Origin of the sequence: Bradyrhizobium sp. CCBAU 25338, assembly GCF_028128965.1 — a bacterium.
GTDB classification, from domain to species: domain Bacteria; phylum Pseudomonadota; class Alphaproteobacteria; order Rhizobiales; family Xanthobacteraceae; genus Bradyrhizobium; species Bradyrhizobium liaoningense.
The window spans coordinates 284,091-372,882 of sequence record NZ_LFKY01000036.1 but is presented as its reverse complement, the minus strand read 5'-3'; the positions used below and the strand labels follow the sequence as shown (position 1 = coordinate 372,882).

70 protein-coding genes (1 of these 70 running past the window's edge) are annotated in these 88,792 nt (G+C 62.7%); 58 read left to right on the top strand and 12 right to left on the bottom strand.

The window, feature by feature from the left end; translation table 11 throughout:
- From ACM42_RS18355 to fhuB, 4 genes are all read left to right on the top strand, one after another.
- Window positions 1–4,215 (top strand): amino acid adenylation domain-containing protein (locus ACM42_RS18355; RefSeq protein ID WP_271529265.1); only part of this gene is annotated, 4,215 nt, incomplete at its 5' end.
- Between the two features lie 4 nt (window positions 4,216–4,219).
- The gene (locus ACM42_RS18350) at window positions 4,220–5,200 is read left to right on the top strand and encodes an alpha/beta hydrolase (RefSeq protein ID WP_271529264.1); all 981 of its coding nucleotides are present in this window, start codon (window positions 4,220–4,222) and stop codon (window positions 5,198–5,200) included.
- Between the two features lie 65 nt (window positions 5,201–5,265).
- Window positions 5,266–6,198 carry an ABC transporter substrate-binding protein gene (locus ACM42_RS18345; RefSeq protein WP_271529263.1) on the top strand — a complete coding sequence of 311 codons (933 nt, stop codon included), beginning with the start codon at window positions 5,266–5,268 and terminating at the stop codon, window positions 6,196–6,198.
- On the top strand, window positions 6,185–8,191 hold the full coding sequence (gene fhuB, locus ACM42_RS18340) for a Fe(3+)-hydroxamate ABC transporter permease FhuB (protein ID WP_271529262.1): 2,007 nt from the start codon (window positions 6,185–6,187) through the stop codon (window positions 8,189–8,191). The genes ACM42_RS18345 and fhuB overlap by 14 nt, the downstream gene beginning before the upstream one ends.
- A gap of 21 nt (window positions 8,192–8,212) precedes the next feature.
- On the opposite strand, the gene ACM42_RS18335 is transcribed toward fhuB, so the two are convergent.
- Together ACM42_RS18335 and ACM42_RS18330 are read right to left on the bottom strand one after the other, a co-directional pair.
- A complete protein-coding gene (locus ACM42_RS18335; protein ID WP_271529261.1) occupies window positions 8,213–9,067 on the bottom strand; it encodes an ATP-binding cassette domain-containing protein in 855 nt (284 codons plus the stop codon).
- Window positions 9,064–10,125: a siderophore-interacting protein gene (locus tag ACM42_RS18330; RefSeq protein ID WP_271529260.1), complete on the bottom strand. Its 1,062-nt coding sequence runs from the start codon at window positions 10,123–10,125 to the stop codon at window positions 9,064–9,066. Before ACM42_RS18330 ends, ACM42_RS18335 begins: the two co-directional genes overlap by 4 nt.
- A 304-nt stretch (window positions 10,126–10,429) precedes the next feature.
- Between ACM42_RS18330 and ACM42_RS18325 the strand changes: the two genes are divergently transcribed.
- The 3 genes from ACM42_RS18325 to ACM42_RS18315 all read left to right on the top strand — a co-directional run bounded on the left by ACM42_RS18325 (window position 10,430) and on the right by ACM42_RS18315 (window position 14,690).
- A complete protein-coding gene (locus ACM42_RS18325) occupies window positions 10,430–12,127 on the top strand; it encodes a cyclic peptide export ABC transporter (protein WP_271529259.1) in 1,698 nt (565 codons plus the stop codon).
- A 180-nt stretch (window positions 12,128–12,307) separates the two neighbouring features.
- Window positions 12,308–13,369, top strand: coding sequence for a GNAT family N-acetyltransferase (locus ACM42_RS18320; RefSeq protein WP_271529258.1), 1,062 nt, complete (start codon window positions 12,308–12,310; stop codon window positions 13,367–13,369).
- Window positions 13,370–13,391: 22 nt separating this feature from the next.
- On the top strand, window positions 13,392–14,690 hold the full coding sequence (locus ACM42_RS18315) for a lysine N(6)-hydroxylase/L-ornithine N(5)-oxygenase family protein (protein WP_271529257.1): 1,299 nt from the start codon (window positions 13,392–13,394) through the stop codon (window positions 14,688–14,690).
- A gap of 867 nt (window positions 14,691–15,557) precedes the next feature.
- Here ACM42_RS18315 and ACM42_RS18310 read toward each other — a convergent pair.
- Window positions 15,558–15,881: an MBL fold metallo-hydrolase gene (locus ACM42_RS18310; protein ID WP_271529256.1), complete on the bottom strand. Its 324-nt coding sequence runs from the start codon at window positions 15,879–15,881 to the stop codon at window positions 15,558–15,560.
- A gap of 583 nt (window positions 15,882–16,464) precedes the next feature.
- On the opposite strand from ACM42_RS18310, the gene ACM42_RS18305 reads away from it, so the two are divergent.
- The 16 genes from ACM42_RS18305 (at window position 16,465) to ACM42_RS18230 (ending at window position 32,940) form a co-directional block, all read left to right on the top strand.
- On the top strand, window positions 16,465–18,048 hold the full coding sequence (locus tag ACM42_RS18305; protein ID WP_271529255.1) for an ABC transporter substrate-binding protein: 1,584 nt from the start codon (window positions 16,465–16,467) through the stop codon (window positions 18,046–18,048).
- Between the two features lie 70 nt (window positions 18,049–18,118).
- A complete protein-coding gene (locus ACM42_RS18300; protein ID WP_271529254.1) occupies window positions 18,119–19,099 on the top strand; it encodes an ABC transporter permease in 981 nt (326 codons plus the stop codon).
- Window positions 19,099–20,019, top strand: coding sequence for an ABC transporter permease (locus tag ACM42_RS18295; protein WP_271529253.1), 921 nt, complete (start codon window positions 19,099–19,101; stop codon window positions 20,017–20,019). Before ACM42_RS18300 ends, ACM42_RS18295 begins: the two co-directional genes overlap by 1 nt.
- Window positions 20,016–21,860, top strand: a complete 1,845-nt coding sequence (locus ACM42_RS18290; protein ID WP_271529252.1) for an ABC transporter ATP-binding protein — start codon at window positions 20,016–20,018, stop codon at window positions 21,858–21,860. The genes ACM42_RS18295 and ACM42_RS18290 overlap by 4 nt, the downstream gene beginning before the upstream one ends.
- A 22-nt stretch (window positions 21,861–21,882) precedes the next feature.
- Complete coding sequence (locus ACM42_RS18285; protein ID WP_271529251.1) at window positions 21,883–22,689, top strand: DeoR/GlpR family DNA-binding transcription regulator; 807 nt, start codon at window positions 21,883–21,885, stop codon at window positions 22,687–22,689.
- Complete coding sequence (locus tag ACM42_RS18280; RefSeq protein WP_271529250.1) at window positions 22,682–23,962, top strand: Zn-dependent hydrolase; 1,281 nt, start codon at window positions 22,682–22,684, stop codon at window positions 23,960–23,962. The genes ACM42_RS18285 and ACM42_RS18280 overlap by 8 nt, the downstream gene beginning before the upstream one ends.
- The gene (locus ACM42_RS18275; protein ID WP_271529249.1) at window positions 23,959–24,924 is read left to right on the top strand and encodes a phosphotransferase; all 966 of its coding nucleotides are present in this window, start codon (window positions 23,959–23,961) and stop codon (window positions 24,922–24,924) included. Before ACM42_RS18280 ends, ACM42_RS18275 begins: the two co-directional genes overlap by 4 nt.
- A gap of 17 nt (window positions 24,925–24,941) precedes the next feature.
- Entirely contained in the window at window positions 24,942–25,877 is a 936-nt protein-coding gene (locus ACM42_RS18270) for a choline/ethanolamine kinase family protein (RefSeq protein WP_271529280.1), read from the top strand.
- Complete coding sequence (gene hisN / locus ACM42_RS18265; protein WP_271529248.1) at window positions 25,877–26,665, top strand: histidinol-phosphatase; 789 nt, start codon at window positions 25,877–25,879, stop codon at window positions 26,663–26,665. Before ACM42_RS18270 ends, hisN begins: the two co-directional genes overlap by 1 nt.
- Before the next feature lie 5 nt (window positions 26,666–26,670).
- Window positions 26,671–28,062, top strand: coding sequence for an ethanolamine ammonia-lyase subunit EutB (locus ACM42_RS18260; protein ID WP_271529247.1), 1,392 nt, complete (start codon window positions 26,671–26,673; stop codon window positions 28,060–28,062).
- A 1-nt stretch (window position 28,063) separates the two neighbouring features.
- The gene (eutC, locus tag ACM42_RS18255; RefSeq protein ID WP_271529246.1) at window positions 28,064–28,822 is read left to right on the top strand and encodes an ethanolamine ammonia-lyase subunit EutC; all 759 of its coding nucleotides are present in this window, start codon (window positions 28,064–28,066) and stop codon (window positions 28,820–28,822) included.
- A gap of 434 nt (window positions 28,823–29,256) precedes the next feature.
- Window positions 29,257–29,937: a Crp/Fnr family transcriptional regulator gene (locus ACM42_RS18250; protein ID WP_271529245.1), complete on the top strand. Its 681-nt coding sequence runs from the start codon at window positions 29,257–29,259 to the stop codon at window positions 29,935–29,937.
- A 91-nt stretch (window positions 29,938–30,028) separates the two neighbouring features.
- The gene (locus tag ACM42_RS18245) at window positions 30,029–30,442 is read left to right on the top strand and encodes a RidA family protein (protein WP_271529244.1); all 414 of its coding nucleotides are present in this window, start codon (window positions 30,029–30,031) and stop codon (window positions 30,440–30,442) included.
- Between the two features lie 13 nt (window positions 30,443–30,455).
- Window positions 30,456–31,418, top strand: a complete 963-nt coding sequence (locus ACM42_RS18240; RefSeq protein WP_271529243.1) for an aldo/keto reductase — start codon at window positions 30,456–30,458, stop codon at window positions 31,416–31,418.
- Window positions 31,415–32,011: a DJ-1/PfpI family protein gene (locus ACM42_RS18235; protein ID WP_271529242.1), complete on the top strand. Its 597-nt coding sequence runs from the start codon at window positions 31,415–31,417 to the stop codon at window positions 32,009–32,011. Before ACM42_RS18240 ends, ACM42_RS18235 begins: the two co-directional genes overlap by 4 nt.
- Window positions 31,930–32,940, top strand: coding sequence for an alpha/beta hydrolase (locus ACM42_RS18230; RefSeq protein WP_271529241.1), 1,011 nt, complete (start codon window positions 31,930–31,932; stop codon window positions 32,938–32,940). Before ACM42_RS18235 ends, ACM42_RS18230 begins: the two co-directional genes overlap by 82 nt.
- 45 nt (window positions 32,941–32,985) lie before the next feature.
- Here the strand turns inward: ACM42_RS18230 and ACM42_RS18225 are convergent, their stop codons facing one another.
- Window positions 32,986–34,179, bottom strand: coding sequence for an acyl-CoA dehydrogenase family protein (locus ACM42_RS18225; protein WP_271529240.1), 1,194 nt, complete (start codon window positions 34,177–34,179; stop codon window positions 32,986–32,988).
- A gap of 138 nt (window positions 34,180–34,317) precedes the next feature.
- Between ACM42_RS18225 and ACM42_RS18220 the strand changes: the two genes are divergently transcribed.
- From ACM42_RS18220 to ACM42_RS18195, 6 genes are all read left to right on the top strand, one after another.
- The gene (locus ACM42_RS18220; protein ID WP_271529239.1) at window positions 34,318–34,854 is read left to right on the top strand and encodes a flavin reductase family protein; all 537 of its coding nucleotides are present in this window, start codon (window positions 34,318–34,320) and stop codon (window positions 34,852–34,854) included.
- Window positions 34,851–35,852 carry a DMT family transporter gene (locus ACM42_RS18215; RefSeq protein ID WP_271529238.1) on the top strand — a complete coding sequence of 334 codons (1,002 nt, stop codon included), beginning with the start codon at window positions 34,851–34,853 and terminating at the stop codon, window positions 35,850–35,852. The genes ACM42_RS18220 and ACM42_RS18215 overlap by 4 nt, the downstream gene beginning before the upstream one ends.
- A 75-nt stretch (window positions 35,853–35,927) precedes the next feature.
- Entirely contained in the window at window positions 35,928–37,100 is a 1,173-nt protein-coding gene (locus ACM42_RS18210) for an ABC transporter substrate-binding protein (protein ID WP_271529237.1), read from the top strand.
- Window positions 37,101–37,111: 11 nt separating this feature from the next.
- Entirely contained in the window at window positions 37,112–38,137 is a 1,026-nt protein-coding gene (locus tag ACM42_RS18205; RefSeq protein WP_271529236.1) for a branched-chain amino acid ABC transporter permease, read from the top strand.
- Window positions 38,134–39,897 (top strand): branched-chain amino acid ABC transporter ATP-binding protein/permease, encoded by a 1,764-nt coding sequence (locus ACM42_RS18200; RefSeq protein WP_271529235.1) that lies wholly within the window; start codon window positions 38,134–38,136, stop codon window positions 39,895–39,897. The genes ACM42_RS18205 and ACM42_RS18200 overlap by 4 nt, the downstream gene beginning before the upstream one ends.
- A 2-nt stretch (window positions 39,898–39,899) precedes the next feature.
- Complete coding sequence (locus ACM42_RS18195) at window positions 39,900–40,610, top strand: ABC transporter ATP-binding protein (RefSeq protein ID WP_271529234.1); 711 nt, start codon at window positions 39,900–39,902, stop codon at window positions 40,608–40,610.
- 1,010 nt (window positions 40,611–41,620) lie between these two features.
- On the opposite strand, the gene ACM42_RS18190 is transcribed toward ACM42_RS18195, so the two are convergent.
- Window positions 41,621–43,021, bottom strand: coding sequence for a TolC family outer membrane protein (locus tag ACM42_RS18190; protein WP_271529233.1), 1,401 nt, complete (start codon window positions 43,019–43,021; stop codon window positions 41,621–41,623).
- Window positions 43,022–44,487: 1,466 nt separating this feature from the next.
- On the opposite strand from ACM42_RS18190, the gene ACM42_RS18185 reads away from it, so the two are divergent.
- The 4 genes from ACM42_RS18185 (at window position 44,488) to ACM42_RS18165 (ending at window position 51,902) form a co-directional block, all read left to right on the top strand.
- Window positions 44,488–45,906: a type II and III secretion system protein family protein gene (locus tag ACM42_RS18185; protein WP_442868933.1), complete on the top strand. Its 1,419-nt coding sequence runs from the start codon at window positions 44,488–44,490 to the stop codon at window positions 45,904–45,906.
- A gap of 1,641 nt (window positions 45,907–47,547) precedes the next feature.
- The gene (locus ACM42_RS18180) at window positions 47,548–47,775 is read left to right on the top strand and encodes a hypothetical protein (RefSeq protein WP_271529281.1); all 228 of its coding nucleotides are present in this window, start codon (window positions 47,548–47,550) and stop codon (window positions 47,773–47,775) included.
- 943 nt (window positions 47,776–48,718) lie between these two features.
- Window positions 48,719–50,677, top strand: coding sequence for a primary-amine oxidase (locus ACM42_RS18170; RefSeq protein WP_271529231.1), 1,959 nt, complete (start codon window positions 48,719–48,721; stop codon window positions 50,675–50,677).
- A 67-nt stretch (window positions 50,678–50,744) separates the two neighbouring features.
- Entirely contained in the window at window positions 50,745–51,902 is a 1,158-nt protein-coding gene (locus ACM42_RS18165; RefSeq protein ID WP_271529230.1) for an MFS transporter, read from the top strand.
- A gap of 17 nt (window positions 51,903–51,919) precedes the next feature.
- Here ACM42_RS18165 and ACM42_RS18160 read toward each other — a convergent pair whose 3' ends face one another.
- Entirely contained in the window at window positions 51,920–52,957 is a 1,038-nt protein-coding gene (locus tag ACM42_RS18160) for a helix-turn-helix transcriptional regulator (RefSeq protein ID WP_271529229.1), read from the bottom strand.
- 603 nt (window positions 52,958–53,560) lie between these two features.
- Here ACM42_RS18160 and ACM42_RS18155 point away from each other — a divergent pair.
- The 8 genes from ACM42_RS18155 to ACM42_RS18120 all read left to right on the top strand — a co-directional run bounded on the left by ACM42_RS18155 (window position 53,561) and on the right by ACM42_RS18120 (window position 64,278).
- A complete protein-coding gene (locus tag ACM42_RS18155; protein WP_271529228.1) occupies window positions 53,561–54,844 on the top strand; it encodes an ABC transporter substrate-binding protein in 1,284 nt (427 codons plus the stop codon).
- Entirely contained in the window at window positions 54,844–55,620 is a 777-nt protein-coding gene (locus tag ACM42_RS18150; protein WP_271529227.1) for an ABC transporter ATP-binding protein, read from the top strand. Before ACM42_RS18155 ends, ACM42_RS18150 begins: the two co-directional genes overlap by 1 nt.
- On the top strand, window positions 55,617–56,381 hold the full coding sequence (locus ACM42_RS18145) for an ABC transporter ATP-binding protein (protein WP_271529226.1): 765 nt from the start codon (window positions 55,617–55,619) through the stop codon (window positions 56,379–56,381). The genes ACM42_RS18150 and ACM42_RS18145 overlap by 4 nt, the downstream gene beginning before the upstream one ends.
- A 3-nt stretch (window positions 56,382–56,384) precedes the next feature.
- A complete protein-coding gene (locus tag ACM42_RS18140; protein ID WP_247802803.1) occupies window positions 56,385–57,266 on the top strand; it encodes a branched-chain amino acid ABC transporter permease in 882 nt (293 codons plus the stop codon).
- 3 nt (window positions 57,267–57,269) lie between these two features.
- Window positions 57,270–58,919, top strand: coding sequence for a branched-chain amino acid ABC transporter permease (locus tag ACM42_RS18135; RefSeq protein WP_271529224.1), 1,650 nt, complete (start codon window positions 57,270–57,272; stop codon window positions 58,917–58,919).
- A 25-nt stretch (window positions 58,920–58,944) separates the two neighbouring features.
- The gene (locus tag ACM42_RS18130; protein ID WP_271529223.1) at window positions 58,945–61,323 is read left to right on the top strand and encodes a N,N-dimethylformamidase beta subunit family domain-containing protein; all 2,379 of its coding nucleotides are present in this window, start codon (window positions 58,945–58,947) and stop codon (window positions 61,321–61,323) included.
- An 82-nt stretch (window positions 61,324–61,405) separates the two neighbouring features.
- Window positions 61,406–61,771, top strand: a complete 366-nt coding sequence (locus ACM42_RS18125; protein ID WP_271529222.1) for a hypothetical protein — start codon at window positions 61,406–61,408, stop codon at window positions 61,769–61,771.
- A gap of 167 nt (window positions 61,772–61,938) precedes the next feature.
- Window positions 61,939–64,278, top strand: a complete 2,340-nt coding sequence (locus tag ACM42_RS18120; protein ID WP_271529221.1) for a N,N-dimethylformamidase beta subunit family domain-containing protein — start codon at window positions 61,939–61,941, stop codon at window positions 64,276–64,278.
- Between the two features lie 310 nt (window positions 64,279–64,588).
- Here ACM42_RS18120 and ACM42_RS18115 read toward each other — a convergent pair whose 3' ends face one another.
- From ACM42_RS18115 to dctP, 4 genes are all read right to left on the bottom strand, one after another.
- Window positions 64,589–66,112 carry a class I adenylate-forming enzyme family protein gene (locus tag ACM42_RS18115; protein WP_271529220.1) on the bottom strand — a complete coding sequence of 508 codons (1,524 nt, stop codon included), beginning with the start codon at window positions 66,110–66,112 and terminating at the stop codon, window positions 64,589–64,591.
- Window positions 66,113–66,150: 38 nt separating this feature from the next.
- On the bottom strand, window positions 66,151–67,434 hold the full coding sequence (locus ACM42_RS18110; RefSeq protein ID WP_271529219.1) for a TRAP transporter large permease: 1,284 nt from the start codon (window positions 67,432–67,434) through the stop codon (window positions 66,151–66,153).
- Window positions 67,435–67,538: 104 nt separating this feature from the next.
- Window positions 67,539–68,042 (bottom strand): TRAP transporter small permease, encoded by a 504-nt coding sequence (locus tag ACM42_RS18105; protein WP_271529218.1) that lies wholly within the window; start codon window positions 68,040–68,042, stop codon window positions 67,539–67,541.
- A gap of 11 nt (window positions 68,043–68,053) precedes the next feature.
- A complete protein-coding gene (gene dctP, locus ACM42_RS18100; protein WP_271529217.1) occupies window positions 68,054–69,073 on the bottom strand; it encodes a TRAP transporter substrate-binding protein DctP in 1,020 nt (339 codons plus the stop codon).
- A 386-nt stretch (window positions 69,074–69,459) separates the two neighbouring features.
- On the opposite strand from dctP, the gene ACM42_RS18095 reads away from it, so the two are divergent.
- From ACM42_RS18095 to ACM42_RS18015, 17 genes are all read left to right on the top strand, one after another.
- The gene (locus tag ACM42_RS18095) at window positions 69,460–70,644 is read left to right on the top strand and encodes an ABC transporter substrate-binding protein (RefSeq protein WP_142250573.1); all 1,185 of its coding nucleotides are present in this window, start codon (window positions 69,460–69,462) and stop codon (window positions 70,642–70,644) included.
- 10 nt (window positions 70,645–70,654) lie between these two features.
- Window positions 70,655–71,521: a branched-chain amino acid ABC transporter permease gene (locus ACM42_RS18090; protein WP_271529216.1), complete on the top strand. Its 867-nt coding sequence runs from the start codon at window positions 70,655–70,657 to the stop codon at window positions 71,519–71,521.
- A gap of 3 nt (window positions 71,522–71,524) precedes the next feature.
- On the top strand, window positions 71,525–72,574 hold the full coding sequence (locus ACM42_RS18085; RefSeq protein WP_271529215.1) for a branched-chain amino acid ABC transporter permease: 1,050 nt from the start codon (window positions 71,525–71,527) through the stop codon (window positions 72,572–72,574).
- A gap of 80 nt (window positions 72,575–72,654) precedes the next feature.
- Window positions 72,655–73,332, top strand: a complete 678-nt coding sequence (locus tag ACM42_RS18080) for an ABC transporter ATP-binding protein (protein ID WP_271529214.1) — start codon at window positions 72,655–72,657, stop codon at window positions 73,330–73,332.
- Window positions 73,329–74,024, top strand: a complete 696-nt coding sequence (locus ACM42_RS18075; protein ID WP_246668663.1) for an ABC transporter ATP-binding protein — start codon at window positions 73,329–73,331, stop codon at window positions 74,022–74,024. Before ACM42_RS18080 ends, ACM42_RS18075 begins: the two co-directional genes overlap by 4 nt.
- The gene (locus ACM42_RS18070) at window positions 74,024–75,415 is read left to right on the top strand and encodes an MmgE/PrpD family protein (RefSeq protein WP_271529213.1); all 1,392 of its coding nucleotides are present in this window, start codon (window positions 74,024–74,026) and stop codon (window positions 75,413–75,415) included. Before ACM42_RS18075 ends, ACM42_RS18070 begins: the two co-directional genes overlap by 1 nt.
- Window positions 75,412–76,221, top strand: a complete 810-nt coding sequence (locus ACM42_RS18065) for an SDR family NAD(P)-dependent oxidoreductase (protein WP_271529212.1) — start codon at window positions 75,412–75,414, stop codon at window positions 76,219–76,221. The genes ACM42_RS18070 and ACM42_RS18065 overlap by 4 nt, the downstream gene beginning before the upstream one ends.
- A gap of 26 nt (window positions 76,222–76,247) precedes the next feature.
- On the top strand, window positions 76,248–77,033 hold the full coding sequence (locus ACM42_RS18060) for an SDR family NAD(P)-dependent oxidoreductase (protein ID WP_271529211.1): 786 nt from the start codon (window positions 76,248–76,250) through the stop codon (window positions 77,031–77,033).
- A 58-nt stretch (window positions 77,034–77,091) separates the two neighbouring features.
- On the top strand, window positions 77,092–78,258 hold the full coding sequence (locus ACM42_RS18055; protein WP_271529210.1) for a CaiB/BaiF CoA transferase family protein: 1,167 nt from the start codon (window positions 77,092–77,094) through the stop codon (window positions 78,256–78,258).
- A complete protein-coding gene (locus tag ACM42_RS18050; protein WP_271529209.1) occupies window positions 78,248–79,042 on the top strand; it encodes an enoyl-CoA hydratase/isomerase family protein in 795 nt (264 codons plus the stop codon). The genes ACM42_RS18055 and ACM42_RS18050 overlap by 11 nt, the downstream gene beginning before the upstream one ends.
- A 13-nt stretch (window positions 79,043–79,055) precedes the next feature.
- Window positions 79,056–79,991: a hydroxymethylglutaryl-CoA lyase gene (locus tag ACM42_RS18045; protein ID WP_271529208.1), complete on the top strand. Its 936-nt coding sequence runs from the start codon at window positions 79,056–79,058 to the stop codon at window positions 79,989–79,991.
- An 11-nt stretch (window positions 79,992–80,002) separates the two neighbouring features.
- Window positions 80,003–81,205: an acyl-CoA dehydrogenase family protein gene (locus ACM42_RS18040; protein ID WP_271529207.1), complete on the top strand. Its 1,203-nt coding sequence runs from the start codon at window positions 80,003–80,005 to the stop codon at window positions 81,203–81,205.
- Between the two features lie 10 nt (window positions 81,206–81,215).
- Window positions 81,216–82,589, top strand: a complete 1,374-nt coding sequence (locus ACM42_RS18035; protein ID WP_271529206.1) for an MmgE/PrpD family protein — start codon at window positions 81,216–81,218, stop codon at window positions 82,587–82,589.
- Window positions 82,586–83,410 carry an aspartate/glutamate racemase family protein gene (locus ACM42_RS18030; RefSeq protein ID WP_271529205.1) on the top strand — a complete coding sequence of 275 codons (825 nt, stop codon included), beginning with the start codon at window positions 82,586–82,588 and terminating at the stop codon, window positions 83,408–83,410. The genes ACM42_RS18035 and ACM42_RS18030 overlap by 4 nt, the downstream gene beginning before the upstream one ends.
- The gene (locus tag ACM42_RS18025) at window positions 83,407–84,294 is read left to right on the top strand and encodes an MBL fold metallo-hydrolase (RefSeq protein ID WP_271529204.1); all 888 of its coding nucleotides are present in this window, start codon (window positions 83,407–83,409) and stop codon (window positions 84,292–84,294) included. Before ACM42_RS18030 ends, ACM42_RS18025 begins: the two co-directional genes overlap by 4 nt.
- 117 nt (window positions 84,295–84,411) lie before the next feature.
- Window positions 84,412–85,449: a LacI family DNA-binding transcriptional regulator gene (locus ACM42_RS18020; protein WP_271529203.1), complete on the top strand. Its 1,038-nt coding sequence runs from the start codon at window positions 84,412–84,414 to the stop codon at window positions 85,447–85,449.
- Window positions 85,450–85,476: 27 nt separating this feature from the next.
- Entirely contained in the window at window positions 85,477–86,673 is a 1,197-nt protein-coding gene (locus ACM42_RS18015) for an NADH:flavin oxidoreductase/NADH oxidase (protein ID WP_271529202.1), read from the top strand.
- Between the two features lie 444 nt (window positions 86,674–87,117).
- On the opposite strand, the gene ACM42_RS18010 is transcribed toward ACM42_RS18015, so the two are convergent.
- Together ACM42_RS18010 and ACM42_RS18005 are read right to left on the bottom strand one after the other, a co-directional pair.
- Complete coding sequence (locus tag ACM42_RS18010; RefSeq protein WP_271529201.1) at window positions 87,118–87,852, bottom strand: SDR family NAD(P)-dependent oxidoreductase; 735 nt, start codon at window positions 87,850–87,852, stop codon at window positions 87,118–87,120.
- Window positions 87,853–87,862: 10 nt separating this feature from the next.
- A protein-coding gene (locus ACM42_RS18005; protein WP_271529200.1) for a LacI family DNA-binding transcriptional regulator crosses the window boundary here: on the bottom strand, window positions 87,863–88,792 show its 3' portion. 174 nt of this gene lie beyond the right edge of the window; only the last 930 of its 1,104 coding nucleotides appear in the window; the start codon falls outside the window, past its right edge — the gene reads right to left on this strand; the stop codon is at window positions 87,863–87,865.

The following is an 88,792-nucleotide window of genomic DNA, read 5'->3' as shown; positions in this document are numbered from 1 at the left end:
TCGCTGCAAATGGTGAGCCGCGCGCGCCGCGAAGGCGTGCTCATCGAGCCACGCGACGTGTTCCGGCATCAGACCATCGAGGCGCTGATCGCATCGTCCCGCGGTGTCGACCTCGACAGGGACACCCCGGCATCGGAGCGCGGTTCGTTTGCGGGACTCTCGGTCGAGCAGCTCGAACGGCTCGGTCTCGACTGGGACCGCATCGAGGACGTCTATCCGCTGTCGCCGATGCAGCAGGGCATGCTGTTTCACAGCTTGCGCGATGCCGGCAGCGGCGTCTATGTCAACCAGGTCAGCGTCGAGATCCGGGGCCTCGATCCGGAACGGCTCGGCAGAGCGTGGCGCGAGGTCAGCGCACGTCACCAGATGCTTCGGACCGGATTCCTGTGGCGGGAGCTCTCCGGCTCTCCCTTGCAAGTCGTCTATTGCGATGCCATCGCTCCGTTCGAGCAGGACGACTGGCGCGGGCAGGCGGTCAGTGATGAACGGATTGCGGCTGCCCTTGCCGATGAGCGTGCCGCCGAGTTCGATCTCCAGGCGCCGCCGCTCCAGCGGGTGCGCCTGCTGCAGCTCCAGGACGACCTGTACCGACTGATCTGGACCTATCATCACATCCTGATGGATGGCTGGAGCTCGGCGAGGTTCGTCGGAGACGTCCTGGAGTGTTATTACGGCGGGACCCCCGCCGCGAATGCGACGCGCTACCGCGACTACATCGACTGGCTGCTGGCGCAGGATACAAAGGCAGCCGAAGGCTTCTGGCGCGAGCAGCTCAAAAGCTTCGGCCAGCCGACGCAGCTCGCCGACGCCTTCGGCGCGCGCCGCCATCAGGCATCGGGCCACGAACGCTGTTACACTCGTCTAGGAGAGAGGGCGACCGCGAAGCTGAAGGCGTTCGCGCGTCGCGAGCGAGTCACGCTGAACACCATCGTCCAAGGCGTGTGGGCGCTGCTGCTGCAGCGCTATACGGGCCAGAACACCGTGACGTTCGGCGTGACAGTGGCCGGTCGTCCGGCTGGTCTCGACGGATCGCAGCAGATGCTCGGGCTCTTCATCAATACGCTGCCCGTGATCGAAACGCTTCCGCCCGCCAGCACCATCGGAGAATGGCTGCGCGCGCTCCAGGACCGGAATTCGGCGATCCGGGACTACGAGCACACGCCGCTCTACGACATCCAGGGCTGGGCCGGCCGCGCCGGCCAGACGATGTTCGACAGCATCATCGTCTTCGAGAACTATCCGATCGAACGCAGCATGCATCGCGGCGACGGCGCTTTGCAATTCAGCGGTCTGAAGAATGTCGATGTAACCAACTATCCGATGGATCTGTCGGTGCTCGTCGAAGATGTGCTCCAGGTCGAATACACCTATATGCCGAGCCATTTCACGGCCGCACAGGCGGCGCAGATCAAGGCGCAGTTCGAGCATCTGCTAGCGGCTTTGACGCGGGACGCAACGGCTCTGCTCGGCAACCTTGATCCTGTCACGGAGCTCGACGCCGCGCTGGCAGATCGTTGCAATCGGAATGCCACGGCGAGTGCTCAGCTGCCGCTGGTGCATGAGGCGATCAGCAGTCATGCGCAGCGTCATCCGGAGCGGACGGCATTGACCATAGGCAGCACGGTGCTCTCGTTCGGGGACCTCGAACGCAGGGCCAACCGTCTGGCCCATCATCTGATCGCCCGCGGGCTCAAACCCGAGCAACGCATCGGCGTGGTCGTCGAGCGAACCGAATCCACGATGATCGCACTGCTGGCTGTCCTCAAGGCCGGTGGAGCTTACGTTCCGATCGATCCCGAGCTTCCATCGGAGCGGCGTGCGTTCGTCATGCGCGATGCGGAGATCGCGTTCCTGTTGACGGCACAGCTCAGCATCGAGGACAGCCCGGATGGTGTCGAACGGATCTCGCTATCCACGTTCGATTTCGGCGCAGGACCCGACCATCCGCCGCAACCTGACCTGCATCCTGAAAATCTTGCCTATCTGATCTACACCTCGGGCTCGACGGGGACACCAAAGGGTGTCGCTGTCGCCCATGGGCCGCTCGCGATGCACTGTCACGTCACGGGCGGTCTCTACGAGATCGACGAAAGCTCGTGCGAGCTGCATTTCCTGTCGCTAGCCTTTGATGGCGCTCATGAGCGCTGGTTGACGGTTCTGTCGCACGGCGCGCGGCTGCTGATGCGTGACGCCGAATTGTGGACGCCGGAGCAGACGGTCGAAAACCTGCACGCCCATTGCGTCAGCCATATCGGATTGCCGCCGGCCTACCTCCAGCAGGTCGCGGAATGCGTCGAGCAGAACGGCAACCCGCCGCCGGTCAAGCTCTATTCGTTCGGCGGTGAGGCAATGCCGAAGGCTGGGTTCGACAAGGTCAGGCGCGTTCTCAAGCCCCGTATCCTGATCAATGGCTACGGCCCGACCGAAACCGTGGTCACGCCGCTGGTCTGGAAAGTCGACGGGGCGGGCGAATGCGACACGCCCTATGCGCCGATCGGCGTTCCGGTCGGTGACCGCCGCGCTTACATTCTCGATGGCGCACTCGACATCATTCCGGCGGGTGTCGCCGGCGAACTCTATTTGGGCGGCTTCGGGCTGGCGCGCGGCTATCACGCTAAGGCCGGCATGACTGCGGAGCGCTTCGTGCCTGATCCGTTCTCGACGGTGCCGGGCGCCCGGCTGTACCGCACCGGCGATCTGGCGCGATGGCGCAATGACGGGACCATCGAATATCTCGGGCGTAGCGATGATCAGGTCAAGGTCAACGGCTTCCGGATCGAGCTCGGAGAGATCCAGACTTCTCTGCTCCGTCACGTGACGATCGCGCAGGCGGCGGTGGTGGCGGTCCCAAATGCGGCCGGAAATCAGCTCATCGCCTACGTCTCGCCGAAGGCGGCAGGCGACGCCGCGCCCGGTGCGGCCGAGGGTCTGATCGAGCGCTTGACCGACTTCCTGAGGCGGATCCTGCCGGCCTATATGGTGCCGGCTCGCATCATGGTGCTGGATCGGCTGCCGACATTGTCGAGCGGCAAGATCGACCGTCGTGCGTTACCGGCTCCCGATGCGTCGATACGCAGCTTCGTTGCGCCGCAAGGTCCGGCAGAGATAGCGATGGCTCACCTGTGGTCCGAAATTCTGAACGTGCCGCAGGTCGGCGTCACCGACAATTTCTTCGAGCTCGGCGGCAATTCGATCCTGTGTCTCAAGGTCGTGGCGCGGCTCCGCCAGGACAAGGCGTTCGGGATCGAGATCAAGCTGCGCGATTTGCTTCAGAAGCCGACGATCCGTGCGCTGATCGCCGGGAGCGCCGCTACGGGCGCTGCCGGCACTGCCGCACCGTCGGCGCTGCTACCGATGAATGCTGCGGTTGCCGGCGTCAATCCCGTGTTCTGTTTGCACGGTGGCTTCGGCACGGTCTTCGACTATGGGCTGCTGGCGCGCCGCCTCGAAGGGTATCGGCAGGTGGTTGGGTTGCAGTCGAGAATGTTGGTCGATCCAACCTGGACCGACAGCTCGCTCGAAGCGATGGCCATGGACTATGCGGCCGAGATCAGGCGGATGCAGCCGCGCGGCCCCTACAGCCTCGTCGGCTGGTCGCTGGGAGGGCTGCTGGCCGGTCTCGTTGCGGCCGAGCTCGAACGCAGCGGTGAGCGGGTCGAACGTCTTGCCATGGTCGACAGCTTCGTGCCGCGGCAGCCGGACGGATCGAGCCGGCCGGAAGCGATCGCCCACTGGGCGGATGATCTCGCTGGATTGCTGTCGGTGGTTCTTCCGGCCGCTGCGGCCTCTCGGATCAAGGCGCAAGTCGGGGCAGCGAAGCGTGCTGACTTGCCGGAGACTCCTGAGAGCATTCGCGATCTGGTCGCGGCCGTCGTAGAGAAGGGCGGGAGCGTGAGGGCAGATGATGCGTCGCTAGGCGCGGACGATTTGTCCGCCGCCTTCGCTGTCGGACGACATCTCAACAGGCTGGCGCAGAACACCACGCTGCCGCGCGGTCTCGAAGCCACGCCGCTCTGCTGGTGGACGTCGGCTCGTCTGGCGCAGCGCGGTCGGCTGGAACTGCAGTTGCCGAAGGCGACCGATCGCGGCGTCGCAGGCCACAACCATTTCACGATCCTGAAGGAGGCCGGCCTTCTCGATGAGATCTGCGATCTGCTCGTGCCGGCGTCGGCATCGACGATCGCACAAGATACCGTTCCGGAACCGGCGGAGTAAGCCCTTGAGCCTTGATCCTGATATTGCAGCATTGCTCGAGATGATTCGGGCCGGCGCCGAAAGCGGCGCGCGAACTCCGTTTCCGCAACTGACCGCCGCGCAGGCGCGGGCCGATTTCGATGCATCCTCGCCGCTGCTCGATGTCGATCCGCCGGCGCTCCCTCACGAGCGCCGCCTCTCGCTGCCGACGCGGGATGGCGCGGTGATCGAGGCGCGGCTCTATGCGAGCGAGGCGCCGAGCGATCGCCTTCCGATGCCGGTACTTCTGTATATGCATGGCGGCGGCTTCGTCGTCGGCAGCCTAGATTCGCATCAGCCATTGTGCCGCGGCCTCGCCGAGGACAGTGGCGCGGCCGTGCTGTCGGTCGGCTACAGGCTTGCGCCGGAACACAAATTTCCGACGGCTCTCGAGGATGCGGTCGATGCGCTGACCTGGATTGGCCGCGAGGGCCGAGCAATAGGGCTCGACGGCCGCCGCGTTGCCGTCGGTGGCGATAGCGCCGGCGGGACGCTTGCCGCCGCTCTCGCGATCGAGGCGAAGACAAACAAGGACCTTCCGCAGCCAGTGCTTCAGGTTCTCGCCTATCCCGGCCTCAGCTCGCGGCAGACCTCCTCGTCCTATGAACGATATGGTACCGGCCATCTCCTGGAACGCAGCACCGTCGACTGGTTCTTCCGGCAATATCTGCGCGATGAGTCAGATCGCGACGATTGGCGCTTTGCACCGCTCGCCGCGAGGGATTTGTCGGGCCTCGCTCCCGCATTCATCGTCCTCGCCGAGTTCGATCCTCTGGTGGATGAAGGGCGCGACTATGCGGTGCGGTTGGCGGCGGCCGGCGTTCCGGTGGATCTGCGCGTCTATCCCGGCATGATCCATGAATTCCTGCGCATGGGGAATGTCGTGGCCGATGCCTTGCAAGCGAGGGCGGCGATCGGGCAGGCGCTGGCCAATGCATTTCGTTCCGGTGGCGAAAGGGCAGCTTGATGTGGAAACGCGGCGCGAACGAGGGTATGTCATGACTGTCATTGTCCTCTCCTGAACTGCATTCCATGAGCACGTTCGTCCCAGACCACAGGCTGTCCCGCCGCGCGCTTCTCCGCGCGGGCGCGGCAATCGGAGGCACGGCGCTCGCGGGTGCAACGCCGATGGCATTTGCCCAAACCAGCGGATCGCCAGCCGGGCCCCGGATCGCCGCGCTGGGCTGGGCCTGTGCCCAGACGATACTGGCGCTCGGTGTCGTGCCGTTGGTCATTCCGGAGATCGAGCGCTATGGCCGACTCGTGGTCGAGCCGGCTGTCCCGCCCGGCGTTCAGGAGATCGGCCTGCGTTCGGAGCCCAATCTCGAGCTGGTGCAGAGCTTCGCGCCTGAGATCATCATCATTGATCCCAGCATCGCGGCTGTCGTACCCCGGCTCAAGCTGATCGCGCCGGTCGAAATGTTCACGATCTTCAGACCCGGCGGGCATCCCCTCGATACGGCACGACGTTCGACGATGGAGCTTGCGAAGCGTCTCGGGGTGCAGGGGGCCTGCGAAGCCTATTTCGCGCGCTTCGATGTTGCCATGGCTGGCTACCGCGAGCGGCTTCGCGATCGCGGCGGCAAGCCGCTCTATCTCGTCAGCGAGATCGCGCGTAACCGCGCGCTCGTGTTCGGTCCGAACAGCCTCTATCAGGAGGTGCTCGACCAGTTCGGATTGAAGAATGCCTGGACCGGACAGAGCGGCCCATGGGGATATACCAGCGTAGGGCTCGAAGTGCTCGCCGCGGTACCGGATGCGCGGCTGGTCCTGATGACCTCGCGGGTCGCCGACGTCGAGGCCTTGCTGAAGGCTAGCCCGGTGCTGCGGACCCTGCCGTCGCTTCGGTCGCATAGGCTCACGATCCTGGACAATCAGTTCTTCTATGGTGGCGTGCCGGCGGCCGAGCGTTTCGCTCGTCTTCTCGCCGAACGGTTGCCGCGGGAAAGCCATGAGCAAGGTTGACGCGCTGCCGGCCCGATCCGGTTTCGAAATGCATCCGGCGATGCTGATCGGGTTGTTGGTAGCGGCCGCGGCCGCGCTCACCTGGCGGAACCTGTCTGGATATCTGCCGGCGAGCGCCTGGCTGCCTGTGTTGTGGCGGCCCGAGATCACCGATCCGCAACAGATGCTTGTGCACTACACGGTGTTTCCGCGCATCGCAGTGGCGCTGCTGGCCGGCGCAGCTCTCGGCCTCGCCGGCGCCGTCTGTCAGCAGGTGCTGCGCAATCCGCTCGCTGAACCGAGCACTCTCGGTGTCCTGAACGGCGCGTATCTCGCGCTGACTGTGACAACCCTCTGGGCGCCGTCGCTGCTTGCCTTTGGCCGGGAGTGGATTGCGCTGTTCGGCGGGTTCGCCGCGTTCCTCTGCGTGTTCGGGCTGACCTGGAAACGTGCGCTGTCGCCCGTCGTCCTGGTGCTCGCGGGACTGATCGTCAGTTATTACTGCGCCGTGACCACCCAGGCGCTGGTGCTGCTCAACCACGAATATCTGATCGGGCTGTTCATCTGGGGTGCGGGTTTCCTCAATCAGCAGGACTGGAGCAACGTCACGTTCCTGGCGCCGCGGCTCCTGATATCGATCGTCCTGATCGCGGTGATGGTTCGCCCGCTGACCCTGCTCGGTTTTGACGACGAGACCGCGCGCAATCTGGGCCTTGGATTGACGCGAGCGCGGATCTTCGCGCTCATCATTGCGATCGCGCTCAGCGCTTCGGTCGTCAGCGTGGTCGGCGTCATGGGATTCGTGGGTTTGTCCGCGCCTGCCATCGTCATGCTGTCGGGCGCGCGTCGCTTTCGCGACCGCCTGATCTGGGCGCCTCTTTGCGGCGCCCTGCTGCTGTGGCTGACGGATCAACTCGTGCTGTTGATTCCGACCGGCTATCGCGAAATGCCGGCCGGTGCGGTGACGGCCCTGATCGGCGCGCCAATGTTGCTCCTGCTGCTGCCACGGCTGCGGGCTACCATGCCGATGGGAAATCTCACGCCATCCGCTCCGCCACGTCTCGATCACCCCTGGCGCGTGATCCTGTTCGCTCTTGTCTTGCTGCTGCTCGTCGTCTGGATCGCACTCGCCCTTGGCGTCGGCGCCGACGGCTGGCGCTGGAGTGGCCTGTCGGGCTTGCAGGAATTCTGGCCGTGGCGCGGGCCGCGCGTGGTGTCGGCGCTGGCCGCAGGCGCGACGCTGGCGGTCGCCGGCACGCTGCTGCAACGGATGACCGGCAATCCGATGGCCGCGCCGGAGGTCATGGGCATCAGCTATGGCGCGGCGATGGGCGTGATCGTTCTGCTCTATCTCTTTCCCGCGCACACGCGGTGGGCGCAGATTGCGGCGGCCGGCATCGGCGCCTTCATCGTGCTGGCGCTGGTGCTGCTGTTCAGCCGGCGGTCCGAGTTCAGTCCGGAGCGCGTGCTCCTGGCCGGGGTCGCCATGAGCGCGGCGTTCGGCGCGATCGTCGCCATGGCGCTGGCGACGGGCGATCCGCGGATCGGCACGCTGCTGTCGTTGCTGACCGGGTCGCTTTACCAGATCGGTCCGGCCGAGGCCGCGGTCCTCGCTGCGGCGGCGCTCGTTCTGCTGATCATGGTGCCGCTGCTGTCGCGCTGGCTCGACATCCTGCCGCTCGGAGCGACGGCCGCGCGTTCGATCGGCATCTCGCTGGCGAGAAGCCGCATCATCATCATGCTGCTCACGGCATTGTTGACCGCGACGGCGACGCTGATGGTGGGTCTTCTGAGCCTGGTTGGCTTCATCGCGCCGCACATGGCGCGGATGATGGGCGCGCAGCGCGCGCTGCATCAGGCGGCGCTGGCCGCATTGATCGGCGCGATTCTGATGGTCACGGCAGATTGGGCCGGACGCATGGTGATATTTCCGTTCCAGATGCCCGCCGGTATCTTCGCCATGATGCTCGCCGGACCCTACCTCATCTGGCTGCTGCGGCCGCAGCGGCGATGACTGCGGTCCAAGCGATGCCGCTTACCGCGCGAAGCTGATGAGATGGCCGTGATCCGGCGACGGCATCACGCCCATCGGGATGCCGTAGATGGTTTCGAGCTCGGCGGGCGTCATGATCTTTTCCGGCTTGCCGCGGGCAATCAGCTTCCCGGAGTGGAGCGCGATGATCTCGTCGCAAAAGCGGGCGGCCATGTTGACGTCGTGAAGCACGACGACCACGCCGAGATTGCGCTCGCGGGCGAGCTGCCTGACCAGCGACAGCACCTCGATCTGATGGGCGATGTCCAGCGCCGAGGTCGGCTCGTCGAGCAGGAGGCACTCGGCATCCTGCGCCACCAGCATGGCGATCCAGGCCCGCTGACGCTCGCCGCCGGACAACGTATCGACCAGGCGGTCCGCGAATGGCTCGATATGGGTCAACGCCATGGCGCTTTCGACCTTCTTGCGGTCGATCTCGCTGAACCGGCCGAGCGCGCCGTGCCAGGGATAGCGGCCGAGTGCGACCAGCTCCTTGACCAGCATGCCGGCGGCGGGCGGCGTCTGCTGCGGCAGGTAGGCGACCTTGCGGGCATAGTCCCGATCGCTCCAGGCGCTTAGCGCGCGACCCTCGAAACGAATCATTCCCGACGAGCTTGGCTGCTGGCGCGACAACAATTTCAGCAAAGTCGACTTGCCGGAGCCGTTATGCCCGATCAGTCCGACGACGCTGCGCGCGGGAAGGGACAAGGTGAGCGGTTCGAGCAGCGCGCGCCCAGCCACCGCGAAGCCGACCTGGTCGAGCTCGAACAACGAGGTGGGTACATTTTGTAAGGCCTGCGTGGTGCTGGTCGGCGCGGCGAGCGTGCTTTTGTCCGTCTGCGCGTTTTGGAACGTCATGGTTGGCGCAGGCTCCAATAGGCGACGGCCAGATGCTGATCGCGGGAGAGCTTTCGCTCGTCGCGCAAATGGTTTCGCAGGGCCTTTAGCGCCTGCGCCTCACACGCGACCCAGGCGAAGACCTCGCCATTGTCGGGCCATTGCACGGCCTTGACGGCGTCGACCAGGAGCTGCGTCGTTCCGGCCGGACGGCCCGCGCGATGCAGCCAGCGGATTGCTATGCCGCCTGGCGCGGCCAGCGGAATTTCCCCGTCTCGATCGGCGACCTCGATGAAGACCTCGCCCGTCGCCGTCGCCGGCAGCGTCTCGAGAATTCGCGCGATGGCGGGCAGGGCGGTTTCGTCGCCAGCCAGCAGCAACCAGCGTGCCGGTCGAATACCTCGGCCGAGCGGACCGGCCATGCCGCAGATGGCGCCGGCCTTTGCGTTGACGGCGAAGGCCGAGCCTGGTCCGGCATGATCATGAACCACGAAATCGATATCGATCTCGCGGGTCTGCAAGTCGATGCGGCGGATCGTGTAATAGCGGGTCACGGGCCTGCGGTCGGGCTCCGGCCAAAGGATACGTCCGTCCGGCGCCGGCCACGGCCATTCTGGCTTGGCGAGGCCGTCGGGCGGGAAGTACAGCCGCACGTGCAACTCGTCGTCGTTCACGAAACGGGCGATGTCGTCGCCGGTGAAGGTCAGCCGCCGCATGTGCGGCGTCAGGGTGATCGCGGCCTTCAGCCGCACCTCGCGGAAGTTGGCGAGCGTGCCGCTGTTGGACTCATGACCGGACCAGACGATGGTCGGGGCAATGTCGCCCGCGAACTCGATCACATGCGAGGCGACGACCGAGCGCAGCATCTCCAGATTGCCCTTGTCGTCGGCCTCGACGCGGATCTTGAGCACTTCGGCCTCGACGGCAAGGGAACTGGTGCCGAACGGCAGTTTCGCCACCATGAGGCCGCCGCGGTCCTCGAAGGCGATGTCATGCTCGGCCAGATGATCGATCATCCGAGCAGCGAGACCGGCGGCATCGGGAAGCGCGATGCGGGTTTCGGAGATAAGCGGGTCCAAAGTCATTCTCCATCGGGCCTGTCCGATGCTGGCCTGCAAGTGCTTCGATGTCCGGATGTCGCGGCCCGGCACGGCGTTGGATCAAATTCCTGCTCGCTCGCCGGCTGCGCTGCAAAAGCGGTACTACCCGCATCATATTAAAGGCATTGGCGATCCCAAATTAGAATCCATCGAAGGAGCCGACGAAATAAGCGCTGGAAGAGCGGTGCTGCCATCATGTATTCGCATCACATCGGCACGGCTTGTTCTGATCGCGACGGACCGTATAGGTTCGCTTCAGGTCTCCTCCAGCGCGGCTCTCATCATGAACTCACGAAGCGGCCTGATGGCGCAGATTCAGCACCTCCTGCGGCCTTACTGGCCGCTCGTGCTCGGCGGCATCGTTCTGGGTCTGGTTGGCGGCGCCAGCGTCGCGGCGTTGCTCGCGGTCGTCAATCACGGGCTCTATGCCACGCAGGGCGACGTCATCACGCTGCTGCTCGCGTTTGCCGGCCTGTGCGTCCTGATCCTGATCGGGTCCATCGGCGCCGATGTCAGCGCCAACTACGTCGGACAGCGGATCATCGCCGAGCTTCGCAAGTCGCTGGCCGCCAAAATCCTGGCCGCGCCCATCGATCAGCTCGAAATCTACCGGACCCATCGCCTGATCCCGGTTCTCACGCAGGACGTCGACACGATCAGCGATTTCGCGTTCTTCTTTTCGTCCTTTTTTGTGTCGCTCGTGATCGCGCTCGGCTGCATGGTTTACCTGGCGGTGTTGTCCTGGCCGCTGTTCCTGATCACCGGGGCCGTCATCGTTCTGGGGTCGCTGGCGCATGGCTATGCAAGGACGCGAGGCGTTCACGGCTTCAACGTGGCGCGCGATTCGGAGGATCAACTGCACAAGCAGTATCGGGCGATCGCCGAGGGTGCCAAGGAGCTGCGTCTCAATCGCGTCCGGCGTTGGCGCGTCTATGTCGAGCAACTCCAGCAGACCGTCGACCGGATCAGCTCGGTGCAGATCAGGTCGATCAATCTGTTCGTGACGGCGCGGGCGTTCGGCACGATGCTGTTCTTTGTCGTGATCGGCGTGGCGCTGACCTTGCGTCCGTTCCTTTGGCCCGACAGCCCTGCCGCAGTGTCCAGTGGCTTCGTGCTGGTCCTGCTCTACATGCGCGGACCCATTGATCAGGTCATCGGTATCCTGCCGGCGCTAGGCCGCGCCCAGGTCGCGATGCGCCGCATTGCGGAGCTCTCGGAGCGGTTCTCGACCCCCGAGCACAATCTGCTGGCCACTGCTCCCGCTCCGCCGGGCAAGACTACGATCGAATCGATCGAGCTCCGCGGCGTAACCTATGCCTTTCGCGCTGTGCCGGGCAGTGCCCCCTTTGTCCTTGGGCCGGTTGATCTGCTTGTCCAGCAGGGAGAGATCGTCTTCATCGTGGGGCAGAATGGAAGCGGAAAGACGACTCTCATCAAGCTGTTGCTGGGCCTATATGCTCCTCATGGCGGCACGGTGCTTCGCGACGGCTCGCCCGTCCTGACGGAGACGCGGGACGACTACCGCCAGCTCTTCACGACTATCTTTTCCGACTACTATCTGTTCGAGGATCTCATACGTGGAGAGGGCGTGGTTCCCGATGTCGCGGAGCGCTACCTCCAGCGGTTGGAGGTCGCGCACAAGGTCTCCGTCGAGAACGGCGTGTTCACGACGACGGACCTGTCGACCGGACAGCGCAAGCGATTGGCCTTGATGAATGCATGGCTCGAGGAAAGACCCGTTCTCGTGTTCGACGAGTGGGCCGCGGATCAGGATCCGGCCTTCCGGCACATCTTCTACACGGAGCTGCTGCCGGATCTGAAGCATCTCGGAAAGACCATCATCGTGATTTCCCACGATGATCGCTATTTCGGGATCGCGGATCATCTGGTGCGGCTGTGCGACGGCAAGATCGTCGCAAGTGAGGCGAAGGCTGATAACGTCGCTGAGGTTTCCGCAGTTCCGACCAGCGCGCCACTTTAGATCTATTGTGGCGAAGTGCCGGTGCCTTTCTGTCGCATGTAAAACGATAACATGCGATCCGTTTTGCGACAGGTTGTCAGATTTGTAGAGAATCTAATCTGCGTGTGCGCGCATTTCTTGTCAGCCTGTAGGCGAGTGATTTACACCACGCGTCAACGATGATCGAGATGCGAGGGCCGGATGAACAAGGCTTCGGATTCCGGGACCGGACCTCGTGCGTTTCCGGTCGGCCCGTACTCCGCTCTGACGGTTTTCCAGGAAGGCGATCGCCTTCGCGTCGTTGCCGACGACGTAACGGCATTGGAACTGCGTCTTCGGGATCGCGTGGATCACCTCGAGGTCTTGAAGGCGTCGAAGGACAGTCAGCTTGCGGCACGGGCCGTGTCGGCGGCCGCCGAAGCGCTGTTTGCTTGGTGGCCGGGCGCTGATCGGATCGTTCTCGGTCTCGCTGATGGAGCGTCGCTTGCACGGGAATTGATGGATAGCGGCCTTGCCTTCATGTCCGAGGGACAATTGGTGTTGCTTCCCGAACTGGTCATGCAGCGACGGGACAATTGGCTGATGAACCCTGGACGACCGCCATTTCCGCAACTCCACGTCATGACGGACGGGCGTCGGCACCCGCGGCGCGCCGCAAAGCCGACGGGAAAAGTATATGGCCGGTTCATCCCCTGGCTGTCGCAGGTCATCTCGTTTCGCGTGGCCGCTCTCGAGAATGATCTCCATCTGTTGCATCGCTGGATGAATGACCACCGCGTCGATGCGTTCTGGAACGAGGCGGGCGATCTCGACAAGCATCGACGCTATCTGGCCGGCATCCTGGCCGATCCTCATATGCTGCCGCTGATAGGCTGCTTCGGTGATCAGCCGTTTGGCTATTTCGAGCTGTACTGGGCCAAGGAAAATCGGATCGCGCCGTTCTATGATGCCGGGGACTACGATCGGGGATGGCACGTGGTCGTGGGCGAGGACGCTTTTCGCGGCCGTCGTTATATCAGCGCGTGGCTGCCCTCGCTGATGCACTACATGTTCCTCGACGATTGCCGTACGCAGCGGATCGTGGGGGAGCCGGCGGCGGCGCATTCCCAGCAGCTTCGCAATCTGGAACGCTCGGGGTTCGCCAAGATCAAGAATTTCGACTTTCCTCACAAACGGGCGACCCTGGTGATGCTGTTGCGCGAACGCTTCTTCGCTGATCGGCTCTGGCTTCCGGCTGATGCCGGCCCAGCGGTCTCGTCCTAAAGCGCAAGCGGAGTGCGGCTTCATGTCCCATCAACTTGCGATCGAGCACGACGTCATCGGCGTTGGATTCGGGCCCTCCAACCTCGCGCTCGCCATCGCATTGGACGAATGCGCGAAGCGATCGCGCCTGAAATGCGCGCCTCTGTTCGTGGAGAAGCAGCCCCACTTCACCTGGCATGGCGGCATGCTGCTCCCAGGCAGCGACATGCAGATATCGTTTCTGAAGGATCTGGTCTCCTTGCGCGATCCGACCAGTCCCTTCACCTTCGTGAACTATCTGCACAAGCGTGGTCGCTTGCTGGATTTCATCAATTGCCGGACGTTCCATCCGAGCCGGGTCGAGTTCAATGATTACCTTCAGTGGGTGGCGAGCCATTTCAAGCCGCAAGCTGCTTACGGCGAAACCATCGTTGCCATCGAGCCGGTGACGGCCGGTCAGACAGTGACGTCATTGCGGGTGCATTCACGATCGCTGGGCGGCGGAGAGACCGTGCGCCTTGCCCGAAATCTCGTGGTCGCGGTGGGAGGGCAGCCCTATGTCCCGCAGGTGTTTGCCAAGGCCGCTGACGACCGCAGGCTGCTGCATTCCAGCCGCTATCTCGACCTGATCGACCGCGTCGTCCCGCGCGGTCGGGCCGTGCGCGTAGCCATCGTCGGCGGCGGACAAAGCGCGACCGAGGTGACGGTCGACCTCCATGGCCGATGTCCCCAGGCGCACATCGATCTGATCTTCCGCGGCCATGCCTTGAAGCCGTCCGACAGCAGCCCTTTCGTCAACGAGATCTTCAACCCCGATTATACCAATTTTGTCTACGCGCAGCCTGCCGAGCGGCGGGACGCGATCGTCCGCAACTTCCGGAATACGAACTACGCCGTGGTCGATTCCGACTTGCTGGACCAACTGTATCGGCTGCTCTACCAGCAGCGTGTCGGTGGCGACGAGAGGATCGTGCTGCATCCGCGCAGCGAGATCACGGCTGTGGACGCGGGACCGGACGGTATCGATATCGGCGTGGTCGACAACTTCCGTGGCGAAAGCCGTCGGTCGACCTATGACGTTGTCGTCCTGGCGACGGGATACGACAGGGAAACGCCGCACAGGTTTCTCGAGCCGATCCGTTGCTACATTCGCGCTGCGACGCTGGATCGCAACTATAGGCTCGTGACCAGCCCGGCGTTCCGGCCGCAGATCCACCTCCAGGGCTACTCGGAGTCCTCCCACGGTTTGAGCGATACGCTGCTTTCGGTTCTTGCCGTGCGTTCCCAGGAGATTGCGGAGTCACTGCTCTCGACCATATCGCGGCGGGAACTCATCGCTTAACCCGAGGTGATGACGCGCCATTGCTCTGCCGGACCAAGCGCATCCGGCACGGCAAGCACGGCCGGCGGTGGACCCCGCATCGACGATCAATGTGTGCGGTGAGGAGCCGATAGCGCATTTGCAATTGGTCTGCATTCCGCCAGCAGCTGCCTCGTCTTCCATTCGCGATGTCCGCAGGACGCAACCTGGCCTGTTCCGATATTGATTTGGAGCGGCCTCGATCTAGAACTTGTCTAATCGAGATCAACCAGGGGGTGTGCAACGGGGACAACGTCGAACGGCTCTGCTAGAAATGTTCTTAGAATGATCTTTGGAATGTTTGTAGGTTCGGGTGGAACTGACCGTGAGGAAAGCCTTCGCTCTCAAGCAAAGCCAGAGTCCTTTGCCGGAGCGGATCGCAGTCATATTGGTCCACAGCCCACTTGCGGCGTTGATCGGCAGGGAGCCGTCAACGCGCATGAACTATCTCCTCGAAATTGCGTCGCTCCATACCAGGGCCGAACTCCTTGCGCAGCCGGGGTTGGGACGCACGGGCGTGCGCCGGATCGAGAAGTGGATGGCCTTTCACGGGCATCGCATGCGCGACGTCAACGAGAGTCTCGATAGCGTCATCTGCCGTTTTGCATTCCAACGCTCTTCGGAGCGGAAGAGTCGTCGTCGTTGTCCCTCATCGGCAACCACCTTGGTACAAGAGCGATCGCGCGAAGCAGCTCCGTAAAATCGCTGGTAGCTGTCCAGGTGTATATTCATTCCTGAACGTCCACCAAGGTGAAGCGCAGGGGGCGGTCGAACTACATGACAGACGATTGCTGCGCAAGACACCCATCGCGCCGCCAAGATCACACTTCCTGCCCCATTCACGATGAGTCAGCAGGCCAACGAGGCGCGATCGCCCCCGAACATCGGCTGGAGGAATTTGCGGGCTTCACTCTCGTTTTTGGCGTCGAGCCAGTTATCGAGGTCCCTCTGGTTGACCCTTATGGTCGCATTCGGAAGCGCGGGCCTCCCTTGGGGCGCGATGCCGCCGACGTGATCTGCATGAATATGCGTCAAATAGATCTCGTCGATCTGCTCGGGCCTGTATCCGGACGCGTGCAGATTTCCAGGAGGTGCCCACAACACGCGCCATAGAGGCTGCCGGCGCCGCTGTCGATCAGTATGAGCTGTCTCCCGTGTTGACCAAGAACGCATTGATCGAGCCATCGACGGGAGCTGCGAGATCGGAGGCGGCAAGCACGGCATCCGCTCTGCCGGGATGGCTTTCCGAGAGCTTCAGAGGGCGCGCACCCTCGGATCGTTCACGGCTTCGGCCATGGCTCTGTGCATCGCCGTTCTGAATCAGGCCGAGGATGTTCGGCAGGAGCTGGAGGCCGAGCGGAACCTGCTCTGCGATAAAGTCGGCGTATGGCCGGCGATGTTGCGGTAGGGAACGTGCGTGAGATCGGTGCCCGTGAGCTGCTCGAAATAGACGGCCGACAAATGCTGCGAGGAGCCGACGGCACGCGGTCGGACATCTATCAGTTTGCGGCAGGCCCGCCTTCCTGCGGCATGAGAAGGCAGCCCATTGATCACGCATTGCATGCGCCATAGGCGCGCTTGTTTCGCCAGACGGCACATTATTGCGCAGGCCTCGCTCCCGCGAGAGGCACTCTGCCAGAGAACCGGTCAAAAACCACAAATTTTGGTGCAAAAAGTCGCAAATCTCCTGCTGGCACGGCCCGTGCATGACCGTTTTGACCGATTTGCCGGCTGTTCTGAAAGAAGGGGAGTATCGATGCATTCGAAATTTGACCGCCGCCAGCTTCTAAAAGGTGCGGCAGCAGCCGCAGTTGCTGCGGGTTACACGCAGATCAATCCAGACTTCTTCATCTCGGCTGCGCGCGCTCAAGCCGGCAAGACGCTGACTTTCCTGTCGGCCGAGAACATCACCGGCAACTGGGACCCGACCGCCCACACGACGCTATCACAGAAGAACATCGAAGGCTTCGTGATGGGCTTCCTGACCCGGACACCGATGAAGCTCGATAATCCGGGCGAGGTCGTCTACGAACTCGCCACCGACATCAAGCTGCTCGATCCCAACCGCCTGCAGATCAAGCTGCGCGAGGGAGTGGTGTTCCACGACGGCAAGCCGTTCAAGGCAGAGGATGTGAAGGCCACATTCGAATACGGATCGAAGGCCGATCGTCCGGCGCAATGGTATCCCGGCCCCAGCGAAACACTCAAGATCGAGACCCCCGACGACTACACCGTGATCGTCGATACGTCGAAGGGTGGCTATCCCGCGCATCTCTTCATGTTCCTTGCGGCCTTCCTGCCGATCATGTCGGCAAAGGACATCGCGGGCGGTCCTGGCGGCGTGCTGTCGCAAAGACTGAACGGCACCGGCCCCTTCAAGTTCGTCGAGCAGCGCGGCAACGATACCGTGATGAAGGCGTTCGATGGCTACTTCAAGGGCAAGCCTGCCATCGCTGGAATCAATTTCGTCTTCACCGGCGACAGCACGACACGTATGCTCTCGCTGATGAACGGCCAGGCCTCGATCGTCGAGCGGCTGGAGCCCGAGCAGGTCGACACCCTCAAGGGTAATTCCAACATCCACATCAACCGGGTGGTGTCCGTCGAGAACAAATACCTTTGGTTCCGCTGCTCCAAGCCGCCCTTCAATGATCCGCGCATCCGTCTCGCGGCGTGCCACGCTATCAACCGCGACCTCATCCTGGAGGTGCTGGGTTCGGCCGGCCATGCTTCGTCGAACTTCGTCTCTCCAGTGAAGTTCGGCTATGTCGATCTTCAGAACTATCCGAAGTTCGATCCGAAGAAGTGCCAGGCCTTGCTCGCGGAAGCCGGCTTTCCGAACGGCAAGGGGCTGCCCCCGCTGGAGTACATCACCTCGGTGGGCTTCTATCCCAAGACCAAGGAATACGGCGAGATCATCACCGCGATGTTGAACGAGCAGGGCTTCAATGTCAGCCTGACGGTGCTGGAGCCGGCGGCCTGGAACGAGCGGCTGTATCATCGCCCGGGCGGCGGTCCGGGCCATATGGTCGACTGCGGATGGTCGACCGGTTCGCCAGAGCCGGACCTGATTCTGCGCACGCATTTCCACTCGTCGTCGCACCGTATCTGCGGCATCGAGGATCCGGCCATCGATGCCAGCCTCGACAAGGAGCGCAGTGCCCCCACGCTGGAGGAGCGCAAGAAGATCCTGCAGACCGAGACGATGCCTTTGCTCGCATCGAAAATGCCGGCGCTCTCGCTATTCACGTCCGTGATGATTCACGCGATGCAGAAGGACTTCGCGGGCCTCTATATTTATCCGGATGGATCGATGGACGCATCCAAGCCCATCGCCTGATCATGGATCGCAGCCGCGTACCGCATTCCTGCGGTGCGCGGTTGCGTGCGCTGCTTACGGAGCCCTGAAAATGTTCGTCCTGAACTTCCTGATGCGCCGAATGGCTCAGGGCATCTTGATCATCTTCCTCGTCTCGCTGCTGATCTTCACGCTGCTGAGGGTCGTGCCGGGGGATCCTGTGCGCTTGATGGCGGGCGGAATGGCCCCGGAGGCTCTGATCGAGAAGATCGCGACCGACATGGGATTGCGCGACCCGATCGTCGTCCAGTTCGGCCGGTACATGGCGGGAGTCGTACGAGGCGATCTCGGTCAATCATTCGTGCGGCCCGCCAACGGTGCGGCTACGGGAGGCGCAACCTTCAACGACTCGACGAGGGGTGAACGCGCAAAGGTCCTGAGCCTCATCGTGGAGGCCCTTCCCATGACCCTGCAGCTCGCAGCAGTGACACTGGTGTTTGCACTGGTCTTTTCTGCCGTGGTGGGAATCGCCGGCGGTCTCGCGATCGGCCGATGGCCGGATAAGCTCGCGTTCTACATCTCCTCCATTTTCATCTCGCTACCGAACTTCTGGCTCGGTATCGTTCTGGCGCTGCTGTTCTCCGTCAAGCTCGGTTGGTTGCCTGCCATTGGCTACAAGGGATTTGCCTACACCATCCTTCCGGCGATCGTGCTCGCGGTCGAACTGTCGCCGGTTCTGATACGTACCCTCGTCAGCTCGGTGTCGGGCCAGATGACCGAGCCCTATGTGGCGGTGGGGCAGGTGCGCGGGCTCAGCCGCACCCGCATCATCGCCAACCACGCACTGCGCAATGCGTCGGTGCCGCTACTCAATCTGCTGGGAATCCAGTTTTCGAGCCTGCTCGGTGGGGTCATCATCGTCGAGTACATCTTCGACTATCCGGGTCTCGGGCTATTGACCATCAATGCGGTGCTCCAGCGTGACTTTCCGTTGATCCAGGGGATTGCCATCGTCACCAGCGCCATATTCGTGCTGATCAACATCGTCGTCGATCTCATCGCCACCACCATGGATCCGAGGCTCGAATACTGATGTCCGTCGCAACCGCCGCGGCCGTGCCGCTCGTGCACAAGCCGGCCCAACGCTCGATCGTCCGGCGCATCTTCGACAAGGCGGCCTCGACTCCGGGATTCCGCGTGGGTCTCGGCATCTTCGTCGTCCTGGCCTTCGCCACCGCGCTCTATCCCGAGCTGAGCGGTATTGATCCGACGAAGATGGACGTGAAGGCCCGCCTGTTGCCGCCGGTTCTTCTCGGAAGCAATTGGAGCTGGGTTCATCCGCTCGGTACCGATCAGATCGGCCGTGACATGTTGGTGCGATCGCTCGTCGGCTTGCGCTACTCGCTTCTGATCGGCGTAGCGTCCGTCATCGTCATGCTGGCGATCGGATGTGCGCTGGGTACGATCGCTGGCTATTTCGGCGGGCGCACCGACGCGGTCATCATGCGCCTGACCGATGCGCAACTCTCGATCCCCATGATCATCCTCGCCATTTCCGTGCTGGGTGTCTCGCGCCCCACCATCCCTGCGATCGTTCTGGTTCTCGGGATTTCCAACTGGCCCGTCTATGCGCGCATCATGCGCAGCATCGTGATGACCGAGCGGCAGCGCGAATATGTTCGTGCCGCGAAAATCGGCGGTTCGACCGACCTTCGGATCATCCTGACCCTGCTGCTTCCCCTGCTGCTTCCGCCGGTGCTGTTCACCTCCGTCCTTGACGTGGCGCGGATGATGATCTTCGAGTCGACGCTCGGATTTCTCGGGCTCGGCGTGCAGCCGCCTACACCGACATTCGGCAACATCATCGCGGATGGGCGCAAGTACCTGCTGAACGCATGGTGGATCGCCACCATGCCAGGCCTGTTTCTCGGACTTACCCTGACCAGCATCAACCTGATCGGCGCCTCGCTCGAACGCGCGCGGAATACGATCCATGGGGGAGCGGAAGCATGACGCAGCCACTTCTCGCGCTCAGGAACCTCACCATCGCGGCCGGTCGCGCAGCGTCTGCAAGAACCATCCTCGACGGTGTCTCGTTGAACTTGGCGCCGCGGGAGATCGTGGGCGTGGTGGGCGCCAGCGGCTCGGGCAAGACCGTGCTCTCGAAGGCCGTCGTCAACTGGCTGGAGCCTCCGCTGACCAAGCGGTCCGGCGAGGTGCTGTTCGAGGGGCGCGACATCTACGCGTTACGCGGCGTGGACATGCGTCTCCTGCGGCAGCGGATCTCCTATGTCGGCGCCAACCCAATGGGAGCGCTCGATCCCACTCTGCCCGTCGGCGCGCAGATCGTCGAGAAGATGCGCGCCGTCGTGCCAGGGGTGTCGCGGCGGGTTGCCGAAAGCCGTGTCATCGAGCTGCTGGAGGCCGTGCGGATTCCCTCGGCGCGCAGCCGTTTTCACGATTATCCCTCGCAATTCTCCGGCGGCATGATGCAGCGTGCCCTGATCGTGGACGCGCTGGTGACAAACCCCGCGCTCCTCGTGGCGGACAACGTCACGCAACCGCTGGACGTCACGGTCGCGGCGCAGGTCATCCGCCTGATGAGGGAGTTGACGGCGACTTTCGACACGGCCGTCCTTTTTGTTTCATCCTCGCTGCCGGTCGCGCGCGAAGCCTGCACGCGCATCCTGGTGATGGACGAAGGCCGCATCGTCGAGGAGCAGTCGAGCGAGGATCTGGTGGCGCGGCCCGTCTATCCCTACACCCGCGAGCTCGTACGGCAGACGCCGAAGATCTGGGGCGATGGGGCCGCCGCAGCGTCCGATCGGAACGATCGTCGCGAGGTTGTGCTCAGTCTGCGCGACGCCTCGCAAGTCTACAAGGTCAGGAAGAAGACCGGATTCGGCGGAGTCGATCTGGTCCGCGCCGTCCGTAACGTCACCTTCGACATACGTCGCGGTGACAGCTTCGCCATCGTCGGCGAATCCGGCTGTGGAAAGTCGACCCTGATGCGGCTGCTATGCAGGCTCGAGCTTCCGAGCTCGGGGCAGATCATCTGTGCGGACAAGGACATCGCAACGCTCAAGGGGAGGGCGCTGCTCGAGTTTCGGAGCAAGCTCCAGATGGTGCTGCAGGATCCCTTCGGCTCGCTTCCGCCGCGGACGTCGATCGGCAAGATGCTCGAGGATCCCCTGCGCACGCATGGCAGGCGCGACAAGGTTGCGATCCGCGAGCGGGTCCTCAAGGTCATGGCAGAGGTGGGCCTGCCTGCCGAGCTCTACGAGGAGCTTCCGCTCGGCCTGAGCGCAGGACAGCGCCAGCGCATCAACATCGCCCGTGCCCTCGTGCTCGAGCCGGAAATCCTGATCATGGACGAAACACTTTCGGCGCTGGATCAGGCCGAGCAATTCAAGCTCCTCGACCTGTTCGACAAGCTCCAGAAGGAGTACGACCTCACCTATATCTTCATCTCGCACGATCTTGCGATGGTCCGGAAAGCGTGCAATCGGGTCGCGGTGATGTATCTCGGCGAGGTCTTCGAACTCGCCGATAACGAGCGCCTGTTCTTCGATCCCGGACATCCCTATACGAAGGCGCTGTTGAGCGCGATGCCGACGCTCGAGCAGCGTCGCTACAATCCTGAGGAGTGCCTGCTGGAGGGAGAACCGCCGAGCCCCCTCGATATCCCCGACGGCTGCAGTTTCAGATCGCGTTGCCCGCAGGCCCTGAACAAATGCGGCAGGCTCCAGCCGACCCTCACGGTCCGCTCGCGGCAGGATTTCGCTGCCTGCCACCTCGTCCTGCCGCCGACTGCGACCGGTGTCCTCGGCCAAGCCAGTCCAACCGCGGTATGAGGCAAGTGGTGAAAGCGGACTCGTGCCAGAAGGCGGCCGCAAGTGCCGTGACATGCAGGGAATGTCCATGAGTTTTACGGAACAGCGACTTGAGTTGATCCGGGATTTGCTGCGCCAGCATCAGCGGGTCCACGTGAAGGATCTGGTGGATCAGCTCAAGGTCAGCCAAGAATCGATCCGACGCGACCTCAGGGAGCTTGAGACCGAAGGGTTCGCTCGCCGCGTGTACGGTGGCGCCGTGCTCGACCGCCAGGAAAGCGACCAGCCCTTTGCCGACCGTCTGCGGGTCGGCGCGAGAGAAAAGGGGCGGATTGGCGAGGCGGCGGCGGCCCTGGTCAAGGACGGCATGAAGATCTTCGTCGACGAGGGCACGACCGCGCTTGCGTGCCTGAAGCACCTCGACAATCGCAAGGATCTCACGATCGTGAGCAACTCGCTCGCGGTCGCGGCCCATTTCTACTACGCATCGACGCCGAGCGTCCGCGTGCTCGGGGGGCGGCTGCGGCCGGATTATCAGGCAACTTTCGGTCCCGAAACGGTTGCGGCGATGAAGGAGCATTTCTTCGATCTCGCGATCATCGCGATCAGCGCCGTTCATGCCGAGCGCGGCTTCATGGACTACGGCGAAGACGAAGCCATCATCCGCCGCGTCGCGCGTGCGCAGGCGAAGCGTTCGGTCATCGTCGCGGACAGTTCCAAGTTCGGTCGTCTCGGCTCGATTCACACCTTCGGCCTGCAGGACGTGCATGCCGTCATCACCGGTGGCGCCCTGACCAGGGACTTCACCGAACAGTTCAACAAATCCCATGTGGACATCATCTATGCCTGACGTCTCCTCCGCCCGCGCTCCCATCGATCCATCGCGCCTTCAGGCCATGATGGATGAGCTTTCGGCCTTCGGCGGCGGGCCCGATGGATCCATGACGCGGCTTGCTCTTTCGAAGGAGGACGGGGCTGCCCGCGACTGGCTCGGCCGCTGGTTCGCCAGGAACGGCTTCGCGCAATCGGTGGACGTGATCGGCAATCAGTTCGGCACCCTCTCGGTGGCCGGAGCCAACGCGCCGGTCGTCATGGTCGGTTCTCACCTCGACAGCCAGCCGAACGGCGGCCGCTTCGACGGCGCGCTCGGCGTGGCGTCTGCGTGCGAGGCGGTGCTGGCCGTGGCGGAAAAGCTGAAGGCGGAAAAAAAGCTGCCCGTCTGCAATTTCCAGGTCGTGAATTGGACCAACGAGGAGGGGGCGCGCTTCCAGCCGAGCCTTCTGGGCAGCAGCTTGTTTGCAGGGGCGATCGAGCGCGAATGGGCTCTCGATCGCAAGGACGGGAGCGGCGTCAGCGTGCGCGACTGCCTCGCGGCGATCGGGTATGCCGGCACGGACAACGTGGCACGGCCGAGCGTGCTGCTCGAGCTTCACATCGAGGGCGACAAGGAACTTTTCGAGGCGGGGGAACGATTCGGAATCTTCACCAGGTATTGGGGGGCGACCAAATATCGTGTCGCCTTCCTCGGACGGCAGGCTCACACCGGTCCGACGCCGATGGCGCAGCGCAAGGACGCCGTGCTGGGGGCTGCCTACCTCATTGCGGATTTGAGGCAGATCGCCGGCGAACACGGCCTCGATCTCCACACCTCCGTCGGACGTCTCGAGGTGTTTCCGAACTCGCCCAACACGGTCCCCTCCGAGGCTGTTCTGTTCATCGAGTTGCGTTCGGGGTCGCCGGAGATTCTGGCCGAGGCCGAACGCAAGATGAAGCTGCGGATGGAAGCCGCAGCGGCGAACGCCGGCGTTTCATTCGAAGTGAGGTCGATCGATCGCCGCAACGCAGGCCGATTCTCGCAAGGACTGGTAGCGCTTGCCGAGCGAGCGGCGGCAAGCTTCGGCGAGACGGCACGTCACCTCGATACGATCGGCGGTCACGATGCGGTGGCCCTGTCCGCCGTCTGTCCCTCGGTCGTTCTTGCGGTTCGTTCGCGCGACGGTGTGATCCACCATCCGACCGAATTCACGAGCGCGGAAGACCAGGCATTCGGTACCCAGGTGCTTGCCGACATGCTCTATGCGCTGGCGAGCGAAGGCCTCGCAGCGATCGAGGCTGCCGCATGAAAGCGCTGGGTCATCCGGAAACGGCCATGGAAGCGCGGGTCGAACGCGCGATCGGGAATCTGCCGGTCGTCGACGCGACCAGGGCGGTTTACGCAGTGTCTGCGTTTCCTGTGGCTTCGCCGTCCTATCATGCGGTCGAGTCGACCAGTTTCGACGTCGGACCGAGCGGTCATGAGCCGGAGTTCTTCCTTCGGCTCGCGAACGACGAGATCGCCGAGTTGGTGGACGACGACGTCGCTTTTGCCGCCGCGAAGCGGATTCACGAACTGGGGCTCTCGCCCCTGCCGGTTGGTCGCGCACCGGCCGAGAGGGCGGTGTTGTTCACGCGGCTCGGGAGCGGCTGGAGGACGGCGAAGATCGATGATCTGATGCAGCAGGACGCGGTCACGCGGCTCGTCGCCATGCAGAAGACGATTGCCGCCGGGGAGAAGTTCGGACGCCCCTGGTCCGTGTTCGATGGCATCGACCATCTTTGGTCCTTGATTTCGAACACGAGCGCCGTCCTTCCCGGCGACCTCGGCTGGATGCTGGCCTGGATGACCTCGATACGCGATGCGGTGTCGGCGGCCGGTGTCGACTTGAGGCCGGCGCATGGCGACCCGCACTCCTCCAACGTGATGCTCGGTCCGGACGGCGCCACGATGCTGGTTGACTTCGATATGGCCGGCGACATCGATCCCTATTATCAACTCGCAGTTCAGATGAACGAACTCTATCAGTTCGAGAGCCAGATGAGGCCGCTTCTGGAAATGCATGACGGCCAGTTCAGCGAAAAGGCGTTCAGCCGATGCCGGCTCTATGCAGCCGCCGACGATCTCTACTGGGCCCTCCGAAGCCTGTTGCAGGATGTGCGGTCGCCGATTCAGGGATTGGAGTTCCTGAAATACGCGTCGTGGCGATTTCTTCGATGCCGGATGCTGCTTGGTCACCCCGGCTTCGAAGAGCGGTTGCGGTCTCTCTAGCGAAGGTGGGCGGAATGATGATGCAACTTGGTTCGGGGCGGACCGAAGCCGAGCGCGCGCTGGAGGCGGCTATCGTCCAGGTGGATGCCTGGAAAGGATCTCGCCTGACCTACAGGCCGGTCTCAGGAGGCATCAGCAACACCAATTTCCGGGTCGCTGTCGAAGGCCATGGGGTAGGCTATTTCGTCAAGATTCCCGGGCGTGGGACCGAGATGTTCATAGACCGTCGTGCGGCGCGTGCGGCCAGCAAGCAGGCGGAGATCATCGCGGTCGGCCCCCGGACTTTTGACTATCTGGATCACCTGGACATCGAAATATCCGAGTTTCTGGATGACCGGCGCGCCTCCACTCATCGTGACTGCGTCGATCCGTCATTTCGTGCGAGCGTCGTCGGGATGTATCGCCGTTTCCACGAAGGCCTGCCCCTTCCTCTCACCAAGACCGTCTTCGACATGATCGACGAACACCATGAGCAGGTGAGACAGCTCGGCGGTCATTCGCCCGAGGATCACGTGTGGCTCCACAATCAGTACAGGCAGGCCCGCGCGGCACTCGAAGCGGCCGGGCTGGATCTCGTGCCATGCTTCAATGATCCGATGCCGGGGAATTTCCTGGTCGGGGAAGACAGGTCGATCAAGCTCATCGACTTCGAATATGCCTCCAACAACGACAGGCTCTATGACCTTGCAATCTGGAGCGGCGAGCATTTCTTCTCCGAGGACATCGAACAGGAGATCATCGAAGAATATTTCGGCTCCTACAGAAAGCAGTGGCACGCGCGCTTCATCGTCCACAAGGCGCTCGCGGACATCAAGTGGAGCACATGGGCCATGGTGCAGAACCGCGTTTCGACACTTGATTTCGATTTCTACAAGTACGGAATATGGAAACACATGCGGGCTCGATCCATCATCCACGATCCGCGATGGCCGCTGTTCCTGAAGGATCTGTGATGGGAGTCCCCCTCGTCGCGGCCGACGACGCCCACACCTATGTGTCCTTTGCGGCGGAGCTTGCGGATCTGGTCCGACCCGTCGTGCTGTCCTATTTCCGCACTCCGCTGGACGTGATCTCGAAGCCCGATAGCAGTCCGGTGACGATTGCAGATCGTACGGTTGAGCTGCGCCTCCGCGAGCGGATAGCGGAACGCTTCCCCGAGCACGGCATCATCGGTGAAGAGATCGGGCGCCGGCCGGGCGGCGCATTCACCTGGATCATCGATCCGATCGACGGAACCAAGAGCTTCATCACGGGCTTTCCGTTGTTTGGCACGCTTATCGCGCTGACCTATGAGGAGCAACCGTTCTGCGGCCTGATCGACATTCCGTTCATTGCGGAGCGGTGGGAAGGAAGGCCGGGCCGGGCCCTCTTCAACGGCGGATTGGCGCGGACGAGCGCGTGCGAAAGCATCGCGCACGCGCGCTTCTACACGACTTCGCCGGACATGTTCACGGGATGCGAGGCTGAGGCGTTCGAGAGAGTTTCGAGGGCCGCGCGAGTGCGCCGTTTCGGCGGCGACTGCTACATCTACGGCTTGCTCGCGTCGGGACACTGCGACGTCGTCCTCGAAACGGGCCTTCAGCCGCATGACTACATGGCGCTGATTCCGGTCGTGCAGGGGGCAGGGGGCTGTATCACCGATTGGACGGGGCGCCCGCTGACACTCCGATCGGAGGGACGTGTGCTTGCGGCCGCCACGCCGAGGCTTCATGCCGAAGCACTGGCACTGATCCGAGAATAACGGGCATGCCATACAAGACGACTATCGACGGCACCGTCTATCGCTTCGTCGACCTCAGGGACCTCCTGGCCAAGGCGACACCGGAGCGCTCGGGCGATCAGCTTGCAGGCATCGCTGCGGACGGTCCTGTCGAGCGGCTGGCGGCGCAGACGGTGCTCGCGGACCTGCCGCTCAAGACTTTCGTCGCGGAGGAACTGATCCCCGCTGAGACAGACGAGGTTTCGCGCCTGATCATGGAGCGGCACGATCCAGACGCCTTCTCGATCGTCTCGTCGCTGACGGTCGGCGAATTCCGCGAGTGGTTGCTCAAGCCCGAGACGTCCCAGCGGCAGCTCGAAGCGGTGGCGCCCGGATTGACGCCCGAGATGGTCGCTGCCGTCTCCAAGATCATGCGCCTTCAGGACCTGATTTCGGTGGCGTCCAAACGGGAGGTGGTCACGCGCTTCCGGTCGACCATCGGCTTGAAGGGGCGGCTTTCGACACGCAACCAGCCCAACCATCCGACCGATGATTCCTACGGCATCGCCGCCTCGGCGATCGATGGCCTGTTGATGGGATCAGGGGATGCCGTGATTGGGGTCAACCCGGCGACCGATACGGTGGATGACTACATCCGCATCGTTTCGCTGCTGGATGAGCTCCGCGCCCGCCTGTCCATTCCAATGCAGACATGCTGCCTCGGTCACGTGACGACCGCCATGAGAGCGATCGCAGCCAAGGCGCCAGTGGACCTGGTGTTCCAGTCGATCGCCGGGTCGCAGAAGGCGAATGAAGGATTCGGAGTCAGCCTGTCTCTGCTCAAGGAGGCCCATGAGGCCGTGCGTGGGCTTGGCCGCGGGGCGATCCATGCCAACCTGATGTACTTCGAGACGGGGCAGGGAGCAGCGCTGTCGGCCGATGCGAACTTCGCCGTCGATCAGCAGACGATGGAAGCTCGCGCCTACGCCGTCGCGCGCGAGTTCAATCCGCTGCTCGTCAACACGGTGGTCGGATTTATCGGGCCGGAGTATCTCTTCAACGGCAAGCAGATCATCCGCGCAGGTCTCGAAGATCATTTCTGCGGCAAGCTGCTGGGCTTACCCATGGGCGTCGACGTTTGCTACACCAACCACGCGGATGCCGATCAGGAGGACATGGACGCGCTGCTGACGCTTCTCTGCGCCGCCAACGTCAATTTCGTGATTACCGTCCCAGGTGCCGATGACGTGATGCTGAACTACCAGTCGCTGTCACATCATGATGCCGTCTATTGCCGCGAGATCCTGAAACGGCCCCCGGCGCCGGAGTTCGAGCGATGGCTCTTCGACATCGGGCTGACCGACGGCGAGGGCCGGCTTCTGGAGGCGCCGCAGCGGCTCTTGGACGATATGACGGGTGCCCGGCTGCTCGGAGGATGACATGACGCACGAGCTTGATCGAAAACCGGCCGTGCCGTTCGATCTCCGGAAAATGACCCAGGCTCGGGTGCGTCTCGGCCGGTTTGGCGCGGGTCTGCCGACCTCCGCAGCGCAGGCCTTCCTGCTCGATCATGCGCGGGCAAGGCAGGCCGTCTGGTCGGAGGTCGATTGGCTCGCGGTGCGAGCCGGCCTGGCAGGTTTGGGGCTGGAAATCATCGAGGTCGAAAGCCAGGCGCAAGACCGGGCCACCTATGTCCGTCGTCCGGACCTTGGCCGAAAACTCTCGTTGCAGGCGGCGGAGCGCCTTGCCGGCATCCGTTCGGACTATGACATCCTGATTATCGTTGCTGATGGATTGTCTGCGAGCGCGATCGGTACCAACGCGGGGCCGTTGACGCGGGCGATCGTCGAGCGCCTGTCAGCGCTGCAACTTTCAATCGCTCCTCTGGTTCTGGCCTCGCAGGCGCGCGTCGCACTCGGCGATCCCGTCTCGGAGATCGCAGGCGCGAGGATCTCCATTACGATCATCGGCGAACGGCCGGGCCTTTCGGCGGCCGACAGTGTCGGAGTCTATGTGACCTACTCGCCGCGGCCGGGCACGCCCGATTCAAGGCGAAACTGCATATCCAATATCCGCAGCGGCGGGCTTGCTATCGATGGTGCTGCCGATGGAGTGGCATCGCTGGTCACGGATATGCTGAGAACGAGTATCAGCGGAGTTGGATTGAAGGATGCCGTGGCGAGACTGTCGCACGACTGACGTTCAGACGGTCTTTCCTGACATAGGCAAAGACGCACTCGGCGTTGATCGGTCCGTCGAGCACAAAGGGCGCAATCATTCCCTCGCAAGTGAGACCGGCAAGATCTGCGCCGCCTCGTTCCGCGAAAGACCGTCCTCAACAACGGCCTTGATCCCCCGAGTGCGAAGAGCCTCTTCATGAGCCATCCTCACCGGCCTCCTTCCGGGGACAAGGATGAATCACGCTTCGCTCATCTTGGGAATCCCTATCGATTCAATTGGACGCCTCTAAGTACGTCCAAATCGGAGCTTGCAGGTCGCGACGGTGGCCGCCGAAGGCGAGGTCGGCCCCCAACCCGCGGACAAGTTTGACCTCCGTCCAGTTGGCATGAAGATTGCTGCATTTGTGGGATGTAACCAGCGTCTGGTTTGGCGAGGGGGCCCGCGAGGATGGTATGCAGACATTGACAGCCGAGAAGAAGCCTTCTGCGGAAACTTGGCGGCTGTCGGAAGACTCGATGGGTCCTTGGCGGCATTTTGACGCCGGTCGCGAATTGCGGCTGATCGCCGGGCAGACGCTTTACCACCAAGGTGAAGTGTCCACACATTTCTACCTGATCACCAGCGGCAAGATCGAAGTGTCGATGGTGCGCGAAGACGGCAGCTATTTTATGGTCGAGATCATGGGTGCGGGAGCCCTGTGTGGCGAAGGTGCCGCCTTCGATGGCATGCCCCGATTTTCATCGGCAGTCGCGACCTGCAACACCGTCGTCAAGCGCTTTGATGCGTCCAGACTCCACGAAGCGTTTCAGGAAGCTCCAGAACTCGCCCTGTCCCTTATCCGCGTGCTCGCCGCCAAGCAGCGTATCATGTCGCGTCGCGCCCAACATCTATCTGCACCGTCGCCGGAAGTCAGGATTGGCGATCTCCTGTTGAGACTGGCTGAAACCTACGGACAGGCCGATCAACCGACGCGACTGGTGCCCATCACCCTCACGCATGAGCAGATTTCGACGATGACGGGAACGTCGCGGGTCACGGTCACGCGCTGGCTCACCAGGATGCGCAAACTGGGTGCTCTGATTATGGTCGATGGGACGGTCTATATCAAGGATCCCGATCTGATCCCGCGCTGAGGCACGAAGCCGTCGACGTGTGTCTGCAGATACAAAGGTCGGGATCGACGCGACGTATAGCTTGCATCTCTTAGATTGAGGGATGCACTCGATGACCAAGCTTGCGCTCGAAATACCACCGAATTCAGAGATCTTTGATGGCACCCGCCAGCTGTTCGAGAATTTCGGCTTCTCGCCTGCCGTTCGCGCCGGTGGTCTGCTGTTCATCTCCGGGCAGGTCGGCCTGCGGCCTGATGGTTCGATACCCGAGACCATCGAGGAGCAGACCGAATGCGCTTTCCAGCGAACGCAGGAAATCCTGCGTCTCTCCGGCCTCGATTTTTCCGACCTCGTGGAAGTTGTCAGCTACCATGTCGACATGGCCGCCAACATGCAGGGTTTCCTCTCGGTGAAGAAGGTCTTCACCATGAAGCCGTATCCGGCCTGGAGCATGGTCGGCATCGCGGCGCTGGCGCGCCCGGCCTTCAAGATCGAGATCCGCAGCGTCGCCGCCCTTCGCAACTGAATCGGAGAAGCCTTTGCGCCATCGCGTTCTGGGGCGGTCTGACCTGAAGACCGCTCCGCTGATCTTCGGAGGCAACGTCTTCGGCTGGACCGTCGACGAAGCCCAATCTTTCCTGCTGCTCGATGCGTTCATCGAGGCAGGCTTCGACATGATCGACACCGCCGACATGTATTCGAGCTGGGTGCCGGGCAATCTCGGGGGCGAGTCGGAAACGATCATCGGCAAATGGATGGCCAGCCGGGGCAACCGGGCGGCCGTGCAGATCTCCAGCAAGGTCGGCATGGCCGAATCAGCCGGACGAGGGGGGCTGTCGCGTGCGCGGATCGTCGAAGGGATCGAAGGCTCGCTGCGCCGATTGCGAACCGACCGGATCGATCTCTATCAGTCGCATATCGACGACACCCTGACGCCGATCGACGAGACCCTCGAGGCGCACGAACAGCTGATCCGGCAGGGCAAGGTTCGCTATATCGGTGCGTCGAACTATTCCGCCGAGCGCCTCAAGCAGTCGCTGGACTGCAGCCAGCGTCGACGCGCGCCTCGCTACGAGACGCTTCAACCCCTCTACAATCTGCACGACCGGTCTTCGTTCGAAGGCGCCCTCGAGGACCTCTGCATCGCGCAGGATATCGGCGTGATCACCTATTCGTCGCTGGCGAGCGGCTTCCTGAGCGGCAAATACCGTTCGCTTGCCGATGTCGAAAAGAGCGCACGCGCCAAGGCGCTGAAGAACTATTGCACGCCTCGGGGCGAACGCGTGTTGCAGGCGCTGGATTCGGTCGCGGGAGACTACCGGGCGACCGCGGCCCAGATCGCGCTGGCCTGGGTGCTGGCGCGGCCGGCAGTAACGGCGGCCATCGTCAGCGCAACCAGCGTTCGGCAATTGCACGAACTGATTGGCAGCGTCGGGATCCGGCTCGACGCTGCCGCAATGGCAAAACTCAATGCAAGCGGAATCCAGGAGCAGTCATCATGATGAAAATCGGCATCCTTCTGTTCGAAGGTGTTGAGGAGCTCGATGCGATCGGGCCGTACGAAGTGTTCGCCTGGGCCGGCGTGAAGCGCGAGGATTTCGTCACCGTCTTCACCGTGGCGCAGACGACGGAACCGCTTCGCTGCAACAAGGGCTTGCGCGTGCTTCCCGACTACAGCTTCGAGACCGCGCCGGACCTCGACGTGCTGTTGATTCCCGGCGGCTCCGGCATCATGAAGCAGACCTCGAACGAGGCCATTCTTGCCTATGTCCGCGAACAGGCCGGGCGCTGCGCCTGGGTCACGAGCGTCTGTACCGGGACCTGGCTGCTGGCCGCGACCGGTCTTGCCGCCGGAAAGCGCGTGACGACCTATTGGGGCTTGACCGGCGAATTGCGCAAGCTGGATTCCTCGATGAAAGTGCTGGACGACGTGCGCTTCGTGCGCGACGGCAACATGGTGACATCCGCCGGCGTATCTGCCGGGATCGACATGGCGCTCTGGCTGATCGGTGAATGGGCCGATCCCGCTTTCGCGCGTTCGGTGCAGAAGGGTATCGAGTATTTCCCGGCGCCGCCCTACACCGCGCTGGTCTAGGCGAAGCCATCGTTTTCGCACGATTATTGGCGACAGATGCGACGGACGACGTGATGCTCTACAGAAACTTTGCGACGCAGGAACAGCTCGACGCGCAGTATCTCACCGCGTCGCAGCTCGCCGACCCGGCCGCCTTCATGCGGCAGCGGCAGGCGGACAGCGACGAAGCCCGCCGCCTTCTGCCGCATTTGCGCGATGTCGCCTATGGTCCGACCCGGATCGAGCGCATGGATATCTATCCGGCGGCACAATCGAACGCGCCGATGGTGATGTTCATCCACGGCGGCTATTGGTCGACGCCTTCGATCACGAAGGATTTCTATGCCTGGATTGCACGCGGCCTGCAGCCGCGGGGCATCACCACGCTGGTGCTGGATTATGCGGCCTGCCCGCAGGTGACCTTGGACGAGATCGTGCGGCAGTGCCGTGCGGCGGTGGCTTGGATTCACAAGCACGCGCATTCGTTCGGGGGCGATCAGGCTCGGCTCTATGCGGCCGGCCATTCCGCCGGCGGCCATCTCTCAGCCGTGCTCGGGCTCACACAATGGGAACTGGACTACGACCTTCCGCCAGATGCGGTGAAGGGCACGTTTGCGGTTAGCGGATTGTTCGACCTGACGCCGTTTCCCTACACATGGCTGCAACCGAAACTGCAGCTCAGCTGGGCGGAGGTCCGGCGTCACAGCCCGATTGCGCATGTGCGTCAGGGCGGCGCACCGATGGTGCTGGTTTACGGCGCGCTCGAGACCGCCGAATTCCACAGACAGGCTGCCGACTTTGGGGCCGCGTGTGCGTCCGTGTCGATCCCCGCTCGCCTGCTTGCGCTGGAAGGTTGTCTCCATAACACGGCGATTGACGGCTTTGCCGATTCGCAGAGCGTGCTTTGCCGAGCGTTGTTCAAGCTGATGGGATTGCCCGCGGCGACCTGAAGGCCGGTTCTGCCCGATCTTCGCGAACCGGCCCCGGACGCTTCGTCAAACTCGTGTATTGGGCAGGGGGTCCAGACCCAGCTGCAGTCGACCGCAATTCTCGCTGATCGGTTCTGGCTGTAGCAGGACATGCGAATACATCGCGTGGAAGTCGCGAAGCAGACGCTCGAACGGCGCGCCGGTGGGGAGGATCTGTCCTCCCGCGGCGGAGAACAGCTGCTGGCAGGCCTCCATCGCGCTCCTGGCGATCATCACGATGCGTACGCGCATTTCAGCCTTCATCCGCAGCGTCGGTCCCTCGTTGCCCATGGCGGCGAGCGGTGCCTCGGCCTCGGTGATCAGGGCGCGGCAGGCCAGGGTCACGGCGGCGCGCGCCTGCGCGAGATACGACATCGCATGCGGATCGCGATCACCGGGGTTGGCATTGTGCAGGCGCCGGATCATGAAGGCTTCGAACTCATCGACGATCGCGTGGGCGACGCCGAGCGACGGCGCCAGGATCGATGCCGCAAACAGGGCATTGATCGGATAAGCGTCGAGACGCTCGGTGTTGGTGCAGTCCGGGTGTTTACCGCCCTGCTGCAGCAGGGCCCAGTCCGTCAGGCGATGGTCCGGAATGAAAGTTTCCGGCAGCACCACGTCCTTGCTTCCGGTTCCGCGCATGCCCAGCACGTTCCAGCTGTCGTGATCGATGGCGAAGCTGCTCTTGGGAACGAGAGCAAAGAAGGTGCGGGCGGGATTGCCGAGCGGCACCAGCACGCCGACCCAGTTTGCGGCGTCGATGCCGGATGCATAACCCCAGGCACCGCTCAAAGTGATGCCGCCCTCGACCGGCAAGGCGACGAGGTTGCGCGGGACGGCGCCGGTCAGGGCTGATACGACGACGCGATTGCCGTCGAAAAGCTCGCTGCGGGCACGGTCGGACAGGCGCGTCAACATGACGACATTCGCGGCGCAGAGCGAGATCAGCCAGGCAGCCGATGCGTTGCCGCGTGCGACGTCGAAGATGATCTTCCAGGCCTTGTCGGGCGTCAGTCCGAGGCCACCATGGGTTTCCGGCAATGTGAGTTTGAAAAGGCCGACCGCATGAAGTCGCTCGATCACATGAGCCGGCAGCCGTTTCTGATTCTCGATCTCTGCGGCCTGGCTGCGGAGCCACGCGACCAGTTCCGGCAATCCCGCCAGCAGAGCCTCTTCGTGGGTCGTGGCGGATTGTACGGCTACCGTTGTCGTGGTCATGAAGCGCTCCATTTTCTGCAATGTAGCTCCGTGCCTTGTGGCGAAGTGTATCTGACGATACGAACGCGGCGTCGAAAACGGTCACCCATTGTAGTCGGCGATACCGGGCGATAGGAGACAGAGCGCTAGACTGCGCGGATGATGAAGACATATTCCGACGATCTGTCCCGCAGCCGCGACTTCCGCAGACTCATGGGCCGCTTCCCGACCGGTGTTTCAGTCGTGCTGGGAAGCCAGGGCGAGGAGTTGATCGGGCTCACCATCAACTCCTTCACGTCGGTCAGTCTCGATCCGCTGCTGCTGTTGTTCTGTACGCGGCATGAGAGCCGGAGCGCGGCCCGTCTGAGGGACTGCGGCATGTTCACCGTCAACCTGCTCGGCGAAAGCCAATTGGCGGAGGCCCAGTATTTTGCAGGCAACCGCGCGGCGGTGGCGGCCCCCGCGGTCGAAAGAGACGGTGAGCTCGTGTGGCTGAAGCGCGCCAATGCGTCGTTCTGCTGCAAGCTCGAAGCAGTCCATCCGGCCGGCGACCACATGATCGTCGTCGCGCGCGTCACCGTGCTGATGGGGCCGGAGCGTTCGGCGCCTCCGCTGGTCTATCACGAGGGCGCCTACGCCCGCCTCGCGGAGCGCCACGATGAGTCGTCGCCGGTGCTCGCGGACGCCGCACGGTGACGGCCGCGCAGCGTCGCAGCCTGCGAGGGCCTTGGCGGATTGCCGCCCTTTATAGCGTCGTGATTCTGTGCTGGAGCTGCAGCTGGTATGCCTCGAAGCTGCAAGGCGGCGTGGTCGATGCCTTCGTATCGCTGGTCTGGCGCTTTGGAACTGCCGCGCCGCTAATGTTCGGCTGGGCCGCTCTTGGTCGACAGAAGCTGAAGTTTGGCTGGAAGGTGCACCTGGCCTTCGCCCCGGTCGGCATCCTGATGTTCTCCTTGAATTTCGCCTTTGCCTATCACGCAGTCAAGCTGCTGCCGTCAGGCCTCGTCTCCGTCATCTTTTCGCTGTCGACCGTCACCAACATGGCGCTGGTCGCCGTGATCTTTCGCCGGTGGCCCGGCATCAGATCGCTGATGGGAGCGGCCTTCGGCGTCGGCGGTCTGGCCTTGCTGTTCTTGGGCGACATCATGCCGATCGACGAGATTCCGGGCTATTGGGCAGGCGTTTTCTGCGGCCTTGCCATGACGCTGACCTTCAGCCTCGGCAATGTGGGATCGGCCTGGGTGCAGCGTCGCGGCGTGCCAGTGGTCTCCGCGGCGGCATGGTCGATGCTGTACGGTCTGCTGTCGTCGATCGGCCTGGCATGCGCGAGCGGCACGACCTTTGCACTCGATATGTCGGTTGCTTATGTGGGGTCGCTTCTATTCCTTGCGATCTTCGGGACACTGTTCGCGTTCTCGGCCTACCTGGAGTTGCTGCGCATGGTCGGTCCTGCGCGCGCGGCCTACTGCACGGTCTGGGCTCCGATCGGTGCGCTGGCTATATCCTCCCATTTCGAGCAGTTCAGCTGGACGAAGGTTGCCGCGGGCGCGGTGGCGCTGATCGCCGTGGGCAATATCCTGGTCCTGTGGTCCGGGGGCGGCCCGGGCAAGAACGAGATGAGGCAGCCGGGCGAGAGAGAATTGCCGCCTGACGACCCTTTGGGTATCGGTAGATACAGGACCGGGGAGGGCTGACGCCTAAGGTTGATCTACAATTCATCCAACTGAATGAGGTCAATCGTGAGATTTGGTGAGATTGCAGGAAAGCTGTTGGCCGTCGTTGCATGCCTTGCGGCCTTGGCGCCTTGGAACGCCTCTGCGCAAGCGGATGCGAAGCCGGAACTACGGATCGGCGTCGTCCTCGCGGCCTCGGGTGGTGCCGCATCGATCGGCTTGCCGGAGCGGTCCAGCGTGGCGCTGCTGGCGGATCAGCTTGCAGATGCCAAGCTTCCCTTCACCGTGAAGATCATCTCGTATGACGATGCTTCGGATCCGACCAAGTCGGCCAACGCCGTCCGGCGCCTCATTCAGGAAGACAAGGTCCATCTCGTCGTCTGCTGCACCACCACGCCGAGTTCGCTGGCGATCCTGGACATTCTCACGTCGTCGAAGACGCCGTCGATCACCCTGGCAGCGGCTGCTTCCGCCGTGGAGCCCGTCACCGAACGCAAATATGTCTTCAAGGCGTCGGCCACCGACCGCCTGATGATCGAGCGCATGGTCGACGAGGTCGGCCGACGCAAGGCGACGCGTCTGGCGGCAGTCTTCGCCGACGACTCCTATGGCGAGAGCGGACTGAATGCTCTGAACGGCATGATCCCTGCCAGCAAGCTGACTCTGACGGCGACCGAGCGGGTGGCGCGAACCGATACCAACTTCACGTCTCAAGCGTTGCGCGTGCGGCAGTCCAATCCCGACGTCGTCTATATCCATACTTACACGCCGGCTTGCTATCTGATGCAGGACGCCCTGCGCCGTGTCGGCTATACCGGCCCGGTTATCCAGTCGCAGGGCGCGGCAAGTCTGTCGTTCCTGGCTCTGGGCGGCAAGTCGGTGGAGAATACCGCCGTGATCGTTTCGCCGGTCATGGTGCTCGACCAGCTTCCTGCCAGCCATCCGATGAAGCCCGCGCTCGAGGAGTTCGTGACGACCTACGACAAGAAGTATGGTGAAGCCAAGGCGGACAACTATTCCGCGATGGGATGGGACACGATCAAGCTGACCGTGCATGCCTTCGGCCGCTTGGTCGAAAAGGGCGGCGATCTCAGCAATCTCGATGCGGCGCGTGAGGCGCTGCGCGACTCCATCGAGACGACAACGAACTTCGTCGCCGCCTCGGGCATCTTCAACTTCACGGCCCAGGACCATGTCGGACTGGACCGCAAGACGGCACTGCCGATGTCGGAAATCCGGAACGGAAAGTTCACGCTCCTCAATCCGTAGAAGGCGAGACGATGGATACCTTTCTGTTCCTTCTTACGGACGGAATAAGCAACGGTGCCGTGTACGGTCTCGTCGCCCTGAGCCTGGTGATCGTGCATACGGTCACCAGAGTCGCCAATATCGCCCAGGGCGAATACCTGATGTTCGGTGCGATGACGCTGGCAAGCATGCTGGACGGCGCGATTCCCCCGACACTTGCTCTTGTGATGTCCGGCGGCGTGCTGTGCGCGCTGCTGGACCTCTATCCGGCTCGGAGAAATCCCGGACAGATGCTGAAGACTCTGATGCGCTATGTTTCGTGTGGCGTGGTGCTCTCGGCCATGGTCTGGGCGACGCTGCGGTTCGGCCATGCGATGTTGGCCGCCACGGCATGCACCCTCGTTCTCGTCAGCACATTGGGCGTGGTGGTGTACCGTCTGACGGTCCAGCCGGCGATCAACAGCAGCGCAGTCGTTCTCGTCATGCTGTCGGTCGGCGTGCAGATGGTGCTTCAAGGCATGGGCCTGGTGCTATGGGGCGCCGATCCCAGGACGGTGCCGCCGATTGCCCAGGGTGGCTTTCAGATCGGAAGCATCTATGTATCGGACCAGACCGCCTTCATTTTCGTTGTCGCGGTGGCGGTGATGGCAGGACTTTTCGCGTTCTTCGAGTTTACGCAAATCGGAAAAGCCCTAAGGGCCACGGCCATCAATCGTCGTGGTGCGCAGCTCTGCGGCATTTCACCAACGCATGCAGGTCTCGTGAGCTTCGGTCTGGCTGCCTGTTTCAGCGGCGCCGGGGGCATGCTGGTCGCGCCCCTGGTAACAGCGAATGTCGATATGGGCTTCTTGATCGGATTGAAGGGATTTGTCGGCGCCACGTTCGGCGGCCTGTCGACCTATCCGCTGTCGATCGCCGGCGTCGGCCTCGTCGGCTCGCTGGATGCATTCGCGTCCTACGGCGCGAGCGCATTCCGGGATGCCATCGTGTTCTTCATGGTCATTCCCGTGCTGCTGTGGCGCAATGGTCCGGCCTCTCGAATGGGGGGAGACCGATGAACCGTCGCAGCTTCTTCATCGGTACGATCGCGGTGATCGTCGTCGCGATCCTGATTGCGCGTCCCTATCATCTGGGCCTGCTCATCTTTGCCGGCATCGATGCGATCGCGGCGGTGGGAATCGTCCTGCTGATGCGGGCCGGTCAGGTGTCGCTTGGCCATGCGGCCTTCATCGGCATCGGGGCCTATGTGTCGGCCATTCTCGCACGTGACTACAACTGGTCGCCATGGCTCAGCATTGTCGCGGGCATCGCATCCGCGGCGCTGGCCGCGGTGCCGATCGGTCTCGTGACGCTGAGGCTTCGCGAAATGTATCTGCCGCTGGCGACACTGGCCTGGGGCATGGCATTTCACGTGCTGTTCGTGGCCGCAGCGCCGACCACCGGCGGAGCGTCGGGATTCGACCGCATTCCGAGCCTCACCGCGTTCGGCCTTCCGATTGGCGGCGACAAGGCCTTCGCGGTGCTGGTCTGGTCGATCGTCATCGTGGCTGTGGCAGCGACGGCTCGGCTGATGCGCTCGCGGCAGGGGCGGGCAATTCGTGCCATCCGGGATCATGACCAGATGGCCGTCGCCTTCGGCATCAATCCGGCCCGGCTCAAAATGCAGGTCTTTGTCGTGTCGGCGGCGCTGGCGGGAATTGCAGGGGCGCTCTACACGTTCCAGACCCGTTTCATCAGTCCCTCGCCATTCGGGATCGGACAGTCGTTTACGCTTCTGATCGTCGCGATTCTCGGCGGCGCGACCTATCCGGCCGGCGCGGTCGTTGGCGCCGTGCTGGTGGCGGCAATCAACCTGGTGCTCCAGACGCTGTTCTCCGGCCTGATCGACCGCGTCGGGCCGATCGAGCCGGTCATCTTTGGCATGCTGCTGATCATCCTGCTGCTCAAATGGCCGGACGGAATCTGGTCGGCGATCGAGGTGCGCCTCAGCAAGGTCGTCCTCAACGCGCCCGCCACAGGGCCTGAACGCGCCCCGGTTCGGATGGCAGCCGGCGGAATCGGAGAAGTGCCGCTGCTCGAGCTCATCGATGTGAGCAAGAGCTTCGGCGGAATCCAGGCATTGCGGCATCTGTCGTTGAAAGTGTCCGCTGGCCAGATCGTGGGCCTGATCGGTCCGAACGGTGCGGGCAAGAGCACGGCCTTCAACGTGATGTCGGGCCTCTTGCTTCCGACCACCGGCTCGGTGTGTCTCGCCGGGCAACCCCTGCCGCCGGAGCCATGGGCTGTTACGGCCGCCCATATCGCGCGCACGTTTCAGCATGTCAAACTTGTCGGGGACATGTCGGTAATCGAGAATGTTGCCGTCGGTGCCTATGCGCGAGGCGACGCTAACATGCTCGCAGGCATGAGCGGCAGTGACCGCGATGAGGAAAGGCGCGTCCTTGGGCGTGCGTTTGGGGCACTGTCCCTTGTCGGTCTGACAGACAGCGCCAACATCCTGGCAGGCACGTTGCCGCTCGGCAAACAGCGGTTGGTGGAAATCGCCAGAGCGCTGGCTGCCGCGCCAACGCTGCTGCTGTTGGATGAACCCGCGGCCGGATTGCGCGCGGCCGAGAAGCGCGAGCTTATTTCGCTGCTTCACAGGCTGAAAGCAGACGGCATTTCCGTCGTTCTCGTCGAGCACGACATGGATCTGGTCATGCGGGCCGTCGATCATCTCATCGTCCTCGACCATGGCGAATTGCTGGCGGAGGGCACACCGGCATCGATCAGGAACGATCGGAAGGTGATCGATGCCTATCTCGGCGCGGCGGCATAGTCATGTTTGAGGTGAGGAATTTATCGGTCGCCTATGGCAAGGCTGTCGCGATCGAGGGGATCAACATCAACGTCTCGAAGGGCGAGTTCGTTGCCGTCATCGGCGCCAACGGAGCAGGCAAGACCACCACGTTGAATGCGGTGATGGGGCTGGTCCCGGCCGTCAGCGGAACGATCTTGCACGGCGGGCAGGCGATCGATGGCCTCCCCACGGAACGACGCGTCGCGCGTGGGATCGTGCTCGTGCCCGAAAACCGGGATTTGTTCGGCCCGCTGTCGGTGCAGGACAATCTCAGGCTCGGCGGCTATCTGCATCGCTATCGCTATGACGGATCGTCGCTGGAGCGCGTCTACGATCTCTTGCCGAAGCTCAAGGAGCGGCGCAACCAGGAGGTCAAAACGCTGTCGGGCGGCGAGCAGCAGATGGTCGCCGTCGGTCGTGCGTTGATGGCGGAGCCCCAGGTGATCCTCCTCGACGAACCGTCGATCGGGCTCGCGCCCCGGATCGTCGAGCAGATCTTCGAGGCGATCACGCGCTTGAAGAAGTCGGGAATGACGGCGATTATCGTCGAGCAGAATGCAAAGCTCGCACTGTCGGTGACGGAGCGTGCTTATGTCATGGAGCTTGGGCGCATCGTAATTGAGGGGCGGTCGGAGGATCTGGTCCACAATTCCTCGCTTCAGGCGGCATATCTTGGAGAACGGATCGAGTAGGAATCTCGCTGCAGGAGTCGGCTGTTTCCAGAGAGAGTCTGCTCCATTTGCTCGGCGGCGGCATCGTGGCCTTTCAACCTGCGGCGAGAATGCCGTAGAAACGCGGGAGACATCACCCGGTCTGGATCCAACAGAGCGCGATGCCATCTTCAGGCGCGAACTGAAGCAGCGCGGTGTCGACGTGATCGATTTCTCCTCGGGCGGTATCTCCGGAGCCGCCACCGCGGCCCAGGTGCCGCGCTGCCTCGGATTCCGGACCATTTGGCGAGCGGGTACGAAAGGAAGCCGACATTCCCACTATGGCGGTCGGCGACGCCTCGACGCAATGGATAGCGACTCGGAATAGGAATTGTTTCTATAAGTATCTAAGCGTTTCTAATTGTCTCTGGATGCCAGTCTGCGCTTGAGATGACGGAATCTTCTGGCATGCTCGCTTGGATGCTGCGGAGGTTTATCATGCGCAGACTAGCTCTCGTAATTGCGATCACGTTGTGCGCCGCGGATGGCGTTTCGGCTCAGCCATTTCCGCCGCCTGTCGGGCCACCGGGATTAGGGCCGCCTCCACCTCCTCGCTTGAGGTGCGTGGCGTTTCCTCCCGGGCCTCCAGGACCTCCCCCGATAGTTTGCCGTGCTCCCCCTGCACCTCCAGGCGCGCCGTGCAGATGTCGCAGTCCGTTTGGGCTGGTGCCAGGCACCGTTCAGTAATGTGACGCGCGGGGCAGGTACTAGTTTCGGTATCGGTGGTTCTGTCTCCCCGATTGAATCTGGGAGCGGCCCCGAAATGGAGGTCAGATGCTAACCGCACAGCGTAAGGCGGAGCGTAGTCGCTCCGGCTGCAGCGATCGCCGTGCGTGGCCCCCGCAGATATGTTCGAGTTTGCGACATCAATGACTTTCGCCTGAAGCCGGAGTTTGGCGGTCTTTCGGCGTTTGCCTTTGCGCGCGAAGAGCTAGAGTTTCTAAGCGGTTCATGAACTCAACCGCAGCGCGGCGCTTGACACAAGCTCATCATCATGGGTTCAGCTCGTCCAATGCTTTAGTCCCGAACCCGCTGTTGCGCACCTGGTGGTAATGGGCGCTCGGGTCATAGATGGCCGTTCTTAGACCGAGGACTCGCGGCGATAGGCGTCCGATTGCGCTGAGAACGTTGTAGGATGCGATCACCCGGTCATGCTGTGCCTTGACCAGCGAGATGCGCGCGTTGACCAAGGCGAGTTGCGCGTTGAGAAAGTCAAGGGTTGTGCGTTGCCCGGCCTTGGCTTCGTTGCGGACACCGTTCAACGCGATCTCTGAGGCAGACACCTGGGCTTGGGCTGACTGCACCTGAGCCTTTGTCGTACCGAGTTGCCCCCATCGCTGAGCTACTGTCGCTCGGACCTCGTCGCGCACCCGCCCAAGCGCAAGCTGTCGTTGAACAAGGAGCTCCTTGGATTGTCGAATGAGGGCGTACTCCGTCCCCCCTTGATAGATGGGGACTGAGGCTTGGACGACTGCGGCCGCTCCGAACGACCGGTACGTTCTGGTCGATTGTTCGTATGACTCGTACGACTTCTGGACAGACGCCTGCAGACCGACCGACGGGAGGAGTGCACCCTCACTAATCTTCACCTGAAGATGATCGGTATCAATGCCATAGATTGCGCTGACGATGTCGGGGTTTTCGACGAGCGCAGTCTCCGTCGCTGCGCTCAAGCTTCCGGGCAGAAATCGGTCCACGGGCGACCCGGGCGCGGGATTTACTGGATTGTCGCCGATATCGCGCCGGAAGTTGGCTCTTGACGTTGCCAGCTGCGATTCCGCGGACCGTTCCTGCGACCTACCGGCAGCGAGTTGCGCTTCGGATTGGGCGACATCGGTGTATGTGACTTCTCCGAGAAGAAACCGATCACGTGCTTGCGTTGCGGTTTTTTCGAGAACCCGCACGTTGGATCTCTGAACCTCAAGAGACGCTAAGTCTCGAAGGTAGTCCATATACGCGGTCGCAGCGGATAGAAGGACGCTCTGTTCGAGCGATCTTAGAACTTCGCGTGCAGCAAGAACTTGCGTCTCGGCGGCGCGCACTTTGTTTGCCGTCTGATTACCATTGAATATTGTTTGCGAGACGGCAAGCGCCGCGCTTCGCGGGACGTCACGGTAGTCGGTTGCGGTACTGCTGCCCTTGGAAAGAGTATCCAAATATCGATAACCCGCGCTGCCGGTGAGAGTCACCTTCGGGTGATAGCCGGACAAGGCCTGAGGCACATTCTCATCGATCGATCTGACCTGAGCACGCTGCGCGTTGAGCTGAGGGTTGTTCTGATAGGCCCGTGCTAGCGCGTCTTCCATGGTTTCGGCGGATGAGGAGGCAAACCCTGCTCCAAAAATGCCACCTAAGATCGTTAGCGCCCGAACCAATAAACCCAATTGCGTCATCGGCGAGGTCACCATCGATTGGCCAGCTGCCCGCTTACCCTCAGAGCGCTGCGAGGCTGGCGAGTAGATATCTGCATCAGGGCCGCATCCGTGCCGGCTGCGGTCGCTACTTGTTTCCGAAGGCATGGCAATTATCTGCGCCGTCAATGCGTCAGGGATGTTGCTCGTGATTTAGTTTGATTTCATCTTGCGCGCCTGCGAGACGGCGTTGGTCATAGGCGTGACACCATCATGCTGGCCAACCCGGCGCCGCTCGTCGGTAATGTCAGTACAATAAAGCCGCTGACGCCGCGCCTGCCTCCATTCGCGAGCGCCTGGGGTAGTGCATGCACCGAGATGTCGTCTCGATGGTCGCGCATGGAATGATCGCCGCCGGCAGAATCGTGGTCTCATCCGAAAGTCATTGCCGTGACGGCCAGCTCCGCAGCCAAGCCCACGTGTACCGATCATGACGGATCAAGGAATCCGCCATTCTCAACGGTGCACGTGTCTGATGCAAAAGCCTCTAGCGAACAACGTTGGTAACCGAAATGAATTTTACTGCCGCAAAGCAGCGCCAATCCGATGCTTCTCTTGGGTCGGCACGGAATGAGAGATCGGTTCCTTGGAGGTTCTTAGGATGTTCGTCACGGCTGGGCCCGGGCTATCGCCCGAAAGCGTTCGATGGCAACTTGGATACTGTCACGGAGAAGAACATCGGATGCCACAGTTTCCCGATGACGCAGATTATGCCTCGGGATGGTCTCACGGCCACAATTCTGTTCACCAATGCTCCATGGAAGTGAGCGAGGCGACCTTCTTTGAGCTTAGGCTGCGTCGGCACGAGGCTGAACGACGTCGGACAAAGGGCGAGGGCGGGCTCGAAGGATGCGTAAGCGACATCTCGCGAACACGGTAATCATGGCGACAACTCTAGTTTGTCCGCCGGTGGGCATAGCACTAAGGCCTGAGACCCGATCTCGGACTAGCGGGTGAAAGACCTGTGAGAACGATCTGTTTCATCAGTTCTCTCTCGTTCCTGGGAACACCACCAGGAGCTGTCCGCTTGCTAGTCAAGAGGCGAACAATATTCCGACGATTATGGCGAGACAACATGACTACAACTGGCCCCAAACGTGAACTCAAGGCCAGAGCCTGACGCGCCACTAATCGTACCGAGCGAATCCTGCACCAAAGTGCCAATCGCATCCACGCCCGCGCCGATCGGGCGACGTGTTGGAGCCGGTCATTCCTTCAACTGCAAGGCCCGTTGTCCTTGAAAGCGCGTATGCGGCGACTATGCGGCCGTATATTTGCCAGGCATTTCCGGGGCTTTCACAATCAAGTTTTCTAATTCGTTTTGTTTCCTGAACGCCTGACGCCATCACTCGCTCCGTTTCATCTAAGTCACCCAATCCATAGACCACCCGCAAGGCCGAGTAGATTGGCAATAGGTATGTGGAAATGGCGTTCCTAGAGGGAGTCACATGACGAATCGATGGCTGGTCCTTGCTCTGACTATCTTGTCCTGCCCGACTCCTGCGAGAGCTGGCGACATGCATAACCCAACGCGGATGCGCGCGACTGCCGAGATCAGCGCACGGTTTGTATCGCTCGGCATCGGCAAATCAATCGTCGTCGATCTGCCCCGTGACATCAAAGATGTATTGGTCGCAGATCCGAAGATTGCCAATACCGTGGTGCGGTCGACCCAGCAGGCCTACATCATCGGCGCTGCCGTAGGGCAGACCAATGTCGTCTTCTTCGACGCCGCCGGTCAACAGATTGCGGCCTACGACATTGCCGTCAAGCGCGACCTCAACGGCATTCGCAAGGCGTTGAAGCAAGTCCTGCCCAGATCCGATATCCAGATCGATGGCGCAGGCGATGGCGTGATACTGACTGGCTCGGCGGCATCCCCGATTGAGGCGCAGCAGGCCGGCGATCTCGCCGCCCGTCTTACTGGCAGCGGCGACAAGGTCGTCAATGCGATTGTTGTTCGTGGACGCGACCAAGTCATGCTTAAGGTGACGGTCGCGGAAATGTCGCGCTCGATTGTCAAGCAGCTAGGGATTGACCTGAGCACCTCTCTCAATTCTGGCACGTCGACTGTGAGCCTGACAAATTCAAACCCCTTTACCGCGTATGGAAGCAATCTCGTTTCGGGCAACAATGCGACGCTTTCCATCGGAGGAACAACGGCGACGTTAAGGGCGATGGAAACAGCTGGGGTGATGCGAACGTTGGCCGAACCGACGCTAACCGCAATCTCGGGAGAATCAGCAACTTTCGTCTCGGGCGGAGAGTTTCCGGTGCCGGCGGGTTATTCGTGCGATCCTACGACGCACGTCTGTACAACCCAGATCAGTTTCAAAAAATTCGGCATGGCCCTGAACTTCACTCCCGTAGTCCTCACAGAGGGACGCATCAGTTTACACTTGATGACGGAGGTATCAGAATTGTCGAACGAGAATTCGATCACGCTTTCGCAGGCGGTGAGCTCGACGACCACGAACTCAATAACTGTCCCATCTATCAAAACGCGTCGCGCAGAAAGCACACTCGAAATACCCTCCGGAGGAGCCATGGTGATCGCCGGATTGATTCAGGAGCAAACCAAGCGAGCTGTCAATGGACTTCCGGGATTGACTCAGTTGCCGATCCTGGGAGCATTGTTCAGGAGCCAGGATTTCGTCAATAATGAAACTGAGCTTATGGTTCTGGTAACGCCCTTTATCGTCCGTGCGGTCGCACCACGGCAGATTGCGCGACCGGACGATGGTTTCGTTGCTCCGTCTGATCCGGAGGCGAACCTCCTCGGAAATATCAATCGGATATACGGACTAAGGGCTCGGCGCGAACCAACATCACCTCGTAGTGGCGACGTTGGCTTTATTATCGACTAATTGTCTTCGCGAGTCCCAATTGGCCCGAACGTCGAGGGCAACTTGGCAGTCGTGAGCCGCTTTGAGTTGTCGACCCGATCTGGCTCAACAGAAACCTCCAAGGCCCACGCACCGGCGACGCACGGCCTCGGCAACGATCTGAACGGCATCGCGCTTTGTCCGACGGGCGCAACAGCGGCATATGGGCCACAACGCCTATCGGTGGGCCGGGATCAACATCAGTGGTGCCGACGCCACCCGCATAGCGATGCGCGCCGACCTGGACTCCGGACTAGTCAAGTTCCTGGATGTGACGAACGGCAGCGGCTGGACTGCGCTATATTCTTCGCCGCATTCGGTATCGGCCCCCCACGCCCTTCGCAGCAGCATCAGCCTGGACGGGGCGCCGCCGCGGGCCCGAAACAGCGGGGCCGGCACTCGGGATTCGCGCGGGGAAATGACGATGAGCACGAAAAGCAGAATCAGCAGATGCCAAGTGCCGACCCCCAGGGACAATGATCCACACCGAAAAGTTCAAAAGGAGGCAGAGCAAAATATGAAAGTAGAGCTGCATTGAAGCGCGCCGCCTGCGCCTGTTCCAGTTGAACCTTCGTCCAAATGCTCGAGCTTCTATCTCACGTCATAGATCGCTCCAGGGGCGGCGATCCGTCTCGCCAAAGCAATGAGTTATTGATCTGGAAATAACCTTGAGGCTTCCGCTTCACCAATTGTGGCGCCCGTGACGGATTTTACGATGACTTGATACGTAAACGATCCCGGGTTGCATGGCGCAAATGTATGGATTGCACCCGCAGGCACAGTTCCGGAAGCGGGAAGTGTAATTTCCTGTCCGCCCAACTCCCAGCCTTTGTCTCCACGCAGGCGAATAAGAACGCGGGATCCGCCCGCCGGAAGATTTTGGAGCCTGATCTCAGGGTTGGGAAATAGCGTCTTGCAACCTGTAGTGCCTTTGAATGAAAAACTTATCGCAAATGGCTCGGAAGCGGCGAGTCGTCCAGCAAACAAGGTGGCAAAAGCGGCAAGGGCAATGTGGCGGTGCACTACCAACAGTCCTTCTGTATACGAGAGAGGCTTCCCCAGTCTAGTGACGGTTCATCGCCCGTCCATCGACTTAGGATTTCCAAAGATATAGAAATGTTGCTCGAAGTGTCGATCGTCCCAAGGTCGCATTCGCTTTCCATGCTACGACATACCGATCGCGGCCTGCGCTCGGTAGCTCAGCCGTGGGAAGAGCACTGAAGCCGATCGCGATTCTGCTTGTCCAACGGTTATGTTGAAAATGGATCACCGGTCGGCGGATTTGGGACGAGTTCCGGTTATCCAGTGACCGAGGCTCTGGCGACGCGTGGGCCGGCAAACTCGGGGCGGTTCACGGCGTGATAAATCTCGATCCTGAGCATTGGACAAGTCGATTTGAGGTGCGACCCGATGCTTCGGCAGTGTCAAACTCCGACTTGAAGTGCGTCTGCGATCTGTCGGCACGTGGCACCTTCGTCTCGGGTCAGTTGAGTGAACTGGGGTCTTCATCGAATTCTCATCGTCCCCAGCAAATTCGCTCACCCGAAGAACCTGCGGCCTGACGGGAGGGCATGCAGTGCTCCCCCATTGGCCAAAGATGGTTGTGGGTGTCGTTTGTAGCTTGTGGAGTTCTTCTGGCTTCAGCTTGGTGTAACGCCGCAGCGTGCGCCAATCCTTGTGGCCGGTTACAAGCGCATTCGCGACCGCAAGGATCCTCGAGCCAAGGAAGGCAACAATCAAAAGGTCCCGCTTCTCAATCTGACCGGATACGATGCGTGGGAGATCATGCTCCAGCAGTGCATCATCACTCGGGGCTGGGTCGTGTATTTCCCTACAATCACCGCTCAGTGAGCGCGGCCGTCACGCAAGCCTGCGACGAGTTGAAGATCGAGGATCTGCATTTTCATGACCTGCGACACGAAGGGACTAGTCGCCTTTTTGAAGCAGGGCTCACAATGGAGAAGGTTGATCGGGGTCCGCTTTTGCATATCGACGTCGGGCCAATCGGGTCGGCAAATCTCTTCCTGCCGCTTGGTTGTCGTTACAGCGTACCGAACTATACGCCCATCGGAATGAATTGCCGGCGATTCGTTTCGAAGTATTCGATGAGCTCATCGCGCGCGTCTTGAATTGGCCGCCGGTCTCGCTCCTCCGAATTGCCGACGGGTCCCAAATGCGTTATCGCAAAGCGCGCTAGTCGAACCTCTTCAGCCGAGACCTCAATGCCGTGGAGCTGCTCCCAAGGTTTCCTGTTCAAAGAAGTGCCGTGAGCAGTTCATATGCCGCGAGCAGAGCGATTGGCGATGGCTGCTGCGCTGGGTTCAGACCGCCTGACAAGCAGCGCCTGCCGTGAGGGATCCATAAGAAAATGTTGCCGTTCGCATTGCAACGTTGTCCGCGCGACGATGGTGGGTGCGTTTACCAAGTAAGGAACGCGCGCGAGCTGCTGGGCCATGACCGCCTCGAATTGTCCATTCGCGCATTCCGTCACTCTGTGCGTGAAGCCCCCTAACTCTCTGCAGTTTTCGACGGGCGAATTATCAAATCGGTCAACTGACGTATTGTCGAGTGGCGATGCCCGGAAGAAAGTCGGCCATCTGTCAGCGAGCAAACCGGACCAGGCGTTCGTCCGATGAGTAACGATCCATCGAGGCGTGATCTGCGTTTAGACTGCCTGGCGGCTGTCGTGAGTCGCCAGCACCGCGGTGGTACGGCTCAAAATGGATGCACGCGTGCGCGCGCATTCCGTCGCTGCGCTCGTCCGCGCCCAGTCGCCTATGCAAGGAGCTAACCTATGGACACTGTCACTGCCTCGTCGTCCTGCACGTGCGTCCCGGACGCGCCGAACGCGGATGCCGTGAAGCATCCTCTCGATCCCTTGACGGTTGCCGAAATCGGCGCGGTGGTTCGGATCGTTCGCAATGATCCACAGTACGGTGCCGAGTTTCTCTTTGAGACGATCGAACTTCTCGAGCCTGAGAAATCACTCGTGCGTCAGTATAGGCCGGGTGATTCCATAGAAAGAGCGGCGCGGGTCAATCTGTTCAAGGTCAGGGAGAATGGCATCTGGCGCCTGACGGTGTCGCTTGCGGAAGGGAAAGTTCTCACGTCGAAATATGTGCGAACGGCCAAGCCGATGATCCAGCTCGAGCAGTTTACGGCCATCGAAGACGCTGTTCGCGCGGCTCCCGAGTTCATTGCAGCCTGCAAGAAGCGCGGCATCGAGGACATGTCTCTTGTCTGCATCGATCCGTGGTCGGCGGGCAATTTCGACATTCCGGGTGAAGATGGCCGATATCTCGCGCACGTCTTCGCCTGGCTGCGTCTGCGGGAGAACGACAATCTCTATGCGCACCCAATCGGCGGCCTGAACGCCGTGGTCGACATCAAGACCTACGAGATCATCCGAGTCGACGACCACGAGATCATCCCGATTCCCAAGGCCGAGGTGAACTATGAGGCGGAGTTCATCAAGAACCCTCGAACTCCCTACAAGCCTCTCGACATCGTTCAGCCTGAGGGCGTTTCCTTCAGGCTCGACGGACGTCGGCTTGAGTGGGATCGCTGGTCCGTGCTCGTCGGCTTCAATTCCCGCGAAGGCCTGACCCTGCATGACATCAGCTATGACGGACGACCGATCGCGCACCGTGTGTCGCTGGTGGAAATGGTCGTGCCATATGGTACCACCGACAAAGGTCATTTCCGAAAGAACGTCTTCGACATCGGCGAATACGGGATCGGCAAGCTGGCCAATTCACTCAAGCTCGGCTGCGATTGCCTCGGCGCCATCTCCTATCTCGACGCGCACCTTGCGACGATGGATGGCAACGTCGTCACGATCCAGAATGCGATCTGCATTCATGAGGAGGATGCAGGCCTGCTATGGAAGCACTGGGACTTCCGGTCCAACAATGTCGAGTCGAGGCGAGCCCGCAGGCTGGTCATCTCCTGTATCGCGACGGTCGCCAACTACGAATATGGCCTATTCTGGTACTTCCACACGGACGGCTCGATCCAGTTCGAGCTCAAGGCCACAGGCATCATCAACACCGCCGCGTGTCATCCGGGACGGCCGGGCAAATACGGCAAGGAAGTCGCGCCCGGCGTCGTGGGGCACATTCACCAGCACATCTTCTGCGCGCGGTTGGACATGAACGTCGACGGCGATGAGAACAGCGTCGTCGAGCTCAATACGCATGCCGATCCGTGGGGGCCGGACAATGCCTATGGCAACGGCTTCTACGAGGAGGAGACGGTTCTGAAGACCGAGTTGGGCGGTTGTCGCCAGGCGAACCCGGCGACGCATCGGGCCTGGAAGGTCATCAATCCCGGCCGCAAGAATTGGGTCGGCACCCCGACGGGCTACAAGCTCGAGGCAAGTCATCCGGTGACGCCGTTCATTCATCCCGAGTCGCCGTCGGGCAGGCGCTCGAGCTTCATCAAGAACCAGCTTTGGGTCACCGCCTTCGATCCCGAGGAGCGCTATCCGGCTGGCGAACACATGAACCACTCGGATGGAACGGGAGGCGTCTCAGATTTCGTCAGAAACAACCGGAGCATCGAGAACACCGATATCGTGCTCTGGCACGTCTTCGGCCTTCACCACCAGGTTCGTCCCGAGGACTTTCCGGTTCAGCCCTGCATCTTCACCGGCTTCAAGCTGATGCCGAGCGGCTTCTTCGACCGCAATCCCGGCATCGACCTGGCACCCGACAGGAATGCCGCAAGCTGTCATGCGCAGCCCGCCGAATAGGGCACCGCTCGCCGCCGCACGGCTCCTGCTCTTCGGACGGGAGGCGTGCGCAGCGTCGGGGGCCTCGGTGGCCGTTGCTCTTGCGATCCTTGTGAGCTCGGCCGCGCGCGTTCTCCCCGCGCTGCTCGCCATCCCGGTCCAGCAGGATCTGGGTTGGCAAACCTCCGACGTGGTCTGGCCGATCACGCTCGGCATTGCCGTCTCCGCATTCGCGTCGCCGCTTGCGGCGCATGGCCTCGCGCGATGGGGCGTTCGATCACCGCTGTTCACGAGCCTGGTTCTCCTCGCGATATCGCTTGCGTCGACGACGCGCGCGACATCGCCCTGGCATCTTGCTCTCGCCTGGGGAGTTGGCGTCGGCTTCAGCGGATCCTTGGGCGCTTCTATCCTGGGCGCCATGGTTGGCGGTCGTGGAAACGCGGCGCATTGCGGTACGCGCTTTGGCCTCGTGATGTCGATGCAGATCCTGGGATCGATGGCGGGGCTGCTGCTTGCATCCCGTGCGGTGGAGGCGCCCGAGTGGCGCACCGCCTTCCATGCCGCCGCAATCGTCGTACTGGCAACGGCCTTCGCGGCATTCCTGCTTGTCCCCGCATCCAGCCAGGGAGCCGAACCGCATCGGTCATCGTCCAGCGGGCACGCGCCTTCGGAGGGGAGGAGCTGGCGGTTCTGGGCGCTGGCTGCGATCTTCTGCATCTGCGGCGCATCGACATCCGGCTTGATCGACGGCCAGATCGGTATCCTCTGCATGAGCGCGGGTCTCAGCCTTTCGTCGAGCGCCGACGTGGTGGCCATCGTCTTGCTCGGTGGCGCGATCGGAAGTGTGGCGAGCGGGTATCTCGCGGACCGCTATCCCGCACGAATGCTGCTGGCCGTCTACTTTGTCGTCCGCGCGTTCGTCCTGCTTTGGCTGCCGTTCACCGGCCTCAGCCTTGTCGAGCTGGCGCGATTCGGCGCGCTCTATGGCCTCGATGCGGCGCTGACGTTTCCTGCGCTCGTGAGGTTGATGTCCGCAAATCTCGGCAGTCGCGGCATCGGCACCGCGATGGGCTGGATGATGGCAGCGCACGTGGCGGGAGCCACTATCGCTTCCGCCGGCGTCGGAGCCCTCGGCCTCGCAGTCTACTCGGTCGGCTTTGCGTGCGTCGGCCTCGCCTGCCTCGCGGCGGCCGGGCTCGCGATGCTGCTGAAGGGAGCTTCCGCGCGAGAGGGGTTATCCGGCTGATGCGATCGCGGAAGCGGTCAATCGCCTCCGAGTTTGCGGGACCGCCGCGATGGGTTCTCCGCCAGCAGCAGCCCTTCGGAGACCGCCAAGGCGGCGAGCCTTGTGCGGGAGTCGCAGCTCATCTTGGCGAGGATGTGTTCGATATGCGTGGAGACCGTACGGGGCGACACGAAAAGCTGCTCGGCGATGTTGGGATTTGAAGCGCCGCTGGTTACGAGGTGCAGGATTTGAATCTCGCGGAGCGAGAGATTGTACGGCCAGCGAATACATTCCTCCGTGATCAGGAGGATGTTTCCCCGGCAGGGCGTGATCGTGACCTGATGGCAGCGGCCGGCCTCGTCGGGCCAGATGAAGCGTTGCGGCTTCGAGGATTTTGCCTTTTCCAACACGAGCCGGCGAAGCTCTCCGCCTTCGCCGAGATGCGGCCCCGGACTGCGGTTGGGCAGGTGGAATGCGAAACCGTTCGGCGAGACGGCGAGGGCGTATGAGCCAGGCGCCAGTTCATCGGCCAGAAGCTGTGGTGCCCTGAGCTGATCACAGATGTTGAGCAAGATCGGACGGAAGCGCTCCGTCATCTCGCGGCGCTCGTCGGTGGCGTGCGCCTCCCGGGACCAGCTCATATGGATGGCCCCAATGTAGCGGCCATCCGCGACGCGCAGGCACATCGTCGAACCTTCGCTGAATCCATCCGGCATCAGGTATTCCTGGGCGGTCAATGTATCCGGCAGATGGAGATTCCAGTCACGCCTGTAGTCTCGCCAGCGCAGTGAGTGCGTGTCCTTCTCGCGCGCGATGGCGTAAGCCGGGCAGGCGGCAGGGAAGCCGTCGAGCACGTAGGCCATCGTTCTGTCCGTATATCCGTCGTCGGCCAGAGAGCGGTGGGTTCGGGATATCGGGTCTATCGCCACCAGGGCGATTGCCTCGCTCCGCACGAACTCGCGCAACAGACGGGTGATCTGGGTCGCTTGATCGATGATCTGATCATTCAGGGTTGCCGCCGGCGTGTCGAGCCGTACCGTTGCTGACATCGCATGGTCGATCGCTGCCAATTTCACGGTGAGCCTCCAGCTCGTGAAAGAACTTTCCGACGGTTCGTGATCGAATTCTTTTTCTTGGCCGCTGACGATCGGTCAGCCCGGCGATTGCGACCTCAGAGCAAGGACCGCGCCAACCAATGCGAGCTACCACATCAACACGCTGGACTCTCACTCCGCTGATCCGATCGTCTGGATCCAAAGCGAGCACCGGGCTGAAAATTGCAATTGCATGTTAGAAGCGGCCGCTCCTTTAGTCAAAGGAGTGTCACACTTGGCTTTCGTTAAGGCCAGCATTTCTGCCGCAAGCGGACCCGCAGCGCCTTCGATTGATGAAATTCTGGGCTTGGCTTGCTGCGCAAGTTGCCACCCCGGCCCTGTCTGTGCCCGCGACGTCGCTCCGGCTCCTCCAGATTCAACGCCAAAATCGGTCAGCTGACGTATTGCTGAAAATCGGCAGAAAACCGAGGCTTTGGTCCAGGCGGTTCGATCGCATCGATGCGATCGAACCGCTATCACGCGACGGTCGGCTGACAGCGCCGTCTTGGCCCAACAGGAAATCCGGCCCGGTCTCGGTCGCGATGCCGAGGACTCGTGCGCTCGATTGCAGGAGAGGTTGCTCAGATGGTTTCCCAACTCACCAGACGCTCAGTGACCGCGGGCATCGGCGCGGCCGTCGCCGCACCTTTTGTTGGACGGACGGCATTTGCCGCGCAGCCGATCCTTCTCGGCGTGCCTTACTGCCAGACCGCCGCTGCCGGCGTTGCGGATCATCAGGACTTTCTGAACGGCACGACGCTCGCGATGGAGGAGATCAATGCCGCTGGCGGCATCCTCGGCAGGCCATTGAAGCTGTTCACGACGGACATGAATGTTCTGTCGCCGGAATCCTCCAAGCAGGCGCTCGCCGCCTGCGTGGACGCCAAGGTCGATGCGATCTCCTTCGCATTCACGCTTGTCCCGCTTCCGGCGATGGACGCCACCGTGAAGTACAAATGTCCGTACATCAACGGCAACGCGCAACGCGCCGGCACATCGGCCGTCAAGGAGCATCCGGACAAGTATGGCCACATCTTCCAGTTCTGCCCGTCGGAAGTGAACTACGGATGGAGCTATGCTCTCTGGCTGGAGGACGAGGAGCGGCGGGGTGTCTGGAAGCCGAAGAACCGCAAGGTTCACATCATCCAGGAGCAGATCGGCTACTGCCAGACCATCTCGCGAGCCGCGCAGGATGCGATCAAGCGGCGCGGGAAGTTCGAGGTCGCGCGGATCACGGACATCCAATATCCGGTGCAGGACTGGGCGCCGGTCATCCGCGAGATGAAGGAAGTCGATGCCGCCGCGATCATGGTTGATCATTGGGTGGCCGCCGAATACGCCGCCTTTTGCAAGCAATTCGTGGCGAGCCCGGTGCGCAACTCGCTGGTCTATCTCCAGTACGGCCCGTCCCAGCCGGAGTTCCTCGAGCTTGCCGGATCGGCCGCCAACGGCTTCGTCTGGGGCACAACCATGGGCATTTACGGCGACGAGGGGGGTCTCGCCTACAGGCAGAAGTACAAGAAGCGCTTTCCGGGCATAGCCGGGCTCGCCTACACCGGTATTGCGTACGACCAGACCTACTACCTCAAGAAGGCCTGGGAAGCCGTGGGCGATCCTCGCAAGTTCGGCGAAGTCTGCAACTGGATCCGCGCCAATCCTCAGCGCGGCGTCTGCGGCTACGTCGATATGGGTAATCCCTACCAGGAGGCGCTCCACTTTCCCGACAATGGCGGCGACGAACTGCAGGCACACAAGCTCGAGGCCGGCGTCGCGCAACTCTATGTCCAGGTCCAGGGTGGCGAGCACAAGATCGTCTATCCCGGTCCGGTCTCGGAAATGAAGTTGATCTCAGCGCCGTGGTGGAGCTGATGCTCAGGCAACTCTCCTCCAGCGAAAAGGCCGAACAGGGCGGCAAGCCCATCCTGTTCTCCTGCAGCGGCATTTCACTCGACCTTGGCGGCCGCGAAATTCTCCGCGACATCAACCTGCACGTCCATGCCGGTGAAGTGCTGGGCATCATCGGCCCGAACGGTGCGGGCAAGACCAGCCTGTTCGAGATCCTGTCCGGACGGATGCGTCCCAAGAGCGGTGCGGTCCTGTTCAAGGGTGAGAACGTCACCGCATTGCCGCTCTATTCCCGCTCGCGACTGGGGATCGGCCGCACATTCCAGACCCCGGTTGTCCCTGACGAACTGACCGTCGGCGAAACATTCAAGGCGGCGCGCCAGGCCTACCATCCGTTTCTCACCAGGTTCGACGCGGAATATGGTGCCGACCTCGTCGGCCTGAAGGTCAGCGACGACACACCTGCAACGCAGCTCGAAACCTTCAACCGGCGCAAATTGCTGCTGGCGTGCCTGTTGATGCGTCGGCCGTCGCTGCTGCTGCTGGACGAGCCGGCGGCGGGCCTGATCAATTCGGAAGTCGACGAGATCGACACCCTGCTGCGCATTCTCGCCAAGGAGATGAACATCGCGATCCTGATCGTCGAGCACCGCATCGAGCTCCTTGGGACGATCTCCGACCGCATTCTGGTCATGGATGCAGGGGAGGTCATCTCCGAGGGACTGATGGAGGACGTGATGGCCGATCCGAAGGTTCACGCGGCCTATTTCGAGGATTTCAGCGAAGAGGGCGACGCATGAACATCGCCGTGAACAACGCGTCCGGCGGTCCGATGCGTCGGTCTCAGCGCGAGGTCCTGAACGTCAAGGGGCTGTCCGCCGGCTATGGGCCGGTCCGCGTCATCCATGATCTCGATCTTGTCGTTCAATGTGGTGAGCGGATCGGAATCGTCGGCCTGAACGGTCACGGCAAGTCGACATTGTTCTACGCGATTGCGGGGCTCACCGGCTGGCAGCGCGGCTCGATCAAGCTGAATGGCAAGGAGGTTGGTCGCACGCGTAGCCAGGGGCCGGGCCGTTACACCCACGAGATTGTGCGTGCAGGCTTGGCGCTGATACCCCAGGGTGACGAGATCTTCCATGGCCTGACCGTCGAGGAGCACCTCGATTCCGGAGCCTATACAGCGGTGGCCTGGCGCGATCGCGCGGCGCGCAAGCGCCGTATCCTGGAGATATTTCCCCCGTTGCGGAAGCTGATGGAGGTGCCCGTGGGGCGCCTGTCGGGCGGCGAACGGCGCATGGTGTCGATCGGCCGGGGCCTGATGACCGATGCGTCGCTCTTTCTCGTCGACGAGCCATCGCTCGGGCTGGCGCCCAAGATCGGCAAGAGCGTGATCAATGCGCTGATGGACGTCAAGCTCGGGGACGCCGCCATGATCATCGCGGAGCAGAACGTCGCCTTGCTCGAGGGACGCGTCGACCGCGTCATCGGCATGCATGTCGGCAAGCTCAAGGGCGAGGCCTCTGCGGCCCTCGCGTTGAACGTTCATCGAAAGGGCTAGGACGTGGATATTTGGTTCGTCGTCAGCAACACGATCATCCTTGCCTGCATCTATGGCACGCTCGCGATCGGTATTTCGATCACGTGGTCGAGCCTCGGTCTGTTGAACCTGTCCTACGGTTTCATCTTCGCGTTCGCGGGCTACGGTGCCTGGCTGTTTTCCCAGCATCTCTCCACCTGGGGACCCGCAGTACTGGCCGCCGGAATCCTCTCCGGCGCGCTCGGGGGCGTGATCATCTGCGCGCTTGGCTTCATACCGATCCACGACAAGCCGAATTTTACCATTCGCGGCCTGATCGCGACGCTCGCGATCAATCTGATCGGCACGCAATTCCTGCTCTGGTGGTTCGGTCCGCGCTCGAAGAGCCTGCCGGAGATCTTCGGCAACTGGTCGGTATCGTTGCCCGGGGTGGTCTTTACGGCTGATAAGGTTGGCAACGTGGTCACGTCCGTCCTGATGCTGGCGATCGTTCTCAGGTGGATGCAGTCGAGCCGCCGCGGCCTCGAAATCCGCGCCATGATGATGAATCCCCATGCGGCCTCCATCGTCGGCATCGGCGTGCGACGGACCTCCTTCTACGTCATGGGTATCACGGGCGGATTGGCGGGTCTCGCGGCCGTCCTGCTCTCCCAAACCTACTACATCTCGCCCTTTGGTGGACTGATGCCAATGATCAAGGGCGTCAGCATTGCGCTCTGCGGTGGACTCGGCAGCGTGCGCGGCGCCGTCATCGCCGCGATCGTGCTCGGCCTGAACGAGGCGCTGACAGGCATGTTGATCGGTGGCCGCTACGTCCTCATCACCCAGTTCGTCGTGATTATCGTCATCCTCTTGGTCCGTCCGCGCGGCATCGCCGGACTGCTCGACAAGGCGAGGGAGGCCTGAGCAATGTCCGGTGATAGCGGCATGAAATGGCACAATCCACTCTTCGTCTGGGGTGACCGGAGCGACGTGGAAGAACTTCCGACCATTCCGTTCCGAAGCCATCAGGAGGTCTGGGAAAGGGCCCGTCAATCGAAGACGAAGCTGAACCCGGTCGGACGCCTGCGCTACTATTACAAATGGCCGGGCCATGGCGGAATGATGTGGAATCGTCTTCGCTACTGGCCGACGCGCCGCCGGGTGCTGCGGCTGCGCGGGGAGTACAATCCCAAGACCTTGCGCGCGGAGAAGACGATTGTCGACAAGCGGCCGATCTGGTGGCTGCTGGGGCTTCTTGCGCTGGCGATTGCGCCCCTGTTCACGCCAGGCGATCTGCAGAATACGCTGCTGACGGCGGGAGCCACGTTCGGCATCTATTCCGCCATCAGCCTGTGCTGGATGCTCATCATGGGCACCGCGGGTGTCTTCTCGCTCGCCACCTATGCAGTGGTCGGTACGGCCGCCTTTGTCACGGCACTGCTCGCGGTCAAGTTCGCGTTGCCCTGGTGGCTGTTGCCGCCCATCGGTGCGCTGGTGGGCCTGGTCTTCGGCGGGATCATCGCGCTGCCGGCCACGCGGTTGGATGGCTTCTACTACGCGCTTCTCACGCTCGGGCTCAACGAGCTCTGCCGGGTCTACTTCGTCACTTCGAAGGAATTCGGGTCCGCCAACGGCGGCTTGTATGGTGCAACGACCTATGTGCCGGAAGACTGGTCGCAGTTGGGTCAGCTGCTTCTGGCGTACTACGCCTGCTTCGGCCTGATGCTGCTCGCGTTGCTGCTCTACCGGTTCGTCAACGGCCGCAGGCTTGGCCGAATCCTTCGCATGGCGCCGGAAAAGCGCGAGGCCTTCGCCGAGGCGACCGGAGTGAACTTTCGCCAGGCGCGTATCTGGGTGTTTCTCATCTCCTCGACGGCGCTGGGCTTCATCGGCGGATTCTATACCTCGAATTTCGGCGGCGTGGCGTTCTCGATCTTCAACTTCGACACCGTCCTGCTCGGCCTCGCCATGCTGGTGATCGGCGGCGTGGGACGTGCGGAAGGCGCGGTGGTCGGTACCCTCATCGTCGTGTTCTTCGATCAGGTGCTGAACACATTGGGGCCCGCGCGCTTCATCATCATCGGCTTCATCATGCTGCTGGTCGTTCTTTACCTGCGCAACGGGCTGTTCGGGATCAAGGCGCAGTTCCGTGCCTGGCGCGACAAGAAGAAGAGCGAGCGGAGGTCGACGCGGGCGGAGAAGGGCGGTGAGATGCTGCCCGAGGAGGCGACCGAGATCGACGACAAGAGCGTCGTCTATCAGCGGCGCCACGACAAGATGACCCGCGACCATCTCAAGACGCTGGTGTCGCCGGAGCTCATCGAAGAGCATCGCCACTCCCTCAATGGACAGCACAGTGAGGCGCTGGAGCGGCTGTTGATCTACTTCCGCACCCGTCCGCAAGTGGAGAAGTACGCCATAATGGCCGTGGAACGCTTCGAGGGGTACCGCATCGTGGCGCTATCCGGCCATCGCGGCGTAGCACCGCGCGTGGTCGAGGACAGGATCTACTCGACCCCGGACGAGGCCTGCCACGGCGTCTTTATGCGGCGCGTTCAGGACTTGCTGGAGTCCTGAACCGCTCGAATTCACGAGTGTAGCTGTGTCCGGCGTGCTCGGCGGACATTCGAGTGACAATGATCAAAGGGAGTTGGTGGTGACACCGGTCAGGCTATTTGGCTACACGGACAGGATCTCGGTCAAGCCGGGCGAAGCTATCCGGTTTCACGTCAGCGCAGAGGGAACGGATACCGCCGAGGCGCAGCTGGTGCGCTTGATCCACGGCGACGAAAACCCCGCCGGACCCGGCTTCGTCGAGGAAGAGGTGGCATGCGACGCGAACGGCGTGTGGCGAGTCGAGCGGCAGTTCACGCAGGTCGGATCGTTTCTCGAGGTCGATGATCGCGAGGGCTGGCTGGCCTTCAAGGGCAGCTTCTCTCTGTTCGCTTTCATCCACCCGACCTGGCCTGCATCCGGAAAGCGCCAAACCATCATCGGCCGGTGGGACGGCGACCTCAAGCAAGGCTATGGGGTCGGCCTTGACGAGAACGGCCGTCTGCAGTTCTGGATCGGACGCGGCGGAGAGGCGGTCGAGTGCCTGACAGCCGATGCGCCGCTGCAGGTGCAGATGTGGTATTTCGTGGCCGCAACCTTCGATGCCGAAACGCGGCGCGCAACCTTGTATCAGGTTGGCGTTGGCAACAGGTACAACGGCCTGCTGGGCAAGGTTGCGCTGCTCGATTATGATTGCCAGGGCACCACGAGCTTCCAGGCCGGGCCCGCCAATCCCTCCACGACTCCGTTCCTGATGGCCGGGTCGCGCGGCCGCGATGCGCAGCAGCGTGCATGCGTGTCGGAGCTCTATTGGGGCAAGATCGACCGGTGCGGCGCATTTGATCAGGCTCTAGGGCCGGCCGAGCTCGACACGATCCGGAGCGGGCTTGTCCCCGCGATGGAAAGCCTGGTCGCGTTCTGGGACACGAGCGCAGGATACACCGATCGCGGCATCGGCGATCTCGTGGTCGACGTCGGGCGGCATAAGCTGAATGCCCGAGGATACAACCGGCCGGTTCGCGCCCAAACCGGCTGGAACTGGCGTGGCTTCACCGATTGCTTCCGGCTGGCGCCGCACGAGTTCGGGGGCATCGAGTTTCATGCCGACGCGCTAACGGATTGCAATTGGGAGACGACCAGGGTCGTCACCTTGCCGCGCGAGCTCAAAAGTGGCTGCTATGCCATGCGGCTGCGTTCCGGTAGCGGTGAGAGCGTCAGCGAGGAGCACGTTGCTTTTTTCGTGCGGCCGGAAAAACCGCGGGCGCGCATCGCATTCCTGTTTCCGACGTTGACCTATCTTGCCTTTGCGAACGAGCGCTTGAGCTTCGATCATCCGGAACGCGAAGCATTGACCGGTCAGCCGGCCGTGCTGTCCGACATCGATATCGAGATGTACAAGCGAGCCGATTTCGGGCTGTCGACCTACGATACGCACGCCGACGGCAGCGGAGTTTGCTACAGCTCCTATCATCGTCCAATCATGAACATGCGGCCGAGATACAGGACGCCGAGCCTTGACGTTGCCTCGGGACTGGCTGCGGACCTCTCGATCGTCGCCTGGCTCGACCAGAGCGACTTCGAATACGAGGTCCTGACCGACGAAGACCTGCATCGCGATGGATCGGCGGCGTTGTCGCCGTACGCCTGCGTTATCAGCGGCGCGCGGCCTGAATACTACACCGAGCGCATGCTTGACGCGACCGAGGACTATATCGCCGACGGCGGCCGCTACATCTATGCGGGCGGCAACGGATTCAATGCCACGGCAGGCGTTCGCGACGGCGAACCGTGGATCGTGGAATGTCGCCGTCGTGATGACGGGTACAAGCCGTGGATATCGCGCTACGGCGAGCACTACATGGCTACGGACGGGATGCGCGGCGGGCCGTGGAAAGTGCTCGGACGGGCGACCCAGAAGCTGGTCGGGATCGGCCTGAGCAGCTCGGGCGGTGGACGAAGCGAACCATACCGGCGGATGCCGGACAGCTATCACCGCACCGTGTCCTGGATCACCAAAGGTGTCGATGGCGAGATCATTGGCGACTTTGGCCTTGCCAACAACGGCGCGGCGGGGCTCGCTCTCGATTACTACGACCGTGCTCTGGGCACACCGCCGCACACCAGGGTCATCGCATCGTCGGGCGGGCATACCGACAGCTACGTCGTGAACCAGCAACTCGTTCTTTATTCCTATCTCGGCCTCTATGGGTCGTATGACTGGCGCGTTCATGCCGACATGACCTACTTCACGGCCCCGCATGGAGGAGCGGTGTTCGCGTGCGGCTCGGTCGCGTTCGCGCAATCCCTGCCGGTCAACAATTTCAGAAACAGCTCGTCCCGCGTGCTGGCCAACGTCGTCGAGGCGTTCGTCAGGCCGGGCAGGTTGCCCGGATTTGCCTGGGTCAATGAGGAAAAGCAGTGGGCTTGAAACATTCGTCGCGGGAGGCCGTGCCGCTACGCCCGGCCGGGACGGTTCGCGACAAACATTTGCAGAAGCCGGGGAGTTGAGCATGCTGCCGCTCGAATACGACAGGTCTCAGGACCGCGACATCATCGTCCGGGATCGCTTCGACGGCTTCCGCCGCGAGTTCCTGCGAACGCTTGTGACGCCCGAGGTGATCGATGAGCACCGGCGGTCGCCGCTCGGCCAGCACAGCGAGCGGCTGGAGCGACTGCTGATCTATTTCCGCCAGCGACCATTGGACGAAAGATATGCGGTCAGGGTCGTCGAGCCGTTCCGCAAGTATCAGGTGGTCAGGCTGTCGGGGCATCGGGGCGTTCCTCCGCGTGTGATTGATGAGGGCATCTACGCGTCGGCGAACGACGCCTGTCATGGCCTGTTCCTGCGCTGCATCCGCGACCTTCTCGAAACCTAAAGCACGATCCGGAGACGTGCGCAGCGGTTTTCCGAACGGATCATGCTTGAACAACAACCTGAAGCGCGATGAGGATTCATCCCGATCGCATCGCGCTTTGGAGCTAGCTGCAACACGCTGGCTGGGGCAGGCGCCTCGTCCAGCATCTCGATTGGAAACTCCGCACCATGGCGCAGATCAAGATATTCGGCTACGCAGACAAGATCTCGGTGAAGCCCGGCCATACCATTCAGTTGCACGTCAGTGCCGACGGCACCTCCACCGCCGAGGCCCATCTCGTGCGCTTGATCCACGGGGATGAGCATCCGCTCGGTCCGGGATTCATCGAGGAGGAGATCGATTGCGTCGCCAACGGCACCTGGGCGGTCGAGAAGCAATTCACGCAGGTCGGATCCTTCCTCGAGGTCGCCGATCCCGGCCGCAAGCTCGCGCTGGATGGCAGCATCACGCTTTGTGCGTTCATTTGGCCGACATGGCCGGATGTCGGACATCGTCAATGTCTGCTCGGCCGCTGGGACAATGACAAGAATCACGGTTACGGTCTCGGAATCAATCCGAGCGGCAGGCTGGAGTTCTGGGTCGGGAACGGGAATGAGGTCGACTATCTGCAGGCGGAGCTGCCGTTCCAGAAGCAGGCCTGGTATTTCGTTGCGGCCACCTTCGATGCCCGAAGCGGTCGTGCCACCCTCTACCAGGAGGGGGTCGTCAACCGTTACAACAGCCTGCTCGGCAAGGTCGCGCCGGTCGAATATCGCTCGCATGTGTCGGAGGCGTTTCGGTTCCGGCAGAACAACCTGGCCGATACGCCGTTCCTCGTGGCCGGCTCACGCGACTGGCATGCGCTCCGCGGCCACTTCGTGTCGCAGCTCTACTGCGGGAAGATCGATCGCTGCGGCGTGTTCGATCGGGCCTTGACTCGCGAAGAGCTCGACGCGATCCGCTCGGGCGGTCAGCCTCCCTCATACGGCATGGTGGCATATTGGGATCCCTCGAAGGGTTACACCGATCATGGCATCGGCGATGTCGTGGTCGACATCGGACCAAACCGTCTCGACGCCAACGGCTACAACAGGCCAGTGCGCGCGCAGACCGGCTACAACTGGAACGGCCGCAACGACTGCTTCCGTCTCGCCCCGCATGAATACGGCGGCGTCGAATTCCACGCCGATGCGATGATCGACAGCAACTGGAAGGTCACCAAGGCGCTTCAGCTGCCTGCAACGCTGCGCAGCGGCGCCTACGCGATCAGGCTGCGCGGTGGCGACGGCAAGGGCATGGCTGAGGAATACATCGTCTTCTTCGTGCGGCCGCGCGTGCCGACAGGGCGTATTGCCCTCCTGTTTTCCACTGCGACCTATCTCGCCTATGCCAACGAGCGCTTCGCAACCGACGGCCACATCGTGCAGCCGATGGCCGGTCAGCCGCCCACGATCTCCGAGGTCGACATCGAAATCTACGAAAACCCGGAGTTCGGCGGAGGCTGCTACGACTCGCACGCGGATGGCGCCGGCATCTGCTACTCGAGCTACCATCGCCCGATGGTGAACATGCGGCCGAAATATCGGATCTCCGCGTTCGACCTGCCCTGGAACTTTCCAGCGGATCTCTCGATCCTGGCCTGGCTGGAGCACAAGGGGTACGACTACGACATCTTGACCGATGAGGATGTTCATCTGGAGGGTGTCGCCGCAATGGCCCCCTATGCGTGCATCCTGAATTCCAGCCATCCGGAATATCACTCCGAGCGGATGCTCGACGCGCACGAGGATTACATCGCCGGTGGCGGACGCTTCATCTGCATGGGCGCCAACAGCTTCTGCTGCAATGTGGCGTTTCGCGACGACGAGCCATGGATCATGGAATGTCGCAAGACCGGTGGACATTGGATAGCCTGGGCGGCACGACCGGGCGAGTACTACCTCGCCACGACGGGGCAAATGGGCGGAATCTGGACCGGCTTCCAGCGCTGGGGGCAGAAGCTGGTCGGCAATACTTTTGCGGGCGAGGGCTTTGCCCATAGCCAGCCTTACCGGCGGATGCCGGACAGCTATGACCCCGCACTGGCCTGGATCACCGAGGGGATCGAGGGGGAGCTTATCGGCGATTTCGGCCTCGGCAACGGTGGAGCGGCCGGCATCGAGATCGACTGCTACAAGCTGGGGTTCGGCACGCCGCCCAACACCAAGATCATTGCATCCTCTGGCGGTCATCCGGACAACTACATCGCCCACGACGAGGAGGGGACCCACGCGCATCAGGGTTTCAGTGGGACGCACAACTATATCCTGCGGGCCGACATGGTGTATTTCGAGGCGCCGAACAACGGCGCGGTGTTTGCTACCGGATCCATCGCATTCGGCAGTGCCCTGCCGATCAACGGATTCGAGAACAACGTCTCGCAGCTTCTGGGTAACGTGGTGGATGCGTTCGTCGAGCCGGGGCCGTTGCCTAGCTCGGTAAGCAAGTCCGGAACGAAGGCAACGGGCGTCAAGCGTCTTGCCGTCTAGTCGGCATGGCCAAATTAGACATCATTGGCTGGATTTAGCTCAAGCTTGCCCATGATGGACTGGAACGACAGATTAATTTTTTCAAATAGTTGGTGGGCCGCGTGTGCACGGAGTGTGCACCGGGAGGTCAAGAAAGATCTAATGAAGACCACCTTGGAGTTGCCTCGTCAGAGCTGAGCATTCGGCCGATCGCCAAGAGACTTTAGAACAGCGGTGACGGCAAAGGTGGTGTCGGGAGTTTGAGTGGCTCCACTGACTATTCCCCGGACGGATGTGCGAAGTTGCCAATAAATGAAAGGCGCATACCGTCCTAGTCGCGTGGCTCGAGCCGTGGCCGCGGGCCACCGGTGATCCTGAAGCGGGAGAGCAGGTCAACGCGGATGGCTCCGCGAAGAACCTTGCCAATTCCATTTCGAGGAAGCTCGTCAAGCGCGATCATGAGGCGAGGGCGTTTGTAGTCCGTCATGGTCTTTGCCACGGCCTGGAGACGTTCCTCCCAGTCAGCAGGAGGATTCTCGACGGCGGCAAGAATAACCTCACCCCAATAGTCCGATGGAATTCCGACCACGGCAACGTCGGATGGCTGGAGTGCCGGCGCAAGCAGTCGCTCGACCTCGTCCGGCGCTACTTTGTAGCCGCCGGACTTGATGACGTCGGCCATGCGGCCGGTGAGATGCAGCCGGCCATCCGCATCGAAATATCCGAGATCGCCGGTGTCGTGAAATTCGTCGGCGGCAAGCGGGCTGAAACCCGCTTCGGTGCGGTAGCCGATCATGAGGTGCTGCGCACGAATCAGGATTTCGCCGCTCTCTCCGGGCGCAACGCGTTCGCCTGCCTCGTTGCGAATGACGATCTCGACGCCGGATGCCGGCCAGCCGACACAGGCATCATCCCCGCCGGACGCATACCAGTTCTCGGTCTCGTTGGCCTCGAGCACGGTGATCGGATTGAAAACCTCGCTCTTGCCGTAAGTGACGCGCACCACCGGGCCGAACATCTCCCTGGCGCGCGCGTAGAGCGTCGGCTTCAGGACCGCCGTGCCGCAAAAGATCGTGCGTAACGACGAGAACCTGCGCTCGCCGGCGGCCGCGACGATCTTCGCGAGCACGGTCGGCGGCGCAAACATCGCATCGCATTCGCCCCGCTCGAGGATGCCGAGGACCGTCGGTGGGTCGACGCCGTCGAGCAGCGTCACGGACGCTCCCGACGACAGGTAGGCGTGCGTCATCAGCGAGGAGCCGTGGGAGAACGGCGTCATCAGGAGCACGTTGCTGCCGGCGTCGGGCTGGAATGGCAGATTCGCCCGAAGCAGGATGTTCGCCGTCCAGCGGCCGATCTGACTGTGAACCGCACCCTTCGGGCGACCGGTGGTACCGGACGTGAACACGACGCGCGCCGGCGCGTCGCTTGCGACGTGCGGGAAAGCGGCCGGATCGATCGTGGCCTGCTCAACGCTCTCGATATTCAGCACCGCGGGCCCGTCGGCGCCGATGTCCCTGGCCAGTCCCGCGCCGCTGACCAGCAGGCGGACGTCGGCGACCGCGCAACAATAGTCCCGTTCGGCCGCGCTGAGCGCTGGATTGATCGGGACTTCGACGGCACCCGCCATCATCACGCCGAAGGTCGCCGCGACGGCATCGGCGCCGTTGCGGAACAACGTTGCCACGGCGTCGCCCGGACCGACGCCGGCGATGGTCAGCGCACGTCCGACGCCGGCGGCTTTCGCAAACAGGTCCGCGTAAGTGGTCATGCCGGCGATGTCGATCACCGCGGGCCTTTCGCGGTAGCGGAGTGCAAGCGTGGAAAAGTCCGAGGCCCAGTGGATCGATTTCATCGTCTGCTCCATGTCCGGATCGTGCTCGACGAGCGACGTTAGCCCGGCCCGTAGACCAGGTTGGGCAGCCAAAGCGAGAGCTGCGGCACGTAGGTGATGATCGCCAGGCACAACAGCAGCAGACCGAGGAACGGCAGAACGCCGCGGACCACTTCGGTGACCGGTGCCGTCGAGATTGTCGCCAGCACATAGAGGTTCAGCCCGACCGGGGGATGAACCAGTGCGATCTCCATGTTATGGGTGAAGACGATCGCGAAATGGACGGGGTCGATGCCGAGCGGCTTCAGCGCGGGCGCCAGGATCGGCATCACCACCAGCAGTGTGGCGGCGACTTCGAGGAAGCAGCCCAGTACCAGCAGCAGCACGTTGATGGCGAGGAGAAATTGCCAGGGGTGAAGCTGGTTATCGAGCGTGAACTTCACCAGCGATGCGGGGATGCCCGAATCTGTCATCCAGTGACCGAAAGCCAATGCGGTTGCGACGATGATCATGATCGTGGCCGCGCTCTTGATCGCCTCGGCGATGACGTCGAGCGTCTGGTTGAGCTGAAAGCCGCGGTAGAAGAACAGGCTGACGAGCAGCGCCACGGTGGCGGAGATGGCGGCGGCTTCCGTCACCGTCATCAGCCCGCCGTAGATTCCGACCATCACGATGAACGGGACGCAGAGCGCCGGCAGTGCATTGAGGGTCATGCTGATCAGCTGGGCGCGCGGCACGGCCGGCTCGCGCGGCAGCTCGTAGCGGTAGGAATAATAGAACACCCAGCCGAAGAACATGACGGCCTGGAGCAGGCCCGGCAGGATCCCGGCCAGGAACAGCCGCGGAACGGATTGTTCTGCGATCAGCCCGTAGAGGATCAGCGACAGGCTGGGCGGAATGACGATGCCGATCGTGCCGGAGGCGCCGACCACGCCAAGCGCGAAGTGACGGGGATAGCCGCGTTCGATCATCGCCGGCACCAGGATGGTGCCCATCGCAAGCGCTGTCGCGACCGACGAGCCGCAGATGGCGGCGAACAGCGTGCACGACACCACGGTGACGAGGCCGAGCGCGCCGCGCAATTGTCCGAACCAGGCGATCGCGACGTCGACCAGGGCCTTGGCGACGCCGCCGCGACGCATGAAGGCGGCCGCCATCACGAACAGCGGCAAGGCCATCAGGGTGCTCGAGTTCATCTCGTCGGCGATCTTCTGCGCGATCGCCACCATGGGCTGGCCGCTGAAGCCGAACAGGACCGCTGCGCAGAGGCCGAGCACCAGGAAGATCGGCATTCCGGCGCAGAGCAGCCCGAAGAACATCAGCAGGAAGAGCAGGGTCCACATCGCGTCGGTTCTCGTTGGAACTGGCGGCATCCCGGTCCGGGCCGCGGCAGTCGGTTGACGATTTCAGATTGGCCGCAGGCAGGCGCGCAGGCGTCGCCGTCCGCTCAGTGATCGTGAACGGCGATGATCATGGTGGCGGGATCGAAGCGGACGACCAGGTGGTAGAGCTTGATGACGTAGCGCAGCAGCATCAGCACGGCGCCGGTCAGGATCGCCGAATAGTAGATCCACATCGGGAATTCGAGGCCGGTGATGCTGCGTTCGTCGAGGCTGCGGGCGACGTCGGCGACCTCGAAGCCGCAATAGGCGAGGCCGGCGCAGAATGCGATCGCGACGCAGCAGTTGAACGCTTCGACCCATCTCTGTCCCTGCGGCGGCAGCAGCCGCAGGACGACGTCGGGCCTGACATGGCCGTCGGTCCGGACCAGCTGGCTCGACGCCAGGAAGACGGCCCAGACCGTCAGATAGACGACGACCTCCTCGCCGTAGATGAACGCGAAATTCTTGTTCACGTAGCGGCCGATGACCTGAAAGGTGCCGACCGTCAGCGCGAGCGCGCCCAGAACCCCGATCAGGAGGAGTTCGATCCTGTTCCAGACCTTCATCATGGGCTTGCGGATCAATGCCCGGCGGTCACGATATCCGACTTCACCTGCTGGAGGAGGGCAGGCGAAATCCGCAATTCCTTGGCGACGCCGTCCTGCGACGGCAGCATCTTCAACCGGACGTCCGCAAGAGCGCCTTCGGTCGGCGACACGAAGACGATGCCGTTCCTCTCCAGCGTCTGCCGCGCCTCGCTCTGCGCCGCTTCCATGCTGCGGCGGTAGGCCGGAATGTTCTCCCGCCAGACGTCGATGACCATCGCCTGCAGATCCGGCGGCAATTTCTTGTAGAAGCTCTCGCTGATCATCGGCACGTAGAACCCGACGAACGAGTGATCTTCGAATCCGTACTTGACGCCGGATTCCCAGAGTTTTGCACTGGCAAGACTTTCGTCGGTGGAGCTCAAGCCGTCGAACGTACCCTGCGAGAGCGCCAGCGGCACATCGGGCCATGCCGTCACGTTCGGCGAGGCGTTGAAGAATTTGGCGCGGGCCGATTGCCCGGCGCCGCCGGAGTTGCGGATCTTCATGCCGGCCTGATCGGCAAAGTCGCGGATTGGTTTGCTGGTGCTGTAGGTGTTCTGATAGCCGAGCTGCAGCCAGGGGCCGAGCAGCCTGACATCGAGCTTGCTTTCGAGCTGCTTGTTGATGATCTCGCCGATCTTGCCGTCGGCGGCGGCATAGACGACCGGGTAGGGCTGGCCGTAGAACGCCGGCAACTGGAAGACGTCGGCGTCGGGCACGAATGCAATCAGCACCCAGGTGCCGGGGACCGCGAGCTCGACGGCGCCTTGGCGCAGCGCTTTCACCACGTCGCGGTCGCGAAACAACTGCCCGCTGTGGAACAGTTCGGTTTCGATCCTGCCGCCGGACTTTTCCTGTAGTTTCTTCAGATAATCGCCGACGGCCACCGTCCGCCCGTGCGTCGCCGACGTGTCGAGCGACGCTCGCAGCTTGAATTGTGCTTCGGCTGCGGCTCCCTGGCTGTACTGGACGGCAAACATGGCAAGCACAGCCATAACGGCGCGTCGCATCATCGATTTTCTCCCCGAGCGTTTTTTTGTGCAGCAGGCCCGAACGGTAGTGGGACAGCCCGACCATTTCAAGTGAAACGTTTCATATATTTGCCAAAGTTAGTCGTCCGAGGATCGTTTGGGGAATGGGTGGCAAATGCTGACATGATCGGACGCGGTTTTGTGCGCGACAAAAAAGCGCAATTCCGCAACAAAAAGTTTGACTGACTTCGTCTGGGCATTGGGGCCGCGCGCTCAACTTCAATGAAACGTTTCATTGACAGCCGCATTTTCTCCGCCTAGCTTGCGCCGCGCTGAGTGGAGCGATGGATGGTCTCGAAGGCCATCGTGCGAGCTTTCGTTCGGAAAAACGCGGCGAAACAGCCGCAAAAAATCAGGTGGGGAACGTCATGAGGATCACGCGTAGAGACCTGCTGTTGTCAGGCGCGGCCGCCGGTGCAGTGCTTGCCGGTTCGAACGGCTTGGCGATTGCCGCTGAACAGGAATTGACGCTGGGTGTGGTGGGCGTCCTGTCGGGACCCGCTGCGCAGTGGGGCCTTGCCTTGCGAGGCGCGGTGGAGTTCGTCGCCGCGGAGGCCAACAGGGACGGTCTGATCAAGATCGGCGGCGCGCCGTGCAAGGTCAACGTCGTTGCCATCGACAGCAAGTATACCGCCGAAGGCGCCGCCGCTGCGGCCAACGCCCTGGCGGGGCAGGGTGTCAAGTTCATCCTCGGTCCGATCGGCTCGCCCGAACTCACCGGCGTGAAGCCGATTGCCAAGCGCAATTCGATGCTGGTGATGGGCAACGGCTACGCCAAGGATGCGCTGTCGCCGCAATTGCCGCTGGTCTTCCACGTCGGTCCTGGCCCCTCGGGCTGGGCCGACCCGATCATCAAGATCGCCAAGCAGAAATTCGGCATCAAGAGCGTCGTGCTCGTCGCCCCGAACGACCAGGGCGGCACGGACATCGCAAGCGTCGATGCCGATGCCTACAAGAAGAACGGAATTGCCGCGACCGAGGAATACTATCAGCGCGGCACCACCAATTTCGGGCCGATCGTCACCCGCGTCATGAATGCCAAGCCCGAGGCCGTCGATCTCGCTTCATCGCCGCCCGGCGATGCCGGCATCCTGGTCAAGCAATTGCGCCAGGCCGGCTTCGAAGGGCCGATCGGACGCCTTGGCGGGCCGGGATACGGCGAAATCTCCCGTGTCGCCGGCGGCGACGATGTCCTGAAGGACTTCTATTGGTACGAGCCGGTCGTCATCGACGAAAAGACGCTGCAGATCGCCGAGGATTACAAGAAGCTGATGGGCAGCGAGCGGCCCGAGAACAATCTGTTCTTCCAGTGGGTGTCGGGCGCTCGCATGGTGGTCAAGGCCATCGCCAAGGCGGGAACGACCGATACGGCCAAGGTTGCCGAAGCGCTGCGCGCATTGCCGGTGAGCGATCCGAATCTCGGAGCAGGTCACTGGATCGGGCAGGAGTTCTTCGGCATCAACCAGGAACTGTCGTTCCCCTTCGGCGTCGGCCTTGTGACCAATGGCAAGCTGCAGCCGACGATGCGGGTCGAAGCGGCCGGCGGCAAGTAGCGGTTCTCCAGTGCAGGGCTTCGTCGCCACCGGCCTCATCGGCATCAGCCTGGGTGCGCAGTATGCGCTGCTCGCCCTCGGCTTCACCCTGATCTTCGGCATCCTCGGCGTCGTCAACTTCGCGCATGGCGGATTCTATGTTCTTGGAGGTTATCTCGCATATTCGCTGGTGACCTATCTCGGCGTGCCCTACGGACTGGCGGTGGTCGGTGCGGCCCTGGGCACGACGGCGCTCGGATATCTGTTCGAGCGTTTCGTGCTGGACCGTCTGATCGACGATCATCTGGCGACGCTGATGCTGACGCTCGGGCTCTACATGATGATGTCGAGCGGCATCCTGGTGATGTTCGGGCCGCAATCGCCTTCCTTCAGCTTTCCCCTGACCGGCGTCATTCGCGGTGGCGGCTTCTATCTGCCGATCGAAAATCTGGTGGTGCTCGGTGTCTGCGTCGTCGCGATCCTGTCCGTCTACGGCCTGATCTATCACACCGACTTCGGGCGTGCGTTGCGCGCGCTCGCGGATGATCGCGCCGTTGCAACGGCGCAAGGGCTGCGTCCCACGGTCCTGTTCCCAGCAGCCTTCGCGCTGGCCACGGGGCTGGCCGGACTCACGGGTGCGCTGGTCACGCCGATTCTCTCGCTGGCGCCGCATATCGGCGATCCCGTGCTGGCGACATCCTTCCTCATCGTCATTCTCGGCGGCCTTGGCAGCGTCGGCGGTGCGACCGTGGCGGCCTTCCTCGTCGGCATGGTGGAGGCGTTCTCGGCCGTCTATCTCGGCGGCTCGAAAGGCGCGCTGGCGCTTTTCGTGCTCGTGTTGATCATGCTGGTGGTCAAGCCTTCGGGGCTGTTCGGCCATCAGCTCCGGGGAGCCTGAACCATGATCCAGCTCGCGCGATCCATGGCACGCGGCGGAGGCGCCGCCGAGACGGCGGGGGTGCTCGTCATCGCCTCTGTGTTCGTGGTCCCGTGGATCACACAGAATCCGATGGTCTATTCGCTGGCCAACCAGATGCTGATCGCAATCACGGCGGCCTTCAGCGTCTACATCATGCTGCGCATGAACCTGATGACCTTCGCGGTGCCGACCTTCATGGCGATCGGTGGCTATACGGTGGCGATCCTCGGGCTTCGCCATGGCGTGACCGACGTCCTGCTGCTCAGCCTCGCAAGCTTCATCGTGCCGGCACTGTTTGCGCTGCCGCTCGGTGCACTGGTGCTGCGGCTGACCGGGGTCTACTTCGTTCTCGTCACTTTCGTCATTACCGAGATAACGCAACTGGTTCTGTTCGAAACGCCCGGATGGACCGGCGGCGCCAACGGCCTCGTCGGCATGCCCGCCGTGACGTTCTTCGGCATCGAGCTCGGTGACAACCGGGCGGTGCTGCTGGTGACCATCGGTCTGGCGCTGGCCGGCGCGATCGTCACGGCGCTGGTCACCCGCGGCCTGCACCAGCATTTCGCGGCTATCGATGAAAACGAGCTGCTCGCCCAGAGCCTCGGGCTCGTCGTCTGGCACTACAAGGCGTTCGGCTTCGCCGTCGCGGCCGGTGTGTCGGGCCTCGCGGGCTTCGCGCTGGTCAACATGCTGTTGACCGCGCATCCAACGTCGTTCAGCGCGCTCTCTTCGGTGAACTACATCGCCTATGCGATCATCGGCGGAAAGAGCAGCATGCTTGGTCCGATCGTCGGCGGCGCATTGCTGATCTGGGCGGGCGACATCTTCGCGTTGCGCGGGGAGTATTCCCAATTCCTGTTCGGCTTCCTGATCGTCGTGGTGGTGCTGGTGGCGCGCGACGGCATCGTCGGGACGATCTATCGCCTCGGCGTCCGTCTGGTCTCACCGGTACCATCGGCCTCGTCTTCGTCCTACTCTCCGAAGTCCTCTCCAACGCTGAGCGTGCCCAATGCGATGGAGCCACTGCAATGACGGTCCAACCCGTGGATCTCACGCGCGGCGGCGCGCGCCTCGAAGTCGTTTCGATCTCCAAGCGCTTTGGCGGGTTGCATGTGTTCAACGGCATCAGCTTTACCATCGCGCCCGGTGAAGTGCTTGGCGTCATCGGACCAAACGGCGCCGGCAAGACTACGCTGATCAACGTCATTTGCGGGATGTTCCCACCGACAGCCGGAAATGTCCGGTTGGACGGCAAGGAGATGACGGGTAAGCCGCTTCATGCCGTCAGCCGCATGGGAATTGTTCGCAGCTTTCAGCAGACGAATACCTTCCGGACGGCAACGGTCCGCGAAAACATCTCGCGCGCCGTACGTTTCAGCGGCGGCGGCGAACGGGTTTGGAAGACGATCGCACCGCTGATCGACGAATTCGAGCTCGGGCCGCAGCTCGACGAGCAGAGCGACAAGCTGCCTTACGGGCTGCAGAAGATGCTCGGTCTCATTCTCGCCTGTGCGGTCCGGCCGAAGGTGCTGCTGCTGGACGAACCGGCGGCCGGTCTGGAGCGACGCGAACGCCTCCGGGTCGATGCCTTTGTTCGACATGTGAGAACGGAGCTGGGCTGCGGCGTGCTGATTGTCGAGCACGACATGGATCTCGTGCGCCGCCTCTGCCCGAAGATCATGGTGCTCGATTCCGGCCGTGTGCTGGCCGAAGGAGCTCCCGTCGAGGTGCTAGCGCGGAAAGACGTGATTGACGCCTATCTCGGCGCGGTGGACGAGGAAGCGGCATGATGCTGGCGGTGGAAGACCTCGAAGTCCGCTACGGCGGCATCACGGCGATCCGTGGCGTCTCGATCGACGTTGCCGAGGGGGAGACGGTCCTGCTGGTCGGCGCCAACGGCGCCGGCAAGTCGAGCCTGATCAATGCCGTGATCGGGCTGGTACCGGCGTCGCGCGGCAGCGTGCGCTTCTCGGGCGCGGACATCAGCGCCGTGTCGTGCGATGGGCGTGCTCGCGCCGGAATGGGCTACTCGCCTGAAGGCCGTCGCGTGTTCGCGACCATGTCGGTTGCCGACAATGTTCTGAGCGGTGCCTGCGGGCGCGGCCGTGCGGCCCAGCGCGAAGCATGGAGCTGGCTCTGCGGCATCTTTCCGATCCTGCAGGAGCGTGCCGACCAGCCGGCCGGACAATTGTCCGGCGGCCAGCAACAGATCGTCGCTCTGGCGCGCGCGATGAGTTCGTTTCCCAAGCTGCTGCTGCTGGACGAGCCTTTCCTCGGACTTGCACCGGTCTGGATCGCGCAGATCAGCGAGGCGATCCGGCACATGCAGAAGCGTGGCACCACCATTCTCGTCACCGAGCAGATGGCTCGCCCGGCGTTGAAGCTGGCGACGCGAGGCTATGTCATGCGCGGCGGCGAAATCCGGCGCAGCGGCACCGCCGACGAAATTCGCGACGTGGCACTGGCCGAGGAGTATCTCTGATGGCCGCCATGAATGCCACCGCCCGCCTGGGCGCATTTGCCGCGACGGCGGCGACCACCAGGCTTGCTCCCGACGTCGCGACCAAGGCCGCCATCTGCCTGCTCGATTCGCTGGGGCTTGCGGTTGCCGCACGTGCCGAGTCGACGGCCGTCGCCGCACGGTCGATGACCACACAGGTTCCGCAGGGGCCGCGAACCGCGCGCATCTGGGCCGACGGCAGGCACGCGGCCCTGTCGGAGGCGGTGCTCGCCAACGGTGTCGCCGTCCATGCGCATTTCCAGGATGATACCGACCACGATTCCTGGACCCATCCGGGATCGCTGATCTCGCCGGTCGCGGTGTCGCTGGGCGAGACGCTGGATGCGCCGCTGAGCACCGTGCTGAAGGCGCTCACCACCGGCTATGCCGCGCTGAAATGGCTCGGCGCCGGCGAAGCCGTTGCCCGTGGTCTCATCGGCCGCGGCGTGCGCACAAGTCCGACCTTCGGCACTATCGGCGCGGCTGCGGCGGGCGCCGTCCTGCTCGGGCTCGATGCTGCAAAGGCCACGAATGCGATAGCGATCGCCGCCTGTACGACCGGTGGCACGCTTGAGCCGGTGCGTTGCGGCTCGGACGAATGGCGCGTGCAGAACGGTCGCGCGGCCCATGGTGGCCTCGTCGCGTCCGAACTCGCGGCACGTGGCGTCCAGGGCGCGCCTGATGCGCTGGAAGGCCCGAAAGGCCTGTTGCGTTCGCTGGCCGGCCTCGAGCATGCACCCGACCAATGGCGCGAGGCTCCCGATGCCGCGACGATGATCGGCATCATGGCAAAACCATTTGCCACCCTCGGCGACAACATGTCCGCCGTGCTCGCGGCCCACGCGGTCCACCGCGATCGCATCGATCTGTCCCTGGTGAAGCGGATCACGGTCACGATCTGGCGCCCCTACACGGAATATCCCGGCACGTCGTTCAAGGGTCCATTCACGAGGACCGTGCAGACCCAGGCCAGCACTGCCTTCGCGGTCGCTGCCATGCTCCGCTACGGACGGCTGGACTACGACATAGGCGTCGAGCACCGCCAGGATCCGGAGATCATGGCGCTGGTCGCGAAGACGACGGTCGAGCCCGACGATATCGGCACGCATCTCGATGCGACCGTGGAGATCGCGCTGCAGGATGGCACGCGCCATTGCCGCAGCTCGCGCGAGGCGTCGCAGGTTCTCGTGTTCCAGGACGAGACGCGGGCCGCCGATGTGTTCGAGAGCCGTCTGTCCGGCGCGGAAATGCCGGCAGCCGAGGCAAGACGCCTTGCCGCGGACGTCCTTGCCGCCGCCGGCAACGGTGGATCGATGCCGATCCGCGCATTGCTCGACCGGCTGACCGGATCAACCAAAGAGAGTAGGACATGAAGCTCGGACTTGAAGGCAAGACGGCCATCGTCACCGGCGGCAGCAAGGGCATCGGTCTTGAAACCGTGCGTTTGCTGGCGGAGGAGGGCGTCAAGGTGCTGGTCTGTGCGCGGCGTGAAGATGCACTTGCCGAATGCCGCGCGGACGTCGAGAAGACGACCGGGGTCAAGGTCGAAACCTTCTCCCTCGACGTCACTGACCTCAAGCAGATCGAGCGACTGCCGCAGGTTGCGCGCGACCGTCTCGGCCGTATCGATATCCTCGTCAACAACGCGGGCACCGGCACCTACAAGCCGTTCCTGGAGGTGACCGACGACGAACTGCAATATGGCATGGCGATCAATTTCTTCGCCCAGTTCCGGATCTGCCAGCGCATCGTTCCGATCATGATCGACCAGAATGGCGGCAGCATCGTCAACGTCGCGGGCGAGACCGGGATCATGGTGACGATGCCGCCATTCCTGTCGTCGTGCACAGGGCCGGCCAAATCGGCCGAGATTCGTTTCTCGAAGATCCTCGCCAACGAATTCGGACCGCACAACATCCGCGTCAACTGCGTCGTTCCCGGCTTCGTCACCACGCCGGAGCGCTTTGCGAAATGGGAACGCGAGCTCGCCAAGCGAAATCTGAGTCCGGAAGAGGCGGAAGCCGAACGGAAGCGCTGGTCGGAGAACAATTCGATGCGCAATACGCGCTGGGGCACGCCGGAAGAGCTTGCCAACCTGATCGTCTTCGCGTTGTCCGACCGCGCGAGCCTCGTCAATGGCGCAGTGCTGGTCGCCGACAATGCGATGGACAAGTCCTGAACCGGATGCGTGAGGCGATGAACGGAATGGCCGAAGTCAGGGCGTCAAAGCCGCTGGAGCAGTTTCTGGTCCGGGGAAAGTCCGCGGTCGTGACGGGCGGCGGCGACGGGATCGGGCGCGCCGCGGCGTTGCTCCTTGCCGCGGCCGGCGCCGCTGTGGCCGTGCTCGACCACGATGCGGCCAAGGCCGACGCCGTCCGGGCGCAGATCGTTGATGCCGATGGCAAGGCGATGGCCGTGACAGCCGATGTCTCCGACGAGGCGGCCGTCGAAACGGCGTTCTCCCGCGTGGTCGGCACGCTCGGGCCGGTCGATATCCTGGTGAACAATGCCGGTCTCGCCGTACGCGAAGCGGCCGATACGCTGTCCGTCGACAGCTGGAATCGCGTTCTCGCCGTGAACCTGACGGGCATGTTCCTCTGCGCGAGGGTCGCGGCTCGCACCATGCGCGGACGCTCCGGAGCCATCGTCAATACGGCATCGATCATGGGATTGTCGGGCGGACTGTATCGCAACGTGGCCTATCAGACGACCAAGGGCGGCGTGGTCAACATGACGCGCGCGCTTGCCCTCGAATGGGTCGGCGACGGTATCCGCGTCAATGCGGTTGCGCCGACCTTTGTCAGGACGAATTTCATCGCCGGCATGATGGCCGATACCGGCAAGGCGACTCATGTCATCGAGGCGACACCCATGCATCGGTTGGCCGAGCCTGAGGAAGTCGCCGCAGCCATTTTATTCCTGTCCAGCCCAGCCGCAAGCATGATTACCGGCGTGACACTGCCGGTCGACGGAGGATTTCTCGCAAGATGAGCGTTGTTTTGATGATGACCGGCATGGCTGCGGCCGTGTCGTCCGCCGGGAGGATCTGATGGCCGACGTCGACAAGCCCCTCGCAGGTATTACCGTGATCGAGCTGGGGCACAGCGTCGCCGCGCCCTATGCGGGTCTCATTCTGGCCGATCTCGGCGCACGTGTGATCAAGGTTGAAAATCCCAAGAGCGGCGATTACGCGCGCGGCTGGGGACCGCCGTTCTGGAATGGTACGGCGAGCGTGTTCCACAGTCTCAATCGCGGGAAGGAGGGAATCGCAATCGACTTCGGCGATCCCGACGACTGCGAGCGACTGAGATCGCTAATCTTGAACGAGGCGGATGCGGTCATCCAGAATCTGCGGCCCGGGATATTGGATAAGTTCGGTCTGACGGCCGACGCGCTGCGCGCGGACAAGCCGTCGCTGATCTGGTGCGACATCGGCGCCTTCGGCGCCACGGGGCCGCTCGCGAGCAAGCCGGGATACGACCCGCTCGCACAGGCGAGCACGGGCATCATGAGTGTGACCGGCGAGGGCGATCGTCCGCCCGTGCGGGTCGGCGTCTCCCTCGTAGACATGGGCTCCGGCATGTGGGCGGTGATCGGAATGCTCGCGGCCCTGGTCGCGCGCAGTAAGGGCGGCGAGGGACGCAGCGTCGCGACCTCGCTGTATGAGACGGGTCTCGCATGGATGACGGTGCCGCTGGCCGGCTATGCGGCGTCCGGCGAAGTCCGCAAGCCCTACGGGTCGGGCACTGCGGAAATCGCACCCTACCAGGCCTTCGAGGCGTCCGACGGTTGGCTGATGATCGCCGCCGGCAACGACAATCTGTTCCGCAAGCTGTGCAGCGCGCTGGACCTCGGGACACTTGCTTCCGATCCGGACTTCGCAACCAATGCGGCGCGGGTCGTCAACCGCGAGCGGCTGATCCCGCAAATCCAGTCGATCGTGCGCCGCTATTCGGCCGACGCACTCGGAAAGATTCTGGATGCGGCCGGCGTTCCGAACGCCCCGCTCCTGACCACCGATCAGGTTGCCCGGCATCCGCAAACCCAGGCACTCGACATGATGGTGCGCTGCTCGGACGACGACATCGAACTCGTTGGCATCCCGCTCGCCTTCGACGGTATGCGTCCCCGCGCGCGGACCGCGGCACCGGCGCTCGGTCAGCACAACGCCGTCCATCGGATATCCGCCAGCAAGGGAACGACCAATGCAAAGTGATTTCCAGACGATCAAAGTCGAGCGCCGCGACGGCAACATCCTGCTGGTGACGCTGCACCGGCCGGAAGCGTCCAACGCCATGAACACCCAGATGGGTCTCGATCTGGTCGCGCTGTTCGAAGGCTTCTCGACCGACATCGAGGGGCTGCGGGCCGTGATCCTCACCGGGCACGGCGACAAGGCGTTCTGCGCCGGCGGCGACCTGAAGCAGCGAAACGGCATGACGGACGACGCCTGGCAGGCGCAGCACCTCGTGTTCGAGCGCATGCTGCGCGCACTGCTGGGCTGCCCGATTCCGCTGATCGGGGCGATCAACGGCGCGGCCTACGGCGGCGGCTGCGAGATCGCGGCGGCGCTCGACTTCGTCTATGCCTCGACCAATGCCCGCTTCGCACTGACCGAAGTGACGCTCGGCATCATGCCGGGCGGTGGCGGCACGCAAAATCTGGCGCGCGCCGTCGGTGAGCGTCGCGCCAAAGAACTGATCCTCTCCGGGATGCCGTTTTCCGCCGCTGAGGCCGAGCAATGGGGCTTGGTCAACCGCGTGCTGCCGCCGGGAGAATTGCTGGAGGCGACCTTCGCGATCGCCCATCGCATTGCTGCCAATGGCCCGATCTCGGTGCGCCAGGCCAAGCAGGCGATCCATCGCGGTCTGCAGATGTCGCTCGCCGATGGTCTCGCCTTCGAGATCGAGGCCTACAACCGGCTGGTTCCGACGGCTGACCGGCGCGAGGGCGTGCTCGCCTTCAACGAGCGCCGCAAGCCGAACTTCCAGGGCAAATAGAGGAGACCGCAAGATGCGCGAGAAAGCCCATGTCCGCGAAGTCGGACCACGAGACGGCATCCAGATGGTCAAGAGCATCCTGCCGACTGCGCGCAAGCTCGCCTGGTGCCGGGGCGCCTTGGAAGCCGGGATACGCGAAATCGAAGTGACGTCGTTCGTGCCGGCCAAGGTCATTCCGCAATTTTCCGATGCGGAGGAGGTCGCGCGCGGTGCGCTGGAGATGACCGGCCTGCGGCCGTCGGTCCTTGTTCCGAACCTGAAGGGTGCGGAGCGGGCGTTCGCGCTTGGGGTGTCGATGGTGAACTACGTGCTGTCGGCGAGCGAAGAGCACAATCAAGCCAATGTTCGCCGCAGTATCGAAGAGTCCCTGATCGATTTTGCGCGTATCGCGGCAGCGCGCGACCAGCGTCCGGGCGCGCGGATCGGGCTTGGTGCAGGAATCGCGACCGCGTTCGGCTGCACCATTTCGGGGGCAGTCTCGGAAGCACGGGTGATCGAGATCGCCGAGCGGCTCGCCGGGATGGGAGCCGATGAGATCATCGTCGCCGATACCGTCGGCTATGGTGATCCCGGCCAGGTCCGCAGGCTGATGGCGGCCGTGATCGCTGCCGTCCGTCCGTTGCCGGTTGCATGCCATTTTCACGACACGCGTGGTCTCGGCCTAGCCAACGTGACGGCCGCGCTGGAAGCCGGCGTGCGTGCGTTCGACGCTTCGCTGGCCGGGCTCGGCGGATGTCCGTTTGCGCCGGGCGCCACCGGCAACATCGACACCGAGGACACCGTGTTCCTGCTCGAACAGCTCGGCTTCGATACCGGAGCCGACGTCGAAAAGCTCGTTGCCTTGCGACGGGAGGTCGAGAGCTGGCTGCCGGGCGAGCGATTCTCCGGCGCGATCGCGCGCGCCGGATTGCCCAAAACATACCGCGTCTCGGCCAGCGTCGCCGCCTGAAAGGATACGACATGAATTATCACGATGCATCTCACGCAGCTGACACCGAGGTCACCGTTGCCCTGGGCGAGGATTTTTCCGATCTGCGCAACTCGGTGCGGCAGATCTGCAAGGATTTTCCCGGCGAATACTGGCGGAAGCTGGACGACCGGAGCGGCTACCCTACCGAATTCGTCGCCGCGCTGACGGAGGCGGGTTTCCTCGGCGCGCTCATTCCGGAGGAATATGGCGGTTCGGGCCTGCCGTTGCGCGCGGCGGCGGTGATCCTTGAGGAGATCAATGCTAACGGCTGCAGCGCCAGTCCGGCGCATGCGCAAATGTACATCATGGGGACGTTGCTTCGTCATGGCAGCGAGCTGCAGAAGCGGACCTATCTGCCGAAGATTGCGGCGGGGCGGTTGCGGCTGCAGGCCTTCGGCGTGACCGAGCCCAACACGGGTTCGGATACCACCCAGCTCAAGACACGCGCCGAGCGTCAAGGCGATGTCTATGTCGTCAACGGCCAGAAGGTCTGGACGTCGCGCGCGCTGCACTCAGATCTCATGCTCCTGCTGGCGCGCACTACGCCGATCGACCAAGTGAGGGGCCGCACCGAAGGACTCTCCGTTTTTCTGGTCGACCTGCGCGAGGCCAAGGGCAACGGCGTCGAAATCCGCCCCATCAAGGCGATGGTCAATCACAACACGACTGAAGTCTTCATCGAGAATTTGAAGGTTCCGGCCGCCAACCTTATCGGCGAGGAAGGCAAGGGATTCCGCTACATCCTCGATGGCATGAACGCCGAGCGCATTCTGGTGGCATCCGAATGCGTCGGCGACGGACGGTGGCTCCTGAACAAGGGCGTCGCCTATGCCAACGAACGACGTGTCTTCGGCCGGTCCATCGGCCAGAACCAGGGCATCCAGTTCCCGCTGGCGCGCGCCTACGCCGAGCTCGAGGCTGCCGACATGATGTGTCGGCGTGCCGCCGCGTTGTTCCAGGCGGGACAACCCTGCGGTGCGGACGCCAATATCGCCAAGCTGCTCGCCTCCGAAGCCACCTGGAAAGCGGCCGACACGACCTTCCAGACTCACGGTGGCTTTGCGTTTGCGCAGGAATACGACGTCGAGCGCAAATGGCGCGAGGTGCGCCTGTATCAGACCGCCCCGATCTCGACCAACATGGTGCTAGCCTATGTCGCGCAGCACGTGCTCGGTCTGCCCCGTTCCTACTGAGGAGACGACCATGCCGGATATCACTCGTCAAACCGCCGACTTCGTTGCGGGCCTCGCGCCTTCCGATTTGCCCGACAGGTGTCGGGAGGCCGCGCGGACAGGCATCATCGACTGCGTCGGGGTCATGATCGCCGGCGCGCGGGAACAGCCGGTCCGCATCGTGTCGGCGATGCTTGCCACCTCGACGCAAAACGACGGGGCGCCGGAAATTCCGTCGGGCCGGAATCTGGCGGCCTCCGACGCCGCGCTAGTCAACGGCGTTGCAGCGCATGTGCTCGACTATGATGACGTCGCGATCGCCGGCCATCCGAGCGCGGTGCTTGTGCCCGCGATCATGGCGGAGGGCTGGTCGCTGGGCGCGAACGGCAGCGAAGCGCTTGCGGCCTATGTCGCAGGATATGAGCTATGGGCTCAGGTCCTCGCGCTGGAGCCGGGCCATCTGCATGAGCGCGGCTTCCATCCGACGGCGATCATGGGCACGCTCGCCACGGCCGCGGCCTGCGCGCGGCTGCGCAAACTCGACAGCGAGAAGACGGTGCACGCCATTGCCATTGCCGCTTCGCTCGCGGCCGGGCTCGTCGCCAATTTCGGCACCATGACCAAGTCGCTGCATGCCGGCCGGACCGCGCAGTCGGGCGTGCTCGCGGCGCGCTTGGCCGACCAGGGGTTCACCGGGTCTCTCGACGTTCTGGAGCACCGCACCGGCTTTCTTCGCGCTCATTCGCCGTCGGGCGCTCCCAATATCGAGAACGGGACGATCGACATCGGCAAGAACTGGCGCCTGGCGGAGCTCGGCGTTTGTGTGAAGCGGTATCCGACCTGCTATGCGACCCATCGTTCGATCGATGCGATGCTGGGTCTGGTGAACCGGCACAAGCTGAAGCCGGATGACGTGCGGGAAATTCGTGTCCACACCGGCACCACGCAGAAGCTGATGCTGCGCAACACCAATCCGCAGACCGGCCTTGAGGCCAAATTCAGCATGGAATTCGCCATGGCTTCGGCGCTGATCGCCGGACGGGTCAGCCTTTCCGAGCTGACGGACGAGTTCGTGTCGCGGCCGGATGTCGGTGCAACATTTGCGAAAGTCCGCTGCACGACGACCGATGAGATCATGGTCGGGGATCAGCCCTTTGCCCCGTCCGACCAGGTCAGTGTCGTGCTCGCGTCAGGCGAGGTGTTGCAGCACGACCCCGTGGTGTACGCCAAGGGCAGCTGGCAGCGGCCGCTCTCGCGCGAGGAGCTGAAGGAAAAGTTCATGGATTGCGCGACGCGGGTTTTCGAGCGTGGGCGAGCCGCTGATCTGTTCGAGCAGCTCTGGAATATGGAGGAGCTCGACTCGATCCGCTCGCTGCGCCTGACGGCCGACCGGGTCGACGCATGACGGACGCGACGGCGAACAAGGGCGCAGTGCCGCGTATCTGGCATCAGTCGGTCAACGAGCTCGATCACTTCGATGTCTACAAGCGGGCACTGGAAGCCCATGCGGCGGAGATCCTTGGCGATGACGCAAAGGTCGTCGTCCACGGGCTTCCGGCCGGCTCGTATGGCGGTGCCTCGGCAACGGCGGTGCTCGGCAATGCCTTTGCCTATCACCGGATTCTCGATCGGGTCATCGACTACGCGATTGAGGCTGAGAAGCAGGGTTACGACGCCTTCGTCATCGGCTCGTTCAGCGAGCCGTTCCTGCGCGAGATCCGCTCCGCGGTCGATATCCCGGTCGCCTCGCTCACGGAAAGCGGGTTGCTGGTCGGCTGCTCGCTCGGCAGCTACGTGGCGCTGGTCTCCAATGCGCCCGCCGTGCAGTGGATGACGAAGGTCGCGGTCGACAAGCACAAGCTCGCCGCCCGCGTGCTCGAGGTCGCTTCGATGGACCCGGCGCTCGACGAGCCGGCGTTGGCGCGCGCTTACGCCGATCCGGCCCCGGTCATCGCCAACTTCACGGCCGTGGCCGGGCGCCTGGTGGCGCGCGGAGCCGACGTGATCATTCCGGCCGAGGGCGTGCTGGCCGAACTCCTTGTCCGCCACGGTGTCCGGGAGATTGCCGGCGCACCCGTGATGGACGTCTTCGCGGTCACCTGGGCCTACGCGCTGATGCAGATCAGGCTGTGGTCGAAGACCGGCGTTCGCGTCGGCCGCAGCTGGCACCACCGCCGCGATGATCCCGCGCTCGTTGCAAGATTTTTTCAAGAGGAAGCCCGATGAGCAATCTGTCCGCGACCCAGGTTCCAGGTGTCTATCATCGCCGGCTTGGCGACGTGCTGGTCACCGGCCTCAGCGATGGCTACGTCGACATGGGGTATACGATCTTCCGAAATATTCCGGAAGACGAGACCAAGGCCATCCTGGCGCGCGATCATCGCACGTCTCCGCCGCGCATTTCGGTCAACGCCTTTGCCTTGCGCGTCGGTGGCCGCACCTATCTCGTCGACTGCGGCTCTGCCGACCTGATGGGGCCGACCTGCGGACGGCTGCCGGCCAATCTCGCCTCCGCCGGCATCGACCCGGACTCGGTGGACGGGGTGCTCCTGACCCATGTTCATCCCGACCATTCCAACGGCCTGACGGATGTGGCGACGGGACAGCGGCTGTTCCGGAATGCCGAAGTCATCGTGCACGAAAACGAGATCAATCACTGGTTCAACGACGAGTCGATGGCCAAGGCAGCCGAGCGTCCCCGCCGTCGATATTTCGAAGCCGGACGTACCCAGATCAAACCCTACATGGCGGCCGACCGCGTCCGTACCTTCAAGAAGGGCGAAGTGCTGCCCGGCGTGACGGCGATCCCGATCCCCGGCCATACGCCCGGCCACACTGCCTATGTCGTCTCGTCGGGCGGCAGCTCGATGGTGATCTGGGGCGATACGGTCCATGTGCCCGAGATCCAGGTGGCGCGTCCCGAAGTGACGATGGAGTTCGACACCGACCCCGAAGCCGCCGCGGTCGCGCGGCAGATGATATTCGACATGGTGGTGACCGACGACATGCTGGTCGGCGGCATGCACCTGCATTTTCCTGGCCTCGGCTACATGCGACGCGAGGGGGGAAAGTACAGTTTGGTCGCAGAACAATGGGCCTTTGAGGTCTGAACGGCGCGCCCGTCACAGCCTAGACCTTCGGATCACCATCCAGGATTCAATTCCGTGTATCATACGCTAGAATCGAACAACGATGGTCAACGACAGGCGATCAATGGCGGACGGCGGATGACAAGTCGCGGAAGCAAGCTGACGATTCACGACGTGGCGACCGCTGCCGGGGTTTCCACCGGCACGGTGTCGCGCGTCCTCAATGGCAACGCTACCGTTCGCCCGGAAATTCGTCGCAAGGTCCAGAAGGCGATCGACGATCTCGGCTATTCACCGAACGCGGTGGCTCGCAGCATGCGCATGGGGTCGACCCATACGATCGGCTGCATCCTGCGCGAGATCAACATCCCGCAGCTCGCCGGGTTCGTCAAAGCTGCGCATGACGTGCTCGACGAAGTGGGCTTCTCGCTCGTCATCTCCAATTCGGAAGGCCGCATGGAGCGCGAGCGGGAGTTGCTCAGCCGTCTGTCGCGGCGGCAGGCCGACGGCGTGATGATGGGGCCGTACACGGCCATCTCCGGTGATTTTGAAGCGTTCCTTCGCGACCTCGATATTCCCATCGTATTGATCGATCGCGATCAGACGACCTGGGCGGATGCCGTGATGGCCGATCACGCCGAAGGCATGCGTCTTGCCGTCGGCCATTTGCTGGACCTCGGACACCGCCGCATCGCCCTGATCACCGGCGAGCGCGGCCTTTATCCCGCGCGCGAACGCGTCCGCGGCTATCACGAGGCCTACGCTGCGCGCGGACTGGAGCCTGATCCGTCGCTGCTTCATGTCGGAAGCTTTCTGCCCGGTGCGGGATTCCGTTTCACCTCGGCGATGCTCGGCCAGCGCAATCCGCCGACGGCCATCATTTCGGGTGGTCTCGACATGTTGTCGGGCGTGCTGCGCGCCATACGGGGGCGCAACCTGAGGATACCGGAAGACGTCTCGGTGGTCGCGTCGGGTCATTCCGAACTGGCCGAGTTGTTCTCGCCGCCGATTGCCGTGATCGGGTGGGATCAGGCAGAGGTCGGCCGGATTGCCGCCGGCATGCTGCTCGACCGGATTCGAAATGGCAACTCGCATGAAGCGCGCAGCGTTCTCGTGCCGAATGAATTCATCCCGCGTGCATCGGTGGGACCACCGAAACGCGACAACAACAAATAAGAATATGGTTTGCAGGGAGGCATCGGAATGACTGACGGAGTGACCAATGGCGGCGGCGCGGCTCGGCCGTTGCTGTTCCAGCCCTTTTCGATCCGCGGGCTGACGCTGAAGAATCGCCTCGTGGTGCCTCCGATGGTCCACTACCGCTGCGAGCCCGGCCATACCTGCGGCGCGTTTCATCTCGTCCATCTCGGCCGCTACGCGCTGGGCGGCTTCGGCCTCGTCTTTGTCGAGGTGACGGCGGTCGAAGAAGCGGGGTTGAACAACGAGAACGACCTCGGCATCTGGAACGACGAACAGGCCGAGAGCTTCAAGCCGCTGATTGCGTTCATGAAGCGCCAGGGCACGGCGATCGGCATCCAGATCGGTCACGCCGGTCGCAAGGCCTCGATTCAGAGCGCCATGCAGGGCATGGGACCGCTGACCGAGGAGAATCTGAAAGCCGGCGCCAAGAGCTGGCAGCCTGTCGGGCCGACGGCCGAGCCGGTCGCCAAGGGATGGCTGACTCCGCGAGCACTGACCACGGCCGAGTGCAAGAAAATGGTCGGCACGTGGGCGGCTGCGGCAAGGCGGGCGGTTGCCGCCGGGTTCGACACCATCGAAATCCACACCGCGCACGGTTATCTGCTGGCCTCGTTCCTGTCGCCGGTCTCCAACACGCGCACTGACGAATATGGCGGCGACCGGGCCGGGCGGATGCGCCTGCCGCTCGAGATCGTCGAGGCCGTGCGCCGCGAAATGCCGGATACGATGCCGCTGTTTGTTCGCGTCTCATCCGTCGACGGGACCGTCGAGGGCTGGAACATGGACGACACCGTCGTCTTCGCACGCGAACTGAAGCAGCGGGGTGTCGACGTGATCGATTGCTCCTCGGGCGGTATCTCCGGAGCCGCCACCGCAGCCCAAGTGCCGCGCAGCCTCGGATTCCAGGTCCCATTTGCCGAGCGGGTCCGAAAGGAAGCCGACATTCCCACCATGGCGGTCGGCATCATCCTCGAGGCTCAGCAGGCCGAGGCGATCCTGGCAAAGGGCCAGGCAGATCTCATCGCCGTTGGCCGGCAGTCTCAGTTCAATCCAAACATCGCCCACCATTGGGCACATGACCTCGGCATCAATGCCCGCTTCGAGGATTGGTCCCCCGAGTTCGGCTGGTGGCTGGAGAAGCGGATCAGGACTCTGGAAGGCTTTGCCACGCCGACAGGCGTGGTCACGCGCCGGCAGTGAAATTCACCGCACGCACGGAGGCGCAAGCCGCGTGTGAATGACATTTCCTTGATTGTTCGATAAGAATTGACCGACACTCCCTCCGCCACCTGGGCTACATGGGGGTCGTAGATTTGGACGCGCGGATGTTTGACCCGAGTGGCTACCGCTAGCTGGACCTAGCTCAAACTTCCTCATGATGGATTGGAGCGAGAGTTCAAATTTTTCAATGTGGTAAACGGCGGCCTGTGCACGCCGTGTGCTCCGGGAGATCAATAGAAATCTACTCTCAGCCAATTTGGTACTGGCGCGCTCGGTGTATGCTGTGGGATCAGACAGCTCTCACGCGATTGGCAGGCGAAGATTGATCACGAGGCGGCAGGCGAGCCTCGCAGGCTCGAAGTCATGACCTAGCTTGCAAAGATGTGGGGTCACGAACCAGATCGTGTCTCGCCTCCCAAGAGCTCATCCCGCAAGAAACCCGCCGTCCACCGCGACCACAGTTCCGGTTGCATATTGCGACGCCGGCATGCAGAGGAAGGCGACTGCACCCGCGATATCCTCGGGCTGTCCCCAGCGCTTGAATGCGGTGCGGTCTGCGATGCGCTGATAATGCGCAATGTCGGTGCGGCCGGCGGCGTTGATCGCCGTTTCGATATAGCCGGGCGCAACCGCGTTGACGCGGATGCCTTCTTCGGCCCACTTCAACGCCAGCGCCTTGGTCAACATCACGACGCCGCCCTTGCTGGCGCAATAGGCAGGGATTCGCGGCAGCGCCAGCGTGGCATTCATCGAGGCGATGTTGACGATCGAGCCCCTAGTCTGCGCGAGTAGGGGGTGGAACGCCATACACGTGCGGAAAGTACCGGTGAGATTGACATCGATCACCCTCATGAAGGTCTCAATCTCGAATTCCTTGTCGCGCGCGAGAATTCCGGCGCAGTTGACCAGCGCGTCGACGCGCTTGTGCTGTCGGGCGATGGACTGGATGGCGGCATCATCAGTGACGTCGAGCATCGCGAGCTTGAGGCCCGCACGCGGCTTGAGCAGGGTGCGCGCGAGATCTGCCTCGTTCGCACCGGTCGCGGTGACCGTCGCGCCTAAGTCGCAAAGCTGATTGCTGATCGCAGCACCAATGTCGCCGGCGCCGCCGACCACGACGGCATGAAAGCCGGGTGCGAGAGAGAAATTCGAACTCATGGGAAGGGGCTCACTTCAGGGATTTCGGCGGCGGCGCCGTGGATTCACGAACTACCAGCGAAAAATCGATCTCGCGATGCATGATGGTCTGCTCGCCGGCAAGGCTACGCACCAGATATTCGCCGGCGCGCTGCCAGGTTTCTCCGGTCGGAACGTGAATCGTGGTCAGGCTCGGCCGCAAATGACGGCTCCAGTCGAGATCGTCGAACCCGACCACCGACAGGTCGCGTGGCACCGAAAAGCCGCTGCGTTCCGCCTCGAGCAGCGCGCCGTAGGCGATGACGTCGTTGCCGCACACGACCGCCGTCGGACGATCCTTGAGGCCGAGGAGATAGCGCGCCGCCTCGCGTGCGTCGTCGAGCGTATAGGGCACCTCGACATGCCATTGCATTGGCATTTCGAGGCCGTTCTCGGTCAGCGCGCGGCGAAAGCCGGCGACGCGGGCACTGGCGCGGTCGTTGTTGCGCTGGAGCGCCGAGACGATCCCGATGCGGCGATGGCCGAGCTCGATGACGTGTGCGGCGGCGCGATGGGCGGCCGCTTCGTTGTCGGTGCCGACGCAGGGGTAGGGCCGGTCGGGCTGGTAGATGCCCACATTGATGAAAGGCACTGCGTTGTCCGCGAGCAGTTTTCGCAAGCCGTCGTGATGGCAATCGCCACGCAGCACGAGGCCGTCGACGCCGCGGCTGATCAGATTGCGCGCCTGCTGCAGCTCGACATCGAGATCGTAGCCGCTCGTCGTGAGGAACAACATGTATCCAACCGAGGACAGATATTGCTGCAGCGAGGCGATGCCACGCGCGAACATCGTGTTGTCGATGGTCGGCACGATCGCGCCAAGCGTGCGCGAGCGTCGTGACGACAGGATGCGCGCCGGCGCATGCGGGATGTAACCGAGCGCGTCGATGGCCTGCTCGATGCGCGCGCGCAAGGACGGGCT

Bases quoted from the DNA above. Each gene is read 5' to 3' on its own strand.
- ACM42_RS18345 (WP_271529263.1), top strand. From the start codon at position 5,266: ATGAGCACGTTCGTCCCAGACCACAGGCTGTCCCGCCGCGCGCTTCTC.
- fhuB (WP_271529262.1), top strand. From the start codon at position 6,185: ATGAGCAAGGTTGACGCGCTGCCGGCCCGATCCGGTTTCGAAATGCAT.
- ACM42_RS18335 (WP_271529261.1), bottom strand. From the start codon at position 9,067: ATGACGTTCCAAAACGCGCAGACGGACAAAAGCACGCTCGCCGCGCCG.
- ACM42_RS18325 (WP_271529259.1), top strand. From the start codon at position 10,430: ATGAACTCACGAAGCGGCCTGATGGCGCAGATTCAGCACCTCCTGCGG.
- ACM42_RS18320 (WP_271529258.1), top strand. From the start codon at position 12,308: ATGAACAAGGCTTCGGATTCCGGGACCGGACCTCGTGCGTTTCCGGTC.
- ACM42_RS18315 (WP_271529257.1), top strand. From the start codon at position 13,392: ATGTCCCATCAACTTGCGATCGAGCACGACGTCATCGGCGTTGGATTC.
- ACM42_RS18310 (WP_271529256.1), bottom strand. From the start codon at position 15,881: ATGCGTTCTTGGTCAACACGGGAGACAGCTCATACTGATCGACAGCGG.
- ACM42_RS18305 (WP_271529255.1), top strand. From the start codon at position 16,465: ATGCATTCGAAATTTGACCGCCGCCAGCTTCTAAAAGGTGCGGCAGCA.
- ACM42_RS18300 (WP_271529254.1), top strand. From the start codon at position 18,119: ATGTTCGTCCTGAACTTCCTGATGCGCCGAATGGCTCAGGGCATCTTG.
- ACM42_RS18295 (WP_271529253.1), top strand. From the start codon at position 19,099: ATGTCCGTCGCAACCGCCGCGGCCGTGCCGCTCGTGCACAAGCCGGCC.
- ACM42_RS18290 (WP_271529252.1), top strand. From the start codon at position 20,016: ATGACGCAGCCACTTCTCGCGCTCAGGAACCTCACCATCGCGGCCGGT.
- ACM42_RS18280 (WP_271529250.1), top strand. From the start codon at position 22,682: ATGCCTGACGTCTCCTCCGCCCGCGCTCCCATCGATCCATCGCGCCTT.
- ACM42_RS18275 (WP_271529249.1), top strand. From the start codon at position 23,959: ATGAAAGCGCTGGGTCATCCGGAAACGGCCATGGAAGCGCGGGTCGAA.
- ACM42_RS18270 (WP_271529280.1), top strand. From the start codon at position 24,942: ATGATGCAACTTGGTTCGGGGCGGACCGAAGCCGAGCGCGCGCTGGAG.
- hisN (WP_271529248.1), top strand. From the start codon at position 25,877: ATGGGAGTCCCCCTCGTCGCGGCCGACGACGCCCACACCTATGTGTCC.
- ACM42_RS18260 (WP_271529247.1), top strand. From the start codon at position 26,671: ATGCCATACAAGACGACTATCGACGGCACCGTCTATCGCTTCGTCGAC.
- eutC (WP_271529246.1), top strand. From the start codon at position 28,064: ATGACGCACGAGCTTGATCGAAAACCGGCCGTGCCGTTCGATCTCCGG.
- ACM42_RS18250 (WP_271529245.1), top strand. From the start codon at position 29,257: ATGCAGACATTGACAGCCGAGAAGAAGCCTTCTGCGGAAACTTGGCGG.
- ACM42_RS18245 (WP_271529244.1), top strand. From the start codon at position 30,029: ATGACCAAGCTTGCGCTCGAAATACCACCGAATTCAGAGATCTTTGAT.
- ACM42_RS18235 (WP_271529242.1), top strand. From the start codon at position 31,415: ATGATGAAAATCGGCATCCTTCTGTTCGAAGGTGTTGAGGAGCTCGAT.
- ACM42_RS18230 (WP_271529241.1), top strand. From the start codon at position 31,930: ATGGGCCGATCCCGCTTTCGCGCGTTCGGTGCAGAAGGGTATCGAGTA.
- ACM42_RS18225 (WP_271529240.1), bottom strand. From the start codon at position 34,179: ATGACCACGACAACGGTAGCCGTACAATCCGCCACGACCCACGAAGAG.
- ACM42_RS18220 (WP_271529239.1), top strand. From the start codon at position 34,318: ATGATGAAGACATATTCCGACGATCTGTCCCGCAGCCGCGACTTCCGC.
- ACM42_RS18205 (WP_271529236.1), top strand. From the start codon at position 37,112: ATGGATACCTTTCTGTTCCTTCTTACGGACGGAATAAGCAACGGTGCC.
- ACM42_RS18200 (WP_271529235.1), top strand. From the start codon at position 38,134: ATGAACCGTCGCAGCTTCTTCATCGGTACGATCGCGGTGATCGTCGTC.
- ACM42_RS18195 (WP_271529234.1), top strand. From the start codon at position 39,900: ATGTTTGAGGTGAGGAATTTATCGGTCGCCTATGGCAAGGCTGTCGCG.
- ACM42_RS18190 (WP_271529233.1), bottom strand. From the start codon at position 43,021: ATGACGCAATTGGGTTTATTGGTTCGGGCGCTAACGATCTTAGGTGGC.
- ACM42_RS18185 (WP_442868933.1), top strand. From the start codon at position 44,488: ATGACGAATCGATGGCTGGTCCTTGCTCTGACTATCTTGTCCTGCCCG.
- ACM42_RS18170 (WP_271529231.1), top strand. From the start codon at position 48,719: ATGGACACTGTCACTGCCTCGTCGTCCTGCACGTGCGTCCCGGACGCG.
- ACM42_RS18155 (WP_271529228.1), top strand. From the start codon at position 53,561: ATGGTTTCCCAACTCACCAGACGCTCAGTGACCGCGGGCATCGGCGCG.
- ACM42_RS18150 (WP_271529227.1), top strand. From the start codon at position 54,844: ATGCTCAGGCAACTCTCCTCCAGCGAAAAGGCCGAACAGGGCGGCAAG.
- ACM42_RS18145 (WP_271529226.1), top strand. From the start codon at position 55,617: ATGAACATCGCCGTGAACAACGCGTCCGGCGGTCCGATGCGTCGGTCT.
- ACM42_RS18135 (WP_271529224.1), top strand. From the start codon at position 57,270: ATGTCCGGTGATAGCGGCATGAAATGGCACAATCCACTCTTCGTCTGG.
- ACM42_RS18125 (WP_271529222.1), top strand. From the start codon at position 61,406: ATGCTGCCGCTCGAATACGACAGGTCTCAGGACCGCGACATCATCGTC.
- ACM42_RS18120 (WP_271529221.1), top strand. From the start codon at position 61,939: ATGGCGCAGATCAAGATATTCGGCTACGCAGACAAGATCTCGGTGAAG.
- ACM42_RS18115 (WP_271529220.1), bottom strand. From the start codon at position 66,112: ATGAAATCGATCCACTGGGCCTCGGACTTTTCCACGCTTGCACTCCGC.
- ACM42_RS18110 (WP_271529219.1), bottom strand. From the start codon at position 67,434: ATGTGGACCCTGCTCTTCCTGCTGATGTTCTTCGGGCTGCTCTGCGCC.
- ACM42_RS18105 (WP_271529218.1), bottom strand. From the start codon at position 68,042: ATGATGAAGGTCTGGAACAGGATCGAACTCCTCCTGATCGGGGTTCTG.
- dctP (WP_271529217.1), bottom strand. From the start codon at position 69,073: ATGATGCGACGCGCCGTTATGGCTGTGCTTGCCATGTTTGCCGTCCAG.
- ACM42_RS18095 (WP_142250573.1), top strand. From the start codon at position 69,460: ATGAGGATCACGCGTAGAGACCTGCTGTTGTCAGGCGCGGCCGCCGGT.
- ACM42_RS18085 (WP_271529215.1), top strand. From the start codon at position 71,525: ATGATCCAGCTCGCGCGATCCATGGCACGCGGCGGAGGCGCCGCCGAG.
- ACM42_RS18075 (WP_246668663.1), top strand. From the start codon at position 73,329: ATGATGCTGGCGGTGGAAGACCTCGAAGTCCGCTACGGCGGCATCACG.
- ACM42_RS18070 (WP_271529213.1), top strand. From the start codon at position 74,024: ATGGCCGCCATGAATGCCACCGCCCGCCTGGGCGCATTTGCCGCGACG.
- ACM42_RS18065 (WP_271529212.1), top strand. From the start codon at position 75,412: ATGAAGCTCGGACTTGAAGGCAAGACGGCCATCGTCACCGGCGGCAGC.
- ACM42_RS18060 (WP_271529211.1), top strand. From the start codon at position 76,248: ATGGCCGAAGTCAGGGCGTCAAAGCCGCTGGAGCAGTTTCTGGTCCGG.
- ACM42_RS18055 (WP_271529210.1), top strand. From the start codon at position 77,092: ATGGCCGACGTCGACAAGCCCCTCGCAGGTATTACCGTGATCGAGCTG.
- ACM42_RS18050 (WP_271529209.1), top strand. From the start codon at position 78,248: ATGCAAAGTGATTTCCAGACGATCAAAGTCGAGCGCCGCGACGGCAAC.
- ACM42_RS18045 (WP_271529208.1), top strand. From the start codon at position 79,056: ATGCGCGAGAAAGCCCATGTCCGCGAAGTCGGACCACGAGACGGCATC.
- ACM42_RS18040 (WP_271529207.1), top strand. From the start codon at position 80,003: ATGAATTATCACGATGCATCTCACGCAGCTGACACCGAGGTCACCGTT.
- ACM42_RS18035 (WP_271529206.1), top strand. From the start codon at position 81,216: ATGCCGGATATCACTCGTCAAACCGCCGACTTCGTTGCGGGCCTCGCG.
- ACM42_RS18030 (WP_271529205.1), top strand. From the start codon at position 82,586: ATGACGGACGCGACGGCGAACAAGGGCGCAGTGCCGCGTATCTGGCAT.
- ACM42_RS18025 (WP_271529204.1), top strand. From the start codon at position 83,407: ATGAGCAATCTGTCCGCGACCCAGGTTCCAGGTGTCTATCATCGCCGG.
- ACM42_RS18020 (WP_271529203.1), top strand. From the start codon at position 84,412: ATGACAAGTCGCGGAAGCAAGCTGACGATTCACGACGTGGCGACCGCT.
- ACM42_RS18015 (WP_271529202.1), top strand. From the start codon at position 85,477: ATGACTGACGGAGTGACCAATGGCGGCGGCGCGGCTCGGCCGTTGCTG.
- ACM42_RS18010 (WP_271529201.1), bottom strand. From the start codon at position 87,852: ATGAGTTCGAATTTCTCTCTCGCACCCGGCTTTCATGCCGTCGTGGTC.